Origin of the sequence: Morganella sp. B601, assembly GCF_051172335.1 — a bacterium.
GTDB lineage: Bacteria > Pseudomonadota > Gammaproteobacteria > Enterobacterales > Enterobacteriaceae > Morganella > Morganella morganii.
The window spans coordinates 230,686-346,028 of record NZ_JBPIZE010000005.1; the positions used below are offsets into that span (position 1 = coordinate 230,686).

98 protein-coding genes and 2 pseudogenes (2 of these 100 only partly in view) are annotated in these 115,343 nt (G+C 52.4%); 38 read left to right on the forward strand and 62 right to left on the reverse strand.

Going from position 1 to position 115,343, the window contains the following annotated elements; genetic code table 11:
- Positions 1-1,265: the 5' portion of an amidohydrolase family protein gene (locus ACSBQN_RS14580; protein WP_024472754.1), read on the reverse strand. Its footprint begins 352 nt before the window's first position; the window shows 1,265 of its 1,617 coding nt (coding positions 1-1,265); its start codon is at positions 1,263-1,265; the stop codon falls past the left edge of the window.
- A 305-nt stretch (positions 1,266-1,570) separates the two neighbouring features.
- Here ACSBQN_RS14580 and ACSBQN_RS14585 point away from each other — a divergent pair, with 305 nt between their 5' ends.
- The gene (locus ACSBQN_RS14585; RefSeq protein ID WP_236595576.1) at positions 1,571-1,954 is read left to right on the forward strand and encodes a hypothetical protein; all 384 of its coding nucleotides are present in this window, start codon (positions 1,571-1,573) and stop codon (positions 1,952-1,954) included.
- On the opposite strand, the gene ACSBQN_RS14590 is transcribed toward ACSBQN_RS14585, so the two are convergent.
- Together ACSBQN_RS14590 and ACSBQN_RS14595 are read right to left on the reverse strand one after the other, a co-directional pair.
- Positions 1,955-2,983, reverse strand: a complete 1,029-nt coding sequence (locus ACSBQN_RS14590) for an AbrB family transcriptional regulator (RefSeq protein WP_024472756.1) — start codon at positions 2,981-2,983, stop codon at positions 1,955-1,957.
- Between the two features lie 149 nt (positions 2,984-3,132).
- Positions 3,133-3,780 carry a TetR/AcrR family transcriptional regulator gene (locus ACSBQN_RS14595; protein ID WP_024472757.1) on the reverse strand — a complete coding sequence of 216 codons (648 nt, stop codon included), beginning with the start codon at positions 3,778-3,780 and terminating at the stop codon, positions 3,133-3,135.
- 219 nt (positions 3,781-3,999) lie between these two features.
- Here ACSBQN_RS14595 and ACSBQN_RS14600 point away from each other — a divergent pair, with 219 nt between their 5' ends.
- Both ACSBQN_RS14600 and ACSBQN_RS14605 read left to right on the forward strand, forming a co-directional pair.
- Positions 4,000-5,214, forward strand: coding sequence for a Tm-1-like ATP-binding domain-containing protein (locus tag ACSBQN_RS14600; protein ID WP_015422484.1), 1,215 nt, complete (start codon positions 4,000-4,002; stop codon positions 5,212-5,214).
- Between the two features lie 11 nt (positions 5,215-5,225).
- On the forward strand, positions 5,226-6,053 hold the full coding sequence (locus tag ACSBQN_RS14605) for a phosphoenolpyruvate hydrolase family protein (protein ID WP_024472758.1): 828 nt from the start codon (positions 5,226-5,228) through the stop codon (positions 6,051-6,053).
- Between the two features lie 136 nt (positions 6,054-6,189).
- Here the strand turns inward: ACSBQN_RS14605 and mtr are convergent, their stop codons facing one another.
- From mtr to ACSBQN_RS14625, 4 genes are all read right to left on the reverse strand, one after another.
- Entirely contained in the window at positions 6,190-7,434 is a 1,245-nt protein-coding gene (mtr, locus tag ACSBQN_RS14610) for a tryptophan permease (RefSeq protein ID WP_024472759.1), read from the reverse strand.
- Between the two features lie 81 nt (positions 7,435-7,515).
- Positions 7,516-8,913, reverse strand: a complete 1,398-nt coding sequence (tnaA, locus tag ACSBQN_RS14615; RefSeq protein WP_015422483.1) for a tryptophanase — start codon at positions 8,911-8,913, stop codon at positions 7,516-7,518.
- A 134-nt stretch (positions 8,914-9,047) separates the two neighbouring features.
- Positions 9,048-9,218, reverse strand: coding sequence for a tryptophanase leader peptide (gene tnaC / locus ACSBQN_RS14620; protein WP_071592710.1), 171 nt, complete (start codon positions 9,216-9,218; stop codon positions 9,048-9,050).
- A 308-nt stretch (positions 9,219-9,526) separates the two neighbouring features.
- Positions 9,527-10,420: a diaminopimelate dehydrogenase gene (locus ACSBQN_RS14625; RefSeq protein ID WP_024472760.1), complete on the reverse strand. Its 894-nt coding sequence runs from the start codon at positions 10,418-10,420 to the stop codon at positions 9,527-9,529.
- A 199-nt stretch (positions 10,421-10,619) separates the two neighbouring features.
- On the opposite strand from ACSBQN_RS14625, the gene ACSBQN_RS14630 reads away from it, so the two are divergent.
- A complete protein-coding gene (locus tag ACSBQN_RS14630; RefSeq protein ID WP_024472761.1) occupies positions 10,620-11,966 on the forward strand; it encodes an MATE family efflux transporter in 1,347 nt (448 codons plus the stop codon).
- A 422-nt stretch (positions 11,967-12,388) separates the two neighbouring features.
- Positions 12,389-13,696 (forward strand): serine dehydratase subunit alpha family protein, encoded by a 1,308-nt coding sequence (locus ACSBQN_RS14635; protein WP_024472763.1) that lies wholly within the window; start codon positions 12,389-12,391, stop codon positions 13,694-13,696.
- Positions 13,697-13,808: 112 nt separating this feature from the next.
- On the opposite strand, the gene yjiA is transcribed toward ACSBQN_RS14635, so the two are convergent.
- Together yjiA and ACSBQN_RS14645 are read right to left on the reverse strand one after the other, a co-directional pair.
- Complete coding sequence (yjiA, locus tag ACSBQN_RS14640; RefSeq protein ID WP_024472764.1) at positions 13,809-14,768, reverse strand: GTPase; 960 nt, start codon at positions 14,766-14,768, stop codon at positions 13,809-13,811.
- A gap of 139 nt (positions 14,769-14,907) precedes the next feature.
- Positions 14,908-17,058, reverse strand: a complete 2,151-nt coding sequence (locus ACSBQN_RS14645; RefSeq protein ID WP_004236032.1) for a carbon starvation CstA family protein — start codon at positions 17,056-17,058, stop codon at positions 14,908-14,910.
- A gap of 343 nt (positions 17,059-17,401) precedes the next feature.
- Between ACSBQN_RS14645 and ACSBQN_RS14650 the strand changes: the two genes are divergently transcribed.
- Positions 17,402-17,917: a DUF3592 domain-containing protein gene (locus ACSBQN_RS14650; protein WP_024472765.1), complete on the forward strand. Its 516-nt coding sequence runs from the start codon at positions 17,402-17,404 to the stop codon at positions 17,915-17,917.
- Here the strand turns inward: ACSBQN_RS14650 and ACSBQN_RS14655 are convergent.
- From ACSBQN_RS14655 to ACSBQN_RS14670, 4 genes are all read right to left on the reverse strand, one after another.
- Complete coding sequence (locus ACSBQN_RS14655) at positions 17,912-18,433, reverse strand: hypothetical protein (RefSeq protein ID WP_225310070.1); 522 nt, start codon at positions 18,431-18,433, stop codon at positions 17,912-17,914. The two genes, ACSBQN_RS14650 and ACSBQN_RS14655, sit on opposite strands and share 6 nt — an antisense overlap.
- Positions 18,434-18,514: 81 nt before the next feature.
- Positions 18,515-19,693: a formate-dependent phosphoribosylglycinamide formyltransferase gene (gene purT / locus ACSBQN_RS14660; protein ID WP_024472767.1), complete on the reverse strand. Its 1,179-nt coding sequence runs from the start codon at positions 19,691-19,693 to the stop codon at positions 18,515-18,517.
- Between the two features lie 100 nt (positions 19,694-19,793).
- The gene (gene rarD, locus ACSBQN_RS14665) at positions 19,794-20,702 is read right to left on the reverse strand and encodes an EamA family transporter RarD (protein WP_024472768.1); all 909 of its coding nucleotides are present in this window, start codon (positions 20,700-20,702) and stop codon (positions 19,794-19,796) included.
- Positions 20,703-21,466: 764 nt separating this feature from the next.
- The gene (locus ACSBQN_RS14670) at positions 21,467-22,465 is read right to left on the reverse strand and encodes a LacI family DNA-binding transcriptional regulator (protein WP_024472769.1); all 999 of its coding nucleotides are present in this window, start codon (positions 22,463-22,465) and stop codon (positions 21,467-21,469) included.
- Positions 22,466-22,859: 394 nt separating this feature from the next.
- On the opposite strand from ACSBQN_RS14670, the gene ACSBQN_RS14675 reads away from it, so the two are divergent.
- Positions 22,860-23,489: a response regulator transcription factor gene (locus tag ACSBQN_RS14675; protein ID WP_434991729.1), complete on the forward strand. Its 630-nt coding sequence runs from the start codon at positions 22,860-22,862 to the stop codon at positions 23,487-23,489.
- Positions 23,490-24,062: 573 nt separating this feature from the next.
- Here ACSBQN_RS14675 and ACSBQN_RS14680 read toward each other — a convergent pair.
- Positions 24,063-28,112, reverse strand: coding sequence for a hypothetical protein (locus ACSBQN_RS14680; RefSeq protein WP_024472772.1), 4,050 nt, complete (start codon positions 28,110-28,112; stop codon positions 24,063-24,065).
- A complete protein-coding gene (locus ACSBQN_RS14685; protein WP_004236040.1) occupies positions 28,109-28,570 on the reverse strand; it encodes a hypothetical protein in 462 nt (153 codons plus the stop codon). The genes ACSBQN_RS14680 and ACSBQN_RS14685 overlap by 4 nt, the downstream gene beginning before the upstream one ends.
- A 945-nt stretch (positions 28,571-29,515) precedes the next feature.
- Between ACSBQN_RS14685 and xdhA the strand changes: the two genes are divergently transcribed.
- Genes xdhA through xdhC form a run of 3 tightly spaced genes read left to right on the forward strand, consistent with a single transcriptional unit; the run spans position 29,516 to position 33,182 of the window.
- Positions 29,516-31,822 (forward strand): xanthine dehydrogenase molybdenum-binding subunit XdhA, encoded by a 2,307-nt coding sequence (gene xdhA, locus ACSBQN_RS14690; RefSeq protein ID WP_214167834.1) that lies wholly within the window; start codon positions 29,516-29,518, stop codon positions 31,820-31,822.
- 5 nt (positions 31,823-31,827) lie between these two features.
- A complete protein-coding gene (gene xdhB, locus ACSBQN_RS14695) occupies positions 31,828-32,706 on the forward strand; it encodes a xanthine dehydrogenase FAD-binding subunit XdhB (RefSeq protein ID WP_024472774.1) in 879 nt (292 codons plus the stop codon).
- Positions 32,703-33,182: a xanthine dehydrogenase iron sulfur-binding subunit XdhC gene (gene xdhC, locus ACSBQN_RS14700; RefSeq protein ID WP_354632937.1), complete on the forward strand. Its 480-nt coding sequence runs from the start codon at positions 32,703-32,705 to the stop codon at positions 33,180-33,182. The genes xdhB and xdhC overlap by 4 nt, the downstream gene beginning before the upstream one ends.
- A 41-nt stretch (positions 33,183-33,223) precedes the next feature.
- Here the strand turns inward: xdhC and ACSBQN_RS14705 are convergent, their stop codons facing one another.
- Positions 33,224-33,595, reverse strand: coding sequence for a winged helix-turn-helix transcriptional regulator (locus ACSBQN_RS14705; protein ID WP_354632938.1), 372 nt, complete (start codon positions 33,593-33,595; stop codon positions 33,224-33,226).
- Positions 33,596-33,692: 97 nt separating this feature from the next.
- Here ACSBQN_RS14705 and ACSBQN_RS14710 point away from each other — a divergent pair, with 97 nt between their 5' ends.
- On the forward strand, positions 33,693-34,346 hold the full coding sequence (locus tag ACSBQN_RS14710) for an oxygen-insensitive NAD(P)H-dependent nitroreductase NfsB (protein WP_024472775.1): 654 nt from the start codon (positions 33,693-33,695) through the stop codon (positions 34,344-34,346).
- Positions 34,347-34,412: 66 nt separating this feature from the next.
- Here the strand turns inward: ACSBQN_RS14710 and ACSBQN_RS14715 are convergent, their stop codons facing one another.
- Positions 34,413-36,263 carry a sigma 54-interacting transcriptional regulator gene (locus ACSBQN_RS14715; RefSeq protein ID WP_004236047.1) on the reverse strand — a complete coding sequence of 617 codons (1,851 nt, stop codon included), beginning with the start codon at positions 36,261-36,263 and terminating at the stop codon, positions 34,413-34,415.
- A gap of 535 nt (positions 36,264-36,798) precedes the next feature.
- On the opposite strand from ACSBQN_RS14715, the gene ygeW reads away from it, so the two are divergent.
- From ygeW to arcC, 5 genes are read left to right on the forward strand one after another with little or no spacing between them, the layout of a single operon-like run.
- The gene (gene ygeW / locus ACSBQN_RS14720) at positions 36,799-37,986 is read left to right on the forward strand and encodes a knotted carbamoyltransferase YgeW (protein WP_036408579.1); all 1,188 of its coding nucleotides are present in this window, start codon (positions 36,799-36,801) and stop codon (positions 37,984-37,986) included.
- 59 nt (positions 37,987-38,045) lie between these two features.
- Positions 38,046-39,248 (forward strand): diaminopropionate ammonia-lyase, encoded by a 1,203-nt coding sequence (dpaL, locus tag ACSBQN_RS14725; RefSeq protein WP_024472778.1) that lies wholly within the window; start codon positions 38,046-38,048, stop codon positions 39,246-39,248.
- A gap of 19 nt (positions 39,249-39,267) precedes the next feature.
- Positions 39,268-40,485: a YgeY family selenium metabolism-linked hydrolase gene (locus tag ACSBQN_RS14730; protein WP_004238967.1), complete on the forward strand. Its 1,218-nt coding sequence runs from the start codon at positions 39,268-39,270 to the stop codon at positions 40,483-40,485.
- Positions 40,486-40,539: 54 nt separating this feature from the next.
- Positions 40,540-41,931 carry a dihydropyrimidinase gene (hydA, locus tag ACSBQN_RS14735; protein WP_024472779.1) on the forward strand — a complete coding sequence of 464 codons (1,392 nt, stop codon included), beginning with the start codon at positions 40,540-40,542 and terminating at the stop codon, positions 41,929-41,931.
- Between the two features lie 46 nt (positions 41,932-41,977).
- Positions 41,978-42,910 (forward strand): carbamate kinase, encoded by a 933-nt coding sequence (arcC, locus tag ACSBQN_RS14740; RefSeq protein ID WP_004238970.1) that lies wholly within the window; start codon positions 41,978-41,980, stop codon positions 42,908-42,910.
- A 56-nt stretch (positions 42,911-42,966) separates the two neighbouring features.
- Here the strand turns inward: arcC and ACSBQN_RS14745 are convergent, their stop codons facing one another.
- On the reverse strand, positions 42,967-44,595 hold the full coding sequence (locus ACSBQN_RS14745; RefSeq protein ID WP_024472780.1) for a DUF4139 domain-containing protein: 1,629 nt from the start codon (positions 44,593-44,595) through the stop codon (positions 42,967-42,969).
- Positions 44,596-44,855: 260 nt separating this feature from the next.
- Here ACSBQN_RS14745 and ACSBQN_RS14750 point away from each other — a divergent pair, with 260 nt between their 5' ends.
- Together ACSBQN_RS14750 and ACSBQN_RS14755 are read left to right on the forward strand one after the other, a co-directional pair.
- The gene (locus ACSBQN_RS14750; RefSeq protein WP_024472781.1) at positions 44,856-46,085 is read left to right on the forward strand and encodes an MFS transporter; all 1,230 of its coding nucleotides are present in this window, start codon (positions 44,856-44,858) and stop codon (positions 46,083-46,085) included.
- Between the two features lie 146 nt (positions 46,086-46,231).
- A complete protein-coding gene (locus ACSBQN_RS14755; RefSeq protein ID WP_024472782.1) occupies positions 46,232-46,783 on the forward strand; it encodes an RNA 2'-phosphotransferase in 552 nt (183 codons plus the stop codon).
- A gap of 6 nt (positions 46,784-46,789) precedes the next feature.
- Here ACSBQN_RS14755 and fghA read toward each other — a convergent pair whose 3' ends face one another.
- Together fghA and ACSBQN_RS14765 are read right to left on the reverse strand one after the other, a co-directional pair.
- Positions 46,790-47,620, reverse strand: a complete 831-nt coding sequence (gene fghA, locus ACSBQN_RS14760) for an S-formylglutathione hydrolase (RefSeq protein WP_024472783.1) — start codon at positions 47,618-47,620, stop codon at positions 46,790-46,792.
- Between the two features lie 21 nt (positions 47,621-47,641).
- Positions 47,642-48,751 (reverse strand): S-(hydroxymethyl)glutathione dehydrogenase/class III alcohol dehydrogenase, encoded by a 1,110-nt coding sequence (locus ACSBQN_RS14765; protein ID WP_004236057.1) that lies wholly within the window; start codon positions 48,749-48,751, stop codon positions 47,642-47,644.
- 130 nt (positions 48,752-48,881) lie between these two features.
- Between ACSBQN_RS14765 and ACSBQN_RS14770 the strand changes: the two are divergent.
- Positions 48,882-49,037: pseudogene (locus ACSBQN_RS14770) on the forward strand (TetR family transcriptional regulator); the annotation flags it as partial.
- Positions 49,038-49,146: 109 nt separating this feature from the next.
- On the opposite strand, the gene ACSBQN_RS14775 reads toward ACSBQN_RS14770, so the two are convergent.
- From ACSBQN_RS14775 to ACSBQN_RS14785, 3 genes are all read right to left on the reverse strand, one after another.
- On the reverse strand, positions 49,147-50,358 hold the full coding sequence (locus tag ACSBQN_RS14775) for a mechanosensitive ion channel family protein (protein ID WP_024472785.1): 1,212 nt from the start codon (positions 50,356-50,358) through the stop codon (positions 49,147-49,149).
- A 112-nt stretch (positions 50,359-50,470) separates the two neighbouring features.
- Positions 50,471-50,815, reverse strand: coding sequence for a hypothetical protein (locus ACSBQN_RS14780; protein ID WP_024472786.1), 345 nt, complete (start codon positions 50,813-50,815; stop codon positions 50,471-50,473).
- Entirely contained in the window at positions 50,760-51,029 is a 270-nt protein-coding gene (locus ACSBQN_RS14785; protein ID WP_152696838.1) for a toxin-activating lysine-acyltransferase, read from the reverse strand. Before ACSBQN_RS14785 ends, ACSBQN_RS14780 begins: the two co-directional genes overlap by 56 nt.
- A 173-nt stretch (positions 51,030-51,202) precedes the next feature.
- On the opposite strand from ACSBQN_RS14785, the gene ACSBQN_RS14790 reads away from it, so the two are divergent.
- Positions 51,203-52,561, forward strand: coding sequence for an Nramp family divalent metal transporter (locus ACSBQN_RS14790; protein WP_318668542.1), 1,359 nt, complete (start codon positions 51,203-51,205; stop codon positions 52,559-52,561).
- A gap of 38 nt (positions 52,562-52,599) precedes the next feature.
- Here the strand turns inward: ACSBQN_RS14790 and yqeB are convergent, their stop codons facing one another.
- Positions 52,600-54,216, reverse strand: a complete 1,617-nt coding sequence (gene yqeB / locus ACSBQN_RS14795) for a selenium-dependent molybdenum cofactor biosynthesis protein YqeB (RefSeq protein WP_024472788.1) — start codon at positions 54,214-54,216, stop codon at positions 52,600-52,602.
- A 40-nt stretch (positions 54,217-54,256) separates the two neighbouring features.
- Positions 54,257-55,072 carry a selenium cofactor biosynthesis protein YqeC gene (yqeC, locus tag ACSBQN_RS14800; RefSeq protein ID WP_024472789.1) on the reverse strand — a complete coding sequence of 272 codons (816 nt, stop codon included), beginning with the start codon at positions 55,070-55,072 and terminating at the stop codon, positions 54,257-54,259.
- 146 nt (positions 55,073-55,218) lie between these two features.
- On the opposite strand from yqeC, the gene ACSBQN_RS14805 reads away from it, so the two are divergent.
- From ACSBQN_RS14805 to ACSBQN_RS14835, 7 genes are all read left to right on the forward strand, one after another.
- Positions 55,219-55,770: an NTP transferase domain-containing protein gene (locus tag ACSBQN_RS14805; protein ID WP_036408568.1), complete on the forward strand. Its 552-nt coding sequence runs from the start codon at positions 55,219-55,221 to the stop codon at positions 55,768-55,770.
- Positions 55,771-56,115: 345 nt separating this feature from the next.
- Positions 56,116-59,226 carry a putative selenate reductase subunit YgfK gene (gene ygfK, locus ACSBQN_RS14810; RefSeq protein WP_036408566.1) on the forward strand — a complete coding sequence of 1,037 codons (3,111 nt, stop codon included), beginning with the start codon at positions 56,116-56,118 and terminating at the stop codon, positions 59,224-59,226.
- 2 nt (positions 59,227-59,228) lie between these two features.
- Positions 59,229-60,554: a putative aminohydrolase SsnA gene (ssnA, locus tag ACSBQN_RS14815; protein WP_024472792.1), complete on the forward strand. Its 1,326-nt coding sequence runs from the start codon at positions 59,229-59,231 to the stop codon at positions 60,552-60,554.
- Positions 60,555-60,612: 58 nt separating this feature from the next.
- The gene (gene ygfM / locus ACSBQN_RS14820; protein WP_024472793.1) at positions 60,613-61,386 is read left to right on the forward strand and encodes a molybdopterin-dependent oxidoreductase FAD-binding subunit; all 774 of its coding nucleotides are present in this window, start codon (positions 60,613-60,615) and stop codon (positions 61,384-61,386) included.
- Positions 61,387-61,389: 3 nt separating this feature from the next.
- Positions 61,390-64,260, forward strand: a complete 2,871-nt coding sequence (locus ACSBQN_RS14825; protein WP_024472794.1) for a molybdopterin-dependent oxidoreductase Mo/Fe-S-binding subunit — start codon at positions 61,390-61,392, stop codon at positions 64,258-64,260.
- Positions 64,261-64,321: 61 nt separating this feature from the next.
- Positions 64,322-65,638: a guanine deaminase gene (gene guaD / locus ACSBQN_RS14830; RefSeq protein WP_024472795.1), complete on the forward strand. Its 1,317-nt coding sequence runs from the start codon at positions 64,322-64,324 to the stop codon at positions 65,636-65,638.
- Positions 65,639-65,695: 57 nt separating this feature from the next.
- Positions 65,696-67,063, forward strand: a complete 1,368-nt coding sequence (locus ACSBQN_RS14835) for an NCS2 family permease (RefSeq protein ID WP_024472796.1) — start codon at positions 65,696-65,698, stop codon at positions 67,061-67,063.
- 85 nt (positions 67,064-67,148) lie between these two features.
- Here ACSBQN_RS14835 and ACSBQN_RS14840 read toward each other — a convergent pair whose 3' ends face one another.
- Positions 67,149-68,075, reverse strand: coding sequence for a sugar kinase (locus ACSBQN_RS14840; RefSeq protein ID WP_152696835.1), 927 nt, complete (start codon positions 68,073-68,075; stop codon positions 67,149-67,151).
- On the reverse strand, positions 68,072-69,094 hold the full coding sequence (locus tag ACSBQN_RS14845; RefSeq protein WP_024472798.1) for an SPFH domain-containing protein: 1,023 nt from the start codon (positions 69,092-69,094) through the stop codon (positions 68,072-68,074). The genes ACSBQN_RS14840 and ACSBQN_RS14845 overlap by 4 nt, the downstream gene beginning before the upstream one ends.
- A gap of 159 nt (positions 69,095-69,253) precedes the next feature.
- On the opposite strand from ACSBQN_RS14845, the gene ACSBQN_RS14850 reads away from it, so the two are divergent.
- Positions 69,254-69,976 carry an NUDIX hydrolase gene (locus ACSBQN_RS14850; RefSeq protein ID WP_024472799.1) on the forward strand — a complete coding sequence of 241 codons (723 nt, stop codon included), beginning with the start codon at positions 69,254-69,256 and terminating at the stop codon, positions 69,974-69,976.
- 18 nt (positions 69,977-69,994) lie between these two features.
- Here the strand turns inward: ACSBQN_RS14850 and ACSBQN_RS14855 are convergent, their stop codons facing one another.
- The 24 genes from ACSBQN_RS14855 to ACSBQN_RS14970 all read right to left on the reverse strand — a co-directional run bounded on the left by ACSBQN_RS14855 (position 69,995) and on the right by ACSBQN_RS14970 (position 92,952).
- Positions 69,995-70,903 (reverse strand): ABC transporter substrate-binding protein, encoded by a 909-nt coding sequence (locus ACSBQN_RS14855; RefSeq protein ID WP_024472800.1) that lies wholly within the window; start codon positions 70,901-70,903, stop codon positions 69,995-69,997.
- A gap of 1 nt (position 70,904) precedes the next feature.
- Positions 70,905-71,624, reverse strand: coding sequence for a (2Fe-2S) ferredoxin domain-containing protein (locus ACSBQN_RS14860; protein WP_152697061.1), 720 nt, complete (start codon positions 71,622-71,624; stop codon positions 70,905-70,907).
- 12 nt (positions 71,625-71,636) lie between these two features.
- Positions 71,637-73,601, reverse strand: a complete 1,965-nt coding sequence (locus ACSBQN_RS14865) for a TonB-dependent receptor plug domain-containing protein (protein WP_434991730.1) — start codon at positions 73,599-73,601, stop codon at positions 71,637-71,639.
- A gap of 340 nt (positions 73,602-73,941) precedes the next feature.
- Positions 73,942-74,985: an L-asparaginase 2 gene (gene ansB / locus ACSBQN_RS14870; protein ID WP_354632941.1), complete on the reverse strand. Its 1,044-nt coding sequence runs from the start codon at positions 74,983-74,985 to the stop codon at positions 73,942-73,944.
- A 215-nt stretch (positions 74,986-75,200) separates the two neighbouring features.
- Entirely contained in the window at positions 75,201-76,235 is a 1,035-nt protein-coding gene (gene eutR, locus ACSBQN_RS14875) for an HTH-type transcriptional regulator EutR (RefSeq protein WP_024472804.1), read from the reverse strand.
- A gap of 35 nt (positions 76,236-76,270) precedes the next feature.
- A complete protein-coding gene (locus ACSBQN_RS14880) occupies positions 76,271-76,825 on the reverse strand; it encodes a BMC domain-containing protein (protein ID WP_004236084.1) in 555 nt (184 codons plus the stop codon).
- Positions 76,826-76,827: 2 nt separating this feature from the next.
- On the reverse strand, positions 76,828-78,180 hold the full coding sequence (locus ACSBQN_RS14885) for a 4Fe-4S dicluster domain-containing protein (RefSeq protein WP_004238993.1): 1,353 nt from the start codon (positions 78,178-78,180) through the stop codon (positions 76,828-76,830).
- Positions 78,173-78,733: a BMC domain-containing protein gene (locus tag ACSBQN_RS14890; RefSeq protein ID WP_024472805.1), complete on the reverse strand. Its 561-nt coding sequence runs from the start codon at positions 78,731-78,733 to the stop codon at positions 78,173-78,175. The genes ACSBQN_RS14885 and ACSBQN_RS14890 overlap by 8 nt, the downstream gene beginning before the upstream one ends.
- A gap of 47 nt (positions 78,734-78,780) precedes the next feature.
- Positions 78,781-79,440, reverse strand: a complete 660-nt coding sequence (gene eutL, locus ACSBQN_RS14895) for an ethanolamine utilization microcompartment protein EutL (protein ID WP_004238995.1) — start codon at positions 79,438-79,440, stop codon at positions 78,781-78,783.
- Between the two features lie 13 nt (positions 79,441-79,453).
- Positions 79,454-80,347: an ethanolamine ammonia-lyase subunit EutC gene (gene eutC, locus ACSBQN_RS14900; RefSeq protein ID WP_004236091.1), complete on the reverse strand. Its 894-nt coding sequence runs from the start codon at positions 80,345-80,347 to the stop codon at positions 79,454-79,456.
- A gap of 18 nt (positions 80,348-80,365) precedes the next feature.
- Positions 80,366-81,727 (reverse strand): ethanolamine ammonia-lyase subunit EutB, encoded by a 1,362-nt coding sequence (locus tag ACSBQN_RS14905; RefSeq protein WP_004236092.1) that lies wholly within the window; start codon positions 81,725-81,727, stop codon positions 80,366-80,368.
- A gap of 11 nt (positions 81,728-81,738) precedes the next feature.
- Complete coding sequence (gene eutA, locus ACSBQN_RS14910) at positions 81,739-83,157, reverse strand: ethanolamine ammonia-lyase reactivating factor EutA (RefSeq protein ID WP_024472806.1); 1,419 nt, start codon at positions 83,155-83,157, stop codon at positions 81,739-81,741.
- A 2-nt stretch (positions 83,158-83,159) separates the two neighbouring features.
- A complete protein-coding gene (eutH, locus tag ACSBQN_RS14915) occupies positions 83,160-84,425 on the reverse strand; it encodes an ethanolamine utilization protein EutH (protein ID WP_024472807.1) in 1,266 nt (421 codons plus the stop codon).
- A 48-nt stretch (positions 84,426-84,473) separates the two neighbouring features.
- A complete protein-coding gene (locus ACSBQN_RS14920) occupies positions 84,474-85,676 on the reverse strand; it encodes an iron-containing alcohol dehydrogenase (RefSeq protein ID WP_004236096.1) in 1,203 nt (400 codons plus the stop codon).
- Positions 85,666-86,511 (reverse strand): ethanolamine utilization protein EutJ, encoded by an 846-nt coding sequence (gene eutJ, locus ACSBQN_RS14925; RefSeq protein ID WP_036408549.1) that lies wholly within the window; start codon positions 86,509-86,511, stop codon positions 85,666-85,668. The genes ACSBQN_RS14920 and eutJ overlap by 11 nt, the downstream gene beginning before the upstream one ends.
- Positions 86,512-86,609: 98 nt before the next feature.
- The gene (locus ACSBQN_RS14930) at positions 86,610-88,046 is read right to left on the reverse strand and encodes an aldehyde dehydrogenase family protein (protein ID WP_004236100.1); all 1,437 of its coding nucleotides are present in this window, start codon (positions 88,044-88,046) and stop codon (positions 86,610-86,612) included.
- 38 nt (positions 88,047-88,084) lie between these two features.
- Positions 88,085-88,372: an ethanolamine utilization microcompartment protein EutN gene (eutN, locus tag ACSBQN_RS14935; protein WP_004236102.1), complete on the reverse strand. Its 288-nt coding sequence runs from the start codon at positions 88,370-88,372 to the stop codon at positions 88,085-88,087.
- Between the two features lie 144 nt (positions 88,373-88,516).
- Complete coding sequence (eutM, locus tag ACSBQN_RS14940; RefSeq protein ID WP_004236103.1) at positions 88,517-88,810, reverse strand: ethanolamine utilization microcompartment protein EutM; 294 nt, start codon at positions 88,808-88,810, stop codon at positions 88,517-88,519.
- A gap of 38 nt (positions 88,811-88,848) precedes the next feature.
- Positions 88,849-89,871, reverse strand: a complete 1,023-nt coding sequence (gene pta / locus ACSBQN_RS14945) for a phosphate acetyltransferase (protein WP_024472809.1) — start codon at positions 89,869-89,871, stop codon at positions 88,849-88,851.
- Positions 89,861-90,706 (reverse strand): ethanolamine utilization cob(I)yrinic acid a,c-diamide adenosyltransferase EutT, encoded by an 846-nt coding sequence (gene eutT, locus ACSBQN_RS14950; protein WP_004239002.1) that lies wholly within the window; start codon positions 90,704-90,706, stop codon positions 89,861-89,863. Before eutT ends, pta begins: the two co-directional genes overlap by 11 nt.
- A gap of 11 nt (positions 90,707-90,717) precedes the next feature.
- Positions 90,718-91,482: an ethanolamine utilization acetate kinase EutQ gene (eutQ, locus tag ACSBQN_RS14955; protein WP_004236107.1), complete on the reverse strand. Its 765-nt coding sequence runs from the start codon at positions 91,480-91,482 to the stop codon at positions 90,718-90,720.
- Between the two features lie 12 nt (positions 91,483-91,494).
- Positions 91,495-91,941: a EutP/PduV family microcompartment system protein gene (eutP, locus tag ACSBQN_RS14960; RefSeq protein WP_004236108.1), complete on the reverse strand. Its 447-nt coding sequence runs from the start codon at positions 91,939-91,941 to the stop codon at positions 91,495-91,497.
- Positions 91,942-91,968: 27 nt separating this feature from the next.
- On the reverse strand, positions 91,969-92,304 hold the full coding sequence (gene eutS, locus ACSBQN_RS14965) for an ethanolamine utilization microcompartment protein EutS (protein ID WP_004236109.1): 336 nt from the start codon (positions 92,302-92,304) through the stop codon (positions 91,969-91,971).
- Between the two features lie 312 nt (positions 92,305-92,616).
- Positions 92,617-92,952 carry a hypothetical protein gene (locus tag ACSBQN_RS14970; RefSeq protein WP_024472810.1) on the reverse strand — a complete coding sequence of 112 codons (336 nt, stop codon included), beginning with the start codon at positions 92,950-92,952 and terminating at the stop codon, positions 92,617-92,619.
- 309 nt (positions 92,953-93,261) lie between these two features.
- Between ACSBQN_RS14970 and ACSBQN_RS14975 the strand changes: the two genes are divergently transcribed.
- From ACSBQN_RS14975 to nirD, 5 genes and pseudogenes are all read left to right on the forward strand, one after another.
- Positions 93,262-93,972, forward strand: a complete 711-nt coding sequence (locus ACSBQN_RS14975; RefSeq protein ID WP_214167841.1) for a UTRA domain-containing protein — start codon at positions 93,262-93,264, stop codon at positions 93,970-93,972.
- 76 nt (positions 93,973-94,048) lie between these two features.
- Positions 94,049-94,335, forward strand: a pseudogene (locus ACSBQN_RS14980) (MFS transporter); the annotation flags it as partial.
- Positions 94,325-94,504, forward strand: coding sequence for a hypothetical protein (locus ACSBQN_RS14985; protein WP_220730558.1), 180 nt, complete (start codon positions 94,325-94,327; stop codon positions 94,502-94,504). The pseudogene ACSBQN_RS14980 and the gene ACSBQN_RS14985, both read left to right, overlap by 11 nt.
- Before the next feature lie 334 nt (positions 94,505-94,838).
- On the forward strand, positions 94,839-97,379 hold the full coding sequence (gene nirB / locus ACSBQN_RS14990) for a nitrite reductase large subunit NirB (protein ID WP_214167842.1): 2,541 nt from the start codon (positions 94,839-94,841) through the stop codon (positions 97,377-97,379).
- A gap of 2 nt (positions 97,380-97,381) precedes the next feature.
- Complete coding sequence (gene nirD / locus ACSBQN_RS14995) at positions 97,382-97,717, forward strand: nitrite reductase small subunit NirD (protein WP_214167843.1); 336 nt, start codon at positions 97,382-97,384, stop codon at positions 97,715-97,717.
- Between the two features lie 141 nt (positions 97,718-97,858).
- Here the strand turns inward: nirD and ACSBQN_RS15000 are convergent, their stop codons facing one another.
- The 11 genes from ACSBQN_RS15000 to cobA form a co-directional block, all read right to left on the reverse strand.
- Complete coding sequence (locus ACSBQN_RS15000) at positions 97,859-99,154, reverse strand: dicarboxylate/amino acid:cation symporter (RefSeq protein ID WP_004236120.1); 1,296 nt, start codon at positions 99,152-99,154, stop codon at positions 97,859-97,861.
- Between the two features lie 232 nt (positions 99,155-99,386).
- On the reverse strand, positions 99,387-99,704 hold the full coding sequence (locus ACSBQN_RS15005) for a DUF4387 domain-containing protein (RefSeq protein WP_004236121.1): 318 nt from the start codon (positions 99,702-99,704) through the stop codon (positions 99,387-99,389).
- Positions 99,701-101,074, reverse strand: a complete 1,374-nt coding sequence (locus ACSBQN_RS15010) for an acyclic terpene utilization AtuA family protein (protein ID WP_004239011.1) — start codon at positions 101,072-101,074, stop codon at positions 99,701-99,703. Before ACSBQN_RS15010 ends, ACSBQN_RS15005 begins: the two co-directional genes overlap by 4 nt.
- 9 nt (positions 101,075-101,083) lie before the next feature.
- Positions 101,084-102,325: a methylaspartate ammonia-lyase gene (locus ACSBQN_RS15015; RefSeq protein WP_004236123.1), complete on the reverse strand. Its 1,242-nt coding sequence runs from the start codon at positions 102,323-102,325 to the stop codon at positions 101,084-101,086.
- Complete coding sequence (locus ACSBQN_RS15020) at positions 102,325-103,770, reverse strand: methylaspartate mutase subunit E (RefSeq protein WP_024472813.1); 1,446 nt, start codon at positions 103,768-103,770, stop codon at positions 102,325-102,327. Before ACSBQN_RS15020 ends, ACSBQN_RS15015 begins: the two co-directional genes overlap by 1 nt.
- A 21-nt stretch (positions 103,771-103,791) precedes the next feature.
- On the reverse strand, positions 103,792-105,183 hold the full coding sequence (glmL, locus tag ACSBQN_RS15025) for a methylaspartate mutase accessory protein GlmL (RefSeq protein ID WP_004236127.1): 1,392 nt from the start codon (positions 105,181-105,183) through the stop codon (positions 103,792-103,794).
- Entirely contained in the window at positions 105,183-105,623 is a 441-nt protein-coding gene (gene glmS / locus ACSBQN_RS15030) for a methylaspartate mutase subunit S (RefSeq protein WP_024472814.1), read from the reverse strand. The genes glmL and glmS overlap by 1 nt, the downstream gene beginning before the upstream one ends.
- A gap of 631 nt (positions 105,624-106,254) precedes the next feature.
- Positions 106,255-106,983 (reverse strand): precorrin-2 dehydrogenase/sirohydrochlorin ferrochelatase family protein, encoded by a 729-nt coding sequence (locus ACSBQN_RS15035; protein ID WP_354632942.1) that lies wholly within the window; start codon positions 106,981-106,983, stop codon positions 106,255-106,257.
- Between the two features lie 403 nt (positions 106,984-107,386).
- Positions 107,387-108,247: a GHMP family kinase ATP-binding protein gene (locus tag ACSBQN_RS15040; protein ID WP_036413842.1), complete on the reverse strand. Its 861-nt coding sequence runs from the start codon at positions 108,245-108,247 to the stop codon at positions 107,387-107,389.
- Positions 108,240-109,322 (reverse strand): threonine-phosphate decarboxylase CobD, encoded by a 1,083-nt coding sequence (gene cobD, locus ACSBQN_RS15045; protein ID WP_262875770.1) that lies wholly within the window; start codon positions 109,320-109,322, stop codon positions 108,240-108,242. The genes ACSBQN_RS15040 and cobD overlap by 8 nt, the downstream gene beginning before the upstream one ends.
- Before the next feature lie 63 nt (positions 109,323-109,385).
- Complete coding sequence (cobA, locus tag ACSBQN_RS15050; RefSeq protein WP_004236137.1) at positions 109,386-110,171, reverse strand: uroporphyrinogen-III C-methyltransferase; 786 nt, start codon at positions 110,169-110,171, stop codon at positions 109,386-109,388.
- Positions 110,172-110,950: 779 nt separating this feature from the next.
- Between cobA and ACSBQN_RS15055 the strand changes: the two genes are divergently transcribed.
- The 5 genes in view from ACSBQN_RS15055 to ACSBQN_RS15075 are tightly spaced (at most 9 nt apart) and all read left to right on the forward strand, a layout consistent with a single transcriptional unit that may run on beyond the window.
- Entirely contained in the window at positions 110,951-112,336 is a 1,386-nt protein-coding gene (locus tag ACSBQN_RS15055; protein WP_337137291.1) for a cobyrinate a,c-diamide synthase, read from the forward strand.
- Entirely contained in the window at positions 112,333-113,292 is a 960-nt protein-coding gene (cbiB, locus tag ACSBQN_RS15060) for an adenosylcobinamide-phosphate synthase CbiB (RefSeq protein ID WP_337137290.1), read from the forward strand. Before ACSBQN_RS15055 ends, cbiB begins: the two co-directional genes overlap by 4 nt.
- A 9-nt stretch (positions 113,293-113,301) precedes the next feature.
- Positions 113,302-113,931, forward strand: coding sequence for a cobalt-precorrin-8 methylmutase (locus tag ACSBQN_RS15065; protein WP_337137289.1), 630 nt, complete (start codon positions 113,302-113,304; stop codon positions 113,929-113,931).
- A 2-nt stretch (positions 113,932-113,933) separates the two neighbouring features.
- Positions 113,934-115,091, forward strand: coding sequence for a cobalt-precorrin-5B (C(1))-methyltransferase CbiD (gene cbiD / locus ACSBQN_RS15070; RefSeq protein WP_214177368.1), 1,158 nt, complete (start codon positions 113,934-113,936; stop codon positions 115,089-115,091).
- Positions 115,088-115,343 carry the start of a cobalt-precorrin-7 (C(5))-methyltransferase gene (locus ACSBQN_RS15075; protein ID WP_024472822.1) on the forward strand. Its footprint extends 356 nt past the window's final position, so only the first 256 of its 612 coding nucleotides appear in the window; it begins with the start codon at positions 115,088-115,090; the stop codon falls past the right edge of the window. Before cbiD ends, ACSBQN_RS15075 begins: the two co-directional genes overlap by 4 nt.

Here is a 115,343-nt window from a genome sequence, read left to right on the forward strand (position 1 = left end):
ATCCCCATCGCTTCCGCACTGCCGTGTGTCGCCCAGGTCAGCGCGTCACGTACGCTCAGGCCAATTTTGGTAGTGGTTTTACCGGTGCGGTTTGCTTCTGCTTCGCTGTCCATGCAACGCTGGAACTGAAGACCCAGACGCATCTGCGAGAACAGGTCGCCGGAACCGACACAGACAATATCGCTGCTCAGGCCGGGTTTAAAACCGTGGTCAATACTGGCGCGGAACGGCGGACGCCCCATCCCCATCTGCATTTCAGTTTCCGGCGCGATAGAGACTTTACCACCAGTCTCTTTCAGGATTTTCCACTCGCTGTTATCCAGCGCAGTACAGTGAATGTGGAGATGGCCGGGTTTCAGCAGATTATTGTGTTTCAGCTCATGTAACCCTTTCAGCAGAATGGATTTTTCTGCCGCACCGGTATGAGATGCCACAAAGATACCCAGGTCATTGGCCAGCTCAATCTCTTTCGCGGTATGCGCAAACGGAATGGTACCGAAATCACTCAGCAGCACGCCCATCTGGTTCAGGGTTTTATTACCGGAACCATAATATTGCTGATGAATATTTTTCATCACATCCAGGCGCTGCTGATGGCTGCGGAAGCGGTTACTGCCTTTATAATCATAGGCCTGCATACCATAAGCATAGATACTGCGGATCCCGGAGGCACGCAGGGATTCAATCGCCGCCGGCGCATGATCCGGTGAGTTAACACAGTCACAGCAGTCAAGAATGGTGGTTACCCCGGCATTCAGTGCCTCAACCGATCCCACCAGTGCCGCCATGCGGATATCTTCCGGCTCCATGACTGAACCGATGCCGTAGAAAGTAGAGCCGAGGAAACCGGCCAGTGACATATCCGCGGAGATCCCGCGCAGCAGTGACATCCAGGTATGACGGTGGCTGTCGATAATCCCCGGCAGGATAATACCGCCGTCCGCATCAATCAGTTCCGCATCAACTCCGGCAAATTTAGACACCGGGCCGACATCGACGATTTTATCGCCGTCAACCAGCACCGCACCGTCTTCAATATCACCGTACTGCTCATCCATAGTGATAAGATAGCCGTTATAAATCAGTTTCTTACGCTTATCTGTTTTGATATAGCTTTTATTTTTGTCATCTGCCCCTGTCAGCACGGTATTACCGCCCGCTAATGCCGAATGGCTGCCGAGCGCACCAGCCGCCAGCCCCATTGTGCCGAGACCGGCATTTTTCAAAAAAGATCGTCTTGAAGGATCCTGTGCTTTTTCTGTCATTTGATTATTACTCCTCACACGATTAACAGACACCCATTAAATGTACCAATTAGTACAATCTTTAAAGTCTAACAAGACTCATTTGTATTAACCAGTACATATTGTGTGATTTCCTGAATTGACAGATACCGGGCACAGTTTTTGTTGTGATCTTTTTTTATACTGGCAAACTTATTTTTTGCATGAATATCAGGGAAGAAATCATAATGCGCCTGTCTCATTCATTTCTAAGAGGAACCGTTGTACTGCTGCTGTGCGGGATATTAAGCGGCTGCGGGGTGTTTTATGGTGCCATGTGCGGCGGTATGGCTATATTTACGCCGTCAGAATCGGTGACCAAAATCCCGGCACCGGATGCGGTGGCCGGTCAGCCGTATGAGCAAACAATTGAAATCACCCGGCACGCAGGGATGATCCCGTTTTATGTCAGTGAGAAACCGGACTGGATGACGGTCACACTGATGTCAAAAAATGAGGCCGGGGAATGGATACCGCTTATCACCGAAGAGGAGTGGCAGACACGGGTGATGAAAGCCGATCAGCGCCCGCTGATCGCTGCCCGTTTGCAGGGAACACCGGCGGTGCGCGGGAAAGTCAGGGTAAATATCAAAGGGATGTCTTACCGCAACATGTGCGGAAACTCAGACCCGGTCTATTCTGTGCGGCTGGCCGTGAAAAAAGCGGAGTAATTACTTACTCCGCCGTTCCTGAATATACAGCACCACTGACGGTACGCTCTGGATAATCAGCATGCGGAGAATATGGTTAAGCATGACAAAACCCGCATCTATCCCCATCGCAATTGCGGCGAATGTCATGGCTTCCATGCTGCCGGGCGCCCAGGAGAGCAGCAGCATCGGGAAGGAAAAACCGGTCAGGTGAGACGCCCCGAATGCAATCAGTGCAGTCAGCACAATATTGATCAGCACCACCTGAGCGGACGTCACCATATTGCGCAGCAGTGACCTCAGCGGAAACAGAACAAAATAGCTCCCGATATACATGCCGATCAGCGTCATACTGATATCATTCAGCGGCAGCGGGAAAACAATGTAAGTACTCACCATGCTCTGTACCGCAATCGCCGTGCCCAGTGATGTCAGCATAAACGGTGCCGGGACATTGATTTTTTCCAGCGCTTTGCCGGACAGATACCCGCACACCGCAATCACCAGCAGCCACAGCACGGACACCAGACTCTGCGGCGGAATATCCGCGGGCGGCGGGACAGGATGATCACTGCCGACCACCACGCCCGCCAGCATAATCAGAATAATCAGGCGGATAGTATGAGAAATCACCACCTTCTGCGGCGGTGTACCGGTGTGATCCATCAGGGCCAGAATCGCCGCCATTGCCCCCGGCACCGCCCCCAGCAGAGATTCCTGAACAGACCACCCCACCCGTTTGCGAAACCAGAGGAAACTGACGGTAAACTGCACCGCCAGGCACGATACCATAGTGAGCATAATCAGCAGAAGATGGTCAAACTGACTGAGATCGACACGGGTAAACATCAGCCCGACGGATGTTCCGAGCACCATCTGAACAAAGGTTAATGTTCCCTTAGGAATAGTGAGCGAAACATTGAAACGGTGCACAATAATAATCAGAATGATGGGGCCGAACATCAGTGCCATCGGCACGTTCAGGTATGCCAGCAATAATCCGGCAGCAAAACAGGCCGAAATCCCTGCTGCAATTTTGATAATATTCATATTGTTATAATGTCAGCCGGTTGCCGGAACAGAAAATCAGTCTATCACCGGAATCAATTAATTACAGGGGATATAATTATGCGGGTAACGTTCTCACCGTCAGAGGCAGAAATCAGTGTGGTGCACGGAAGATAAGAGAACAGCCGTGGTTACGGCTGTTCATCCTGTGCCCGGCTGTCCGCCATGGCCTGATTCAGAATGGCTTTTGCCATCCATTGGGTAATATCGATGACTTCGCCGTCATTCATCTTCCAGATATCTTTCATCACCAGGAACACTTCCGAGCCGTACACCAGCGAAAATGCACGGATCACTTTATCCAGTGTTTCCTGATCGACATGCGCCTTCAGCGGCTCGGTGACATTAGCCAGAATCGCCTTGCGGTGCCCTCTGACCAGTTTTTTCTCATCATTAGTCTGTGATTTGGCCGAGGCCGAGCGATCCTGCGCCCACTGCTGCAACGACACATACAGTGCCGCACGCAGTGCGCCTTCATGGCGGAACATCTGCGGATAAGCGAAAGCCAGCAATTGCTCCATCCGGTCGCGGGTTTCCGGGCTGTCGGAGCGCCAGGTCAGAATCGGGCCGAGGCTCGCATCCACGGTGGCGGCGATCAAATCACTTTGTGTCGGAAAATAGCGGTAAGCCGTTGCCCGTGATACACCAGCTTCCGCTGCCAGCTCAGAGACTGACGGTATCGCGCCCTGTTCAAACAGTGCCAGCGCGGTATTAACCAGCAGATTAAATGTCCGCTTACGCGTGCCGGAGTAAGGTGCCCCATCATCAGTACAGGCCATAACTGATTTTCCTTTAACGAATTTCTGTGAATTTTGCGCGGCTATCTTACACAACATCCCCGCAGGCAACACCCTTATGGTGTTTTTTTTATCAAAAAACTGATTTAAAGATAGACAAATTGAGATGCATGTCTCAAAATCAGCCAAACAAAATGATACTACAGTCTCATTCTGGTTATGATGCGTTATCAGACATCCGATATCCCTTTGAGGTTAACCATGAACAGCAATAAAGGCGCTGTCTATATCGCCACAACGCTCGATACCAAAAGTGATGAGATTTTTTATGTCAGTGAGCTGATCCAGCGCACCGGCCTGGCTGTAAAGACTGTGGATTTAACCACAAAACCCGGTCAGCTGACCCGGGAAGCGGATGTCTGCGCCCGCGACGTCGCCGCCTGTCACCCTGACGGCGAAAGCGCGGTTTTCTGCGGCGACCGCGGCCGTGCTATCGCGGCAATGGCTGTTGCCTTTGAACGTTTCCTTGCAAAACAAAATGATATTGCAGCACTTCTCGGTTTGGGCGGATCCGGTGGAACGGCACTGATTACACCAGCAATGCAATCCCTGCCTGTCGGCATCCCTAAACTCATGGTTTCCACCATGGCCTCCGGTGATATTTCCGGCTATATCGGCGCAAGCGATATTGCCATGCTCTACTCTGTCACTGATGTCTCCGGCCTGAACCGAATTTCACGTAAAGTTCTCCGTAATGCGGCTAATCAGATTGCCGGGGCGGTTTATTTCTGTCAGGAAGAGCAGGTTACTGATAAACCCGCCATTGCTCTGACTATGTTCGGCGTCACCACACCGTGTATCCAGCAAATCAGCAAAGAACTGGAAGCGGATTACGATTGTCTGGTCTTTCATGCGACCGGCAGCGGCGGTAAAGCGATGGAAAAACTGGCGGATGACCATCTGTTCGACAGTATCCTTGACCTGACCACCACGGAAGTGTGTGACTATCTTTTCGGCGGCGTTCTGGCCTGTGATGAAGACCGTTTCGGTGCCATTGCCCGTTCGCAGACGCCGTATATCGGCTCCTGCGGCGCACTGGATATGGTCAATTTCGGCCGCCCGTCCACCGTACCGGAAAAATACGCTGATCGTCAGTTTTATCACCACAACGCCCAGGTCACCCTGATGCGTACCACCCCGGAAGAAAATGCACAGATGGGGCGCTGGATTGCGGAAAAACTCAACCAGTGTCACGGCGATGTCATTTTTATCATTCCGGAAGGCGGTTTCTCCGCCCTCGATGCTGAAGGTATGCCGTTCTGGTCGCCGGATGCGGACCGCGCCTTTATTGAGGCGTTCGAAACTCATTATAAACAAACAGAAAAACGTATTTTACGCAAATGCCCGTATCACATTAATGACCCGGAATTTACCCGTTTTGTCATTAATCAACACCAGCAATTACGGGCGAAATAAGGAGACACAAGATGCCACTTTCCCGTGACGCATTACTGAAAAAATTCAATGACATGATTTCACGCGGCGAGCCGATTATCGGCGGCGGTGCCGGTACCGGTCTGTCAGCAAAATGTGAGGAAGCCGGCGGTATCGATCTCATCGTTATCTATAACTCCGGCCGTTACCGCATGGCAGGACGCGGCTCACTGGCCGGTCTGCTGGCTTACGGTAATGCCAACGAAATCGTCATGGATATGGCAAAAGAAGTGCTGCCGGTCGTGAAACATACGCCGGTTCTGGCGGGTGTCAACGGCACGGATCCGTTCTGTCAGTTTGATAAATTCCTGGACGATATCAAAGCCACCGGATTTTCCGGCGTGCAGAACTTCCCGACGGTCGGTCTGATCGACGGTAAATTCCGTGCCAATCTGGAAGAAACCGGCATGGGTTATGCGCTGGAAGTGGAGATGATCCGCAAGGCACATGAAAAAGATCTGCTGACCACGCCGTATGTCTTCAGCCGTGAAGATGCCATTGCCATGACCGAAGCCGGTGCGGATATCCTCGTGCCGCATATGGGTCTGACCACCGGCGGTAATATCGGGGCAGAAACCGCCACCACGCTGGATGATTGTGTTGAAATGATCAATGACTGGGCGAAAGCAGCCAAAGCTGTCCGTCCGGACATTATTGTATTGTGTCACGGCGGCCCTATCGCGACCCCGGAAGATGCACAATACATTTTAGATCGCTGCCCGGACTGCCACGGTTTTTACGGGGCCAGTTCCATGGAGCGTTTACCGACAGAAGTGGCATTAAAAGCCACCACAGAAGCGTTTAAAAATATAACAAGATAATTAAATTATTTATTTTTTAAGTCAACACCGGGTGCCTGCAATATATATTGCAGGCATTTTTTATATCAAAAATCCGCCCTCATGAGTCAGCGGACAGGATCATTAATCTCAACAATCCTGCCGCTTAAGTAATGGCTTACCGGTAAACCGGCAACAGGCTGAAACTCGACAAAATATGTACCACCGCGTTCAGTATCCCGAAGCCCAGGATCAGCCAGATCATAGGCTCACCACCCCAGACCCGGAACTGCGGGCTGCCGAAGCGTTTACGGGATGCGCGGGCCAGCAGAGCCGGGACAATCGCCGCCCAGACCGTCGCCGCCAGACCGGCAAAACCGATGGCGTAAATAAAGCCGTTCGGATAGATCAATCCGCCCAGCATCGGCGGGATAAAGGTGACACCGGCGGTTTTCAGGCGGCCAATTTTACTGTCATCAAATTTGAATAAATCCGCCAGATAATCAAACAGCCCCAGCGTCACCCCGAGGAACGAACTGGCCACCGCAAAGTTTGAGAACACAATCAGCAGCAGCTCCAGTCCCCGGCTGTGCAGCACGCCGCTCAGCGCCTGAACCAGGACATCAATATTGCCGCCCTTCTCCGCAATCGGAATAAAGTCCGGACGCGGAATATTCCCCATCGTGCCAAGCATCCAGATGATATAGAGCACCAGCGCCATCAGTGTGCCGATTGTCAGACAGCGGCGGATTTTGCCGGGTTCTTTGCCGTAATATTTCATCAGGCTCGGCACATTACCGTGGAACCCGAAAGAGGCCAGACAAAACGGCAGGGTAAACAATACATAAGGCAGATAAGAAGCGTCCGGCTGTGCCACGTTCAGTAATACCGCCGGTTTCACATTCCACAGCAGACCGCCGAATGTCATAAAGAATGTCAGGATTTTGGCACCGAGCACAATCGTCGTCATCCGGCTGACCGCTTTGGTACTCAGCCAGACAATAAAGGCGACCGCCAGGGCAAACAGAAATCCGCCCAGCCGTGCCGGAAGCGTGATCCCCGCCTGTGCAAAGGTGTGGCTCAGCACCGATCCGCTGGCGGAAATATAGGCATAAGTCAGAATATACAGGACGAACGCAATGGTCAGGCCGTTAATAATATTCCAGCCGTTTCCCAGCAGATCGCGGGTGATCGTGTCAAAACTGGAACCAATCCGGTAATTCAGGTTAGCTTCGAGGATCATTAATCCTGAGTGCAGCATACAAAACCAGGTGAATACCAGTGCTGCAATCGACCAGAAAAACCATGCACCGGACATTACCACCGGCAGGGAAAACATCCCCGCACCAATGATAGTTCCGCCGATAATCATTGCTCCGCCGAATACGGACGGCGAAACAGAGGACGCAGGAACAGTAGCCATAAGAGTACCTCTGGTGGCTTAATATTATCATTATGTTTGAAATCAGGAGGATGCAGCGCATCCTCCTGTAATACGACAGGGTTACATGACAGGTTTCAGGCGGGCGACAAAGTGACGCAGAACCGGTGGTTCATAGGTGAATGTCAGCCCTTTGATATCCGCCGCTTTCTCTTTCAGCCGGATAAAGGCATCCGCGATATAATCCATATGGTCATTGGTATAGACACGGCGCGGAATTGTCAGGCGCAGCAGCTCCATCGGTGACGGCTTCTGAATACCGGTTTCCGGGTCACGCCCCAGCAGCAGCGAGCCGATTTCCACCCCGCGGATGCCGGATTCCAGGAACAGCTCATTATTGAGGGCATGTGCCGGGAACTGATCGCCCGGGATATGCGGCAGCATTTTCTTCGCATCGACAAAGACCGCGTGGCCGCCGACCGGATACTGGATCGGGATCCCTGCTTCGCGCAGGCGCTCACCCAGATATTCCACCTGAGTGATTCGGTAGCGGAGATAATCCTCATCCATCCCCTCTTCCAGCCCGATAGCCAGCGCCTCCATATCACGTCCGGCGAGACCACCGTAGGTGACAAAGCCTTCCATCGGCACACAGCGGGTGCGCACTTCGTTAAACAGATCTTCGTCATCACGGAAACAGCACAGACCGCCGATATTCACCAGTGAGTCCTTTTTCGCCGACATTGTCAGCATATCGCCGTATTTATACATTTCTTTGACGATCTCTTTCACCGACTTATCCGCATACCCTTTTTCGCGCTGTTTGATAAACCAGGCGTTTTCACAGAAGCGTGCGGAGTCAATCACCACCGGGATATCATGCTTTTTGGCAATGTCATACACGGCTTTCATATTTGCCAGTGATATCGGCTGACCGCCGGAGCTGTTACAGGTCACGGTGGTGACAATTGCGGCCACATTTTTTGCGCCGTGCTCTGCGATTGCCGCATTGAGCAGATCTAAATCAAAATCCCCTTTCCAGTCATAATAGGTTGTTGTATCAAAGGCTTTCGGTGTGACCACGTTGATCGCTTTCGCGCCGTTTAACTCCACATGGGCGGCAGTGGTATCAAAGTGGAAGTTAGAAATAAAGACCGGTTTATCCGCCCCGGCTTTACGGCGGCGGGCGATCAGTGACGGGAACAGGATTTGCTCGGCACCGCGCCCCTGGTGTGTCGGGATAGTGAACGGGTAGCCAATCAGTTTTTTCACCTGATCACAGAGATGATAATAGTTACGGGAACCGGCATACGCCTCATCCCCCATCATCAGCCCGGCCCACTGGCGGTCACTCATGGCACCGGTACCGGAATCGGTCAGCAGGTCAATAAAGACCACATCGCCCGGTAATAAAAACGGGTTATATCCGGCTTCTTTCAGGGCAACTTCCCGCTCATTACGGGTTGTCATACGGATATTTTCAACCATTTTAATACGGAACGGTTCTGGAATACGTTTCATTATTTTATTCTCCGGTTTCGGGCTGCCGGATATACTTATCCGCTGTATTTTTCTGAAAAGAAAATACAGGAATGCAGCCACGTTATATCAGCGTGTTTTTAATTAGTTTTCGTGGTAAATACGCAGGCGGAGAATCACTCAGGGAAGAAATTGGAAATACGATGATCAATATTAAACCATGCCTGCACAAAGCAGACACCGGCAAGACGACTTGGGATGGATAAGAAATTCATACACAAAGCCCTCTGGGTGGATAAGTAATGCACAAAATTACATTGAATAATCCTTTTGTCTATGATGAACATCTCAAAATTGCCACGTTAAACTATTAAATAATTGCGATAATTTCATAAAAAAATCAAAATACATTAAGCGCAGCTAATCAATTGCTTCGGTAATTAATTACGCGTTCTTTTTTTATCTTCGCACGGCATGGAGAAAAATAAGAATAACATCAGGAAGCGTCCGGTTTGTTTACCCTTTATTGTATTCACAGAAAAAATAAACAACAATAACATTGCGTATATAACAGTTAATTTAATTATCGGTTTTGCAGACAATAAAAAAGGGATTTTCATCCCTTTTTTATTACTGTTTTGTGACTGAAATATCACTACACCAGTTTGCTGATCCAGCTGTTGATATCCCCGGCCAGGAAGTTTACCGGCGGGATTTCGATCACACTGTATGCACCCGGCTGCTGACGGCAGGCCGCCCGTGCCGAAGACACCATGAACTGGGAGGTCAGTGCCGGGTTATTGATGCGCATGCTGTATTCAAACAGCTGGTTATGGGTCTTACCGGACACGCCTTTGTGCGTCATGGAAACACCGTGTCCCACATCTTTCAGGGCGTCCACACTGTCCACCTGACGGACGTGCGTCTCATCAGAGGCAAAATAGCTGTCGGCTTTCAGCGCGGCGGTCACGGTATCAATATCATGCCCCGGCTCCAGCTCAACATAGACCATACGGCGGTGAACACCGGTGCCCAGCGGGATTGTCATGGAAAGTGCATCCTTCACACCGGGAATCGCTTTGGCGGCAACACTGTGCCCCATGCTCATCCCCGGCCCGAAGTTGGTGTACGTCAGCCCTTTCGGCGCCATTGCCTGCATCAGCGTGCGGATAATGGAATCCGACCCCGGATCCCAGCCTGCGGAGATGATCGCCGTACACTCACCGGTGCGGGCAATCGGGTCAAGGTGCTCTTTCAGCGCGACAATTTCACTGTGAACATCAAAACTGTCCACGGTATTAATCCCCAGCGCGAGGATCTCTGAAGCAACCGCACGGATGGCGCGGGTCGGCGAGCACAGCAGTGCCACATCCACCTTGCCCAGTTCACGGATATCCGCCACCACCGGATACACGGAATCTGTATCAGCTGCAGACGGGTTGCGGCGCACAATCCCTGCAATCTCAAAATCAGCGGCAGCTTCCAGCGCCTCAATCGCATACTGTCCGATATTGCCGTAACCAACGACGGCGGCTCGTATTTTTTTCACGGAATTCTCTCTGTCATCATTGATTAGTCTGATAAGGAAATCATACTTATTTATGAAAGGAAACATTGATTTCTTAATTAGTTATGAAAAAAATGTTTTATTTTTCACCTTTCGCTATTCTCAGTAATATTATCCTGGTAGAATCCGGCTCCCTGTATCCGTCCCGGAACAAAAATCACACTCTTTACAGAAGGTCGTCATGCATCAGTCTGATGTGACAGAGCGCGGGCTCTTTTCCTTAAGCTGGCCGATTTTTATCGACCTGTTATTACACTTTTCCACCTTCCTGATTAATACCTGGATGGTCAGCCATGTGTCGTCAAAATATCTGGCGGCAATGGCGGTCGGCAATCAGGCGTTTGACCTGTTTATCACTATTTTCAACTTTATCAGTGTCGGGTGCAGTGTGGTGATCGCCCAGTATATCGGAGCGGGCAGACGGGATAAGGCCAGTCAGGCTATTCATATTTCCATCGCGTTTAACCTGCTGCTGGGATTATTGTCCGCCGGGTTTACCATTATTTTCGGCTATAAAATTCTGGAACTGATGAATACGCCGGAACATCTGATGGAAGATGCCTTTAATTATCTGCATATTCTGGGGATCTGTTTAATTCCGGAAGCAGTGACCATCATCCTGGCGGCCTGTCTGCGGGTTTACGGCAGAGCCAAACCGGCGATGTATGTCACACTGGTCGCCAACGTGGTGACTGTCGTCGGTAACTGCATTGTGCTGTACGGCCTGTTCGGTCTGCCGCAGTACGGACTGGTCGGTGTCGCCTGGTCCACGGTGGCAGGGCGTCTGATTGCCGTGGCGCTGCTGTGCGGCCTGCTCTTTTACGGTCTGCGGATTAAATTTGTGCCGCGCATGCTGTTTCACTGGTCCAAAAATATGCTGAAGCAGATCCTGCATGTCGGTCTGCCGTCTGCCGGGGAAAACCTGGTCTGGATGCTGCATTATATGGTCGCTATCGCCTTTATCGGACTGATGGGCGAGACCGCACTGGCGGCGCAGACCATCTACTTCCAGTTATCACTGTTTATTATGTTGTTCGGAATAACCATCAGTATCGGGAATGAAATCCTGGTCGGGCATCTGGTCGGGGCAAAACGTTTTGAGGATGCCTATCAGCGCGGCATGAAAAGCCTGAAAACCGGCTTTTTCAGCACCATCCCGATTGTCTTTCTGTTCTGGCTGTTCCGCGACCACCTCGCTTACGGGCTGAGTGACGATCAGGCGGTGATAAAACTGCTGCTGCCGCTGTTCCTGCTGTCAGTCTTCCTCGAACCGGGCCGGACCCTGAATATTGTGATGGTGAACGCCCTGCGTGCCGCCGGCGACGCCCGTTTCCCGCTCTGTACCGCCCTGTTCTTTATGTGGTGTGTGGCGCTGCCGGTCGGCTATGTGCTGGGGATCAAACTTGAGATGGGGATACTGGGGATCTGGATTGGTTTTCTGTGTGATGAGTGGCTGCGCGGGCTCGTCAACACCTGGCGCTGGCGTTCGAAAAAATGGCAGTCAAAACGGCTGGATATTGAGGGCTGATCCTCCGGCAGAATTCCTGCTGCGGCCGCGCAGCGGGAATTACCTGATAAACCAGCTGATAACACCACAACCAGGCAAATAAGAGAAAAAATACAGAGTTATGCTCTGATAAACAGCCATTAACGCAGTTTTTCGTGACTGCTGTCACGGGGTCTCATCACACTTTTTTATTTATGCATAACATAATGCATACAAATCATATTCAATACTTTATTTAAATCAAATAGTTAGATAAGTATTTTTGTCTCTTTCCACCGCCGGACAATTTCTTGCTTTTTTCCCCCCTATCCGCCCTATTTTTTATTTCCGGGAGAAAGTTTTTCTCCGGATTCTGCAAATACCCCTGAATTGTGAAAGGATTTTTCTGCTTCCCTTTCGGTACACTGAGCCGCATAACGGATTCGCGTATTTAAGGCTGAAAAATGGCAACACATCACACCCCTGCTCAATGGAACAATTTTGTCGCGGCACTGCGTCAGTCAGTCAAACCGGCGACAGGCTGCACCGAGCCGATTTCTCTGGCACTGGCCGCCGCGAAAGCCGCTGCCTGCCTCAGCGGTGCACCGACTAAAATCCGCTGCTATGTTTCCCCGAACCTGATGAAAAACGGCCTTGGCGTGACTGTTCCGGGAACAGGTATGACCGGCCTGCCGGTCGCTGCGGCACTCGGCGCTATCGGCGGACAGCCGGATGCCGGCCTGAATGTCCTGTGCGGGGTGACTGCGGACGATATCGCCGCCGGGAAAGCATTTCTTGCCTCCGGTGCGGTGTCTGTGGAAATCAAAGAGCCGTGCAGCCAGGTACTTTACTCTGAAGCCACCGTATACAGCGGTGACGAGCAGGCCACCGTCACTATCTGCGGCGATCATACCCATGTGACGGAAATCAGCCACAACGGCACGATTATTTATCAGGATGATGCGGTAACACATCAGAGCGGCAGCGATAACCCGTTCGCGGATGCCTGCGCCCGTGATATTTATGATTTTGCCACTCAGGCACCGGTTTCGATGATCAATTTTATGCGTCAGGCCGCTGATCTGAATGATGCCCTGGCCCGCGAAGGTATGTCCAACCCGTACGGATTACAAATCGGCCGTTCGCTGGAAAAACAGCGTGAGCGCGGATTGCTGTCAAAAGACCTGCTGTCCGACATTATGATCCGCACCTCATCAGCCTCGGATGCCCGTATGGGCGGCGCACAGCTGCCTGCCATGAGCAACTCCGGCTCCGGTAACCAGGGGATCGCCGCTACCCAGCCGGTGGTGGTGGTCGCGGAATATTTACAGGCGGATGAAGAACAGCTTATCCGTGCCCTGACATTGTCCCACCTGATGGCGATTTATATTCACAGCCAGTTCCCGCCGCTTTCCGCCCTGTGTGCGGCCACGACCGCCTCAATGGGGGCGGCAGCCGGTATCGCATGGTTATTTGAAGGGAAATATGAGCCGGTGGCGATGGCTATCAGCAGCATGATCGGGGATATCACCGGTATTATCTGTGACGGTGCCTCCAACAGCTGCGCGATGAAAGTCTCCAGCGGTGTCAGTGCAGCCTATAAAGCGGTGCTGATGGCGATGAATCAGCAGTGTGTCGGCGGTAACGACGGCATCGTCTGTACCGATGTGGATAAATCCATTGCTAACCTCTGTGCGCTTGCCAGCCTGTCCATGCAGCACACCGACGTGCAGATTATTGAAATCATGGCAAACAAGGCAAAATCAGCCTGATTTTTCCGGGTTTGGCTTTTTAAGGAAGCCCCCTTTCCTTTACCGGCCGCACCGGCCGGTTTTTTCATGCTTTATTTTTACAACGACCTGAGCGGGTGAATACCCGCTGTTATCATGCCGTCAGCGTGGCAAACGCATTACGGATTTCCTGCTCCGGCAGTTGCATGCCGATAAAAATCAGCACACTCTGTTTTACATCATCCTCACGCCATTCGCGGTCAAAATCCGCACTGTAAAGACGCTGAACGCCCTGGAATAACAGGCGGCGCGGCTCATCTTTAATCCAGAGTAACCCTTTGTAACGCAGCATATTATCGGCATAGCTGAGCAGAAGGGTTTCCATCGCGCGGGAAATAGCACTGATTTCCACCGGTTTATCCATGGTGATCACCAGAGACTGAATGTCATTCTGCTGTTTCGGTGCAAAGCGGAACAGCGGCTTGCTGACCTCCACATTATCATCCAGCATAAAACCGCCGACATTAAACAGCAGATTCATATCGATATCGCCGTTAATCACCTTATACACCGGCGCTTTGGCATTAATCCGCTGTAACCGGGCGAGCAGCGCCTCATTATCCGGCTCAACGTCCGTTTTGGTCAGCAGAATGCGATCCGCGTAACCAATCTGCGCCTGGGCGATAGTGAACTGATCCAGCTGCTGCTGTGCATGTACTGCATCCACCAGCGTGATAATGCCGTCCAGCACATAGCGCTCACACAATTTTTCATTGGAGAAGAAGGTCTGTGTAATCGGGCCGGGATCAGCCATACCGGTGCATTCAATCACCAGGCGGTCAAAATCGATTTTGCCGCTGTCCAGGTTTTCACACAGGTCGAGCAGCGCATCTTCCAGCTCACTTGAGCGGCTGCAGCAGATACACCCGTTGCTCAGGGTTTTTATCTGCGTGGCGCGGTCACCGATAATTTCATCATCGATCGGCACCTCGCCGAATTCATTTTCAATCACAGCAATTTTCTGCCCGTGCTCCTCGTGGAGAATATGGCGCAGCAGTGTGGTTTTACCGGCACCCAGGAAACCGGTCAGGATAGTCACGGAGATAGGTTGCATAATCGGGTCCTTCTTACAGACAGACAGCGGAACAAAGGCTGTCAGAGTAACAAATAACACGGATAATAAAAAATATCCCCCGTACAATGTGACTGACATCATACGGGGGATGAGACTTCAGCGTTACTGCATGCTGTTATCAGTGTGAGGAGGAGACTTTAATTCCCTCTTCCGGAACCGGGATATACGGTGTTTCGTTGTCAGTACGTTCCGGGTTTTTGCTCGCTTTCATCGCAGTACGGATGCCGTAGAAGATGATGCTGTACACAACAACCAGGAAGATAATACTCAGACCGGCGTTGGTGTAGTTGTTCACCACGATGTGCTGCATATTGGCGACCTGCTCAGGCGTTAACGCGACACCTTCAGCAATACGGCGTTTGTACTCATTCGCCAGCCAGAAGAAGCCTTCCAGTTGCGGGTTGTCACTGAACAGTTTCAGACCCAGCGCCCATGTGGTACAAATCAGCAGCCATACCGCAGGAATAGTGGTTACCCAGATATATTTGCTGCGCTTCATCTTAATCAGAACGACGGTGGACAGAACCAGGGCAACAGCCGCCAGCATCTGGTTGGAGATACCGAACAGCGGCCACAGGCTCTTAACGCCGCCCAGCGGATCGACCACGCCCTGATACAGCAGATAACCCCACAGACCCACGCAACCGGCAGTACCGATCACACCGGCAATAAAGGAGTCAGTTTTCTTCAGGAACGGAACGAAGTTACCCAGCAGATCCTGGAGCATAAAGCGGCCGGAACGGGTACCCGCATCCAGTGCAGTCAGAATAAACAGTGCTTCAAACAGGATCCCGAAGTGATACCAGAAGCCCATATCCGCCGCAGGAATGATTTTGTGGAACACATGCGCGATACCTACCGCCAGTGTCGGTGCACCACCCGCACGGTTCAGAACAGACGGCTCACCGATATCTTTGGCGGTCTGTAAAATCTCTTCCGGCGAAATCACAAAGCCCCAGGAACTGACCGTCGCGGCCGCCTGAGCGGTCACATCTTTCAGCTGTGCCATGATCATCGGTGCATCTGCGGTACCGAGGTTATGCAGATCCGGCATGGTGATACCCAGCGCCGCAGGCGGGGTGTTCATCGCAAAATAGAGACCCGGTTCGATAATGGAGGCTGCAACCAGCGCCATAATCGCCACAAAGGATTCCATCAGCATAGCGCCGTAACCGATATAACGGGCATCGGTTTCACAGGCCAGCAGTTTCGGTGTGGTACCGGAAGCAATCAGGGCGTGGAAGCCGGAAACCGCACCACAGGCAATAGTAATAAACAGGAACGGGAACAGAGCACCTTTCCAGACCGGACCGGTTCCGTCAACGAACTGTGTCATGGCCGGCATTTTCAGATCCGGGTTGAGGATAACGATACCCACAGCCAGACCGACGATAACACCGATTTTCAGGAAGGTTGCCAGATAGTCACGCGGAGCCAGAATCAGCCACACCGGCAGCAGAGCGGAAACAAACGCATAGCCGATCAGTGCATAAGTGATAGTGGTATCTTTAAAGGTCAGCGCAGGGCCCCAGTACGGGTCATGTGCAATCACACCACCGAACCAGATAGCCGCTACCAGCAGCACAATACCGATGACAGACACTTCACCGACACGTCCCGGCCGGAGATAGCGCATGTAGATCCCCATAAACAGGGCAATCGGCACAGTGGATACGACGGTGAACACCCCCCACGGACTTTCTGCCAGCGCTTTCACCACAATCAGTGCCAGCACGGCGAGGATGATGATCATAATCAGGAAGCAGCCGAAGAGCGCGATAGTGCCCGGCACGGTTCCCATCTCTTCTTTAACAATCTCACCCAGAGAGGCACCGTTACGGCGCGAGGAGATAAACAGCACCATAAAGTCCTGTACCGCCCCCGCCAGCACCACACCGGCCAGCAACCAGAGTGTGCCCGGCAGATACCCCATCTGCGCGGCAAGTACCGGCCCGACTAACGGACCCGCACCGGCGATCGCGGCAAAGTGGTGACCGAACAGAACGTTACGGTTAGTCGGAACATAGTTCAGACCATCATTATTAATCACCGCCGGTGTTGACCGGGTCGGATCCAGTTTCATAACCTTTGTTGCGATATACAGGCTGTAGTAGCGGTACGCCACCAGATAGACTGATACCGATGCAACAATGATCCATAATGCACTGACATGCTCGCCGCGGCGTAATGCGACAACGCCGAGACAGAAAGCACCTATAATCCCCAGGATAAACCAGGGAATGTGCTTAAATAAGCGATTAGAGTTCATAACGCACCTTAAATGTGACTGTGATAATCAAAAGGATCCGTATCCGTACGGAAAAAGTGTTTCAGCCGAATAAAATAGAAACTTCCTGCAAGTGTGTTTTATGATAGAAAAATCAAGGCGGGAAACGGGGATTATCCCGTAAGCGGTTGTATAGCAGATTAAGCGGTCACTTTTTACAGCCGGGCGGTTTTATCCGCCTCCCGGGACGGTAAAATTTGTGATCGGGTTAACGTTATGTTTTTTAAATTTTTTCGTGCTTTTTGTTAATTTTTTATGAAAGCGTGCTTTTATCCGCTTTTCTCCGTGATTTATGACCTGAAACCGACAGAAGACAGTAACCGATATGACTAAAAAACCCGGCACACCTCCCGGCAATTTCCGTGCTTATACTGATAAGCAGACACAACGCAACATGCTGTTTCAGCGGGTTCTCCGCCTGCTGACCTTCAGTGTGGTTTTCCTCGCCGGGTTTATGATTTATCAGACCTGGCAGACACAACAGAATGATGTCTATGCTGACGGGCAGATAACCGGTTATCTGCGGACAGAAATGCGTGATACCCGCTCAGGGCAGCAACTGGTCGGCTGGCCGGTGGTGAAATTCGTGACAGCGGATAATAAAATCGTGACCTTTACCTCAACAGATCAGTTACTGTGTCAGTCACAGTGTGAAAACGGTCCGGTGGGTGTTTATTATCAGAAGGATAATCCGGGCAAAGCACAGATAGCGGACTTCGGTGCCCGCTATGGTGAAATGATTGTCTGGGGAGTGGTCGCCTTTATTCTGCTGGTGACCTATATTCTGCACAGCTGGCGCCTGCGGATTCTGGCCCGCCGCCGTTATGGCGCGGCATCATAAGCGGCTGTCCGGCGGTGGTGTCCGGCCGAATCCGGTGATAAGGCCGTAAGGTGAAATACGGAACCAGTGACCGCCGATCCACCAGGAGTGTTCGCCGTCGGTTTCCTCTTCACACCCCACGCCGACTTCGGCGGTACCGTTAGCGAAACCGTACGTGCAGTCATAAATAGCGGGGATCACCACCCGCCCGGTGACACTGTCCGCATAACCGATTTTATTGCCGGAGCGGATACGGTAACGCCCGTCTTCCGGTTCATCCGGCGCACTGTCGAAATAGTACGGCTGATACGGCTCCTGCAGATTACGGTCGACGAAATGGCTGCCGAAAGTGTCTTTATCCCGGTACAGACAGAGCTCAAAGGGATTATCCGGCCTGAAGCAGTTATCCGCCACTGACGGTTCATCCGCGCGGGCCCGTATCCATTCACGGGCTTTTTCTGCCTGCACATCCGTACCGGCAAATGCGGTCAGCGGCAGCAACATCACAAATACGATTCCCGGTATTCTGCATCTCATCGGTTATTCCTCTGCCTGACCACGGTCTGTGATACCTTCCTCTTTATATATACGGGAAGGCTATCACTGATATTACCCCGGTCAGCCGGTGACGACTACTGATGCCGCAGCCTGTTTTGCCGCGTCCACCGCTTCCTGAACAGAAGGTGCCAGCGCCAGGGCAACGCCCATGCGCCGGGAGCCGTCAATCTCCGGTTTGGCAAACAGACGCAGTTGCACAGTCCCGGTCAGAGCGTGCTCCAGCCCGCTGTAACGGACATCACCGCTGCGCAGTGACGGCAGGATCACGGCTGAGGCAGCCGGACGGTACTGCACTATCTCTCCGGCCGGTAATCCGAGAAACGCCCGCACGTGCAGGGCAAATTCAGAGATATTCTGTGAAATCAGGGTGACCAGCCCGGTATCGTGAGGACGCGGAGAAACTTCATTAAAAATAATATCCTCACCACGGACAAACAGCTCAACACCGAACAGGCCATGGCCGCCCAGCCCGTTAACGATAGTCTCCGCCACCTGTTGTGCCCGTGCCAGAACAGCATCCGGCATGGCCTGCGGCTGCCAGGATTCACGGTAATCCCCGCGCTCCTGACGGTGTCCGACCGGCGCACAGAAATGCACACCATCTGCCGCACGGACAGTCAGCAGCGTGATTTCATAATCAAAATCAATCATCCGCTCAACAATCACCCGCCCTTTTCCGGCACGTCCTGCTTCCTGAGAGGCCAGCCATGCATCGTGCAATGTGTTCTCATCGCGGATAATGCTCTGCCCTTTACCCGATGAACTCATCACCGGCTTGATAATGCAGGGAAATCCAATCTCACCGGCGGCACGGATAAAAGACGCCTCGTCATCCGCAAAGCGGTATTCTGATGTCATCAGCCCCAGCTCTTCCGCAGCCAGGCGGCGGATCCCTTCGCGGTTCATGGTCAGTTTTACCGCATTGGCACAGGGCACGACATGAAAGCCCTCCTGCTCCAGCCGGTATAATGTGTCTGTCGCAATCGCTTCAATTTCCGGCACAATATGGTCAGGCTGCTCTTTCCGGATCACGGCTTCCAGCTCCGCACCGTCCAGCATATTGATCACATAACGGCGGTGCGCAATATGCATAGCCGGTGCATTGTCATAACGATCAACGGCAATCACTTCAATGCCGAGCCGCTGGCACTCAATCGCCACTTCTTTGCCTAATTCACCTGCGCCCAGCAGCATCACCTTTGTGGCACCCGGGCGTAATGCCGTACCTAATGTTGTCATCACTGTCACCTGTTCAGAAATACCGGAAAATTGCGCGCCATTATATACGCAATCGTTTGCTTTAGTCACGAAATAAGCAAATCACCGGCTGTCACAGCGCTCAGCGGGGTTTTATGCCCAGACCGGCTTTTGCTGTATTTTTCCGGTAATGGCGGATAAGAGACAGGATACAGAACAGCAATCCCAGCCAGATCAATGAGAAACTGACGCCTTTGACAGCATCAAAATGCTCATTAAAGAGGAATACCGCCAGCAGGAACTGAATGGTCGGCTCGAGATACTGTGCCAGCCCGATAGTGGTCAGTGTGGTGGAACGCACCGCAGCCGTGAAGAACAGCAGCGGCAGCAGCGTGACAGGCGCGGTCAGTATAAAACAGATTCGGGTAAAGGTATCTGCAGTGCTGAATGTGCCCGCTCCGCTGTTTTCAAGCCAGAAATACAACACAATAGCCACCGGCAGCAGCCAGAGACTCTCAATCAGCAGTGAGGTCGTCAGGTCATAACGGATAAATTTGCGGATAAAGCCGTACAGTGCAAACGCAGAGCCCATCATCAGCGCCAGTTTCGGCAGGCTGCCGTACTGATAAAGCTGATAACCCACCCCGGCACAGACAAAAATCAGCGCGGTTTTCTCTGCCGGTTTCAGGCGTTCATGCAGGAAGATGACACCCAGTAAAATAGAAAACAAGGGGGTGATGAAATATCCCATGCTGGCTTCCAGCACCAAATCATGGGTCATTGAATAGGTAAAGGTGCACCAGGATATTGCCATCACACTGGTACTGAGCAGACAAAGCAGCAGCGAGCGTTTATCAGCCCATACCGCTTTTACCCGGGTACGGTTTTTTAAAAAGAAACGGACAAATAATAACAGCGGAATTGACCAGAGGACGCGCTGGGATAATAACTCCAGCGGCTGCACCCCCGGCAGCAGGCGGTAAAAAAGCGGTGTGATCCCCCAGAGAAAATAAGAAAAAATTGCCAGCATCGCGCCGGATCGCAAAAACATGGTTCAGCCAATCCTGTTTATCATTATGTTATGACTATCATACCCCCCTGCATTAAAAATCCCATGCGCCTGCTCAATTTATTTCCCGTCACCGGTCTCTCCCGTATACATCATGTTATGTTCACTGAAACCACGCTATTTACTATGCAGATATAACTATAAAATATCAGTTTCGCTTGATCTTTGCATTGATAACGTTAACATAACAAGTATCATTAACACATCATTTTTGGGTATAATTCCTAATATCTGATGTTAACGTTAACTTTGAGTAGTTATAGCTAGATAGATCCCCTGATTTTTTATACTCTGTAAATCACAGTCACTCTCAATACATTGATAATAAAAGATAAATAATCATTTAATGTTCATTACCGCGATAAACAGAGTAACACGTTGGACATTTCCCTCCGGAGATTGAAAAATCTTTCGTGCGGTAGCTTTGTCTCTGAAAAATATCGTCACCTTTTTTTTAATTAACTATTTTAACGTTAATATTGAAAGATAAGTAATAATAAATACCACTACGAACCCAAAATCAAAGAAATAACATTAAAATACAACATTGAAAGTTTTGTGTTTAGCTAAAGCGAAATTAACGCTTAATGTTGTACTCAAAACAACAGATAAGTCCGTAATTACAAAAATAACGCTGCGCTGATTTTTTATCCGGCTGCCTGCCTTTGGTTAATTAAAAAAATTAACCAAACGTGAACGGATAAAAATCAGAAAAAAAGAGAAAGGATTGTGTGACTGCCGGGGGATCAGAGTGACTTTCTGCTGAGCATCCGGCAAGGGATATAAGTCCGCCCTGACGAAACCCGTACTTCAATAAGATGCAGTGCCGCTGTTTCACCCAGCAGGCGATACGGAGAGCGGATAGTGGTCAGCGGGGGATAAAAAAGTTCTCCGGTACCGGTCATATTTTCACAGCCGAGAATACCGGCCTGCTCCGGAACAGAAATACCGCGGGTTAATAAAACCTGATACACAACAAAGGCTATCTGATCATTACCGCAGATAATACAGTCAAATAACGGTGAATTACCGTCAATGTATTGATCTATCAGTGTCACAACGTCCCGGTAATAAATATCAGATAATGTGATGTTGTGCTGATTCAGCTGACCGGCTGACAATCCCGCATTCAGCCACGCATTCTGAACCGCATCACGGCGCAGACCGGATGAAAGGCACTCCGCCGGCGGCCAGATACAAAGCGGACGACGATACCCCCGCTGAATAAGATATTCTGTTGCATCATACTGAGCGTGGTAATCATCCGGAATATAAGACGGTAACGCTGTATTTCCGGGATCATAGCAGTTCGTTAATACCAGGTTTCTGTCGCGGAGTAACTCAGGAATGTTTATCTCACGCAATTCTGCACCGGTAATAATAATACCGTCAGGGCGGCGGGATAAAATCTGGCGGACAGCCGGAACCGGGTCATCTCCGGATGAAATATTAACAACAAAGTGGTCCCAGCCATATTTTCCTGCACACTGCTCAATAGCCAGCAGTATTTCAACAGAAAACGGGGCTGAGGCGGTATCAATTGCTAATACCCCCATGCACGACAGATTTGTATTTTTACCTCTGATTTTCCGGGCTGATAAATCCGGTACATAATTCAGAACATCAATAGCATGCTGAACCTGTCTCAACGTCTCAGGCTTCAGCAATTCCGGATTATTTATTGCCCTTGACACAGTCATCAGTGAGACTGATGCCAGCCGGGCAACATCTTTCAGTGATGCCATATTATTATCAGTAGAAAATAAGTGTTGGTTCTGTCGCGTGAAAAAGAAAAAATGTGAGCTGACATTTATAACATACTGTGTCTGTAACCCCAAGAGCAAATGTAAATGTTTATTTCATAAAAAACCCCTTACTCCATAAATTAAACGAACTTTAAACAATAGCAACATATTGTTTTATAAAAATAAAAATAAAAAACATCCACATTATTTTGCTTTTATTAAAAAACACACACCGATTCCGAAATGAAATTTACTTATCCATTTAAACATTTCCTCGACGTTATCTTATCTACAATACATAAAATTTGCGTAGATAAACCTAAGTAATTATGCCCTTATTTTTATCCGTTAATATCGGTTTGTTTTGTGTCCTATTTTAATTGAGGAGTAACTTATGGATGCCGTTATTCATTTAATTAACTATGCTGATTTACCAGGCAACAATATCAATTTCATGCTTGATAATATGAATTGTGAAGTGAAATCTTATTCATCTGAGCAGGATTTTCTGAAATATTATGTTAATACGCCAAAAGAGCATGCCCGTGAATGTATTATTCTGAAAGTGGGAGAATCATCTGCTGAAGCATTCTATCTTATCGATGAACTCAAACGCCTGAAAAGCATTATTCCTGTGATTGTTATCACTGCTTATCCGTCTTTTGAGACCTGCCGTCGTGCATTTAAAGCAGGTACTCTGGAATTTCTCAAGAAACCGATTAATTCCGAATTGTTAGTTAATGCGATTCATGACGCATTTAGTCAATATGAAAAAATCCTCAGCAAACATCATAAATATCAAATATTTAATGATAAGCTCAGTAAATTATCTGCCCGTGAAAAAGAAGTCATGGATATGATTCTGGAAGGAAATACCAGTAAAGAAGCTGCACAAAAATTATCATTGTCGCAGCGCACTGTTGAAGTACACCGTTCTAATATGTATACCAAGCTGCGTATTAAATCATTACCACAGCTGGTGCAGGAATATGATTTTTATAAAAACTATTCAGATTCAATCTGAGTATTTCCGGCTTTATAATACACTTTATATTCCTGTCTTGTAGTTAATAAATATACCGATGATTTTACCTGCTTTTACTTTCTTATTTAACTACTTCTGATGCTTCACTGTTAATACAGATTGTCTTTCTTATCATATTCCGGATTGCGCCAGTGTTACTGCTGGTGACAAATTGTAATACAATGATAATACACCAGAGTCTTACTCAGATATTAACGACACATACCGGCAGTCATATGTTCCGGAAAATCTGACATAATGAGACCTGACACTCCGCAATACAGATATAAAACTTCATTAATAGTATTTGATACCTATTACTCATTTTAATATCTTGTTACGAATGAGAAAATACACTTTACTCCTTTGTCGGGTGAGCCGGAGTTGTTTGCGCCCTGAAAATCCCCCTCTCTTTATACCACTCTTTCCCTGCGTGTTTTCATGCTGATACTGACAATCAGCAATAATGACATGCCCCGCTGTTATCCCCTGAAGTTCGCTGTATTCCTGTAATAATACGCCATAAAAAAGCATCCGTTACAGGATGCTTTCAGTATCAACATAATCACCGGATTATTCTATTTTCAGCACGTTCAGTTTGATCATAGACATTGAGTTCGGTGGTATCTGCCCTTCGATACCGGCAACACCATAACCGCCTTCCGGTTTGATATACACATCAACCGCACCGCCTGCGCCGGCAAGTGAAACGAATTTAGCCAGGTCACCCGGTAATTCATTGAACGGAATAACCGCCGGTGCATTTACCGGATATGACACGGTTACTTTACCGTCAGTTAGTTTCTCATGCATCGCAAATGTGACTGTTTTTCCTTTCAGCGCTTTATATTTCTGTCCCTGTTTGGTGATACGGTAATAAACGTCCGGCGTCATTTTGGAATAATTCTGGCGCTCCAGGCGGGCGATCAGCTCCTGGTTTTTCCGTTTATTCAGCTCACCAACCTGCTGGAAAGTATAAGCCGTCACGGCTTTATTTTTTTCTTCTGCTTTCGCAATTTGCGTATTCAGCGTGGTATTTTCAGTCCGCTGTGCACTGACAACCGCCTTTTGCTTATCCATTTCTTTCTGCAATGCGGTATATTTTGCCGTGAGATCAGCATTTTCTTTCAGCTTAGCCGCCGCTTTGGCAAGTTCTGCATCTTTATCTGCCAGCTGCTTTTTCTGGTTATCAAGCTGAGTATTCAGCTTAATTAATTCCGCATCAGATTTTGCCAGTGCTTCAATCTGCTGTGTTTTCTCTTTTAAGGCTTTATCCAGCTGAGCAGCCCGCTGCTGTTCTGCCGCTAATTTTTTATTCAGCTCAGCATTATCCGCCTGAACAGTACTGCTCTCTTTATCTGCACCGGATACTTTTGCCGACAGCAATTGCTTATCCGCCGTCAGCTGCGCAATTTTTTGTTCCAATGTGGCTTTATCCACGGTCAGCGCAGCCACCTCTTTTTTCAGATTATCGCTCTGGCGGGTATTATCCGCCTCACGGCTCTGTAACTGAGCAGTCAGCTTAAGTTTATCAGCCTCACGCTGCTGTAATTCTTTTTCCAGTGTCTGCAACTGAGCCGCCATTTTTGCGTTATCGCTATTTTTGGCGTTCAGCTCTGTAATCTGTTTTTCCAGCGCGGTTTTATCGGCGGCCAGAGTACTGAGTTCTTTTTTAAGCTTGTCACTCTGTGCTGCCGCGTCTTTATTCTGACCGGCCAGCTGTTCGGCAAGCTTCTGTTTTTCTGTTTCGGCGTTTTTCAGCTTCTGCTCAGTATCGGTCAGGCTGCGGGTGACTTTCGCCAGATCGGCATTTTTGTCATTCAGCAGCGCCGCATTTTTCTCTGACTGTGCTTTATCTGCCGTCAGCTGTGTAATCTGTTTTTCCAGCGCAGTTTTATCCGCAGCCAGAGTGCTGAGTTCTTTTTTCAGCTTGTCACTCTGTGCTGCCGCGTCTTTATTCTGACCGGCCAGCTGTTCGGCAAGCTTCTGTTTTTCTGTTTCGGCGTTTTTCAGCTTCTGCTCAGTATCGCTCAGGTCGCGGGTGACTTTCGCCAGATCGGCGTTTTTGTCATTCAGCAGCGCCGCATTTTTCTCTGACTGCGCTTTCTCTGCCGTCAGCTGTGTAATCTGTTTTTCCAGCGCGGTTTTATCCGCTGCCAGGGCGGCGAGCTCTTTTTTCAGCTGTGCACTCTGTTTGTCACTGTCAGCATTACCGGCCGCAATCTGTGCCGCCAGTGCCTGCTTTTCTGTATCACTCTGTTTCAGTTGCTGTTCCAGCGTATTCAGTTGCTGAACCATTTTTGTCATATCTGCATTTTTACTGTTCAGTTGTGCGATACTTTTTTCAGCCTGTGCCTGCTCTTCGGTCAGCCGGGTGATTTGCCCGGTCAGCGCCGCTTTATCAGCGGCCAGTGCGGTCAGTTCTTTTTGCAGCTGCACATTCTGCTGCTGGTTATCGGTGGTTTTCTGCAGTAATTCAAGCGCGATACGCTGTTTTTCCGCTGTGCTTGCTTTCAGCTGTTTTTCCAGCTCTGCAACCTGCGCGGTGGTTTTCTGCATTTCTGCTGTTTTCGCATTCAGCAGTTCGGTATTTTTGGCTGAGGTGCTGCTTTTGTCTGCGGTCAGTGCAGTAATCTGTTTTTCCAGTGCTGCTTTTTCTGCCGTCAGCCCGTCGAGAGATTTTTTCAGCTCTGCGCTCTGTTTCGCACTTTTACTGCCCTGTTCCGCCAGTTGTGCGGCCAGTGCCAGTTTTTCGGTATCACTTTGTTTCAGCTTACTTTCTGTTGCCGTCAGCTGTTGCGTAAGTTTTGCGAGGTCGGCATTTTTACTGCCGAGCAGCGCGAGGTTCTCGTCAGCCCGGCTCTTCTCTGAATTCAGCTGTGCAACCTGTTTTTCAAGCGCCGATTTATCCGCTGTCAGCGCGGTGATCCTTTTTTCCAGATCGGCTGACTGTTTACCGTTTTCGGTTTCCTGAGATTGCAATTTTGCTGTCAGGCGCTGTTTTTCCGCATCCTGAGCCTGCAATTGCTTTTCCAGCTCCGTCAGCTTCTGCGTGACTTTTGCCATATCGGCATTTTTATCCTGCAACAGCGCGAGATTTTTCTCTGCCTGAGCATTATCGGATTTCAGCCCGGCTACCTGTTTTTCCAGTGCCGCTTTTTCTGCCGCCAGCGCTGTCAGATCTTTTTTCAGCGCGTCACTCTGTTTGCTGTATTCACCGGTCAGTGCGAGGATTTTGTCATTCAGCTGCTGTTTTTCCGCATCCCGCTGAGCCAGCTGTTTTTCCAGCTCCGTCAGCTTCTGCGTGACTTTTGCCATACCGGCATTTTTATCCTGCAACAGGGCGAGATTTTTTTCCGCCTGAGCATTATCGGACTTCAGTCCGGTAATTTGCTTTTCCAGTGCCGCTTTTTCTGCCGCCAGCACTGTCAGATCTTTTTTCAGTGCGTCACTCTGCTTGCTGTTTTCACCGGTCAGCGCGAGGATTTTGTCATTCAGCTGCTGTTTTTCCGCATCCCGCTGAGCCAGCTGTTTTTCCAGCTCCGTCAGCTTCTGCGTGATTTTTGCCATATCGGCATTTTTGCTTTCCAGCAGCGCGAGATTTTTATCTGCCAGCACTTTTTCTTTATTCAGTGCCGCAATCTGTTTTTCCAGGGAGGCTTTTTCGGCTGTCAGAGCCGTGACCTGACCTTCCGCCTGACCAAAACGCGCCAGGTTTTCACTTATCTGCTGATTGAGTGAATCAATCGTTTTGCGGTTCTGTTCCAGCTCGGCGGTCAGTTTGGCGCTGTTGCCTTTTGCCGCGGCCTGTAACTCATTATTTGCCAGAGCCAGATTGCTGAGTTCTGTCTCTTTTTTAGCAATATCCGCGAGCGCCTGTTCATAATTATGCTGAACATTCCGGTACTTTTCGTTCAGTGACGCGAGTTCACGCTTCACATCCTGTAATTTCAGGCGGGTGAGGCGCAGCTGTTTCTGCGGATCAGACGGCGTAAACCAGGTTTCCGGTTTCAGCACACGGGCAACCGTCAGCGGCAGATCAGAGAAATACGTCATTGAACGGAAAGGTTCACCCGGGATGGCAAACAAGGCTTCCGGTGTGAGAGTCAGTGAGGAGGTCATACGGGAAGGGACAGGTGAGAACACAAATCCCCGGTGATTCCCGCCCCATTTCTGGCTGTCACGGACCAGATAAGCCGGAGACCACTGCGGGTATCCGACCGGAACAGGATTGGTCACAACAACCGGTTCCCTGACCACAATATTTTCGCATTGTGCCGGTACGGAGATCCCCGGGGTTGTTGTGTCAGTTTTCTGTACGGCAGCAGTTTGTGTCCGGCTTTCCTGCGCGGACGAAACAGTGCGCTTTCCTGTGCGGGCAGCTTTACGTGTGCCCTGACGCTGTGACTGAGTGGCCTGACCCGCCGTATTTACCGGCGGTGTAACCCGTTTTGCGGGAGACCGGTCAGGTTGCTGTACTGATACCGGAAAATTGCCTGATGCTTTTTCAGTCTGAATATAACGATCAAAATCTTCAATAACCTGATTAAATTCAGATGCAGTTGCCGGTTGCACTGCCGCAAACAATGCGACAGTAATACACAACCTGATGTTCAGTCTCATAACCCGTTAACCTTCTCCAGGGTATTCTCAATAGACAGAACAGAATAATAACGAACCTGTGCACACATCACTTTGGTTTTCGCTTCAATCGACATCTTCAGTAATTTAAGCGTATCCGGGCTGGCGGTTCTTTCGAGCTGACGATACAGTCTGTTGATCTGGCTGATTTCGCTGAAACCGGCGACCATCTGACTGTAATCTTTCGGAGAGATAGTTTTGAGCGAGTCGAGTTCTTTAACACACATACTCAGCTCAGGCGAAATCTGTCCGGAGGGTTGCTGCAATTCAGGTCTTGGCAAAGGTGCAGTCGTTCTCACCGGCTCCTGCTCCGCCGGCTGAACCGGTTGTGCCGCAGGCTTCGGCGCAGAGGGTGTCGTTAATGAACAGCCGGACAGGGTTACAACGCCTCCCAACAGGAGTATCCCCGCCATTTTGTTCAGTGCTGTCTTGGATAACATAGTTTCACCTTAGAGAAATAATTTGGCCACTGCTGCGTTGTGCAAAAATAGGCACCAATTGTATAGCCAGAGCCGTGGAAAATAAACTCTGACGTGTCACAACTCAGGCTTATGTAACATACACTACGTCGCGGGCGAGTCTGAACTATTCGTTTTTTGTTATCCGAACACCTTACTGCAGCCGCACAATCTGAATTCTCACGCTTGTCAGCGTCAACGATTTGGCTTCGTTATTATTCTGCTCTGCCGGTCTGTTTCTTACAGGCCGAGAACATAAATTAGTCAGTTTACCTTACAAAACGGTACCGGGATATTTGCCGGACAGTTTGTAACAAGTCTTAAAAATAAGTATCACCCGGTATCTGTCCATCATAAAAAGAATATAAGCACAGCTGTACCTGAGGCGGCATTATATCTTATTCACGAATAAAATCGATTAACCGCCGCAGACAACCATTCTGTAAATATGAAAATAAAACGACAGATACAGAACAAATACATAACCCGCTGTTATCCCGGATGATTCACGGCAGTATAAATGAATAATTCCGTTATGGATTCTCTTTTTTTCAATTATGCGACCGGGATTCAGTTCCTTTTTCCGGGCTGATTATTATCATTATTTTCTTAGTAATCTATTATCTTCTTATAATTTAAAAGCGACAGAATTTATCAGGTTTATTACGCATTATATGATTAGTAACGCTATCAAACTATAAATTATCATTCTGCTTCTGCGGTACTCCGGGATTATCAATACAGACACATTTTTCTCTCAATATGAGAGAAAGCGGGACAGGAAAATCCGCTGTTTCCTGCCGGACACCCTTATTTTTTTTACCTCAGTCACAAATCCTCCGATAAATTGCTGTTTTTCTCCCTGCTGGCGTATTTATTGCTTGTTTTTATGCATGCTTACTTTTTCCTGAAGCCGGAGAAATAATAATGTCTGAAGCAGTCGGAAAACGCGCGCTGGGTACGCCTTACCTGCGCGTTGATGCCCTGAGCAAAACATCAGGGCGGGCTCGCTACACGGATGATCTGCCGATGCCGGGTATGCACTACGCCAAATATGTCCGCAGTACCATTGCCCACGGGATGGTAACATCCGTTGATGCGTCACAGGCGCTCGCCATGCCGGGGGTGGTCGCGGTATTCACCTGTAACGATGTGCCGCAGATCCCGTTCGCCACCGCCGGTCACGCCTGGTCTCTGGAACCGGCCAAACGCGACGTGGCAGACCGCCTGCTGCTGAACCGCCATGTGCGCCACCACGGCGACGGTGTGGCGATTGTGGTTGCCCGTGACGAACTGACCGCCGAAAAAGCGGCGGCACTCGTCAGCGTCACTTATGACGAACTGCCGGTGATCACCTCACCGGAAGCGGCACTGGCCGCAGATGCCCCGCAAATCCACAGCTGCGGTAACCTGCTGAAACGTACCGCTATCAATGCGGAAAGCGCCAGAGCGACAGTCAGTCAGTCGCCGTTCCAGTTCCGCGGCCATTTTGATACCCCGGTGGTCCAGCACTGCCATATGGAAGGTGTCACCTGCTACGCCTGGCAGGAAGCGGATAATAAGATTTCCGTGGTGTCGAGTACTCAAATCCCGCACATTGTCCGCCGTGTGATAGGCCAGGCGCTGGATATGCCGTGGTCGCATATCCGGGTGATTAAGCCGTATATCGGCGGCGGTTTCGGTAATAAACAGGACGTGCTGGAAGAGCCGATGGCCGCCTGGCTGACCCTGAAACTCGGTGGTATTCCGGTGAAAGTGGAACTGAGCCGCGAAGAGTGTTTCTTTGCCTCGCGTACCCGTCACGCCTTCCATATTGATGCGGAGATGGGGCTGACCGCCGACGGCACGCTGAACGGCTATCATCTTGATGTTCTGTCCAATACCGGCGGTTATGCCTCTCACGGACACTCCATTGCGGCTGCGGGCGGGAACAAAATCCCGTACCTGTATCCGCGCTGCGATTACGGCTATTCCGCCGCCACCGTCTATACCAACTACCCGTCAGCGGGCGCAATGCGCGGCTACGGAGCACCACAGGTCACATTCGCTCTTGAATGCCTGATGGATGATGCCGCCGCACAGCTGAATATCGACCCGGTGGATATCCGTCTGCGCAATGCGGCGCGGTCCGGTGACTGTAACCCGGTCAATAAGAAAACGATTTACAGTGCGGGGCTGATTGAATGCCTGAAGCGCGGTAAAGAGCTGTTCGGCTGGGATGAACGCAAAGCAGAGGCGCTGGCAACACGCGGGGATATCCGCCGTGGCGTCGGTGTGGCCTGTTTCAGCTATTCATCCAATACCTATCCGGTCGGCGTGGAAATCGCCAGTGCCCGTCTGCTGATGAACCAGGACGGTAATATCAATGTGCAGGTCGGCGCAACAGAAATCGGACAGGGCTCGGATACCGTGTTCTCACAGATGGTAGCCGAAACCCTCAGCGTGCCGGTCAGTACCATTCAGATGATCTCCACCCAGGATACGGATATCACCCCGTTTGACCCGGGCGCGTTCGCGTCACGGCAGAGTTATGTCACCGCACCGGCGCTGAAAGAAGCGGCGTTGTCACTGCGGCAGAAAATCCTCGAACACGCCTCGCTGATGACACATCAGGCCGCATTTAATATGACCATTCTCGACGGCAATGTGGTGCTTGAGGCGCAGCCGGACGTGGTTGTCACCACCGTCGCGGAAGTGGCAATGCACAGTTTTTATCATCAGGAAATCGGCGGCCAGCTCTCTGCTGAATCCTCTCACAAAACACAGACCAACCCGCCGGCCTTCGGCTGTACTTTTGTCGATGTCACCGTGGATATTCCGATGTGTCAGGTGACCATTAACCGGATCATCAATATGCACGATTCCGGCCGGATCCTGAACCCGCAGCTGGCGGAAGGCCAGGTCCACGGCGGGATGGGGATGGGGATCGGCTGGGCGTTGTTTGAAGAGATGCTGATCAACGAAAAATCCGGGGTTGTTCATAACCCGAACCTGCTCGACTACAAAATGCCTACTATGGTTGACCTGCCGGATCTGGAGTGCGGGTTTGTCGAAACCTACGAGCCGCAGTCCGCTTACGGCCATAAGTCCCTGGGTGAGCCGCCGATTATTGCACCGGCTGCCGCTATCCGTAATGCCGTGCGTATGGCGACGGGTATTTCTGTCAATACTATCCCGCTGACACCAAAACGGCTGTACCGGGAATTTGTTAATGCCGGGCTTATCAGGGGGTAACTGCCATGTATGATTTTGAAACTTATCACCGTGCGGAGAGTGTCGCACATGCCGTCTCACTGCTGACGGCAGATCCGCAGGCCAGATTGCTGGCGGGCGGAACGGATGTGCTGATCCAGCTTCATCACCTCAATGAACGCTTCCGCCGTATTGTGGATATCCATGATTTACCGGAACTGCGCGGGATCAGCTGTGATGATGCGGGACATATCCGTATCGGCTCCGCGACCACCTTCTCCGAACTGATTGACAGCCCGGTGATCAACAAGTGCCTGCCCGCACTGAGTGAAGCGGCTGCCACCATTGCCGGACCGCAGATCCGCAACGTTGCCACTTACGGCGGCAATATCTGTAACGGCGCCACCAGCGGTGACTCCGCCTGTCCGTCCCTGGTTTATCAGGCAGAGCTGGAGATAGCCACCCCGGACGGCATCCGCCGCAGACCACTGCGCGGCTTCCATACCGGTCCGGGTAAAGTGGCCTTTGAACCGGGCGAACTGCTGATCGCATTCCATTTCTCACCGGAGAATTACCGCGGCAAAGGCTCCGCCGCTTATAAATACGCTATGCGCGGCGCGATGGATATCGCCACCATTAACTGCGCGGCACTGTGTGATATCAGAGAAGGACGTTTTGAGGAACTGCGCCTCGCCTTCGGGGTTGCCGCACCGACACCGGTCCGCTGTGAACACGCGGAAGCGGCTGCGATCGGAAAACCGGTCACCGCAGACACCCTGAAAGCCGTCAGTCAGGCGATTGAACAGGATGTGGCACCGCGCACGTCATGGCGGGCAGAGAAAGAGTTCCGTTTACACCTGATCCGCGTCCTGAGCGAGCGGGTGATCCGCGCGGCGGCTGAACGTCCGGGAGAAAAAATCGCATGAATATCAAAGAATGGAAAACCATCAGCTGCACACTCAACGGACAGGTACGGGAGCTGACCGTGTCACCGGCGGCACGGCTGTCCGATGTCCTGCGTGAGCAGGGGCTTATCAGTGTCAAACACGGCTGTTCTGTCGGCGAGTGCGGTGCCTGCACAGTACTTATCGACGGTATCGCGGTGGATACCTGCCTCTATCTGGCAGTCTGGGCGGACGGCAAACAGATCCGTACCACCGAAGGTGAGATGAAGCACGGTAAACCGTCTGCGGTACAGCAGGCTTATGCGGACAGCGGCGCGGTACAGTGCGGGTTCTGCACCCCGGGCCTGATTATGATGACCACCGCCCTGCTGGAAAAACACAAAGGGCAGACCCTTACCATCCGTCAGATCCGCCACGGCCTGGCCGGTAACCTGTGCCGCTGCACCGGTTATCAGATGGTTGCCAATGCCGCGGATAAACTCCAGCGTAATCAGTAAACCGCAGAAAATAGACACCGTCCGTCTTCAGGACGGCGGTGTCAGGGTTGCGGTGTCTGTTGCTGCAAAAGTACCGGCAGGGCATGTTCTTCCCCCCAGCTTTTCAGCATCAGTAAGATCGGTACCAGCGACTGCCCGGCGTCCGTCAGGCTGTATTCCACTTTCGGCGGCACCTCCGCATAGACCTTGCGGTGGACAAGCCCCGCTATCTCAAGCTCCCGTAACTGTTTTGTCAGCATACGCGGGGTAATAAATATCAGCAGCCGTTTCAGCTCGTTAAAGCGTTTGATGCCGCTTATCAGATGGTAAAGGATCATTCCCTTGCCCTTCCCGCCCATCATTTCCAGTGTTGCCTCAACCGGACAGGCCTCATAAGCATACGACTCGTAACGCGTCTTTCTGAGAGTATCCATTTTGTACCTATATACCAAAAATGTACGTACTTGTTAAAAACATATCATAGTTTATCATTGCGCCGGTTAATGTAAATTACCTTATAAGGATGCCATCATGACCATCACTCAGGCTGTAATGCAGCGTTATTCAACCAAATCCTTTGATCCGGCGAAAAAAATCAGTGATGAGGTGATGAACAGCATCAAAACATTGCTGCGCTATAGCCCGTCCAGCGTCAATATCCAGCCGTGGCATTTTATTATTGCGGCCAGTGAGGAAGGGAAAAACCGGATCGCCAAATCCACCCGCCCGGGCTTTGAATTTAATACCGCAAAAATCACCGATGCCTCTCATGTTGTGCTGCTGTGCGCAAAAACAGATGTGGATGAAGCCTATATGAACAGCGTGCTGGAGCAGGAAGACAAAGACGGCCGTTACGCCACGCCGGAACACAAAGCGATGAATAACGGCGGCCGGACTTTCTTTGTTAATCTCCATAAAGAAACACTCGGTGATCTGCCGCACTGGGCGGCAAAACAGGTTTTCCTGAACATGGGGACATTACTGCTGGGTGCGTCCGCGCTGGGTGTGGATGCTGTTCCGATGGAAGGAATGGATTTTAATACCCTGGATACGGAATTTGGTTTATCCGCCAAAGGACTGGCACCGGTAGCCGTTGTGTCGCTCGGTTACCGCAAAGAAGATGATTTTAACGCCGCGCTGCCGAAATCCCGTCTGCCGGAAGCGCAGATCATAACCGTTATCTGATACGAAAAAGCCGCACGGACCGGTAACATCCGTGCGGCTTTGGCACACATTTTCTTCCGCTTTCTGCTACCCGGCGGATAACTCGTACTTCTTAATCTTCCGGTACAGAGTGGCAATGCCGATCCCCAGCTCCTCTGCCGCCTGACGTTTGTTGTCATAGCGCTGCAGTGCTTCGCGGATCATCTGTTTTTCCATCTCTTCCAGCATGGTTTCCCCGTGCAGTGCCGGATCCTCATCCGCTGCTGCCGCAGGTACACTTCTGACCGGAATGGTAATTTCGCTGCGGTGAATATCCCCGGTATTCTGAACCGGTGCGGCAGTGCCGCTTATCATCTGCGCCGCATGTCTGGCGAAGTTCGGCGGCAGCAGTGAGATATCAATCACCTCACCCGGCGGCACCACGTTGACCAGATATTCCACCAGGTTACTCAGCTCACGCAGGTTGCCCGGCCACGGCCATGCATTAATGACCGCCATCACCTCATCCGAAATGCCCGGATACACCAGACCGAGACGCCTGGTATGCACATTGAGGAAATGGTGCACCAGCAGCTCCACATCGCCGTGACGCTCACGCAGCGGCGGCAGGGCAATCGGGATAACATTGAGGCGGTAATAGAGATCTTCGCGGAATTTGCCTTCACTGACAAACTGTTCCAGATTCTGGTTGGTTGCGGACACAATCCGGATATCGACCGGGATGGTCCGGCTTGAGCCAATCGGCTGCACTTCGCGTGATTCTATCGCACGTAATAATTTAGCCTGAACAATCAGCGGCATATCGCCGATTTCATCCAGGAACAGCGTGCCTTTATCCGCCGCCTGAATCAGGCCCTGTTTTCCGTTGGCGGATGCGCCGGTGAACGCGCCTTTCACATAACCGAATAATTCACTTTCCAGTAACTGCTCCGGTATCGCCGCACAGTTGATGGCGATAAACGGCTTTTCACTGCGGTTACTCAGCTTATGGATAGCCCGCGCCACCACTTCTTTACCGGTACCGCTCTCGCCGGTGACGAGAATACTCGACGGGCTCGGTGCCACGCGGGAAATCAGGTGTTTCAGCTGACGGATAGGTTCGGATTCCCCGACCAGGTGTTCAATCAGCAATCCGTTTTCATCACGGCGCACTTCATTCATATCAATCGCCGCATGAGACTGATGGAACGCCATCAGGAACATCTGACAGCCGTTAACCACATGAAGCTGCCCGATAATAATATTGCTCTCCCCTTCCCAGGAGACAATATGCTGTAAATGCCCGCGGTTCAGACTCTTGAAATAAGTCAGCGGACGGATGGCAATAGTTTTGCCGGAAATCTTTTCATGCGGGACATTGAGGATCTTCAGAGCATGCGGATTGGCAAATTTCAGGTGGTTTGCCTCATCCAGGATCAGAACGCCCTGATCCATAAACTCTATCAGGCTCAGTAATACCTTCTGCGCGGCATTACGGCCTTCCTGTTCATCCAGCAGCTTAGCCACAAAAATATTGGAAATATGCTGCACATAATCCGAGAAGTCATGGATGTTATCCCGGATCCGCTCCTGCTGTTCAGAGGTGACGGCCACCAGGCTGATAACACCGATACAGCGATCCTGGAAGATGATCGGTGTACCGATAAACGCTTTCTCCTTACAGTTATCTTTATCCGCGCAATTGAGGCAGAGCGGATCAAAACAGGAGTGCGTGACTATCTTTTCTTTTTTGGTATCCAGCACATAGCGGAGCAGCTGGGAATTATTGGTCAGACGATGTCCGAGGTGCTGGTTAAACAGCCCTGTTCCGGCAATCCTTGTCAGTTTGTCATCAACGATTTCAACATCAAGCTGTAACACACTGGCGAGCATTTTGCTGAAGTGAACAATCGTCGGCTGTATCTGCATCAGCACAGATGGTGATTTTTCAGTGATCATGCTTACGACTTCCTATGCTCTTAAAACGACATATCGAAAAGAAAGTTCATAACGCGACAAATTAATGATTTTATTATAGTTATTTATCAACGGGCTGAATTATCACCCACCGATAGCACAAGATTGCCAGATCTTTATCACCGAAACTCTAACGTATGTACAAAAATCACACTTTTCTTCAGATTTGATAATGAAACTGGAATCTCCGTCACTCTATTTTATCAATATGATAAATCCGCCGGGGTGTTTATCATTCTGGCCCCGCTTCCGGCGGTTCCGCCCTCTCACCGGTCTGATACCGGCGACTTTTCACCCTTGCTGAAAATAACTTTTATTCGCATTTGTCACACATAAGCCGGCCTTACGCCCCTGATAATTGTGATCACACTCACGAATCAGCCCTGCATTTCACCCCCGTCAGATCATTCCGGCTGATTTGGCATGCTTATTGTTAATAGTCACAGTACACATGCAGAAATGCCTTCTTCTCACTGCATATTCAATTGTCACCGGCCATTTCACATAGGATTTAAAGATGAAAAACGTTAATGAATTATTGAAAGATATCGCCAGACTGAAATCTAATCTTCATCAAAAGGATTTTTTGCTTACCTGGGAACAGAGTCAGGATGAACTGACGATGGTGCTTGATATTGCAGCCGCACTGAAAGGGCTGCGTGCCGATAACATCGCAACCAACGTATTCACAAATGGCCTTGGCATCTCTGTTTTCCGTGACAACTCCACCCGTACCCGTTTCTCTTATGCTTCTGCACTGAATATGCTCGGCCTGGCCCAGCAGGACCTCGACGAAGGTAAGTCTCAGATTGCTCACGGCGAAACCGTACGTGAAACGGCCAACATGATTTCATTCTGTGCGGATGCCATCGGTATCCGTGACGATATGTACCTCGGTGCCGGTAACGCCTATATGCGTGAAGTGGGCGCAGCACTGGATGAAGGTTTTGAGGAAGGCGTTCTGCCGCAGCGTCCTGCGCTGGTTAACCTGCAGTGTGATATCGACCACCCGACACAGTCTATGGCTGACCTGGCCTGGTTACGTGAGCATTTCGGTTCACTGGAAAACCTGAAAGGCAAAAAAATCGCCATGACCTGGGCGTATTCACCAAGCTACGGTAAACCACTGTCTGTACCACAGGGCATCATCGGCCTGATGACCCGCTACGGCATGGACGTGACACTGGCACATCCGGAAGGTTATGACCTGATCCCTGACGTTATCGATGTGGCGAAAAATAACGCCAGACAGTCCGGCGGCAGCTTTAAGCAGGTTACATCAATGGAAGAAGCGTTCAAAGATGCGGATATCGTGTATCCGAAATCCTGGGCACCTTACAAAGTCATGGAACAGCGTACCGAACTGCTGCGTGCCAATGACCATGACGGCCTGAAAGCCCTTGAGCAGCGCTGCCTGGCACAGAACGCCAACCACAAAGACTGGCATTGTACTGAAGAGATGATGAAGCTGACCAAAGACGGCGAAGCGCTGTACATGCACTGTCTGCCTGCGGATATCACCGGTGTTTCCTGTAAGGAAGGGGAAGTGGAAGAGGCTGTATTCGAGAAATACCGTATCGCCACTTACAAAGAAGCCAGCTGGAAGCCGTATATCATCTCCGCCATGATTCTGGCCCGCAAATTCCCGCAGCCTGCCCTGGTTCTTGAGCAACTGCTGAAAAACGCACGTAAACGTATTTTATAAATCCGGATCCCGGCCGTCACCGGCCGGGTTCTTTTCCCGATGATATGAGGTGAGGCTCTATGTCTGTCTTCTCACTGAAGTTAGATATTTCAGATAACCGTTATTTCAACGGTAAACACTCCCCGCTTTTTTCCCGTGAAGAAGCACATAAAGCGCTGAAGTTTCATGAGAAAATTACGGGTTACCATCCGACACCACTGTATGACATGAAAGATCTCGCCGCTCTGTTCGGCGTGCGTAATATCCTGGTGAAAGATGAGTCACAGCGTTTTGATCTGAATGCATTCAAAATTCTGGGCGGCTCTTATGCTATCGCCCACCTGTTGTGCGAAAAGTACAACATGGATATTAACGATTTCTCTTTCGAGAAACTTAAAAGCACCCTGACTGAAAAAATGACGTTCGCCACCACCACTGACGGCAACCACGGCCGCGGTGTGGCCTGGGCGGCACGCGCACTCGGTCAGAAAGCGGTGGTGTACATGCCGAAAGGCTCCGCACAGGAACGTGTGAATCACATTACCGGCCTCGGGGCGGAGTGTATCGTCACAGATATGAACTACGACGATACCGTCCGTCTCACCATGGAAAATGCCGGAAAACACGGCTGGATCGTGGTTCAGGATACCGCCTGCGAAGGCTACACCAAAATCCCGACCTGGATTATGCAGGGCTACACCACGCTGGCTGCCGAAGCCGTTGCCCAGATGAAAGAGATGAAAATTCAGCGTCCGACCCACGTGCTGTTACAGGCCGGTGTGGGTGCGATGGCCGGCGGTGTGCTGGGCTATCTGGTTGATGAGTTCGGGGCAAAAGATCTGCATTCCATTATTGTCGAGCCGGATCTGGCTGACTGTCTCTACCGTTCCAGCCTGAAAGGCGAAATCGTCAATGTCGGCGGCGATATGGCCACCATCATGGCGGGTCTGGCCTGCGGCGAGCCGAACCCTATCGGCTGGGAGCTGATGCGTAACTGCGCGACACAGTTTATCTCCTGTGAAGATGCGGTGGCTGCCCTCGGCATGCGTGTCCTCGGTAACCCGTACGGCAAAGACAGCCGCGTGATTTCCGGTGAATCCGGCGCGGTCGGTCTCGGCGTGCTGGCGGCAGTTAACTATCATCCGGAACGTGCGGAACTGATGGAAAGACTCGGCCTGAACAGTGATTCCGTCATCCTCGTGATCAACACCGAAGGTGACACAGATACCAAACATTACCGTGAAGTTGTCTGGGAAGGTAAAAACCCGGCGCAGAAATATTAACTAATTGGAGTATTGAAATATGGCTAAGCAAATCCCGTTTGATGAAATTGTCAAAAAAGCTGAACACTATAAAAAAGATATGACCCGTTTTCTGCGCGACATGGTGGCAATTCCCAGCGAAAGCTGCGACGAAAAACGCGTGATTCACCGCATCAAAGAAGAGATGGAAAAAGTCGGCTTTGATAAAGTGGATATCGACCCGATGGGTAACATTCTGGGTTATATCGGTCACGGTCCGCACCTGATTGCCATGGATGCGCACATCGATACCGTGGGTATCGGTAACATCAAAAACTGGGAATTCGACCCGTACGAAGGTATGGAAAACGACGAAATAATCGGCGGACGCGGTACCTCTGACCAGGAAGGCGGCATGGCCTCTATGGTCTATGCAGGTAAAATCATCAAAGATTTAGGTCTGGAAGATCAGTACACTCTGCTGGTGACCGGGACTGTTCAGGAAGAAGACTGTGACGGTCTGTGCTGGCAGTACATCATCGAGCAGGACAAAATCAGACCGGAATTCGTGGTCAGTACCGAACCGACTGACTGCCAGATTTACCGCGGCCAGCGCGGCCGTATGGAAATCCGCATTGATGTTCCGGGGATCAGCTGCCACGGCTCCGCACCGGAGCGCGGTGATAACGCAATCTTCAAAATGGGTCCGATTCTGGGCGAACTGCAGGAGCTGTCAAAACGTCTGGCCACTGACGATTTCCTCGGCCAGGGTACACTGACTGTTTCTGAAATTTTCTACACCTCACCAAGCCGCTGTGCTGTTGCTGACAGCTGCGCAGTCTCTATCGACCGCCGTCTGACCTGGGGCGAAACCTGGGAAGGCGCACTGGAAGAAATCCGCGCGTTACCGGCTGTCAAAGCAGCGAAAGGCGTGGTCTCTATGTACACCTATGAGCGTGCCTCCTGGACCGGTCTGGTCTATCCGACAGAGTGCTACTTCCCGACCTGGAAAGTAGAAGAAGATCACTTCACCGTGAAGACACTGGATCGCGCTTACCGCGGCCTTTTCAACAAAGAGCCGGTTGTTGATAAGTGGACTTTCTCCACCAACGGTGTTTCTATCATGGGTCGTCACGGCATTCCGGTTATCGGTTTTGGTCCGGGCAAAGAGCCTGAAGCTCACGCACCAAACGAAAAAACCTGGAAAGATCACCTGGTGACCTGTGCGGCAATGTATGCGGCCATTCCGTTAAGCTACATGGCTGAACTGAAAAAATAATCTTGTCTTACCGGCCCCGTACTGATGTGCGGGGCTTTTTCAGGAGTCCCCCCTATGCGCACACTGATTATCAACGGCACCGTTGTCAATGCGGACGGACAATACCGGCAGGATGTTCTGATTGAAAACGGCCTGATCTCACAGGTTGCACCGGACATTGCACCGGAGACAGATGACCGCATTATTGATGCACAGGGATGTTATGTTTTTCCGGGTGGTATTGATGTTCACACCCATTTTAATATTGATGTCGGCCTTGCCCGCAGCTGTGATGATTTTTACACCGGCACGCGTGCGGCAGCCTGTGGCGGTACCACCACCATTATCGATCATATGGGATTTGGTCCGGCGGGTTGTTCATTGCACCACCAGCTTGAGAATTATCACCGCTACGCCAAAGGACGCGCCGTTATCGATTACAGTTTTCACGGCGTGATCCAGCATATCAACGACGATATTTTAAATGAAATTCCGCTGATGGTGGCAGACGGGATCAGCAGCTTCAAACTCTATCTGACCTATCAGTACAAGCTGGATGATCCGGATATTTTACGTGCCCTGCAACAGCTTAACCACGCCGGGGCGCTGACCACCGTGCATCCGGAAAATGATGCGGTGATAGCGCAGCGCAAAGCGGAGTTTGTGAAGAAAGGACAAACCTCACCGATTTTCCATGCCCTGAGCCGCCCTGCGGAATGTGAGGCGGAAGCGATAGGCCGGATGATTAATCTGGCGCATATCTGCGGCAATGCGCCGCTCTATATCGTTCACCTTTCCAACGGATTGGGTCTCGATTACCTGAAGATGGCGAAAACCCGCCGCCAGCCGGTCTGGATAGAAACCTGTCCGCAGTATCTGTTCCTTGATGAGCGCTGTTATGAGCGCGATGACGGCCTGAAATTTATTCTCAGCCCGCCGCTGCGTAACCGCCGGGAGGTTGATGCCCTGTGGCCGGGTATTGATGACGGCGCGATTGATGTGGTCGCCACCGATCACTGCACCTTCCCGTATCAGCAGCGCCTGGCGCTGTCCGGCGGGAATTTCACCCGCTGTCCGAACGGCCTGCCGGGTGTTGAGAACCGTATGTTACTGCTGTTTTCCGCAGGCGTGATGCAGGGACGGATTTCACCGGAACGCTTTGTTTCCCTCACCAGTGCGATGCCGGCAAAATTGTTTGGTATCTGGCCGGAGAAAGGCGTGGTCCGCCCGGGCGCAGACGGTGATATCACCATTATCGACCCGGCGCAGGAAACCACTATCCGCCATGCGGATCTGCATGATAACGCGGACTACAGCCCGTACGAAGGCATGACGGTACAGGGCGCAATCCGCTGCACACTGTCGCGCGGTGATATTGTTTACCGTAACGGCGAATTTACTGCTGAACCCGGCCGCGGCCGTTTCCTGAAACGCCGTCCGTTTAAGGCTCCGCACCGGTGTTATTAATTTTTTCCGATTATCGTTTCAACTAATTCATTACGGGTAAAAAAGGATGAAAAAAACAATCGTATTAGCACTGGGCGGCAACGCACTGGGAAATGATCTTCCGGGACAGATGGCTGCCGTCAAAACCACCTCTGTCGTGATTGCCGACCTGATTGCTCAGGGATACCGCGTTGTGGTCACACACGGTAACGGCCCGCAGGTAGGGATGATAACCGGCGCATTTGAGGCTGCCAGCAAAACCGAAGCCAAATCACCGGTTCTGCCGATGTCAGTCTGTGTGGCACTGAGCCAGGGATATATCGGTTACGATTTGCAGAACGCACTGCGTGAAGAGCTGCTGAACCGGGGCATCAATAAGCCGGTTGCCACCATCGTGACACAGGTGGAAGTGGATGCGGCGGATCCGTCATTTAAAAACCCGGCCAAACCTATCGGCGCGTTCTACAGCAAAGAAGAAGCGGAAGCCCTGAGCAGGAAAGGGTTTGAGATGCGCGAAGATGCGGGCCGTGGTTACCGCCGCGTGGTCTCATCACCGAAACCGGTTGATATTATTGAAAAAGAAACCGTCAAAGCCATGCTGGATGCTGATCAGCTGGTGATCACTGTCGGCGGCGGCGGTATTCCTGTGATCCGTGACGGTAACACACTGCACGGTGCCAATGCGGTTATCGACAAAGACTGGGCGAGCGCCAAACTGGCGGAGATGATCGATGCGGATATGCTGATTATCCTGACTGCCGTGGAAAAAATTGCCATCAACTTCGGCAAACCAAACGAGCAGTGGCTGGATAAACTGACGTCTGCGGATGCGCAGCGTTATATCGATGAGAAACATTTTGCACCGGGCTCCATGTTACCGAAAGTGGAAGCCGCGCTCTCCTTCAGCCGCAGCAAAAAAGGCCGCAAGGCACTGATTACTCTGCTGAATAAAGCCAAAGACGGTATTGAGGGTAAAACCGGTACTGTTATCGGCGATTAATCTTCCTTTTTTTAATGTAACGGCCGGGCTTCCCGGCCGTTTTTCTGCTGCGATAATTATAAACCGCTGATGGGTTTTTCTTTCGGATATTTCAGTGTGTAACTCAGCGGCAGTTCCATTACCTGCTGCGGCTTCAGTTCCACTTTCCATTCCACCTCACCGGTCTGTTTATTAACGGTCCCTTCTCCGGTTTTAACATCTTTCACCAGGATATTGGTATCCTGACTGACCGGGATCTGATCAAAAACCGTTACCACCAGCGGCGCTTTGGCGAAAGATGACAGGGTAATCATATAGCCTTCGCTCTGTTCAACCGCAGAGCCCAGAATACCCGGCTGTTTTGTCAGCTTACTGTCCACTTTACGGCTGACCTGAATATCTTTATTCATGCCGAACGGCAGTTCCAGCTCATTAGTTATCAGGCCGGAATCGATATAAGTCTGCCCGATATAACGGTTATCAAAATAGATATTCGCCTTACCGCTGAGCAGATTCAGCGCCGGTGCGTTTTCCACAACCGCCTGTAAATACACATGTTCGTCCATCTTAGGCCGTGTGATATAACGGTATTTTCCGTCCAGCGCCGTCTGTTTGATCGTCAGTGAGCGCGACTCCGCAACGGACGGCAGGGAGTACGGTTTATCAATGCGGTATGTCAGGCTGATACCGTTACTCTCTGCGGTAACAAACGACGAGATCCCGCCGGCAGGGGCTTGTTTCGCTGAGCGGTTGCGGCTGTACTCCTTCTTGTCCTCCGCCATCATAGCCACCGGGGCAGGCGCCATTTCCCCCATCACCGCATACTCATTGATCAGTGACAGATACTGCGGATAAAGTTGCGGCGGGGCAATACTCTGTACCGGGTCGGCGGATGACAGCACCAGATCCACCTGATCCCAGTCAATACCGGTGTTCTGGATCACATCCGCTTTGTAGGTCAGCATCACCGGCTTATCCATACCGGCGCTGCGGATATCATAGGACGGCGCCCAGGCCGCATCCGGCGTGATATAGTCGATATCCAGTTCCGCTGTCACCGCTTTTTTCGCGGACACATTCAGCACCAGCTGTGTGCGGCGCTCCTTAAACTGTGTGACTTTCTCTTCATACTGCGCTTTCAGCAGTGCCAGTGCCTCGGTTTTTTCTTTGATTTGCCGGGAATATTCCAGCTGTTCCGCATAGATTTTTGCCATCTGAGTGCGGATAAAATCCAGCTTCTGCACAGATTGCTCCTGTGTCAGCGGCGCACCGCCGGTGCCGAAGAAATCCTGATCACGCAGCAGACCCAGCTGCTCGTTATTCACTTCCGTCTGCATATTCAGCTGCTGAATCGCCAGATCCTGCTCCTCAATCTGCGCCTTCATGGCATTGATTTCGTCTGAATACGCCGGTTTTTCAATTTCGCTGCGCAGATTGACGGACTGAATGATGACATCATCATTATTCAGCATAACGGATAAGCTGCCGGGATTAATATTTCCGGCCACATTGGTCAGGATCACATCACTGTCACCGGCAGGCAGATTCAGCGTTGCGCTGTTGCTCAGCTCTGCCCCGCGCAGGAAAATCGTGGCTTTGTTAAGTTTTACATCCTGAACAATCACATTCGGTTTGCCCGCCGCCGCGGCTGTTACCGCCATACCGGCGATCAGCAGGGTACTTTTAACGCCAAAGGTTAATGCCATTACTTAACTCCCTGATTATTATCATCACGATTCCGGCACCGTATACCGGCAGACCGCTGTGTACACCATAACTCACCATAGTAGAACAGCTGCGGTAACGAAGATAACGGAATAACCTGAAAAGCGCGGCTGTCCGCCGTTTGCCGGGCTTTTTATATGTTACCGTCTCTTTAAAACGGTATTTTATGATTAACATTTGTACGTTTATTGTTTAGTATACTAAACACATTTTCTTCTGACGGATAAAAAAGGTCGCAACCATGACGACACTCCGGACACACACGGCAGCACCTGCCACTTCACGTAACAAGTTGTTATGGATAGCCGGGATGGGCTGGACATTTGACGCCATGGATGTCGGGCTGCTGGCATTTCTGCTGGCCGCCTTACAGGCAGACTGGGGGCTGAGTGCCGCACAGCTCGGCTGGATCGGCAGTCTTAATGCAGCCGGGATGGCGGTCGGTGCCTTTGTTTTTGGTCTGATGGCAGACAGAAAAGGCCGCAAACCGGTGTTTATTCTCACTCTGCTGCTGTTCAGTCTGGGATCCGGACTGACCGCTGTCGCCGGTTCGCTGGCCGTGGTGCTGGTACTACGCTTTTTCATCGGTATGGGACTGGGCGGAGAGCTGCCGGTAGCCTCCACGCTGGTCAGTGAGAGCGTGGCCCCTCACGAACGCGGCCGTGTGGTTGTGCTGCTGGAAAGCTTCTGGGCCGTGGGCTGGCTGATTGCGGCACTGATTGCCTATTATGTTATCCCTGATTACGGCTGGCGCACGGCGATGCTGCTCAGCGCCCTGCCTGCGCTGTATGCCCTGTGGCTGCGGGCAAAGCTGCCGGAGCCGGTATCCCGCTATACCGCGCAGGAGCGCCCGAAACTCACCATTGCGCAATCGATGGCACTGATCTGGTCGCCGCAATACCGCCGTGCCACCCTGATGCTGTGGATCCTGTGGTTCTGTGTCGTGTTTTCCTATTACGGCATTTTTCTCTGGCTGCCGGGCGTGGCAATCCTCAAGGGATTCAGTCTGATAAAAAGCTTTCAGTATGTGCTGATCATGACACTCGCCCAACTGCCCGGCTATTTCAGTGCCGCCTGGCTTATCGAGCGTTACGGCCGCAAATTCGTGCTGGTCACCTATCTCGCCGGAACAGCAATCAGTGCTTACGGGTTCAGTTGCGCGGAAACCGCCACGGCACTGGTCATTTCGGGCATGCTGCTCTCATTCTTTAATCTCGGCGCCTGGGGCGCGCTCTACGCCTACACGCCGGAGCAGTATCCGGACAGTGTCCGCGCCACCGGTGCCGGTACCGCCACCGCAATCGGTCGGATAGGCGGGATCCTCGGCCCTCTTCTGGCCGGTTACCTGATTCAGTATCAATTTGCTGTCAGCACGATTTTCCTGATCTTCAGTGCCGCGGTGGTTATCGCCATTCTCTCCGTCATTTTCCTTGGCGCGGAAACCCGTAACCGCGAACTCAGTACTATTTAAACCCCATCCTGACGGCGGTTATTCCGCCGTCAGAGCCTGATGCAGCGCATAGTTATCGCTGTCATTCCTCCCTTTTACCGCAACAGACGCGTATAATTCAGCCATTATGTCACTGCCGGATCGCCGGCGAAAACCGTAAAAAGACAATGAATCAATACGATAAAATCAGTAAATTTCTGAGTTATGTCCTGCGGCACCAGCCGGACTCCGTCGGGATCCGCCTCGACAATGAAGGCTGGACAGATATCACCGTGCTCCTGCGTCAGGCCGCTGCTCACGGCACACCGTTTGACCGTGAAACGCTGGGAAAGGTGGTGGAAACCAACGACAAAAAGCGGTTTACGATCTCATCCGACGGCATGTATATCCGCGCGGCACAGGGGCATTCCGCCGGGCAGGTGGCGATCGATTACCCGCCGCAGACACCGCCGGATATTCTGTATCACGGCACGGCTATCCGGTTTATCAGTGATATCTGTGAACTGGGGCTGATTGCCGGATCACGGCACTATGTACACCTCAGCGCGGATGAAGATACCGCACTGGCTGTCGGTGCCCGTCACGGCAAACCGGTGGTGCTCACCATTGCCGCCGGGGAGATGCATAAAACCGGTTATCCGTTCTATCTGGCGGATAACGGCGTCTGGCTGACGCCGCATGTACCGATTAAATACCTGTCGCAGAAAAAACCCGGCTGACCGGGTTTATGCGTTAAGACGTGCTGCATGCCACGCGATATGATCCGCGATAAAACTCGCAATGAAGTAATAGCTGTGATCATAACCGGCATGCACACGGATGGTGTGCGGGATATTGTGTGTTTCGCAGGCGGATTTCAGTAACCCGGTTTTCAGCTGCTTACTGAAGAAGGTATCGGCAAGTCCCTGATCAACCAGTACATCCGTCACCCGGTGGCCGGATTCAATCAGTTTCACCGCATCATACTGCTCCCACGCCGCTTTATCCTCTCCCAGATAGGCAGAGAAGGCTTTTTCGCCCCACGGCACCTGTGACGGTGACACAATCGGCGCGAATGCCGACACGCTGAGAAATGCATCCGGATTACGCAGCGCCAGCACCAGTGCGCCGTGCCCGCCCATCGAGTGCCCGCAGATACCGCGTTTTTCCGATGTACCGAAATGCCCGGTTATCAGCGTGTGCAGCTCATTCAGAATATAGTCATACATCTGATAATGCGCTTTCCACGGCTCCTGTGTGGCATTGACATAAAACCCGGCGCCCTGGCCGAGATCGTACTCTTTATCATCCGCCACCTGACTGCCGCGCGGACTGGTATCCGGCGCGACAATCACCAGACCGTGCTCCGCCGCATAACGCTGCGCCCCGGCTTTGGTGATAAAATTCTGCTCGTTGCAGGTCAGCCCGGAAAGCCAGTACAGCACCGGACATTTCTCTGTTTTTGCCTGCGGCGGCAGAAACACGGAAAAGGTCATCGGCGTACCGGTCACCGCAGAATGGTGACGCCAGACTTCCTGGCTGCCGCCGAAACAGGCGTGATGTTCAATCCGTTCCATATTATCTCCCTGAATACGTTATCAGTAATGAATGACGGTGCGGATGGATTTACCGTCGTGCATCAAATCAAAAGCTTCATTGATTTTATCCAGTTCCATGGTGTGGGTGACGAACGGTGCCAGCTCAATTTTACCGCTCATGGCATCTTCCACCATTCCCGGCAACTGGGTACGCCCTTTCACGCCGCCGAACGCCGTGCCTTTCCAGACCCGGCCGGTGACCAGCTGGAACGGACGGGTTGAAATCTCTTTTCCGGCACCCGCCACCCCGATAATTACCGACTGCCCCCAGCCGCGGTGCGCACTTTCCAGCGCCGAGCGCATCACATTGACATTGCCGATACATTCAAAGGTATGATCCACACCCCATTTGGTCATTTCGACCAGCACCTGCTGGATCGGTTTGTCATAATCATTGGGGTTAATGCAGTCTGTGGCGCCGAACTGTTTTGCCAGCTCAAACTTGGACGGATTGGTATCAATAGCAAAGATGCGCCCCGCTTTTGCCTGACGTGCGCCCTGCACCACGGCCAGCCCGATACCGCCGAGGCCGAATACCGCCACAGAATCCCCTTCCTGTACCTTCGCGGTATTGTGTACCGCGCCGATCCCGGTGGTCACGCCGCAGCCGAGCAGACAAACCTGCTCCGCATTGGCCTGCGGATTGATTTTCGCCAGTGAGACTTCCGCCACAACGGTATATTCGCTGAATGTCGAGCAGCCCATATAGTGATAGAGCGGCTGACCGTTATACGAAAAACGGCTGGTGCCGTCCGGCATCACGCCTTTACCCTGTGTTTCGCGGACTGCAACACAGAGGTTGGTTTTACCGGAGGTACAGAAATCACACTCACCACACTCGGCTGTGTACAGCGGGATCACATGGTCGCCCGGTTTCACACTGGTCACGCCCTCGCCAACCTCAACCACCACCCCGGCACCTTCATGGCCGAGCACCACCGGGAACAGACCTTCCGGGTCATCACCGGAAAGCGTGTAGGCATCGGTATGGCATACCCCGGTGTGACTGATTTTCACCAGCACTTCACCTTTCTTCGGCGGTGCCACATCAATTTCAACAATTTCAAGGGGTAAACCCGGCCCGAAGGCGACTGCTGCGCGTGATTTCATAACGGTTCCTCTGTGTCTGAGGCTTATCATGGCAGGCGATAAGCACGAATGCCGTCCACCATACCGCACAACAGCGCTGCCTGTATAGCGCAGGTAGCAGGTGGCCACCACCACGGAAGCCGCAACCGCGCCGGTGGCACCGGACGAAAACCTGCCGCCGTTATTGCGGGTAGCGCTGCAAATTATGGACAGTGATGATGGAGAGCAGGCCTTTCTGCACGGCCTGGAGAGTCTGATTCGGGGATTTGAGGTGCAGCTTACCAACTCAGGACAGAGCCAGCGATAACGGGTAAAGGAAACGAAAAGCATGCGCGTCATGGATGACGCGCCTGAGCGTACAGGGATGTATTTACAGCGACTTTTCGTTTTTGCCCGTTATCAGCGGGCGGGACGCATCACCGTCCTGCTCTGTAACGCAGATTCGCCAGATCATGGCCGGACGGTTGCTGGTAAATATCCAGCCGGAAATATTTTGCCGACGCATTCACATATTCAAATATCTGCGACTGAGTTTCCTCATAATCAACCCAGGTGGTGGAGCGGGTAAAACAGTATATTTCAACCGGCAATCCCTCCGGTGTCGGCGACATGGTTCTGATCACCAGATACATATCCGCCCGCACATCACCGCGCAATTTTATCCAGTTAAGAAGATATTTGCGGAACAGCTGTAAATTAGTGACCCCTTTTGCGGCCATCCACTCTTTTACGTCATCATAACCGGTATTTTCCGCCAGTATTTCATCCAGTGACTGACGAAATGACTCCTGATTCCGTAGCTCCGTTAATAACGTTTCATCAGCAAACGATACTGAGGACTGATCAATATAAAAACTGCGTTTAATACGGCGGCCGCCGGAAGAGAACATCGGCTGCCAGTTGGTGTATTTTTCGGTCAGGAAATCTTTTGTCGGGATCCGTGAGATCGTATTATCCCAGTTGCGGACAGTAATGGTATGCAGTGCAATATCAATCACTTCACCGCTGATATTACTGCCGGGCAATTCTATCCAGTCATACAGTTTCAGCACCTTACCGTTGGAGACCAGAATATTGGCCACAAAGGATAATAAGGTGTGCTGAAAGACAAACATCAGAACAGCTGCAACAGCACCGAAACCGGAAATAATAATCAGCGGCGACTGCGAGGTCATTAACGCAATAATCAGGATAAAGGAAACAATCCACACCCCGATTTTGGCAATTTCAATATACCCCTTTATCGAGCTGTTACGGTACGATGAACGCCCGGTATGGCGCAGGATAAAGATATCCAGCCCGTCATTAACCAGTGAAGCCAGATTAATAATCAGGAATGCGCTGCATACGGTATTAAACAGAATATTCATTTCTGCCGAAAAGGTCGGCAGCATCTTATTAATGTACAGTACCAGCGTGACAGCCACGACAGAGGCACTTTTCTTGGCAATACTGTGGATCATGCTGTCGTCAGTCAGGTTAGTAAATAACGACAACAAACGTTTTGCCACGCGCAGAAATATAAGCCGCCCGAGAAACCAGGTGACCAGCAGAATAACCACCAGAATCACCGCTGATAAAACGGCGCTCGCGGTAATAAAATCATATAATTCAGATAATTTTTCCATCATATCTCACAGCATACATCAAAATATCAGCAATAGAGTCTGACACAGGTAAAATATGTGTGTTTGATTACAGGTGATATCAGGCTGTTACCGGTTATTCCCGGCGGGAAATTCAGGATTTTTTCTGCGGCTCACAGACCATATGCCCCGGTGATTCCGGATTCAGATCACGGGTGCCGAAGCGGCGGACAGAATAATCAGAGCGGATACAGTGATAAACCCGGCCTGATGCGGCAGAGGATACCGTAAAATCAATATTCCGCTTACCGGTAACGGACGGCGGATTTTCTTTAATATTGCTGATGGTGAGATCTGATATATCCCCCACCTGAAAATCGCGGTTAATCGCAGCCTGTGCATGCATTTTCAGGGAATCCGGCGTATAGACAGGATAAATATTCTCATCGGCACATCCTGCCGCTGATAAAATAATGAGCGCCACGGCGATTCTTTTCATTTCTGCTCCTGTGAATTCTGTTGTGCTTTTTGCGGAAACACCGATCCGGAAAAATCGTGCCCATCATAAGCTCTGCCATCTCATTATTCTCGTCAGAAGGGGCTATCCGGTCAAATAACCAGATACGGTCAACACTGCGCAACTGCTGATACAGATCTGATTCATCACATCCCGCCAGAAACGGGGCATAAACCGTGTATTTGCCGATTTTCATGTCTCTTCCTTTTGCACAGAGTCTGCTCAGAGAGGGTAGCGTATTACGGGAAGTCCAGTACCCGGTATCATCCGAAATCCGCCGGTACCGCGATCGCACAATTGTGATAATCCCGCATCGCGATAAGGGATATAGTGATAATAATTCTCATTACGATCACTGACGGATTTATCATGCTGAATACACCGCAACTCAGTCTGGCTGAAATCAATAATACCGTGCCGGTTGCCGGGGCAAAATCCGGTTTTCTGCGCAAGCTGTTTGCCTTTTCCGGCCCGGGTGCACTGGTGGCGGTGGGATATATGGATCCCGGAAACTGGATCACCTCGATTCAGGGCGGTGCGCTGTACAGTTATCTGCTGCTGTCGGTGATTTTGCTGTCCAGCCTGATTGCGATGCTGTTACAGGCAATGTGCGCAAAACTCGGGATCGTCACCGGCCAGGATCTGGCGCAGGCTACCCGGGCACGGGTCGGGCCGAAGCTGGCGGCGCTGTTGTGGATCACCACGGAACTGGCGATTATGGCGACCGAGATTGCGGAGGTGATCGGCAGTGCGGTGGCACTGAACCTGCTGTTCGGCATTCCGCTGATGGCCGGTGTGCTGCTGACAGTACTGGATGTATTTCTGCTGCTGGTGCTGATGAAACTCGGTTTCCGCAAAATCGAAGCTTTTGTGTTTGTCCTGATCTTAACGATTTTCCTGATTTTTGCCTACGAGGTGATGCTGTCGGACCCGGACATGGGTGCAGTATTGCGCGGCTTTATTCCGTCGGAGAAAATCTTCACCGCCACACTGGCCGGGCAGGATTCCGCCCTGCTGATCGGGCTGGGGATTGTCGGTGCCACCGTGATGCCGCACAACCTCTATCTTCACTCTTCTATTGTGCAGAGCCGCCAGTATGACCGCCGCAGTGAAGCCGGGCTGCGCGAGGCGATCCGCTTTGCGACTATTGATTCCAATATCCAGCTCGGGTTTTCATTTATTATCAACTGTCTGCTGCTGGTGCTGGGTGCGGCGCTGTTTTTCGGTAACGACCCGTCTGACCTCGGGCGTTTCACCCAGCTGTATGACGCGCTGCAGAATCCGGGTATCGTCGGCGGTATCGCCAGTGCCACACTCTCCGCACTGTTCGCGGTGGCGCTGCTCGCCTCCGGGCAGAACGCCACAATCACCGGTACACTGACCGGGCAGATTGTGATGGAAGGCTTTATTCATCTGCAACTGCCGGTGTGGCTGCGCCGGGTGATCACCCGTGGCCTGGCGGTGATCCCGGTGATTATCTGTATTTACCTGTGGGGGGATCGCGAGGATGTGGTGGAAAGTCTGCTGATTTACACCCAGGTGTTTCTGAGTATCGCCCTGCCGTTCTCAATGATCCCGCTGCTGCTGATGACCTCGAGCAAAAAAATCATGGGGGTGTTTGTGAACTCGCGGCTGACGATCATACTCGGAACGGTGTCCGCTGTGGTGCTGGTGATCCTTAATTTACAATTGATCCGGGAAGTGGCCGGGATGCTGTTCCGTGCCTGAATAATCCGGGTACGGTGCCGTCCCCGGAAAATCTGTGATCAGCACTTCGGTGCGCTGTCCATCTTATTCAGCCGTGTCATGATGGCCTCCAGTACCCCGCCGCCGATAGCGCGGGCTTTGTCAGAAACCGAACGGAAGTCCGCCAGTGCGCCGCGCGGGTCAACGTCAGCGATTTTAAACCCTTCCGGAACACACAGCCCTTCATTAAGCAGGCCGCGTACCATGCCGTCCATCGGCGAGAGAATTTCTGTGTCACCGATACGGGCAATAACATCCCCTTCGTGTACCAGATCGCCGATATTCACATGGCGCGTCATCATGCCGCTGTGCGGTGCGCGTAACACGCGTTCGGTGGTTTTGCCGTTGATATTGCCCGGAATACCGGTATTCGGTGCCGCGCTGCCATGGGTGATCACCCGTCCGAGGTGATGACCGCGCTGGGTTTCAATCACCGCATCACAGTCCACGCCGGCCTCAAAACCCGGTCCGAGGGCAATGGTGCAGGGTGCCATCTTGCGGTGGGTACCGGCAACATTGCGTTTGGCGATAATGGCATCCACCACCACATCCGGGTGCAGCGCCGGTAACAGTTCGCCGTGTTCGTCCGCCAGCACCGGAATAGCACCTTCTTTCAGGTAGCGGTTTACTTCATCAATATCATGAGCATAGCGGGCACAGACTCCTTCCACGCAGCTTTCGCCGTCATAGAGCGCCTGGGCGAAAGAGACTGTACAGCGGATCACAGTCGGTTTGCAGACATCCAGCATCACCACTTCAAAACCGCTGTGATACAGGCGTAATGCCACGCCGGTTGCCAGGTCGCCCGCGCCGCGGATCACCACGCGTTTTGCTCTGCGGGCTTCTGCCGGGTTCTGTTTCATTGCCCCGCCCGGGGCATCATTCATAACCTGCAGCAGCTCGGCCAGAATACTGACCGCGATTTCATGGGGCGTTTCCGCGCCGATATCATAGCCAACCGGCGCATGAAGCCGGGAGAGCTGTGCATCAGATACACCGGATTCGCTTAATTGTTTAGTGAATGTCTGTACTTTGCGGCGGCTGCCGAGTAATCCGAGGTATTTTAACGGCTTGTCGATAAGGCAGTTGAGAGATTCGAGATCCTGGCTGTTAGTGGCGATAATCACATAATCTTCCGGCTGCGGATCCAGCTGATTCACCGCATCGGTAAATGAAGGTGCGTGCCACAGGCGGGTTGACGGCGGGAACAGATCCGGCTCCAGATTGCCGGCATATACATCCGCCACATGAATATCGATATTCAGAAAAGCCGCCAGCTGTGCAATGGCACGGTTGACGTGACCACCGCCGAGCAGGATCAGACGCGGGCGCACACCATGAACCGCGATATACACCGACATCGCGCCGCCGCAGTCAGAGCCGACAGCATGCTGCCCGTTGCGGGCCATCCGGCCGTGGAACATACGGGAGCGCCCTTCATGAAGTGCGTCGATCGCCTCTTCAATCACTTTACGCTCCACCATGCCGCCGCCGATGGTACCGATGGTTCTTCCGTCTCCCAGCACCAGCATTTGCGCACTGTGGCGGGGAGTACTGCCTGAGCATTCAATAATTTCTGCCATGGCAAACGGGCAATTCTTCTCAACCAACTTCGCTGCTTCGGTAAAAATTTTCATAAACAGACCTCAATGGATATCCCTGCATTTATCATTGATATTATTGTCGCTGCAATATATGTGTAATTGCGGGATCTTCCCTGACGGCACCGAACCATACTGCGTTCAGGGGAGTGCCGCGGATCCAGTCTGCCAGTATATCCGGCGAAAAATTCTCATTTTGAGAAAAGCGGTTTATCAGCCAGATCCGTAATGCGTCCGGTGGTGCTGATTTCCACATCCCCTGCGGATGCCGGATCAGGCGGCTTATCGCCCCCAAATCCAGCGTATCACCGCTGTTTAAGCCGGTAACGGCAGAGAAATGTGACCACCGGTGAACATTGTCAGGCCCGACGGGGGCCCCCAGAAGCCGGCCATCCGTCACAGCAATAACACAATCACTGTAATCAGGTATGCAAGGTTCATGCTCAGCCGGCGCTTTTATGCCAAAACCGCGAGCTCCGTCAGCTTCGGCTAAAATAACATCAACGGCATTTTGTTCCGCCAGGGCGTTAATATCAGCTGAGGAAAAGCCGCGAACCTTATTACTCTGCGGGTTCCAGCCGGTATAACAGGCAAATGAGCCTCTGTTTGTGACCGCATCAGGCAGGCGGACCGGATGACAGGCGAGAATGACCGGAAACCCTTCGCGGGGCAGAAACATATGGGTGGTGGTGGTGATCATCACCTTTTTCCCTAATTGAGAAAAAGCCTGTGCCAGCCAGAACAGACAGCTGGTTTTGCCGCCTGCCCCGACAATACTGATCACCATTGCATGGCCGCCCGGATGTGTATCACATAACCGGCGCAGCGGTTCAGGTATAGTGGCGCAACTTCGGACAGGGATCTGTGTATTGAGGGCCGTTGTCATCGTCATTACCGAATCCTTTGAATATCAGTCACTTTCAATATTTATCAGCGGAGTTTATACCCATTATGCCGTCTCACCCGACCTCAGCCGATACCGCTTTATCTTATTTATCAGTCCGGGAGCCGCTTTGCCCGCAGGAAACGGACTGCATAATGACGGCGGCCGGGCTCTCCTCACGGATGGGTGAGTGGAAAATGATGCTGCCGTGGGGCAGCGGCGGTGCCACTCTGCTGGATGCCAGTCTGTCGAATGCACTGCGCTTTTGTCACCGGGTCCTGCTGGTGACCGGCTTTCGCGGCGCGGAACTGGCTGCGCGTTATCAGTCCGTAAAACGCATTCAGATTCTGCATAATCCGGACTATGAAACCGGGCTGCTCTCCTCGCAGCGCCTGGCCGCACAGGCGGTGACCAGCGAATACTGTTTTCTCACCCACGGTGATGTGCCGTTTCTCACGCCTGAGATCTGGCAGACCCTGTGGACGGAACGCGGTGATACCGCACTCCTTCCCTGTTACAAGCAAGTTCCGGGCCACCCCGTGCTGCTTTCCCGTACATGTCTGCTCGCCGCACTGTCACAACCGGCGGGCAACACCATGAAAAAACGGCTGCTGGCCGGCCCCCACGCTTTCCTCAATATGCAGAGTGATGCGGTTATTACCGACATCGATACCCCGGAGGCTTATCAGCAACATTATCGCGGGTAATCCGGTTGTACACTATTACATTCATCCCATTAATAACATTAACTGTTAACATCACTTTCCCATTATCAATGTGATACATTTTTTCTTTTTTTTGAGAATCTTATTCACATGTTAATCCCATGGTAATAAAGATCTTTTTTATTGATTCATATTCTCATTTAGCGCTGTGCGAACTGTTTCACACTTTGACATTAAGATTAGATTTGTCTCACATTTTTTTATTTCTCTGAACGCCAAATCCGCAGCCTTAAACAATCCTGGCGTAATTGTTGCAACTGTGAGTGCATACAGTTGCATGTCCGGCACCACCGGCATGCCCCCTCATATTGCAGCAAGGAGAGTTTTATGGGAGATATAATGCGTCCCGTCCCGTTCGGCGAACTTCTGAACCGGATCTTTGAAGAATATAAGGCGAGCCGTTCCATTTTTGGTATCAATGAACGGCAGTTTTACCGCAGAGAACATCAGCATCCTCTGATGTCTGTCTTCGGTGAAACCTGCGAGACGCCGATCGGCCCTGCGGCCGGTCCCCATACTCAGCTTGCTCAGAATATTGTGGTTTCCTGGCTGACCGGCGGCCGTTTTATCGAGGTGAAAACCGTTCAGATCCTCGATGAACTTGAGCTCGAAAAGCCGTGTATCGATGCTCAGGACGAATGTTTCAACACCGAATGGTCCACCGAATTTACCCTGCCGAAAGCCCACGACGAATATCTCAAAGCCTGGTTTGCCCTTCATTTATTAGAAGCGATTTTTGACCCGCGCACCAAAGGCGAGGCGAAATCCTTCATCTTTAATATGAGTGTCGGTTATAACCTGGAAGGGATTAAACAGCCGCGCATGCAGCAGTACATCCACGCCATGATGGATTCCTCACAGCTGCCGGTCTTCGCGAAATACCGTGAGGAAATGAAAGCCTTTATTTCCCGTCCGGGCTTCCTGAAAGAGCTGGGTCTGGAGGATCGCAAAGCGGATCTGCTGGCCATGGCTGACCGCGTGCCGGGGGATTTATCCAAAGGCGTGACCCTCTCCACCATGCACGGCTGCCCGCCGGATGAGATTGAGGCTATCTGCCGCTACATGCTGGAAGAGAAACACATCAATACCTATGTGAAGCTGAACCCGACACTGCTCGGCTTCCCGCGTGTCCGTGAAATTCTCGACACCTGCGGCTTTGATTACATCGGGCTGAGTGAGGAATCGTTCTCTCATGACCTGAAACTGGATCGTGCCCTGGAAATGTTACAGCGCCTGATGGACCTGGCGAAGGAAGTGGATCGCGGTTTCGGGGTCAAGCTGACCAACACCCTCGGTACCATCAATAATAAAGGGCGTCTGCCGGGCGGTGAGATGTATATGTCAGGCCGCGCCCTGTTCCCGCTCTCCATCAACGTAGCCGCGCTGCTCTCCCGTCATTTTGACGGCAAACTGCCGATTTCTTACTCCGGCGGAGCCAGCAAGTTCAATATCCGCGATATTTTTGAATCCGGTATCCGCCCTATCACTATGGCAACTGACCTGCTGAAACCGGGCGGTTATATGCGCCAGACCGAGTGTCTGCGTGAGCTGGATGAGTCAGATGCGTGGGGCATGACGCAGATTGATACGGGTAAACTGAATGCACTGGCAGAACGCGCCGTCAGCATGGAATATACCCAGAAACACTGGAAATCAGACCAGGAAATCGACGCGGGCGGCCCGCTGCCGCTGACCGACTGTTATGTCGCACCGTGTGTGACCGCCTGTGCCATCAAACAGGATATTCCTGAGTATATCCGCCTGCTGGGCGAAGGCCGCTATGCGGATGCACTGGAACTGATTTACCAGCGCAACGCCCTGCCTGCCATCACCGGTCATATCTGTGATCACCAGTGCCAGTACAACTGTACCCGCCTGGATTACGAAAGTGCGCTGAATATCCGCGAACTGAAAAAAGTGGCGGTGGAAAAAGGCTGGAAAGAGTACAAAGCCCGCTGGCACAAACCGGCCGGTTCCGGTGATAAAAACCCGGTCGCGGTGATTGGTGCCGGTCCTGCCGGTCTGGCTGCCGGGTATTTCCTCGCCCGTGCCGGTCATCCGGTGACGGTATTTGAGAAAGAAGCCAATGCCGGTGGTGTGGTGGCGAATATCATCCCGCACTTCCGTATCCCGCGTGAAACTATTGAGCACGATATTCAGTTCGTCGCCGACCACGGCGTGAAATTTGAATACGGTTGTGACCCGCGTCTGACCGTCGATAAACTGCTGGAGCAGGGTTTCACCTATGTGCTGGTCGCGATAGGGACAGATAAAAACAGCGGCGTGAAACTCGCCGGTGATAACCGCAACGTCTATAAATCCCTGCCGTTCCTGCATGATTACAACAACAATGCGCCGCTGAAAATGGGCAAACATGTTGCCGTTATCGGTGCCGGTAACACCGCCATGGACTGCGCCCGTGCCGCCAAACGGATTGCCGGTGTGGAAGATGTGACGGTTATCTACCGCCGCTCTCAGGCGGAAATGCCTGCCTGGCCGGAAGAGTATGAAGAAGCGGTTGAAGATGATGTGAAATTCATGTTCCTGCACAATCCGGAGCAGTTCAATGCTGACGGCACCCTGCTGGTCCGCACCATGAAACTGGGTGAACCGGATGAGTCAGGCCGCCGCCGTCCGGTGGCGACAGAAGAGACTGTCTCCCTGAAAATCGACAGCGTGATCACCGCTATCGGCGAGCAGCAGGACTGCGAAGTACTGTCACAAATCGGCGTGCCGATGGGTGAGGACGGCTGGCCGGCAGTGTACCGCAACAGCGGTGAAACCACCCGCGCCAATGTGTTCCTGATTGGTGATGTCCAGAGCGGCCCGTCCTCTATCGTGGCGGCTATCGGTGATGCGGGTCGTGCGACGGATGCCATTCTGGAGCGCGAAAATATCCTCTCTCACTACAGCGACAAATACTGGCTCAATGTCGATCCGCAGGATATCACTGACCGCAAAGGCGCTATCGCTGTGCAGATGGTGGACAGCGACGATCGCGAGGCGTTCGTGAAACAGGAAGCAGAGCGCTGCCTGGAATGTAACTACATCTGTGCGAAATGTGTGGATGTGTGCCCGAACCGCGCCAACATTTCTGTGGCGATTCCGGGCTTCCGTAACCGTTATCAGACCCTGCACCTGGATGCGATGTGTAACGAGTGCGGCAACTGTGCCCAGTTCTGTCCGTGGCAGGGCAAGCCGTACAAAGACAAAGTCACTATCTTCAGTCTGCCGGAAGACTTCGAAAACAGCACCAACCCGGGCTTCCTGGCTGACGGCAGCACCTTTACTGTCCGCCTCGATGGCAAAGTCAGCAAATTACAATTGGGTGCTGACGGGGAATTCAGTCAGATTCCTCAGGAACTGGAAGAGATGTGCCGCATCATGAGCCATGTCCATAAACACTATCGTTATCTGTTAGGCCGGGTGGAGAAATAATTATGCTGATTCTGAAAAACGCCACCATCACTGAGTTCGAACCGGCGGGGATCCGCGAAGGGATCGATATCGCCATTGAGGGTGACAAAATTGCGGCTGTGGGTAACGGGCTTCATTCCCGTTACCCGGGCGCGGAAGTCAGAGAGATGAAAGGCAAACTGGTGATGCCGGGGATCGTCTGCTCCCATAACCATTTCTATTCCGGCCTGTCACGCGGCATCATGGCGAATATCGCGCCGAGCCCGGATTTTATCTCCACCCTGAAAAACCTGTGGTGGCGGCTCGACCGCGCGCTGGATGAGGAATCGCTTTATTACAGCGGCCTTATCTGCTCTCTCGAAGCGATTAAGAGCGGCTGTACCTCGGTGATTGACCATCACGCCTCACCAAACTATATCGCCGGCTCCCTGAAAACCCTGCGCGACGGTTTCCTGAAAGCCGGTCTGCGCGGCATGACCTGCTACGAAACCACTGACCGTAACGGCGGCCTGAAAGAGCTGGAAGCCGGAGTGGAAGAGAATATCGCCTTTGCGGAACTTATCGACAGCGAACGCAAAAGCGGTAAATCCCGCTATCTGGTGGAAGCACACATCGGGGCACACGCACCGTTTACCGTGGCGGATGAAGGTCTGAAAATGCTGCGCGAGGCGATTAAGAAAACCGGACGCGGCCTGCATATCCATGCAGCGGAAGACAGTTATGACGTCTCTTTCAGCCATGACAAATACGGCAAGGACCTGCTGATCCGCCTGGGTGAGTTTGATCTGATTGATGAAAAAACCCTGATCGCTCACGGCCTGTATCTTTCTTCCGCAGATATTGAGCTGCTGAATAAAAAAGATGGCTTCCTCGTCCACAACGCCCGTTCCAATATGAACAACCATGTCGGCTACAACCACCGCCTGGGTGACTACAACAACGTGGTACTCGGCACAGACGGTATCGGCTCCGATATGTTAGAAGAAATGAAGTTTGCCTTCTTTAAACACCGCGATGCAGGCGGTTCTATGTGGCCGGACAGCTTCACCCGCTTCCTGTGGAACGGTAACCGCTTACTGGCACGCAACTTCGGCAAACAATTCGGCCGCGTGGAAACCGGGTATCAGGCTGACCTGACTATCTGTGATTACACACCACCGACTCCGTTCACGGGGGATAACCTGCCGGGCCATCTGGCCTTCGGCTTAGGCTCCAACAGTGTGAACAGCGTGATGGTGGATGGTGTGATGGTGTATGAAAACCGTCAGTTCCCGTTCGATATCGAACCGCTCTTTGCAGAAGCACGCAAAGCCGCGAAAAAGATGTGGGCCCGGATGGACGCACTGTAATAAAAAACCATGGCCTGCGGCACTGCCGCAGGCCGGAAGAGCAATGTAGGGGTAACCCATGATCGAACAATTTTTCCGCCCTGCCACCTTAACGCAGGCAACTGAGCTGAAACAACGCTTTCAGGAAAATGCTGTCTGGTTTGCAGGCGGCAGTAAACTGAATGCGGTACCGACCAAAACTGACCGCACTGTCGCTATCTCACTGTCACTGCTGCCGCTGAAATCCATCGAGTGGCAGGACGGTATTCTGCGTATCGGCGCGGTTGTCACGCTGGAAGCGCTGCGGGAAAGCCCGCTGATCCCGCGTGCGCTGTATGACGCACTCGGTTTTGTCTATTCACGCCATATCCGTAACCAGGCCACCATCGGCGGGGAGATCGCCGCCTGTCAGCGCGAGCATGCGCTGCTGCCGGTGCTGCTGGTGCTGGATGCTCAGGTGCAGCTTGCCAGCAATGATGTGATCCCGCTGGAAAGCTATCTCGCCGCACCGGATGACCGCCTGATCACGCATCTGATTTTACAGGATCCGTTCCGCCGCTGCGCCACCCGTACTGTCCGCGAAACCGCTGACGGCTGGGCTGTGGTCACTGCCGCTGTCGCACTGACCGGTAATAATGAGCAGCGGATCGCCGTTGACGGTGTCGGTTGCGGTATCAGCCGTCTGCCGCAGGTTGAGGCGAAAAATCTCAGCGGGGAAGCGCTGGAGAAAGCCGTCAGTCAGGCCGTGAATCCGAAAGCGGATTTACTGGGCAGTGAAGAATATAAACGCTATATCACCGGAATTTTAGTTTCAGACCTGCTGACAGACTGCCGGCAAATGGGGGAGGAATAAGAAATGAACGTCCATTTTATACTTAACGGCACCCCGCATTCACCCGATTGCATTCCGGGCGAAAACGTCCGCAACATTCTGTTCAGCCTGGGTATGCACTCTGTGCGTAACAGTGATGACGGCTATGGCTTCGCAGGCTCTGACGCCATTTTATTCAACGGCCGTATTGTCAACGCATCACTGCTGATCGCTGCCCAGCTGGAAGGCGCAGTGATTGAAACCGCCGAATCCCTCGGCAAATGGAATGAACTGAGTGATGTTCAGCAGGCGATGGTCGATGTGGGTGTGATCCAGTCCGGTTATAACGACCCGGCGGCGGCCCTGATCCTGACTGATCTTATTAAACGTATACCGGAGCCGGATCGCGACCAGATTGATGATGCCCTTTCCGGTCTGTTCAGCCGTGACGCCGGTTATCAGCAATTCTATGAAGTCATTGATCTGCTGGTAAAACGCCGCAAAGATCCGCACTACAAAGCGGATAACGCCCCGGCCTTCCGCGATGACCTGACCGTTGTCGGGAAAGTTACACCGAAAACCGATGCGGCCGTGATGGTGCAGGCAAAACCGTGCTATGTGGAAGACCGCATTCCGGCCAATACCTGTGTTATCAAGATGCTGCGCAGCCCGCACGCTCACGCCCTGATCACCCGCCTGGATGTCAGTAAAGCGGAAGCGCTGCCGGGCGTGGTACATGTTATCACCCACAAAAACTGTCCGGATGTGTATTACACCCCGGGCGGACAGAGTGCGCCGGAGCCATCTCCGCTTGACCGCCGCATGTTCGGTAAAAAACTCCGTCACGTCGGTGACCGAGTGGCCGCTGTGGTGGCAGAAAACGAAGCTATCGCACTGAAAGCATTATCGTTAATCGAAGTCGAATATGAAGTGCTGAAACCGGTTATGTCTATCGATGAAGCCAAAGCTGACGGCGCACCGCTGGTGCATGATGAGCCGGTGATTTATGTTAACGGCGCGCCGGCTGACCTGGCAGAGCAGAATAAGAACGCGGCAGATCGCGGCGAGCATTTACAGATTAACTTCCCGATCGGCGCGAAACCGTGCAAAAACATTGCTGCGGGTGTTCACGGCCATATCGGGGATCTGGATAAAGGCTTTGCGGAAGCGGATACCGTTATCGAGCGCACCTATGAATCCCGCCAGGTTCAGCAGTGCCCGACCGAACCGCATATCTGCTATACCTACATGAACGGCGACCGTCTGGTGATCCACGCCTCCACTCAGGTACCGTGGCACTTACGCCGCCAGGTGGCGCGTATTCTCGGCCTGAAACAGAACAAAGTGCATGTAATCAAAGAGCGTGTCGGCGGCGGCTTCGGCTCCAAACAGGATATCCTGCTGGAAGAAGTCTGCGCGTGGGCAACTTATGTCACCGGCCGTCCGGTCTCATTCCGCTACACCCGTGAAGAAGAATTTATCGCGAACACCAGCCGCCATGTGGCGAAAGTGAAAATCAAACTGGGCGCGAAAAAAGACGGGAAAATCACCGCCATCAATATGGAATTCCTGGCGAACACCGGCCCTTACGGTAACCACTCACTGACGGTACCGAGTAACGGTCCGGCGCTGTCACTGCCGCTCTATCCGTGTGATAACGTCGATTTCCGGGTGACCACTTACTACTCCAACATCTGTCCGACCGGCGCTTATCAGGGTTACGGGGCACCGAAAGGTAACTTCGCCCTGACCATGATCCTGGCTGAACTGGCAAAAGAACTGAATATCGACCTGCTGGATCTGATTGAAACCAATCGCGTGCATGAAGGTCAGGAACTGAAGATCCTCGGCGCTATCGGGGAAGGGAAAATGCCGACCTCGGTACCGACTGCCGCCAGCTGCGCCCTCGGCCCGATCCTGAAAAAAGGCCGCGAACTTATCAACTGGGATTCCCCGCGTAAGCAGGACGGCGACTGGAAAACCGGACGCGGCGTGGCCATCATCATGCAGAAATCAGGGATTCCGGATATCGACCAGGCAAACTGTATGGTCAAACTGGAATCTGACGGCACCTTTATCGTCCACTCCGGTGGTGCGGATATCGGTACCGGCCTCGATACCGTGGTCAAAAAACTGACCGCCGAAGTGCTGTGCTGCTGCCCGGATGATGTCCATGTTATCTCAGGGGATACTGACCACGCGCTGTTCGATAAAGGAGCTTATGCCTCCTCCGGCACCTGCTTCTCCGGTAATGCGGCGAAAATGGCGGCAGAGAATCTGCGTAAAAAAATCCTGTTCCACGGTGCCGCGCAAATCGGTGAACCGGTGGAAGATGTCACCCTGGCGGCACCGGGTGTGGTACGCGGTAAGAAAGGCGAAATCACGTTCGGGGATCTGGCACATGCAGCCGAAGGCGGTACAGGGTTTGGTGTGCTGGTGGCAAACGCCAGTTATATCACACCGGACTTTGCCTTCCCGTACGGAGCAAACTTTGCTGAAGTGGCCGTGAACACCCGTACCGGTGAAATTCGCCTGGATAAATTCTACGCACTGCTCGACTGCGGTACGCCGGTGAACCCGGATCTGGCCTTAGGTCAGATTTACGGTGCCTCCATGCGTGCCATCGGCCACAGTATGTCAGAAGAGATCCGCTACGATGCCAAAGGTGTGCCGCTGACCCGCGACCTGAAAACTTACGGCGCACCGAAGATCGGCGATATCCCGCGTGATTTCCGTGCCTTCCTGGTGCCGAGTGATGACCAGGTCGGCCCGTATGGTGCGAAATCCATCTCGGAAATCGCGGTTAACGGTGCAGCACCGGCTATCGCCACCGCAATTCATGATGCCTGCGGTGTCTGGCTGCGTGAATGGCACTTCACGCCGGAAAAAATCCTGCGCGGTCTGAGCAAAATATAATTAAATCAACCCTGCCCTCGCCGGTTCCGGTGAGGGCTTTTTGTAAGCAGAGGAGTCAGCTATGTCGTCTGAACATACCGTCAAAGCGGTACGCGGGAAGTTCCTGGATATCACCCGCGTAGTGACCTCGATGGACGATCTGCCCGATGCAGTCCGCCTGATTGATGACGGCCTGATGCTAATCCGGCACGGAAAAATAGAGTGGTTCGGACAGTGGGAAGACGGGAAGCATCTGATCCCGGAAACCGTCCGTGTCCGCGATTACACCGGGAAACTGGTGGTGCCGGGCTTTATTGATACCCACGTTCACTATCCGCAGAGCGAGATGATCGGTGCTCACGGCGAGCAGTTACTCGAATGGCTCAACCGCCATGTGTTCCCGACTGAAAAGCTGTATCAGGATATTGATTACGCCCGTGAAATGTCAGCGTTTTTTATCAAACAACTGCTGCGTAACGGCACCACGACCGCACTGGTCTTCAGTACTGTTCACCCGGAATCGGTCAATGCCCTGTTTGATGCGGCGAGCCAGCTCAATATGCGCCTCATCACCGGTAAAGTGATGATGGACAGAAACGCGCCGGACTACCTCACCGACACACCGGAAAGCAGCTACGAAGAGTGTAAGGCGCTGATCGAACGCTGGCATAAAAAAGGGCGTCTGCTCTATGCCATCACCCCGCGTTTTGCGCCGACCTCCAGCCCGGAACAGCTGGCGGTGTGTCAGCGGCTGCGCGAGGAGTATCCGGACACCTGGGTTCACACTCACCTTGATGAAAACAAAGCAGAAATTGAGTGGGTAAAAGAACTCTATCCGGACAGCAAAAACTACCTGGATGTCTATCACCACTACGGACTGACCGGCGAACGCAGCGTATTTGCGCACTGTATCCACCTTGAGGAAGAGGAGTGGGACTGCCTGCACGATACCGGCTCAGCGGTGGCATTTTGTCCGACATCAAACCTTTATCTCGGCAGCGGCCTGTTTAATCTGAAAAAGGCGCTGGCGAAAAAAGTGAAAGTCGGGATTGGTACTGACGTCGGTGCCGGAACGACCTTCAATATGCTGCAGACACTGAGTGAAGCTTACAAAGTGATGCAGTTGCAGAAAACCTGTTTAACCGCCTTTGAAGCGTTTTATCTCGCCACCCTCGGCGGCGCGCATTCATTAGGACTGGATAGCTGTATCGGTAACTTTGCCACCGGCAAAGAAGCGGATTTTGTGGTACTTGAACCGACCGCGACCCCGCTCCAGCAGTTGCGTTATGACAACTCACGCACGCTGGCGGAGAAACTGTTTGTGATGATTGCGCTTGGTGATGACCGCACGATTTACCGGACTTACATCGATGGACGCCTGGTCTATGAACGGACCTGACGCACACCAATGCTGTGATTAAAACACATTTTCATTTCATTCTCGGGGTCTGCAATTATGTCTGATAATACAACACCGGATAACTCCGGGGCGGCAGCAAAAGGCGCACTGGACGCGTACTTTAAAATCTCCGCCCGCGGCAGCAGCGTCAAACGGGAGATTCTGGCCGGGGTCACCACCTTCCTCGCCATGGTCTATTCTGTCATCGTCGTCCCTTCCATGCTCGGCAAAGCCGGGTTCCCGCCGGGTGCCATCTTTGTTGCCACCTGTCTGGTCGCCAGTATCGGCTCCATCATGATGGGGCTGTGGGCAAACCTGCCGATGGCTATCGGCTGTGCTATCTCACTCACCGCCTTTACCGCATTCAGCCTGGTGCTCGGGCAGCAAATCAGCATTCCGGTTGCGCTCGGTGCGGTCTTCCTGATGGGTGTGATTTTTACCCTGATTTCCGTTACCGGGGTGCGAAACTGGATCCTGCGCAACCTGCCGATGGGGATAGCTCACGGCACCGGGATTGGTATCGGCCTGTTCCTGCTGCTGATTGCCGCCAACGGCGTCGGCCTGGTTATCAAGAACCCGCTGGAAGGTCTGCCGGTGGCAATGGGGGCATTTACCTCCTTCCCGGTCGCCATGTCACTGATCGGGCTGGCGGTGATTGTCAGTCTGGAAAAAATGCACGTGCCGGGCGGGATCCTGCTGGTGATTATCGGGATTTCGGTTATCGGCCTGATTGTTGACCCGAACGTCACCTATCAGGGGCTGATCGCCATGCCGTCACTGAGTGGCGCGGACGGTAAATCTCTGATATTCAGTATGGATATTATGGGTGCCCTGCAAACCGCCGTTCTGCCGAGTGTGCTGGCACTGGTAATGACAGCTGTGTTTGATGCCACCGGCACCATCCGTGCCGTCGCCGGACAGGCCAACCTGCTGGATAAAGACAATCAGATTATCAACGGCGGCAAAGCCCTGACCGTGGACTCCGTCAGCTCCATTATCTCCGGTGCAGTAGGTGCTTCTCCGGCTGCGGTATATATTGAATCCGCTGCGGGGACTGCCGCAGGCGGTAAAACCGGGCTGACTGCCGTGACCGTCGGCGTGCTGTTCCTGCTGATCCTGTTCTTCTCACCGCTCTCTTACCTGATCCCGGGGTATGCAACCGCACCGGCACTGATGTATGTCGGCCTGCTGATGCTGAGTAATGTGGCAAAACTGGATTTCGACGACTCTGTCGATGCCATGTCCGGGCTGGTGTGTGCGGTCTTTATCGTACTGACCTGTAATATCGTCACCGGTATTATGCTGGGCTATGTCACCCTGGTGATTGGCCGTCTGGTGGCAAAAGAGTGGCGCAAACTCAACACCGGCACGGTGATTATTGCCATCGTGTTAGTCGCGTTCTATGCGGGTGGCTGGGCTATCTGATCAATAAACAAATGTGGTTTTATTCCTTACGGGGCACGCTGTGTGCCCCGTTCTGTTATCCGCTCCCTGACGGTACACTGGTTTGTTATTCATACATCAGCCTTCCCTGTATATCCGCAATACCGATTGTGACAATACATCCTGCATTGAAATGCAGAAAATCGGACTCTATCCCGTCAGAAAAAATAACCCCGTTTTCCGGCATCTGTGATTCAAGCTGTAGTGTCATCGTATTATCGACCGCCCCGAAAACCAGTGAGGTTCCGGATGTCCGCCCCGGGAAAGGCTCCCGCACACTGAACTGCAGGCGCTTTTCATCCCAGCCGATCCCGGCACGCAGCGGATGTGAACTGCCGCCGGTCACGCCCAGCGCACCGGCCAGAACCGACTGTAACCACCCCGTCGAACCGAGCCCTGTTGAGATAATCACCCCGGAGGAGGACTGCGCTTCCGCCTGCCCGCCGTGACTGAGAATATAGCGGGCCGATGTGTGACTTTTCGGCCCGATAAACAGATCATTGACCGCCAGCATTTTTTGTCCGTCATTGGTGACCGCCTGTGCAAAACTCAGGACTTTCGACGGCATATCCAGGTTCAGTGTCCGCGTCACCACAGAGGCCAGCTGCGGCAGTTCAAAAGGCAGCAGTATACCGTCCCAGCGTTCCGGGTCCGGGTTAACCGCAATCACCGGCTGGCCGTTCAGGTATTTCAGGGTATTCGCCACCAGCCCGTCGCGGCCGATAATCACCACAATATCGCGGTCAGAAAACTGATACCCCGGCAGCAGCGTGCGATCCGGAATCTGTACCTGTCCTGCCTGCAGCAAAATACGTTTCGCCTCTGTCAGCTGCGCCTGGTAGCGATCATGCTCCGCGAGATAATCACTCACGGAGATGCCGTTATGCTCCAGGTAAAACTTCGCCTGCGGCCAGGTATTGAAACGGGCAATCAGCTCCTGCAGCCGGGTTTTCTGTGTGACCAGGACAAACCGTACCTCATCCCGGCGGCTCATGCTTTGCTCCCTTTTTTCATCATCTGACTGAACATATCCGGCGCGATATTCAGCTCACCAATTTTTCCGGCATTCTGTGCCAGAGATTCAAAGGCCATCGCCATCAGTTGCTCCGGTGCCATCCGGCTCAGTGCCAGGGCTTTGAGATTCTCCACCGGCAACTCACGGTACGCTTTCATTTTGGTTTCAATCGCATACGCATCCGCATCGGACTGAACGCGCTGATTATCCGCACTGAGAGAAACCAGTGTCTGACGCTGCTGCTCCTCACCAATCTCCGCCGCCAGCCGCTCCTGTGCCATTGCCGCCTGCTCACGCAGCAGTGTGCGTTCGTTTTCCAGCCGGGATTCCTCTATCTGCTGCTCTTTTTTCTGCACAGAGAGATCGGTCTCCAGCTCAGCTTCTTTGATCGTGCGCTCCTGTTCAACGGAGGATTTGCGCCGCGCATAAATCGCATCATCCGCCTCTTTCAGCAGGGATTCCCGGGCTTCCGCCTCAAGTGCACGGGCCGTTTCCGGTGTCGGGGTAATCGCGGTGACAGAGAAATCCAGAATGGTGATCCCCAGCGCCTCAAGCGCCGCCTGCTGTGCCAGACGTGACTGCACCAGTGCCACCAGCGACTGGCTGAGCAATAATGCACGGCGCAGCGGTGTGGACTGGATCTCCGCCTGGATAATGGTTTGTGCCGCACGGACAATCCGGTCATTCAGTTTCATCGGGTCGTCGGTCGCGTAGGTTTTTCCGTCCCGGTTGAGCACAAAGTTAAGCACCCCGGCCGTTTTTTCCGGCGCGCTGACCTGAAAGGAAAGTTGTCCCTGAACACGGAGGCTCTGGAAATCCGCTGTCTGGAAGTTGAAAATAAACGGGGTTTCCTGCGCACTTAACGGCAGGGCGGCGATCGATGTGGTCGCACTGTTGTACCAGAAGCTCAGCCCTTGTCCCTGACTTTTGACATGACCGTTCACGGAACGGATAACAAATGTGGACGGGTCTGCTTTGAAGAATTTTAAATTAAACATAGTATCACCTCATTAGTGTCGTTATGACAATAACAATATAGTGGCTTATTGACACTATTAATGTCAAGCGGAATTAGTGTCTGAATGACATTTAATTTGCAATCCGGATTTCTCTCCTTACAATAGAATGACTTATCCCGATTTCAGGATGTGACGCAAATGGATGAACAAACTTACCTCGCCGGTTATCAGCGCCGTGACTTTTTGTCGCCCCTGGTGACCGTTGATGCTGTGCTTTTCACTTATCACAATGAAACCCTGCATGTGCTGCTGGCCGAACGCGCGGAACATCCGGAGAAAGGCAAATGGGGATTGCCCGGTGGTTTTGTGGATGAGGCACAGGATAAGACTCTGGAAGATACCGTACTGCGGAAACTGCGGGAAAAAACCGGTGTGGCACCACCATACATTGAGCAGTTATGTACGGTCGGCAATGACCAGCGGGACAAACGCGGCTGGTCAGTCACCGTCTGCTATACCGCACTGATTGCCATGCAGGCGTGTGAAAAACAGATTAATACAGTGAATTCAGTCAGATGGATACCGCTGGATGAAGCAGAGAATATGACACTGGCGTTTGATCACCAGTTACTTATCCGTCAGGCCAGAGCACGGCTGCGCCAGAAATCGCTCTATTCCGTCGTGCCGGGATTCGCCCTGCCGGAAACCTTTACCCTGCCGGAATTACAGCACGTTCATGAAATTCTGATTGGTCAGCCGATTCAGAAAAAATCGTTCCGCCGCCGTCTCGAACAGGCTGATTTGCTGATTGATACCGGTGAAAAGCGAGCTGAACGTGGTCGCCCGGCGGCACTGTACCGCCTGAAACCGGCGTCGGCTGATTACCGTTTTATCCGTAATCTGGAGACAGACGAAGAATAAAACCGTGTTCCGCCTGTATTACTTCCTGACGGCTTCCGCTATCGTCAGCAACACATCCGGGCTTTTTACATTGGGGTAAACGCCGCTGAACGGAATAACAATGTAACGTCTGTTTTTGACCGCATCGAGATGGGATAGCGCCGGATGATTTGCCAGCCAGGCTTTTTTCTTTTCTGCCGGTGACCAGACCGCATCGGCGAGAATAATATAGTCCGGCTGTTTATCCAGCAGTGTTTCCGGAGAGACGTGAATACCTGCCATTGGCATGTCGATAAACACATTTTCGCCCCCGGCCAGGGTGATAACTTCGGTCATAAACCCCTTCTTTCCCTGTGACATCAGGGTGTCACTCTGGCTGTCGAGGTAAAAAATAACCGGTTTCCGGGGCAGCGGCGGCAGGGATTTTACCTGTGCCAGCGTGGCATCGATACGGGTAACGGCGGCATCCGCCTCTTTTTCCCGCCCGAGGACCCGCCCCAGGCGCTGCAAATCAATTTTAATACTGTCAAATCCGCTGTATGCCTGACGTTCACAGGCAAATGCCATCAGATAGCTGCCGATACCGGCACGTTGCAGATCATCCTGCCCGCCCATCGAGGCCATAAAGGCAGAGGAAAACCCGGCCACGACAAAATCTGCCCCGGAGGCGATCAGTTTCTCTGTCGCGGGGTATTTGGCCGAAAAAACCGGAATACCGTGATAGCGCCCTGATTTCAGTGCCTCCGCTGAATCATCAATATAACTCACGCCCAGCATCTGCGGCCCGGCATCCAGCGCCAGTACCATATCAGCGGCATGCTGATTCATGGCAATGATATGCTGCGGCGGCGCGGTTTTATCCCACAGCGGATCGCATTTATTTCCTGCCGCAGCCCCTGCAGACAGCAGCAACAGGACCACACTGACAGCATACCGGACAATCTTCATTTTATTTATGCTCCGCCAGCAACGACGGCACTACTCTTCCCTGTTCTATCTGTTCAGAAACAAACAGATGGATCTCTTCCGGCGTGGTCAGCCGGTACCATAAATTATCCGGATAGACCGTCACCAGCGGCCCCTGATTGCAGGGATACTGACAGTGAGAACGGGTCAGCAGCACGCCGTTTTCGTTTTCAAACAGGTTACGTGCCGCAAGCTGATGGCGCAGCTGCATCAGTAGTGATTTGGCACCGCGACAAACACAGCGCGGCCCCATGCAGAAGAAAAGGTGATAGCGGTACGGCGGTGTTTTTTCCCAGTTCGGGTTGGATTCGGCTTTCGGCTCACGGCTGTTCGACTGCTTTTCCAGTTCCGTCATCACCTCACCGGCCTGTTTGGCATCTGCCGCCGCGTCCGCCCCGGTAAGTACACACAAACTGCGGAATACCCGTAACTGCTGGTAATGCGCTGCTATTTCCTGCTCCAGCGCTGAGGTCAGAGACATCAGTTTTTCAGCGGATTGCGCCGGGTCTGTCAGCACCATCAGCAGGATACAGCGGGTCTCCGGTGTGACCGTTTCTTTCAGCTGATGCAATACCACCCCGCTGTCCGCACAGCAGGCGGTATCACCGGGAAAGCCCTTCTCACTGAGTGACAGCCAGAAATCCGCAGATAAGCACGCCTCATTCTGCAACGTGTTCAGATACAGTGTGACATTCTTTCCCATAGCTCAGTGTCCTCAGAAACGGTAGGTGTAACGCAGTTCAGCGGTTAACGGACGACCGAGGTTGTCCACTTTTTCCGGGCCGTTGCTGGTCAGACCCGCCGGGTAATCGCGATCAAACAGGTTTTCCACCAGCAGCGTGAGCTTATGCTGCTGCGCATGATCCACATACAGATACGCGCTGGCATCAAACACGGTGTAATGGCCGTAGGTATCATTGCCTGATTTCAGTTCACCCACATAGCGGGCAGCCAGTTCCGCACCCCACTGTTTTGCCGGGGCGTCATAACCGATGCGGCCTCGGGTAAAAAGCTCCGGAATATCGTTGAGTGTCGCGCCGTTTTTGGTATCCAGCCAGTTACGGGTGATATCCCCGGAGACATACCAGGACTCATCAAAGTTCAGTTTGGTCGCCAGTACCACGCCTTTGGTACGGATTTCACCGTCACCGTTAACCCATTTATCGTATTTACCGACTTTCACTGTCGTGATCAGATCATTGATTTCACGGGCGTAGGCCGTTGCACCGAACTGCCATGCACCACCGTTTTCCCACTTCGTCAGGTAGTCAAAACCGGCTTCGATGTTTTTACTGGTTTCCGCTTTCAGGTTGGCATCACCGATGGTTTGCTTACTTTCATCTTTGACATATAACTGCTCAGCGTTCGGCAGTTTAAATGCTGTTCCCACCTGGCCGCGTAAATTGAGCTTTTCATTCACTTCATATTTGGTGCTTGCCATCCAGACAGTCGCATCCTGGCCGCCTTCAAAGCGTTCATAACGTACGCCGAGACTTGGTTTCAGCTCCGGTAAGACAGGGATATCCGGCCGCACCTGTAAATACAGGGCATTAGCTTTCGCGGTATCCGTTTCGATCTTCATGACCTCATCTTTACCTTTGTACCACTGGTTATCTGTCCCGACGACAAACTCATTATCCCCGAACAGGTAAGATTTGATCTGTGCCTGAACGCCGTAGTCCCGGAATCCCCAGTAAGAATCGTCATTCTGGATATCCACGGAGCCGTCCGCCAGATAGCGGCTGCGGTCATAACGGGTATTCCAGTCATTAAGATGTGCACGGATTGAGTAGCTGGTGTCCTGCGTCAGGAAATGCTCAAAGGAAACTGTAGCCAGATGATGGTCACGTTTGTTCATTGCCTGGCGGTGGTGGTTCGGGGAGACCATATCCAGATCGGCCTGTGTGTACTGGTAGAATCCCTGCAATTGTGCGGTATCCGCAATAGTCTGGGTAACCTGGACACCAACAGATGTCACGTCATAACCACGCTTTTTCTGTCCGATCGTGCCGTTGTAATCACTGTCGCGATATGGCTGGTAACCATCTGATTTACTGCGGGTTACCCACGCCATCAGACCGGTTTTGCCGATATTGTTATCAAACGCTTTCTCGACGTAGCCCTCTCCGTAGCGGCCTTTGTCCGTATCCGCGCCGACACTGAATTCACCGGACAGTACCTCTGAGGTCGGTTTTTTGGTGACAATGTTAATCACACCGCTGATCGCCTGGGTACCGAAAGAGAGACTCTGCGCCCCCTGCAGCACTTCGATGCGGTCGATGGCAATCAGCGGCAGAGTATCGAGATAGATCCCGCCGAACAGGCGGTTGTTCAGACGAACACCATCAATCAGAATTAAGGTGTCATCCGGGCGGCCGCCCATAAAGGAATATTTACCGTAGTCGTAAGCCCCTTGTCCCAGAGAGACATATAATCCCGGCACATATTGCTGTAATACCTGGTTTAAATCGGATGACGGCCCTGAACGCTGAATTTCCTCACGGGTAATAACCTGTAGTTTATTCCCGTAGTCGGCCAGTTCATTAACGGTGGTGGATTCAATGGTGGAAGATCGGACAATAATCGTGTCGTCATTATTTCCCTGTGTTCCGGCGTGTGCACAGAACGATAACAGCACCATGGCGGATAATGGCGCCAATGCAAACTTAACTGATTTCATACCTTTCTCTTTTATTATTTTGTTGTGATACATGCCGTGAAGACAGAGTCAGCCTGACTCAGAAGCAGACAATATACTGAACGAATTCAATGGGTAAATATGAGAACAGTTCTTTTTCCCGCTTTGTGAATACGGACAGATTCAGCCCCTTTTTTCTTTAAATTCCTGTAGGCTGCTGTGTCTTTTTTGTTTCATTTGTTAATTATCATTAATGACGAATATCACCTTAAAGTCGTTAATTGATATGTTATAACATAATATTTGAGGATAAAAACAGATCAGAAAATAAAAAACCGCAATCCCCTGTACACAGAGGGTTGCGGCCTGAAAAAATGCTTAATTAATACTTTTCGAAGAATGACTGAATTTTCTGCGGATCAGTGGTCTGCGTAAGAGCCAGTTGCAGCAATACTCTGGCTTTTTGCGGGTTCAGTCTGCCGGAAGCCACAAAGCCGTATGCGTCATCATCCACTTCTGCGTTACGTGTTGTATAACCGGTCGGCACCCGGCTGGCACGGACAACCACCACGCCCTCTTTGCCTGCGGCGGCTAATGCATCAAAAACGCCTTTATACATATTGCCGTTACCCACGCCGGCACTGACAATCCCGGCGCTTCCCTCTTCCCGCAGAGCTTTTACCGGCGCATCTGAAGCATTGGCATAATTATATACAATACCGACTTTCGGCAGTTCGCTGAGTTTACTGATATCAAACACCGCTCCGGCCTGCCGTGGCGGCGCTGGCTGATAGTAGGTCACTTTGCTGTTATGGATAAATCCGGTATCCCCGGCATTCACCGCTTCAAACGCCTGAACTTCCGTGGTATTCATTTTGACCGCATCCCGCCCGCTGATCACCTTGTCATTCATCACCATCAGAACGCCGCGATCGGCCGCCGACTTATCCGTTGCCAAAACTACTGCATTATAGAGATTCAGCGGGCCGTCCGCGCCCAGTGCCGTGGACGGACGCATTGCCCCCACCAGCACAACCGGTTTATGGCACGATACTGTCAGGTCAAGAAAGTACGCGGTCTCCTCCAGCGTATCGGTGCCGTGAGTGATGATAAATCCGTCCGTTTTATCACAGGTCCGGTTGATTTCTTTTGCCAGCGTCAGCCACACCTTGTCATTCATATCCTGTGAGCCGATATTCACAATCTGCTCACCACTGAGATCTGCCAGTGCTTTGACTTCCGGCACAGCATCAATCAGGGCATCGACGCCCACTTTTCCGGCCTGATAACCGGACGAAACCGACGATTCCCCACCCCCGGCAATAGTGCCGCCGGTTGCCAGAACCGTCACAGAGGGAAGTGCAAACGCCGGGGTCATAAAGAGAGATATCAACGCGGACAGCAGAATCTTGTTGCGGTTTCTCATACCTGAATACTCCGTTGCTCAGTAGAATTATAAATAGCCAATTAATAAATATAGAACTAATTTGATATTTAAATTCTCCTTACAGAGAATATTCACAGCAAGATGCTGAAAATGAGATCAGAAGCGGGATTTTAAAACGGTGACTCAGAAGAAGCCGTTCTGACCTGCCGGAAAGAAAACACGATGCAGGTCAGAAAGCGGAAGCAGAAAAACAATCACATCAGACGGCGGCTCAGTGTCTCCGACGGTTTCTCATTAAACAGGCGCTGGTAGTCAGTGGCGAACTGCCCCAGGTGCCAGAATCCCCACTGCATTGCCGCGTCTTTGACGGTAGTCTGTTTTGAATACGGGCTGACCAGTTCACGGCGCACCGCATTCAGCCGGATGGTTTTCAGATAGGCATTCGGGCCGATGCCCAGTACCTGCTGGAAGGCATTTTGCAGCGTGCGGCGGCTGACATACAGCTCATTACACAATTCCAGCACGGTCACCGGTTCGGTGGCGTTCTCAAACAGATATTCACGGGCTTTGGAGACCAGTTTCAGGTAGTTCACACGGTTGGTGTAGTGTTCATCGGCCACGGTGCTGGCATCTTCCAGCAATCCGAGGAATGCTGTCAGCAGGTTGTGGCTCAGGACACGGCTGACGGTGTGGTTGCGTTCCTGCTCAATTTTGGAGTGCCAGAGGGCATGGCGGATATACTGCCAGATCGCCTCTTTTTTGAAGGGGTTCACACCCACAGCCGGGTTTTCGCTGAGCAGATTCATCAGCCGCTCCGGGTTTTGCAGCACCACAGAGTGCTTTTTCAGGATATCGTGAGAAATCACCAGCCCCTGAATGTGATAATCATCCGGCGTGCTCAGTTCAAATTCTTTTCCGCCCGGACGCACGGCGATTTTCTGCCGGCAAAGCATCTGATTGCCGATATAACCGGTATTCTGCTGCTCCCCGGGAATGCCAAACCAGAAGGCATTCGGCCAGACCATACAGGACTGGCGCAGAGACAGATTAGTGTATTCGTGGAACACCTGAAGCCCGTCAAACAGGGTTTCGGTCAGTTCCCCTTCAAACCGGCCGGGCGTCAGCTGATCATACAGCTGCTGCCAGGCGGTAATAGCACATGCCTGATCATAGGCATCATGCGTATAACGCTGTGTAAAATTCTGCTCGATCACGATAGGGCTGAGATCGCGGTCATGCGGCACTTCATCATTAAGGTGATGTAAATCTGGTGTGATTTTTTTCATCATTATTTTTTCCCCAAAATGAACGGCCGCCATAAATGTTAACCAGCGACCAATTGCTGCCAGAAATCGGGATGAGGATTCGGTACGACCATGCTGTAAACCAGCGCACCTTTATCTGCGGCGACCTGTGATGCGGCTTTTTTGGCGGTTTCGACGTCTGCAACATCGCCGCTCATCACAAAGTAACATTTACCCCCGATACCATACGCCATATGAAGACGGATTAACGTGACGCCGGCTGCTTTAACAGCAAAATCCGCCGCCTCAATGCAGGTTGCGACACTAAAGGTTTCCACCACCCCGACGGCTTCGCGGGCATTCACATCCGTCACACCACCGATAGCCGGGAGCACATCCGGGTGGATATTACTGAGCAGAAACTCATCCACCACCTGAGCGCCGCCTTTTTCCACACCGCAGCGCATTGCCTGCTGTGCGGCGGCAACATCACCGCCGACCATCACCACATATTTGCCGGGACACACGGTTTTGCCCATCAGCAGGGTGACTTCCGCACTTTTGAGCATAAAATCGGTGACTTCCATCCCTTTGGCGATACTGGACAGTTCCACCATCGCAATTGCACTGTGCATAGTTATTCCTTCTCTATCGTGACAGCCGTGCTGTCAATATGGCGAACCACACCGCTGATACTGGCGTGAACCGGCGCACCCAGTGCTTTTTCCGGGACAGCGGCGATCAGCATGCCCGCCGTGACGTTATCCCCTTCGCTGACAACCGGTACCGCCGGGGCACCGATATGCTGGCGTAACGGGATAATCACCTGCTGCGGCGCGTAGATCTCATCAGTCATCGGCGCTTTGTGCATGTATTCCGTCAGTTCCAGACGGCGGACGAGGCGCTTGACCGGCAGCATGCGGTGCTGAGCCATCGGATCTTCCGGGCGCAGTTCACCTTCATAGCGGATCCCTTCTTCGCGCAGCTTCACTTTCAGCATCTGATTCAGGCGCATCGGTGAAATTTCCACCGGGCAGGACCAGGCTTCACAAATCGCACACTCCGAGCAGGTCAGTGCCGCAACAACAGCTGACGGCGCGGAGATCTGCTCATAACCCACCGCGCGGACAATCAGGTGCGGCGGCAGTTCGTGGCCGATCATGTGACGCGGGCAGAGCTCGGTACACATGCCGCACTGTTCACATACGGTACGCGCCTGGTTGATCACCGTGCGCTCTGAACGAGTCCGGCGCTGAATTAAAATATGGTCATCCGGCAGGACTAATAAGCCGCCGGTGGTTTTGGTCACAGCATCATCAAGGGATGTCTGTAATTTGCCCATCATCGGCCCGCCGTTGATATACGCCGGGTTGCTGATGGTGGATCCGCCTGCCAGCGCCAGCACTTCACGCAGTGTGGTGCCGACCGGAACGGAAACGGTAACAGGATGATGAACCGCGCCGTTCACCGTCAGGACACGGTGTATCACGGCCTGTTCCTGTTCAACAGCATACGCGACATTGATCAGCGTCTGCACATTGCTGACCACCACGCCGACAGACAGCGGCAGTGCCGCAGGCGGGACCCGGCGGCCGGTCGCCAGCCAGATGGTGATCACTTCATCACCGGCCGGATAAACATCCGGCAGGATATGCAGACGGACAGAATCCGGCACGCGGGCATTCAGGATATCAATGGCCGCCTGATGCTTGCCTTTGATAGCGATAATGCCCTCTTTCGCGCCGGTGGCCCGCATCGCATACAGCAAACCGCGGATCATCGCATCCGCCTCACGGACAGCCAGCTGCTGATCCACCTGCAAAAGCGGCTCACATTCAGCCGCATTCACCAGATAGATTTCCGCCTGTGCCGCCAGTTTGACGTGGGTCGGGAACCCCGCCCCGCCCGCGCCGACAACCCCTGCATCCTGCACACGCTGACGAATGATTTCGGGCCCGCACTCATGCAGACCCGGCATCAGATTACTCATCGCGGTTTCCCTCCTGTTTTACCCGGTAGCGGCTGCCGCGTTTGCGCAGTTTGCCCTGTTTAAACAGGTCTTCCAGCACATCGCGGCTGTCCTCTATCAGACAGCTGAAATGCATGGCCGCTTCTCCGGCAGTCACGCCGTGGCGGTGTCTGGCTTCAGCGGCAAAGATCATCATAGCATCCGCATCCGGGGCGGCGGCAGACACTGCCGTCGCTGCCGGAGCCGGTTCAGACACCGGTACCGGTGCCGGAGACTGCGGTTTTACCTTCACCGGTATACCGCTGAAACCGGTGACCAGCCACTCGGTATCACCATCCGGACGACCGATGACCTTGTGGCCGATCACTTTACCGGTACGGTTTGCGGCTGCAATGCCCGCATCCACCGCCGCACGGCACGCCGCCAGATCGCCCTCAACAACAAGCGTCACCATCCCCGGGATCACCATTTCATAGTTAAGGATGCGGACATTTGCCGACTTCAGCATCGCATCCGCCGCATCAATGCCGGACACCAGGCCGTATACCTCAAGTAATCCCAGTGAATCGATCATGACCTTTCTCCTGTGTTAATGACTGAACTGACGACTGACTGCACTGCTCAGGCGCGCTGAATAGGGTTGCGCGCGATATCCAGAACGGCTTCGGTAAAGGCATCACATGCTGCTTTACATGCTGCCTGGCTGCCGGTCAGGAAGGCTGCTGAGTAGTTGGTTTCTGACGGAGGCGGCACATAAGTGGCCAGCTGCACATCAGCGGCTTTCAGTGCGGCATCAATCCCGAAGGTCGCTTCCAGCGGCGGTGCCACCAGATAGGCAATCGGGTCACCGTGTTTAACTTTGTCACCATCAGACAGGTAAGAGCCGGTACGGGAGACCAGATGCGCCAGGAATGCGGTATCTTCTTTGTCATTCGCCCACTGGAATGCCGCGCCGGATTCGATATTGGCGACCATGGCATCCAGACCCGCGCGGACTTCCGCCGGGTTCGGGCCACCGAGGATAATCATCACTTCACCGGAGGTCGGTGATGGTGAGTTTGACGCCCCTGCATACAGGGAACGTCCGTAAACCACTTCCACCAGAGCTTGTTTGGTGGCTTCGTCAGCGGCAATGTAAGCAACATCGTCGGAGTCTGCGGTGATAAGGCCGAGGCTGCGGATGTGTTTCGGTAATTTCAGTTCACGGCAGAAATCTTCGTGTGCATTAGCGATAAGACGCATCGCTGTCACGCTCGGCCGGATAAGATCTAATGCAGGCATATTCAGTTCCCCGTTAACGGTTCATGTTGATACCGGACGCTTTCTGCTCCAGCATGCGTTTGGCTAAATCGACGATAACAGCGGCGGCTTCCACCGGCGGTGTCCCTGCGCGGTGAATGTTCGAGATACAGGTACGGTCTGCTTCCACTGTACCCGCCACTGTCGGTGAGTACACCGCGTAGCAGGAGAGGCTTTCAGACTGACCCAGCCCCGGACGTTCGCCCACCAGCAGGATAACCACTTTCGCGCCGAGCACTTCACCGGCCTGGTCTTCAATTTTCACGCGGCCGTAACGGACAAAGAACGGCGTGCCCACTTTCAGACCGGACTGCTCCAGACCTTTCATCAGCGGCGGCAGAATTTCGTCGTAGTTTGCGGTGATAGCATCGGTGGACAGACCATCAGAGATAATGACCTGCACATCCGGCGCCTGCACACACTTGGTTTTCAGCAGTTCGATGGATTCTTTATTCAGAATACGGCCCATATCCGGACGGGTCAGATACTGGTTTTTGTCTGTGATTTCAGACTGTAACTCCAGCAGGTTCTGTTTTTTCACCCATTCCGCCGGGACTTCTTTCAGTACGGTATCTTTGGAGCGCGAGTGGTCAGCCAGGAAGCGCAGCAGGCTCTGGGTGCGCGGACGCACACCGGCACGGCCGGAGCAGACACGGGAACCGGTGCTGTTACGCAGTTCCTGTAACACTTCTGCACGGTGCGGGTTCTGCACGCCGATCCACTGTTTTGCTTCCGGTGAACCGAGATCCCACTCAACGGACTCAACAGACGTATTACCCTGATTCAGTACAGCCTGTGTTGCCGCGGCAACCGCCTGTACGTTTTCGCCCGTGTGTCCCATCTGAGCCATCACGCTGCGTACGATGTCATTAATTTGTTTTTGATCCATGGTGATTTACCCCGAAAATCAGAAGAACAGTGACGGATCGCCGGCACGATTGGTAAGACGCCCGTTTTCCATCAGACCCATTTTTTCCAGCCAGGCTTCGAATTCCGGCGCAGGGCGCAGGCCGAGTAACTGACGGATAGTTGCGATGTCATGGAACGCAGTGGTCTGGTAGTTGAGCATGATGTCATCACCCAGCGGCATACCGATGATGAAGTTACAGCCCGCAGAGGCCAGCAGGATCATCAGGTTTTCGTTGAGGTTCTGATCCGCATCCGCATGGTTGGTGTAACAGCAGTCACAGCCCATGGAGATACCGCTCAGTTTGCCCATGAAGTGATCTTCAAGACCGGCGCGGATAATCTGGCGGTCGTTATAGAGATATTCCGGTCCGATAAAGCCGACAACGGTGTTCACCATGAACGGATCATAGTGACGCGCCAGGCCGTAGTTACGGGCTTCCATGGTCACCTGGTCAGCACCGTAGTGAGCGCCCGCTGACAGTGCGGAGCCCTGTCCTGTTTCAAAGTACAGGCAGTTAGGACCGGCGATACGGTTGTACTGCGCACCGACGTGGCGGGCTTCGTCCAGCATTTCCAGCTCAACACCGAACTCACGCAGACCTTTTTCACTGCCGCAGATGCTCTGGAAAATCAGGCCGCCCGGCGCACCGCGTTTGATGGCTTCCATCTGTGTGGTGACGTGTGCCAGCACACAACCCTGAGTCGGGATATCATATTTATCGATAATGCCGTAGACAGCATCCAGCACGCGGCTGAGGTTATCCACATCGTCCGTTACCGGGTTGACACCGATAACCGCATCACCGCAGCCGTAAGAGAGACCTTCATAAATCTGTGCCACGATACTCTGCACTTCGTCACGGGTATCGTTCGGCTGTAAGCGGCCGCTGAAATGGCCCGGCAGACCCATGGTGTTATTCGCGCGTTTCACGACAGGAATTTTCTTCGCGCCGTAAATCAGGTCTGCGTTGGAGCAGATTTTTGCCACCCCGGCGATGACTTCTGAGGTCAGGCCTTTGCGCAGCAGATTGATGTTATCGAGAGAGGTGGTGTCGCTCAGGACATGCTCACGCAGCTCACCGATAGTCCAGTTTTTGACCCGGTTGTATTCGGTTTCGTTGATATCGTCCTGGATCAGACGGGTTACGCAGTCTTCTTCATACGGAACGACAGGGTTGTTGCGGACATCCGCGATAGTCAGTTCAGACAGCACTTGTTTTGCTGCCACACGTTCCTGGGCGTTACTTGCCGCGACACCCGCCAGGATGTCCCCGGAGCGGAGTTCGTTAGCTTTCGCGAGAACGTCTTTCACGTCCCGGAACTGGTAGGTCTGACCAAACAGCGTGGTTTTCAATTTCATATTACGTTCCCTCAGGAAGGAAATGCGAGTGATTTAACAGTAACAGGGACGACAGAGCCGCTGAATAACGGCGTGCCGATGTCGATATAGTCGCCTGTGTGCGTGATAACTTCGTCGATAACAGCCAGTTCGCGGCCGTTCATCAGCGGACGCAGCAGCATGCCCAGTGCCTTACCGAAATCCTGTCCCGCAATCACCAGCAGCGGCATGGTGTTCGGGTATGTTTTGGTAAAGCGTTCCAGGGCATCAATACAGCTTTGTACCGAGGCGTAGTTAGTCGGCAGTGATTCCGGTAAGGCCAGCGCGTACAGATCCTGCTGCGGATTAAGATCCATCTGCGTCAGGGCACGGCTCCAGGTATTCACCAGATCTTCATCATCCGCGCGGCCCAGCGCCGGATGTACCACCGGAATATTGCGGACCGGCAGCGTGATGCTGTCCAGCCAGATGGTGCTGCCGGACAGAGACAGCGTATGCGCACCGGCGCCGATCACCGTGGCACGGACAGTCTGTGCCGGTGTCTGCATCGGTAACGCGCTGAAATCCGCATTGCGGTGAATCGCCTGCGCCAGCAGCGGCCCGATATCGCCGAAACGGAAATCATTGCCGCTTTCCGGATTGCTGTAACACTCCCCGACACCGCCGGACAGCGTGACCGCATAGAAACTGCTTTCCGCAGGCAGGCCGTCCGTCATCAGCAGCTCATGCCCGAGCGGGGTGAGGTTGCCGCTGATAACTTCATACAGCAACTCACTCATGCGATCGGCAATGGTATTCAGCTGTGCCGTTGTCAGGGACATCGGATCAGTCTGCTCACCAAAACAATCACGGGCGATAAGACGGCCCGGCGCATGTACATAAGTGACGCGTCCGCTGCTGTCTGTTTCGAACAGACGGCCGCCGACGTTCAGACAGGCTGAGCTGATCACATGACCGGCTTCGAACAGCACGTAGTTTGCTGTGCCGCCGCCGATATCAATGTTCAGTACCCGCGCCATTTTCTGCTCAGAGAGTGTCTGGGCACCGGATCCGAAACCGGCAATCACCGATTCCAGATGCGGCCCGGCAGTGGCGACCACGAAATCCCCGAGTTTCTGGGATAACGCCACCACTGCCGGACGCGCATTGCGGGTTTTGGCGGTTTCACCGGTAATGATGATGGCACCGGAGTCGATCGTCGCCGGGTCCATCCCGGCGGCGGCGTACTGATCCAGCACCAGCGCCAGCAGCTCTTCCTCACGCAGGTGGCCGTCTTTATCCACCGGCGTGAACAGAACCGGGCTCTGCCAGATAATTTTGCGATCCACAAACTCATAACGCGGCACCTGTGACACCGCCGCGCGGTTTACCAGAGCGAGACGGGAGAAAATCACCTGTGTTGTGGTGGTGCCCACGTCAATACCGACACTTAAGAGTTCGAGGGTTTTCATGCTTATTTCTCCTCCGCGACGCTTTCAGCAGCAGCTTCAGCGGCCGCAGCGGCATCTTCCTGCTCAATATTTTTCGGCATCATCATGATGGCAACGAAAATCGCAGTGATACCGCCGATAATTTTCCCTGCAATCATCGGGAAGATCATCGGTGCCATGTTGGCGGCCACAAAGCCCAGGTGGTCACCCAGTGCGAAGGCTGCGGACACGGAGAACGCACAGTTGATGATTTTGCCGCGGGTATCCATTTTCTTCATCATGCCGAACATCGGGATGTTGTTCGCGAGAGTCGCGATCATACCGCCTGCGGCCATGTTGTTGATTTTCAGCAGGCTGCCGATCTTCATAAAGGATTTTTCAAACCAGCGGGTCAGCAGCAGCACCATCGGGTACGCCCCTAACAGCACCGCAGAGATAGAACCGATAACTTCAATGGCACGCATCACTTTGCCCGGCACATCACCTTCCGCCATGAAAATCGGATCCAGGCCAGGAATCAGGTTCCAGCCCACAGTGAACTGCGCCACAGCGGCAGCCAGGCCGATAGTGATGATGGCAACAAGGATTTTGGCGAAGATCTGGAAGCCGTTGATCATTTTCTCAGGAATGAATTTCAGGCCGAGACACACCAGCGCCGCCACGATAATCACCGGGATCATATTGACCAGCAGCATGGTCATGCTGAAGTCCACGACCTGACCGTCAATTTCCACACCGGAGAATTTCGCCACCAGACCACCGGCAATACAGCCGACCGGAATGGTCACGATACCCGCCAGCACACCGAGTGCCAGGAAACGGCGATCTTTCTTCTCGATAATGCCCAAAGCAACAGGGATGGAGAACACCATGGTCGCACCCATCATGGATGCCAGCAGTACGCCGGAATATAACCACGCTGCCACATCACCGCCTGCCAGCTCTTTCGCGAGGAAGAAGCCGCCCATATCGATAGCCAGAATACTGCCCGCAAACACTGACGGGTTTGCACCCAGCATTTCATACACAGGAATAATCACCGGCCCGAGCAGCATGGCGATCACCGGTGCCAGCGCGGTCATACCGACCATTGCCAGACCCAGTGCACCCATTGCCATAAAGCCTTCTTCGAACTGTTCACCGGAACCGGCAATGCCTTTCCCGACTTTACCCAGGCCGATTTTACCGAGGATTGCCTCTGAGCCACCGAACTGGCTGAAGATACGATCCACGGCTGCTATCAGCATAAAACTCATCATGATGTACATGATGATTTCATTAATGCCCATACCCTTCTCCTTCCGTGCCTGTCGCGCAGGCTGTTCTTATTGATTGACTCAGGCTGACTCGTAAATCGCCGTTATCTGAGCCGCTGTGACCGCGCGCGGATTGGTTTTGATGCAGATATCCTGCAATGCCGCTTTGGCAAAACCATCGAAATCCTCACGTTTTCCGCCCAGGGATGGCAGCGTCTGTGCGAGTTCCACGTCACTGATCAGTTGTTCCACGGCCTCAATGGCCTCCATGTCGGTCATCGGCCGCTGAGTCAGCGCATGACCAATTTCGCTGTACGCCTGTTTGCAGACCAGGCGGTTAAAACGCATTACCTGCGGCAGCATGACGGCGTTCGCCTTGCCGTGCGGAATGTTGTATGCCGCGCCAATCTGATGCGCCATCGCATGGCACAGCCCCAGACCGGCATTGGAGAACGCCATCCCGGCCATATAGGAAGCCAGCATCATGTCCTCACGGGCTTTGATGTCATGCCCCTGACCGACAGCGATCGGCAGCGCGTGGCTGATCATGGAGATCGCCCGCAGTGCCAGCGCCTGTGTCAGCGGCGTGACGTTGCTCGCCACATACGCTTCAATCGCATGTGTTAAGGCATCGATACCGGTCATTGCTGTCACATGCGGCGGAACACCGAGTGTCAGACAGGCATCAATAATGGCGAGATCAGGCAGTAACTGGCTGTGTGCCAGCACCAGTTTGATATGGTTTTCCGCAGTAATAATCACGGAAACATTGGTTGCTTCAGAGCCGGTACCGGCAGTGGTCGGGATGGCGATAAACGGCAGACGCGGATTGAGCGCCGCACCCGGCATCATATCCGCCAGCGGCAGATCCGGATTGGCAGCCAGCACTGCCACTGCTTTCGCCGCATCCAGCACCGACCCGCCGCCGAGGGCGATAATGCCGTCGCACTGCACGCTCAGCAGATGCTCAACGGTACGGAACACATCTTTATCCATCGGCTCGCCCGGCGGGCACGGCCAGATTTCATACGCAATGCCGCTGCGGCTCAGATTGCGCTCCAGCACATCGGTCAGGCCGGCCTGTAACAGCATGCCGTCGACCATAATAAAAACGTGCTTAATTCCGCGCTCCGCAAGAACATCCCCGCTGCGGCCGACGGCGCCCGGGCCGATTAATGTGGTCGGCGGGACAGAAAACTCACGCACCTGACGGGCATTCACCAAATCAAGCGCCTGATAGATAGCGGACTGAACCTCAGCCGCAGGTAAACGATTATCCGGCATGACGGTTTTCTCCCTGAGACACACCGCAGACGGCAATCGCCAGCGGCGTCATAAAAATAGAATGCTGTGGCAGTACCACGGTAAGATGCGGGAAACGCGCCTGAAACAGCGGCTGCACGCCGGGCTGCATACAGGAGCCGCCCGCCAGCCACAGTTCGGTCACATCCTCACCGCGAATATGATCGTCGACGATATCCGTCATTTTTTCGTATACCGGACGAATAACCGGCCAGATGCTTTCACCGTGCTCACGCTTCATCTGCTCGGCATCTTCCAGTTCAATGCGCTGGTTGCCCGCCAGAGTCAGGGAAATATGATGGCCACCGGTGGCTTCGTCGCCGGAGCGGGTCACTTCGCCCTTCTGCACAATCGCAATCCCGGTGGTACCGCCGCCGATATCCACAACAGCGGCTTTATCCAGCCCCATCATGTCAGCGACCGCAGACGGTTCATCCAGCACTCTGGCGACCACCAGACCGGCAGACTCCAGCACATTCACGGAGATACGCGGATCTGTTCCCGGCGGGAATGACGTTGTTGCCACCTCAAACCGGAAACCGAACTGTTTTTCCAGCACATCCAGATGTTTATTAACGATTTTTACCGCACCGAAGAAATCCCAGACCACACCGTCGCGCACCACATCTGCCCAGTCCAGGCACACCGCGACCGGCTGACCTTCCGCATTCACCACCATGGACACCACATCACAGGTACCGAGATCGATCCCCAGCCACAACGGCGCATCTTTGTGATCACCCGCCTGCGGCTGATTACAGATTTCCGCCGCCCGCTGTAAGCGCGATGCCAGCCATTCCTGATTGCGTTGAACCATCGGTTCCTCCGGTTTAAAACATAACGTCAGGGTTAACGTGAGTAACTCACACTAACCGGGAAAAAAGCGGTGAAGCCCGCAGGCCCCACCGCAGCGGCTTACACGATGCGGAATGAATCCACCATGGTGCAGCGGCGCAGACGGACGAACGTCCGTGCACAAGTCACACCTTCACCGGTCGGTGTGGTGATCGTCATGGTTGTCCAGCCTTCGCCGCCCAGTCCCAGACCGGCAATACACGGTCCGTTTTTCACGAAAATACTGGTGTCGATGGCATTCGCCATGCGGTTCAGGTTGCTGATGTTATTGGAGTGCATCGCTGCGGTATGGTGACAGCCGCCTTCCAGTTTCACCGCCAGGTCAATCGCCTGATCCACATCTTTCACGCGGATGATCGGCAGAACCGGCATCATCAGTTCGGTGACGGCAAACGGATGTTTGCAGTCGGTTTCCGCGATCAGCAGACGGGTATCCGCCGGGACAGTCATACCGATAGCCGCAGCAATTTTCGCTGCATCACGGCCGACCCAGTCGCGGCTGACAGTGCCGTGGCCGGTTTCATCAACATTCTTCAGCAGAACCGGGATCAGCTTCTCGCTCTGTTCGCGGGTCAGTAATACCGCGTGATTACGCTGCATTTCGGTGATCAGTTTGTCTGCAATGCAGTCAACCGCGATCAGCACTTTTTCATCCGCACAAATGATGTTGTTATCGAATGATGCACCGTGAACAATGGCTTTCGCCGCGCGTTCGATATCGGCAGTTTCATCCACCACCACCGGCGGGTTACCGGCACCGGCCGCGATCAGACGTTTGTTGGTGTGTTTGCGGGCGGATTCGACCACCGCATCCCCCCCGGTCACAACCAGAAGGCCGATCCCCGGATATTTGAATAAACGCTGTGCGGTTTCGATATCCGGTTTGGCGACAGTCACCAGCAGGTTGTTCGGGCCGCCTGCGGCAACAATGGCTTCGTTCAGAATCGTAATAGTGCGCTGTGAGACTTTTTTCGCGGCCGGATGCGGCGCGAAAATCACACTGTTACCCCCGGCGATCATGCTGATGGCATTGTTGATTGCCGTCGCCGCCGGGTTAGTGGATGGTGTGACAGAGGCGATAACACCCCATGCCGCATTTTCGATTAAGGTTAAACCGTGGTCGCCGGTTAACACTTCAGGACGCAGACACTCAACACCCGGGGTGCCGTTTGCCTGTGCTAAGTTCTTCGCGAGTTTATCTTCCACGCGGCCCATGCCGGTCTCTTCAACAGCCAGAACCGCCAGTTCGCGGGCATGTTCTGTTGCCGCACGGCGGATTGCGCCGATGCAGAGATTACGCATTTCAACAGTTTTTAATGATTTCTGTGCTTCTTTGGCGGCAAGAACGGCATCATCCAGGGATTCAAACACCCCGAAACCGTTATTCTGTGAGGCTGCCGCCTGCTGTGGTGCCGCTGATGCAGCCGCCGGTTGAGTGCCCGCACTCATGCTGGCCAGAACCGCTTTTACCACATTCTCAATTTCTTTCTGATCCATATTCACCCACGCCTCTTTCTGTGACTCGTTGCGGCGATTTATTTATGAAAAATCACCTGACTTTCCATAACGGCCTCATCCACAATGCCGATGATGCTGAGATCGACCGGTGACGCTTCTTTGCTCTGAGCACGCCGCGCCGAACTTCCGCTGACGATCAGCACCCATTCACCATTACCCGCACCGATACTGTCGGTTGCGACGGCCACCTCACCGTTAGGACGCCCCTGGCGGTCAATCATTTCCACCAGCAGTAATTTGTCGGATTCCAGTCCGGGATGACGCACGGTGCACACGATTTGTCCGATAACGACAGCCAGTTTCATGTTCACCTCTCTTTATATTTCAGCAGCCTGAATACAGCCGGCTACGGATTTCAGGTAAAAAAATCCCCTGCCGTCTGAGTGACAGCAAAAAAACCGGGGAGATTAAAATCGCGTGGCGTCAGAAGCACGCCACGCTAACAACGATTAATCGATTGATTTATCGCCGGACATTTTGATAGGAAACACTTCTTCCAGATCGCCATGCGGACGAGGAATAACGTGTACAGAGACCAGTTCACCGATACGCTGAGCTGCTGCCGCACCTGCGTCAGTCGCTGCTTTACATGCTGCAACATCACCGCGCACCATGGCTGTTACCAGACCACCGCCGATTTGTTTAACACCGACTAATTTAACGCGTGCTGCTTTGACCATCGCATCGGATGCTTCGATTAATGCAACCAGACCCTTAGTTTCGATCAGTCCTAATGCTTCCATGATATTTTCCTCTCATTGAGATCCCATCAGGGACCGGTTTAAATAACGCTTTCTGCTTCAGTGCGGCGGACAGGTTGTCCGGCCTGAGCTAACTGTGTTTGTGCTACCAGCACCAGTTCAATAATGTCGCGGGCATTACAGCCGCGTGACAAATCATGTACCGGTGCATTTAATCCCTGAATCAGCGGGCCGAGTGCCCGGTAACCGCCGAGACGCTGGGCAATCTTGTAACCGATATTGCCTGCTTCCAGTGACGGAAAGACCATGACATTTGCCCGCCCCTTTAACTCACTGTTGGGGGCTTTTTGCGCAGCGACGCCCGGCACAAATGCCGCGTCGAACTGCAGTTCACCATCCGCCTGTAACTGCGGGGCACGTGCATGAATGATTTCCACTGCCTGCTGCACCATCGCCACATTAGGATGTTTCGCGCTGCCTGCTGTCGAAAAAGACAACATCGCCACACGCGCGGTTTCACCGGTGATTGCCGTGAAAGTTTCCGCACTGCTCAGCGCAATATCCGCCAGCTGTGCAGAAGTGGGTTGAGGTACGACACTGCAATCAGCGAAACCCAGCACATTGCCTTCCGTTCCCGGCGGCAACATGATGAAAATAGATGATAATGTTTTCACGCCCGGCTTCAGGCCGATCACTTTCAGCCCGGCCCGCAGAACAGCGGCAGTTGACGAGATATTCCCCGCCACACATAAATCCGCTTTTCCGGCGGCAACCATGGCGGCACCGAACCACAGCGGCTGGCGCATGGCCTCATCCGCATCTTCCGGGGCTTTTTCGCCGAGGCGCGCGGTGATGGCATCCGCAAACTCTGCGCGCCACTCATCCGCACTGTCCGGATCAATGGTGCTCAGGCCGTCCATAATGACTCCGGTACGCAGCGAGAAATCACGCAGCGCAAACGGGTTTGCCAGCAGAACGGGCTCCGCCAGACCATTTTGCTTCAGATAACGGGCGGCGTGGATCACGCGCTCATCCAGCGCATCCGGCAGAACCACCCGCGGCGGGTTCAGTTTTGCCTGCTGACGGCATCGTTCAATGAGCATGTGTTCCCCCTTGCATCAGAGCCTGTTTCAGAGCCTGTGTGGTCATTACGCCGCCTTCGCGTACCACCATCACCATCAGGACATACACCGCACTGGAGAGGCGGTTAAGCGCCTGCATAATGTCAGGGCGGATGACCTGAAAATAACAATCGATATAAATACGTGCCGCACTGACTTCCGTTTCACGGACTTTGGTCCGCAGCAGATTCAGCGCCGCCGCATCACGGCCGTGACTCACATCCGGAACGATATGGTCATGACCCAGGTATTTCAGCGGATTATGAGACAGCTTGTGCAGCTCATCCGCGTTCAGATCCGCAATACTCTGCTCACCGAGCGGTTCATTGAGTGCATCGGCGCGCATAATATTGCCGAGCACAGAGCGGATATCCGCCAGCCAGCCTTTCAGCGGCGTCTGTGCAAATTCAGTCTGTAACCAGACGGCTTCGGCGATGGTGGCATCCAGCGCGGCGCGGAACGCCAGGCGCGGATCATTTTTCGCCACCATGGTGTGGCCGTTAAGGTGTGTCAGCGTGTCCGGCTTTTTCGCCACCGGCTGATGGCATAATTCGCAGGCCGCGACATCCGCTTTATCCTTACTGGTTAACCCGTGTACCGCTTTCAGGTCAGGGACAGCCGTTTCGGTTTTACCGGATTCATCCGGCGTTTCCACAAACAGACGACCTTGTTTATCCTGAAATTTCACCTGTAAACGGCGGCTTTCGATCAGCTCACGGGCGGATGGTGTCATCCGGCTGTCAGCAGGCAGATGAATTTCACTGCCTTCGCTCAGCGTAAAGTTATCCCGCAGCCAGTCTTCAGTGATAAAGGTCATGGCGATACCCCTCAGCAATCCTGCCAGTTAGCCGGCCAGGCCACATACAGGAAGCGGACAGTGGATGGTGTGCCGAACTCAATCGCGGAGCCTTTCGGGATAAACATCACATCCCCGGCTTTCGCGATCATGGTTTCGCCCTGATGGCGCACATGCAGCTCGCCTTCCAGAACCAGATCCACTTCGTCGTAATTCAGCGTCCACGGGAAGAATGCGTTTTCCCACTGCATAAACCCGGCAGCCATGCTGCTGTTGTCCTGGGCGGTAATCAGATCCGCAATCCCGACACGGTGCGGACCCGCACCATCGAAATTACCGAACTTAACCGAGCTGCTGTCGACCACTTTAATGCCGCCTTTGCCGGTGACACTGCGGTAGCTCTGGGTATTCGGGGTATCAGTGTTCTCTTCCGCCGGTTTGAATGCCGCCACTTTCGCTTTAATCTGCGCGATACGCTCCTGCACCACTTTATCGACCAGCTGTGCAATCAGGGTTTCGGTGACATTGCCGTCAGGCAGCTGCGCGATAATGCACTCGCGGATTTTCTGACGCTCTGCGGATGAAATATTGGGTTCTGTTCCGGCGGTTGCGGCCAGCGGTGCGGCGGCCGGTGCGCTGTTCTGTGCGGCATCCACCTCACAAATCACAAAGCCCAATTGTTCAGCCACAACATGGGCTTCCGGCGTGACAATACTCTCTTTCAGCACCACATCCAGACGGGTTTTGCCCGCTGCGTGTGCTTCCCGGATGTCATTGGCCGTTATTAGTTTCTTCATCGGATATTCCTCTTATTGGCTGTCGGCTGTGGCCAAAAACTGTTTCACTTTCAGGACGTCATCAGGATCAAGGCTGTTGATGGCAAGTACCGGTTCCTCAAACCCCCGCGTGGAGAGCAGCTCGCGCACGGCGGGCACATCCGCATCCGGTGCATCGGCTTTGCTGATAACCGCAAAGCGGCGCATACGGGGATAGATATCAAGTAATCCGGCAGGGATCCGGCACTCCGGGTTATTTGCCGCGTGGACATAAACCAGCACATCACAATCTGCCAGCGTATTAATCAGCGCGTGGTAGAGACGGGGATGGCTGAAATATTCACCCGGTGTATCAACACTGCCCTCATCATTGAACTCAATCGCCTGTGTTTTACGCGCAAGATCAAAATCCCCCTGCAACGCATTGAATAATGTCGTTTTTCCTGCACCCACATCACCCACAAACACAATTCGTTTCATTCAGACGGCATCCTTAACTGCACCCGCTCAACTGCGGGTGATATCACAAACGGCATAATTGAGGAGCTGGCTTAACCCGCGAACAGTCTGGATCAATGCTTCTTCCACTGCGCCGACAGAGCCGTAAATCACGAGAGCACCGGTGAAACGGTCAAGAAAGCCGATATCCACACCAGCGGCCTTTGTGGCAAGATCACCCGCAATCATTGCGGTTTCGCCGGGTGTCAGCGTCATAATGCCGATGGCTTCTGCACCGGGAACCCCGATTTTTTTCGCCAGATCACTGCCCGGATGCGCAATCAGATGCGCCAGCGTGACCTGTTTGCCGGGAACAAATTCCTGGATGATACGTTCCTTTTCCATCGTGCTTACCTCGTCACTCTCCTCATAAGAATTGATTCAATCCTAGTCACACTCTTAAAAAGGGGATAACAAAAATCGGCAATCACGATTAAATGTTGAAACAGATCACTAATTGGCAGAATTGTTAATTTGGTAACAAACAGCGATCACCCGAGGAAAAGGCACGGAAATTGAATCTGTTATTTGTCACAGGATTGTTTCAGATGCGGTAATAAGCAAAATACGTAGTACTGAAATGCGTAAAATACAGCAATTGCCTTACCCGCGATATTCCGGTAAGGCAATAAGAGAGAAAGCGGGTTCGCGGTGTGATTATTTCTGTGTGTCACGAATAAAGTTTTTATCCGGCGACTGCTTGAGCAGACTGATAAACAGGACCTCTTCTTCCGGGATGATATCCTTGATAAGACATCCTATCCCTATTGTATAACTGTTTGTATTTGATAATATATTATTCATCGATCCCCGGTCATGGGTATAGATAACCCGGTCCGGGTCCTCAATCACAATCGCCTCTTCCATAAAAAACATTTCACTGAGAAAATCACTGTTATTCTGTACGTACATCACGGCCGGGTAATTTGCCAGCTCGCGGATATTAATCTTTTTTATACTGTACCAGCGGGTGTGTCCGGCAAATAAAATCAAATAGCCTTTTTTATCAGGATATAGATTTTTCTTATGATACGAACGGGGAAATAAAATAGTTATAAGAACCAGTGAGATAAATATTCATTTTCTGTTATTTTCCCATCCGATAAAAAATAAAGCAGACAGCCTTCTATTTTTATCAATCCGGAATGAGAAACCGGTCACAACGGGGATTTCCGCCGGATCACCGGCAGAGTGTGAAGTATCTCCCAAATTGACATTTATTTATCACTTCCTCACTTGTACGTACAATAGCACTCACGTAACGTATAAACCAATTTGGTTTATACCAAAAAGGATCATCCGATGAAAACAACACAAACTGCAGCTGATCTTGCCAGAGAGAAACTCGATGCCATGCTGACCGCCGGCATTATCACGCCCGGTGACAAGCTGCCCGCAGAACGTCCGCTGACAGAACAACTCGGTATCAACCGGATGTCACTGCGCCAGGCACTGCTCAGCCTGGAAAATGACGGAAAAATCTTCCGCAAAAACCGCAGCGGATGGTTCGCTGCCCTGCCGGTCTTCAATTACAACCCGAAATCCCCGGCAAGTTTTAATCAGGCGGCAAAAGCACAGGGACGGGTACCGTCATGGGAATACACCGACAAGCTGACAGTTACTGATGCCCCTGCGGAGATTACCGGTAAATTCGGCCTTGCGGCCGGTGATGCGGTGTATCTCATTACAGGATGGGGGGCACTGGACAGGCATAAAGTGTTCTGGCACCAGACCTATATTAACCCGGCTGCCGGTCCGGATTTTACCGCAAAACTGGATAACCACTCTTTCGCGGCAATCTGGGAAGAAAAATATAATATCACCACCACGACTGCCGGACTGGCATTCAAACCAGCCCGGATGCCGGAAACAGCCAGTAAGGCCATCGGCTGTACCGCGAATTCCCCCGGTATCCGGGTGGAAAAATACCGCTGTGATGCGGAACATAATATCGTTCAAATCGACATTGAGTACTGGCGGTTTGAATCTGTTTATTTTTTTGTTGAGCTTTAGACACAGGAATCTGAATCATAAATACTGATGATGCCCACCGGATTATTGAAGATGGGCTATATTCAGCCTGTTAGTTCTGTGCGGCGGTACCATCTATAAATTACCGTCACTGAAAGACGCATTTTATGTTCCGATGCAGGAATATTTCCATCTGACAAATTACCGCACCGTCTGACAATTTCATTCTCATTAATTGCAACCGGTTTGCCGAGTGTGTATTTATCCACAATGCCGGGCTACTGGGGCATTTTATTTGTCCGGGCATTATTTGGTGTCACCTGCGATATGCTCAACTGGCCGGTATTATTAAAATCCGTCAGTCTGCCGGGCAACAACTCACAGCAGGGCCGGATTGTTCTGTTTCAGCCTCTACGGCCATATTCTCGACAGCTATCCTGGCATGACCGGTTACAAAATCGTATTCGGCCTGATGGCATTGTTTGCCTGCTGCGGTGCTTTCGCTTCCGGTATTCTGATTATCAGTATTAAAAACCGCAAAGCACGCGCTGATATGATGGCAACCTCTCACTAATCATTCCGTACGGATAACATCCCCTGATATACGGTGATGTTATCCGTTTCTGTTTTCCGGAGGGTTATTTCAGATATCTCCCTTTAGTTAAATATATTTCTTTTAATCAGGAAACTGTGTCATATGTCGTGAAATATATATTTGCCATTAAATGAGTAAAAATAACCGGTGAAAAAACCAATACATCACTACCCCTTAAGGAGTATTGACAAAAATTATTTAAAGCAATGAATTACATAAGCTGAATTGATTAAGCTGCATTTGATATACATCAATGAGAAAAACCGGGATCGCCGTATTTTTAGCCTTAATCCACACAAAATCTGAGGCTGAAATGAGCAACGTCAAGTTAGCAATCATCGGTAACGGTATGGTCGGCCACCGCTTTACCGAAGAGCTTACCGATAAAGCGGACACCGGACAGTTCGATATCACCGTATTCTGTGAAGAGCCGCGTGTCGCTTATGACCGCGTGCATCTCTCCTCCTATTTTTCTCATCATACGGCGGAAGAATTATCCCTGGTTAAACCCGGTTTCTATGAAAAACACAATATTTCGGTATTAATCAATGAGCGGGTGATTACCGTTAACCGTCAGGAAAAGGTGCTGCATACCAATACCGGCCGCACTGTGCATTATGACAAACTGGTGATTGCGACCGGCTCTTATCCGTGGATCCCGCCGATCAAAGGCAGTGATGCCCGCGACTGTTTTGTTTACCGGACGATTGAAGATCTCAATGCCATTGAAGCCTGCGCCCGCCGCAGCCGTAAAGGTGTGGTGATCGGCGGCGGTCTGCTGGGACTGGAAGCCGCCGGAGCGCTGAAAAATCTGGGTATTGAAACCCATGTCATTGAGTTTTCGCCGGTCCTGATGGCGGAACAGCTTGATACGCTGGGCGGTGAACAGCTGAAGCAGAAAATTGAACGGATGGGTGTCACGGTACATACCGGCAAAAACACTACAGAAATTACTGCATCCGGCAGCGGAGAGAGCCGCAAAGTGCTGCACTTTGCCGACGGTTCGTCACTGGAGACCGATTTTGTTGTCTTCTCCACCGGGATCCGCCCGCGTGACCGGCTTGCCCGCCAGTGCGGACTGGCCGTAGCGGAGCGCGGCGGTCTGGTGATTAACGACCAGTGTCAGACATCTGACCCGGATGTGTATGCTATCGGGGAATGCGCGTCATGGCACGGCAGAACTTACGGACTGGTGGCACCGGGCTACAAAATGGCACAGGTGGCGGCGGATCATCTGCTGGGGCAGGAGAATCAGTTTACCGGCGCGGATATGAGCGCAAAACTGAAATTGCTGGGTGTGGATGTCGGTGGTATCGGCAATACACATGCAACAGACGACGGCTGCCACAGTTATATTTATCTCGATGAAGCCAACGAGGTCTATAAGCGGCTGATTGTCAGCGACGATAATAAATATCTGCTGGGTGCCGTGCTGGTCGGGGATACCGAAGATTACGGCAATCTGCTGCAACTGGCACTGAACCGTATCGAACTGCCGGAAAATCCGGATGTTCTGATCCTCCCGGCACACGCCGGCAGCAAACCGGCAATCGGCGTCGAATCCCTGCCGGACAGTGCACAAATCTGTTCCTGTTTTGATGTCACCAAAGGAGACATTATTCAGGCCATTCATAACGGTTGCCAGACGGTTGCGGACATCAAAGCGGAAACCAAAGCCGGTACCGGCTGCGGCGGGTGTGTTCCGCTGATCACTCAGGTGCTGAATGCCGAACTGACCAACCTGGGTATTGAGGTGAATCATCACCTCTGTGAGCATTTTGCCTATTCACGCCAGGAGCTGTATCACCTGATCCGCGTGGAAAAAATCACTACCTTTGATGAGCTGCTGGGTCGCTACGGCCAGGGTTACGGCTGTGAAGTGTGCAAACCCACTATCGGTTCCCTGCTCGCCTCTTGCCGGAATGACTATATTCTGCGCGACGATCTGGTGCCGTTACAGGATACCAACGATAATTTCCTCGCTAATATGCAGAAGGACGGCACCTACTCGGTGATCCCTCGCTCACCGGGCGGCGAAATCACCCCGGAAGGTCTGCTGGCTATTGGTGCGGTTGCGCAGGAATATCATCTGTATACCAAAATTACCGGCTCACAGCGTATTGCGATGTTCGGGGCGCAAAAGCAGGATTTACCGGCTATCTGGGAAAAACTGATCGCCGCCGGATTTGAAACCGGGCACGCCTACGCCAAAGCACTGCGGATGGCGAAAACCTGTGTCGGCACGGCATGGTGCCGGTTCGGGGTCGGTGACAGCACTGCGCTGGGTGTTGAGCTCGAGCACCGTTATAAAGGTATCCGCACTCCGCATAAAATGAAATTCGGTATCTCGGGCTGCACCCGCGAGTGCTCCGAGGCGCAGGGGAAAGATATCGGGATTATCGCCACCGACAAAGGCTGGAACCTGTATGTCTGCGGAAACGGCGGCATGAAACCTCGCCACGGCGATCTGCTGATGGCAGACCTCGATAAAGAGACCCTGATACGCTACATCGACCGCTTTATGATGTTTTACATCCGCACCGCCGACAAACTCAGCCGGACATCGACCTGGCTGGAAAGCCTCGAGGGCGGGATTGATTACCTGCGGGATGTGATTGTCAGCGACAAACTGGGGCTCAATGCACAACTGGAACAGGAACTGGCGCAGTTACGCGAAAAAGTAACCTGCGAGTGGCAGGAAACGGTGAACAACCCGCATGCCCGCAAACGCTTCAGTCACTTCGTTAACAGCCCGCTGCCGGATCCGAATGTGCAAGTGGTAAGTGAGCGCTTACAACATCGTCCGGCCCGCCCGGAAGAGCGGATTGCTGTCACTCTGATCGGGGAGGAATAATCATGAGTCAATGGATTACGGTTTGTCGGGTCAGTGATATCACCCCGGGAACCGGCGTGTGTGCGCTGGTAAAGGGTGAACAGGTGGCGCTGTTCCGTCCTTATCCGGACGAGCGCATTTTTGCCCTGAGTAATATCGATCCCTTTGCGAAGGCCAGCGTGTTGTCGCGCGGCTTAATTGCAGAGCATGACGGCGCACTGTGGATTGTCAGCCCGCTGAAAAAACAGCGCTTCCGGCTGACGGACGGGTTATGTGCGGAAGACGCCGCATATTCCGTCGCTTCCTTTGCCGTTAAAGTGACCGATGGCACAGTGAGTGTTTCAGCCGTGCCGCAGTAACCCCATACAAAAAAAGCGCAAAATGACTGAGGGCATTTTGCGCTTAATACTTAGTACATAACACATAAAACTGATTTTTTATTGTTGCGCGGTATCTGTATCCCTTGTACCGCGCCTGTCTTGTTTATTCTGAACGACCGGTCAGGCTGACGTTGTGGCCTGTGCTACCGGAGGTTCAATAACTGCCTTTGGTTTTCCGCGGCAGCCTTCACCGTAGTGCTCACCTTCCCAGCGGCCGACGATAGCGGCACCGATGGCGTTACTCATTACGTTAGTGGCAGAGCGGCCCATGTCGAGGAACGGATCCACACCCATCAGCAGAATCAGACCCGCTTCCGGAATGTTGAACTGGTTCAGTGTCGCCGCGATAACCACCAGAGACGCACGCGGTACACCGGCCATCCCTTTCGATGTCAGCATCAGAATCAGCAGCATAGTAACCTGCTCACCCATAGACAGGGTGATATTACATGCCTGAGCGATAAAGATAACCGCGAATGAACAGTAAGCCATTGAACCGACGAGGTTAAAGGAGTAACCGATTGGCAGTACGAAACTGGCGATCTTGTTGGAAACACCGAACTCTTCCAGTTTTTCCAGCGTACCCGGGAATGCCGCTTCAGAACTTGATGTGGTGAATGCCAGCAGTGCAGGTTCAGTGATACCTTTGGTCAGACGGAAGATACAGCGGCCGACAACCACCGCAGCCAGACCAATCAGAATCACCCACAGCATCGCCAGTGTAAAGTAGAATTCACCCATGAAGATACCGGCGCTGACCAGAACACCCAGACCACGCTCTGCAATCATACCGGAGATAGCGGCAAACACTGTCAGTGGTGCGAACAGCATGACGTAACCGGTTAATTTCAGCATCAGGCTGACGAGGGATTCCAGCACATTCACAATCGGCAGGCCTTTCTCACCGATAGCGGAGAGACTGATACCCATAAAGATTGAGAATACAACGATCTGCAGAATTTCGTTACGCGCCATTGCATCAACGATACTGGTCGGAATCGCATGAGCAATAAAGGTTTTGAAGGAGAAAGGAACAGGTTCCACAATACCCTGAACCGCACCGGCAGTATCCGCAACGAAGTTAATACCTGCGCCCGGCTGGAACAGGTTAACAATAACCAGACCTAACAGGATTGAGATAAAGGATGCGCAGATAAATAAGAATAGTGTTTTGGAGAAAACACGACCTAACGTTTTCGCATCACCCATTTTCGCGATACCAACAACCAGTGTTGATATAATCAATGGAGCGATAATCATTTTAATCAGACGTAAGAAGATATCGGTAATAATGGAGATATCTTTTGCATAGACCTTATTAAATTCAGCAGATGCCATTTCATTAAAGCTGAAGCCGACAATCACACCGACAATAAGACCAATGACTATCCAAGTGGTTAAACTCTTCGATTTCATAATAATTCCATTCTGTGTTGGGTCGCATTTATTCTCAACTTACTTAATATCCTCTGAAATTTTATTTCAGTTATTTTTACCCAGCCTTCCGTGGCTTTAAATATTAAATAATTTTATACATCACACTGAGAAAAATGACGATTTCTGTTTCTGAAATCGATGTGGAGTGCGGGGAAACCCCGTACGCCACACCGAGTTGTCGTACTAATGAGATATTGAATGAGTGATATTGTTAAATATCAAATTCCATTTTTAATAAAGGCGCATGTTGCTGGGCACCATAAACATCGGTATCTCCGACAGCACCAGAAACAATATGTCTCGGCATTACAATTTTCACAGCATTCGCCGGGTCAAACCAGACAATATTATCGATAAAGTCAGGTTTCACACAATACAGACCAGCGACTAAGTCTTTATTAAATTGTTTTGAATTTTTTACCGCGGTATAAGTTTCTTTATCCTTGAATAAAATATCCATCACAATTTCATACGGACCGGAGTTTTTAGAACGCACAACTTTGGCTAATTCTAAAATTGACTTTTTCATTTCGCCACTCCTTCAGGTGTTACATTCTCCATACGGAATGTGAATTTAATATCCGGGGTGTATTCCATCAGATGATAGATGGAGAACTCATACACTTTACCGGCACGGATATCCGACGGAGAGAACGGGAAGGCTAAGTTGCCCGCGGTGGCGATACGGCCATCATACCCGTAGTGCAGCATAGTGGAACGTGCCAGGGAACAGATACTGTCTGCCTGCTCCTGGGTAGGAGCAACAACATCCAGTAAAATACCCAGCTCATAACTCTTGGTCACAGTTTCAGGTTCTGCGTCACCCATCACACCGTTTTTACCGTACAGATGGAAATTCATCTTCACGGTATCAGGGTCGATGCTGAGGTTTTTCTCAACACTTTTACGCACTTCCACCAGAATCTTATCCATACCGGCGATCATGATAGGGTCATGCGTACCGGCGATAGTGATGGTGCGGTAACCGACCGGACGTGCAGCTTCCAGTTTAACGGTATACGGTGTTGATACATGGCGTGAACCGGTTACACGAACCTGCCCGTTACCCAGATCTTCAAACTTACACTCTTTCAGATCCAGCACACCGCCCGGTCCCGGTAATACGTACGGGTTGGATTTCTCATACAGGGTGTGAGCCGCTGCTGAGGTGTCCGTAAACTTACGGATCGGGTTGAATGCTTTCAGGGTGAAACCGGTTTCGTCGATAATACCCATTGCACAGTCGGATCCGGAACCCGGGGTGGCTGCGATTGCCGCACACTCCAGAATCTTACCGCAGTGCAGTGCCAGACCTTCGTCGAACCCTTTCATAATCGGCAGAGCCGCGAAGCAGCAAGGGTCATATGAACGGCCGGCCAGAACAACCTGAGCACCGGCTGCCAGTGCTTCCTGGAATGGCTCGACACCCATCTGAGCAACGATATAGGTACTTTCGTCGATCACTTCATGCGTCAGTTCAGGCACGAACGCCAGCGGCGTGATTTTGCCTGCATCCAGCGCTTCGTGAACCGTTTTCTTCTCAACATCCGCAGGGATCAGGGCCATCTTGAATGACAGACCTTCTTCCTTTGCCAGTTCCAGAATGATTTCACGGCACCATTCCAGATGAGGCTGTGCACCTGAACCACCGGCAGTACCGATGACAACCGGAATATTGTTTTTTACACCGGCTTTCAGCATATAACGCAGGTCGCGTTTTACCCCGGCACGGTCGGTAAAGGCTTTACCGGAACCGAGGTAGTGAGGACCCGGGTCAGAAGACCCGGCGTCGACGGCGATAAGATCCGGCGATTCTTCCATCGCCTTCATAAAACTCTCTTCCGGAAATCCGTACCCCAGGATGGCAGTAGGGGACAGGATTTTAAATGTCCTGGACATAATGCTTCCTTATGCTTTTGCTTTCAGTACAGCCAGTGTGCGGTTCATTTCGTTATGAACAATGTTCATACCTTCATCGAAGCCCATACCCGGCTTGATCAGCATACGCATCGGACGTGTCGCAATCGCGATATGCACACAGGTACGCGCACTGACGTCGGTTTCGTTACAGGTACCGCCCTGGTATGCTTCCATACCGTGTTTCTGGCAGTACAGCACCGCGTCAGCGATGTTGTGAACAGAACCCAGGTCAGGGGTTTTGATCTGAACCATGTCACAGCAGCCGGCATCCGTGAAGTCGATGATGTCCTGACAGGTGTTACACCATTCGTCAGCAACGATTTTGACTTTGGAACCCAGTTTTTTCAGGTGATCCATAATGCCTTTCATCAGGCGGATCTGGTCTGGTTTGTTACCTGCGTCAACCGGACCTTCGATGTACAGTTCCAGATCACCGGCCTGCTCCTGCAGACTTGCGATGTACTCTGCGCAACGAATCGGATCTTTATCGAAAATTAAACCGATGGTGCCGTAAACGTCGATGTGCAGAGACGGTTTGTAAGTGTCTTCTGTACGTAATTCAACGATACGCTTGGCCAGCCACTCAACATAAGCGCGCAGTTTTTCACCCTGACGGCCCAGTTTTTCATCCACGTTGTTGATAAGGCCGTGCGGCAGAACGTCAACGTGTTTAAGGATCATTTTGTCCACTGCGTTGTAGCGGTCATCACCACTCTGACCGAACAGAGGGATTGGCTCAGCCACAACCGGCAGATGCCACTCGTCGCACACAACTTCAGCTTTCAGACGGTTGCTTGCCAGCGCGGTGGCGTCCAGCAGAGCCTGGGACAGACCATAACGGATAGCGGTATGCAGTTGTTTGCCTTCCACTTTCAGTTCATCGAAGAACTTCGCGTTGTTGCGGAATTCACTGACATCACGGCCTTCCAGCAGCGGTTTGATGTGTTTTTCCAGGAACGGAATGAAGTTTTCCGCCAGGAATAACGGGTCACGACCACCCGCACCGGAGTACTGAACCGCAGCACAGTCACCCATTGCCACTGAACCGTTTTCCAGGATTAACTGGACTGACACACACTCACCTGCCTGACGCACTGCGGTAAAGCCCGGAGTGACCGGCTTACCGGTGTAAACGAAACCGTCGTGACCTGCGCCGTCTTTGATAGCCTGCTGGTCGTCAAAATAGAAGGATGAGTTACCCGCCGTGAACAATGCCTGTTTAATTTTCATTATGGTCTTCCTACTAATTTACTGTGAGATACTGCGTTAATATCATCAATAATCATCTGGAATGAAGCTTCACGACCCTCTTCGCGGGCACGCTCAGCAACGAAATCATGGTGCATGGACAGAACGTCATCCGGCAGCGGAACCGCGCCTGCGTCGAACACACGGATTGCACCGTTGTTGTCGCGGATAGGCATCATCTTGCCGGAGTTACACATCGCAGGAGCGAACGGAATATCCAGAACACCGGCTTCGAATGCGCGGACAGTACCGACTGCAATGTCGCCGTTACCCAGTTCAAGGACTTTCTTCATCACTGCGCGGACTTCGCGTTTAATCAGTTCCACTTCCAGATCCACGTCTTTGCACGGCGGGAATTTCTGGTCGCGGACCATGTTCAGCATCTGGTTGGAGGCACGCAGACCCTGGCAGTTCGCTTCCGCAGTCGGGATACCGAATGCTTCATGCGGAGACTTGGTGATTACTTTGGTTGCACCGGACATACCGGCAACCGCCGCACCCCAGGAGATAACTGCTGCCGCACGGGATTCATCTTCAGGGAAACCGCCCATCCACTGGTGGAATACGGTACTCAGCTCATAATCTTCGTAGCCGTAAGCGCGGAAGTATTCATGAGACAGTTCACGCAGGGAGCGGATTGCCGCGATATCCTGCACTAAGTTACCGACCTGGCCGTAACCGACGGTGATGGATTTAACGCCCTGCTCCAGCGCCACCAGACCTTCGATGATTGCCACAGTGTGGGAAATGAATGGCGGGATCAGCGTACCGGTTAACGGACCGAATGGCTCGCGGTTGATACGGATACCGTTTTCTTCATATAAACCGATTACGCGGTCGCAGTACTGCCAGTCACGGATAGATTTTTCCAGGGTGACGCGTTTTGCGTAAGGGATGTTATAGGAGATACCGCCGCCTTCGTAACTGGTGAAACCACTCGCCATGGAGATTTCACACAGCAGACGTGCATCCGGAGTCCCGTGACGGATCTGCAGTGGTTTATCCAGGGATTCAGTGATGTGACGGCAGGCTGCAACACCGTGGTTAACCACCGGCAGGCCGTTCAGTTTAGAGGTACCGGCTTCAACAGATTTCTGAATACCGACTGCCGCTTCTTCATAACGGTTCAGACGGGTATACGCATCGATAGTGGTCGGCAGCAGGTCACACTCTTTCTGCAGTTTTTTCAGCAGCTCGATGTGCTCTTCGATTAAAGCAACACCTGCACGCGGCTGGCTTAATGTGATGCCGTCGCGGTCAGCTTCGAATAATTTTTTGGCAAAATTTTTATCTTCAGAGATAGTCGACTGATATTTGACGCCATCTTCAAAGTTTTCCACGTCTTTCCCTGTCACCCAGGTCTTTAATACGTCTTTGCGCTCGGCCATGAAGTCGTCGATTGCAATTTTTTTATTCTTCAGTTCCATTTAATGGCTCCAATAATCTTGCTATCTGGTCAAAATCTGCACGCCGGTCTGAGCTGCTGCTTTCGGATACCGGCAGGCGACGTTGGCTAACAGAGGAAATAACCCTTGTGAATCCCGGTAGTACTCAAATTCGTCCGGCAGCAGAATCTGACGGCCTTTGTTATCGAATTTGCGGTACCGCATATACTGTTTAATGTCAAAATCAGCTGTCCGCGACAACCAGCCGCCGGTACCGATGATTTTGCTGACCCGTGATAAATCACGGCCAATCTGTAAATCCACCGTACCTGCACAGGTAGTCACCTGCTGTTTTGTGCCCGCATGGCGTTCAGTTCCCAGTGCGACACAAATACCGGCTAACAGATGGTCATAAACACGTTCTTCGTCCGTCTGAGGCAGATAATCAGGGTGCTCATTGACATAACGGGTGTAGCGGTAAAAGGCATCCAGCTGCTCCGGATGATTCACAAACTGCGCTTCGGCTAACTCGCGGCCTGCCTCACCGGCGATCACCGCCGATACACGCATGCCAAGGTCACCTTCCACAGTCCGTTTCACTTTCGGCTCCGGAATCCCGTGTAAAATGGTATCCGGCAGTAAGCTGTTGTTGCAGGACGAATAAATATCCGTCGTTGCGCCACCCATATCCATCAGCACAAACTCTTCCCAGCCGGGAACGTTGTCACGGATTTGCTGTACTAACTCAAAGACAGAGAATGGTGTCGGACGCGGCTCTTCACCGGTCTGTTCAACAATGACGTCCAGTCCCTTGCCCTTCACAATCTTTTTCAGAAAAATGTCACAGATAGCTTTACGCGCATCAAACGGGTTCGGACTATCCAGACTCGGTAAAATGTTGTTAACGACAGTCAGTTCTTTATGGCCGAGGATCTCAGCAATATCGTCCTGAATATCACGGTTACCCGCATAAATGATGGAGCAGTTCAGATCGGATTCCGCCAGCATTTTCGCGTTTTGTAATCCGTATCCGACGTCACCGCCATCCGTCCCGCCGGTGAACAGGAAAATATCCGGGGGTGTCTGTTCGAGTTTGCGGATATCAGTCCGGTTGAGCTTGTACGCAAAGTGCTGAGACACTTTTGCGCCCGCTGAGTGAGCAGTGACTTTTGCTGACTCAAGGGTAATTGTCGGAACCAGACCCAGTGCCGCTACCGCTAACCCGCCTTTGGCGGAAGAGGAATAGTTAATGTTAACTTTCCCGGCTTCCAGTAAAGGACGCGCATCGGACACATTGAGGATTTTATTCAGTACAGTGAAAAATCCGTCTGCCAGATGATCAATCGTCGTGGGGGTCAGGGCATAATTCTTTAATTCAATATGATCATCACTTCCCACGTCGAACACGGCACCTTTTGTCCAGGTTGAACCGATATCTATCGAGACGTTGATCATTACGCGGTCATTCCTTCTTTGCGGGCCGGGCTTTTTTCGATATCTTTTTGCATGATATCGCAGACGTATTCCAGGTCTGTGCTCGGGAAGAACACGCGGTTAAAGCCCATGTCGCTGAATTTTTTCTCGATTTCAGCCGGTTCCTGTTTACCGATAACCAGGTTACCGCCGACATACAGCAGAATTTCGCCCAGACCACGTTCGATGCAGCGCTCACGCATACCTAAACAGTCCACTTCGCCGTGACCGTAAATAGAGGAAACAACGATTGCCTGTGCGCCGGTTTCAATAGCGGCGTCGATATATTCGTCCTGGCTGACCATGACACCCAGGTTAATCACATTAAAATTATGCTGGGAAAACACGCGATCTAAAACTTTGTTACCGACGGCATGGCAATCGGCACCAATTACACCAATAACAATGGTAGGCTTCTGCATGATATACCTCTAAATAAACTGAATGTTCGGAATTAAAGTTAAAACAAAACCGGTTAAATCCGTTTGGCATTAATTAAGAAAGTATCTAAGTACAAATTAGGTATTCATCCCTATTTAATTCCTTAACTTTCCACTGATGATAATGTGCAATTCAGGGGATTTAAAAACAATTGATATAAAGTAAGGATATCTTGCAAAAACGGAATGGTTTTCGGTGGGGGATAAAACACGATGCAGATCACACTTAAATTCCATTTAAAATCATGAAGATACCATCAAAAACAACAAACAAAAACTTTAATTAACAATTATTTAAACCTAATGATAAATAAATCAATCCTGATTTTGTGATCGTTGTTATATTATTAAATTCACCGTAAATAGCAATTAATTTTTAATGTTTAAACTATATTTTATAGTATATTCTACATGAATATATTTTGATAAAAAATGACGAAATAGTGTGACGAACATCTTATTAAATTATGCAACGGAATGCCAAATAGAAATAAAAAAACAAATGATACATAAAAGTAAATGATTTATTATTAATATGATAATAACACTGTCTTATTTTTGTTATTCTATAGCTGAAATAAGCTATTCAGCTCACATAATTACCCCGGAACCACTATTTTGGTGCCGGGGTTTTATTTTTTGAGCGGGTTCCGTGCTCTTCGGTAAACTGAGCCAGCAGGTAATTGAGGTAGTCAGTCAGCAGTTCCTCGTCTTCCAGCGGCAGGAGTTGTTCCAGAGCGGTGTCGGTAAAAAATTTCTGCCAGAACAGCCGTTTGGCATCGCGGGAAGCATTGGTGGCTTTTACCTGCTCACGCAGCCGTGCGGCGGCACGCAGTTTCACAGGAGCATCCGCCGGAATCGCCTGCATAACACGGTGTTTCAGAAACTGTGTATAGACCGGGTTTCCGCCGCAGGTCAGCGCGACCTGAACCGGCGGGACATCAATGGTGGCCGGGGAGATAAATGAGGCACTTTCCGGCGCATCAGTGACGTTACAGAAGCAGTGGCGGGCATTGGCCTGTTCCAGTACCTGCTGATTCACCTCCGGTGAATCCGTCGCGGCAAAAGCCAGCCAGCAGCCCTGCGGCCACAGTACAGCATCAAAGTCCGCTTCTGTCAGCGTCAGATGCGGGTTTCCCGCCAGAGCGGTGAGGTCGCCGTGGAACCAGCGTGCAATGACGGTGACATGCGCCCCGGCCTGTAACAGTGTCCGGCATTTATGGGCGGCAACTTCCCCGCCCCCCACGACCAGACAGGTCTTTCCCTGTAAATCACAAAACAGCGGATAACGCAGCATAGTGTCTCCTTTGCGGACAGCGTCAGAATCAGTTGTCTGAATCATATCCTGCCCGTTACCGGGACGCAGCAAAGTGGCGCGTACTTTGTGGGGCAGCGCGTTAAATTAAGGGGGAATGTTCAGCACCGGAGCCGGGCTGATAACCGGCAAAACGAAAAGTCGCTGTGAACACCTCTCTGTGCGCTCAGGCGCGTCATCCATGACGCGCATGCTTTTCGTCTCTCTGCCGGTTATCTGCCTTTTACTTTGGCATGATGAAAACCGTGGATATTCAATATCATTCCACAGGAGTCAGGACGTTAAATAAAAAGAGACTCAGGAGTCATCCGCTAAATTATTCAATTTGCAGCAAGGCGGCAAACGAAAGAAACCGGGGAGCATACACCAGTATGTGACCCGGTCAGCTGAATGAAGCCAACACAGCCACAGGCTGAAGGATGATGAGTATTTAGCGGACCCCGCCACGGGCCATGCTCACCTCATGCACCTGAGGGTAGAATCTGTCCAGCTGATGCCGCTGGATCCAGTCATAAATAAAATCTTTATCGTGCAGGGTATCATCATAGATAAGCCCGGCGACGCTGCCGCTGTGGGCGACATTCAGACCGTAAATCTTTCCTTTATCTGCAAGGGCATGCAGCTCGCTGAAGCCGGGTTTGGGCAGCAGATCCTGGCTGGCGATCGCACTCAGAGTGGCCGCTTCGCCCAGGCGCTGCGGATCCTGCTGTTCACAGGCGGTGGTCAACAATTTCCAGGCCTGAGCCAGCAGAGGTTCCCGCGCCAGCAGTGTGGCCCGGCGGTCGCGTTTGTGGAAATCTTCTGTCAGTACCACTTCAGGACTTTCCAGCAGCAGCAATTTCAGATCCGGCGACCAACCGAGTGATATTTGCGTCTGTGCCGTCTGGTGGTCAAACAGTGTCAGGGAGGAAAAGAGAGTGCTGTCTGTCGGTTCAACCGCCACACACAGTTCTGCGAGGGTTTCCGGTGACAATTCGTGGCCGTAAAAACGCGCGGTCGCCTGGGCGGTAGCGGCAATATCCGCCGTGCTGCTCGCCAGCCCTTTACCGACGGGGATGGTGGATTCATATTCAATCCTCAGCATACCGGTGGCTTCCGGCACAATATCCAGGTGTTTCAGTACCCGCTCGAGCATCTGCCGCATGCGGGGCCGTTCCAGCCCCAGCGGAACGCCCTCTTCCACCGAGACATAGCTGTACCAGTTGATGGGGCAGGAAACCAGTTTTTCGCCCCCGAGGATCCATCCCTGCAACAATTCTCCGCAGGATGCCGGACAATGTGCCTCAGCCATGTTGAAATACCTGTTTTAATGCGCCGATAAGATGGCGATTTTCCGCCTGACTGCGGACCGCGATCCGGTAATAAGAGCCATCCAGCCCCGGGTAGTTCTGACAGCGGCGGATCAGCAGCTTATATTTCAGCAGAGCGGACTGGAGCTCCACGCCGTTCAGGCAGCGGATAAAGATATAGTTTGCTGCCGGCTGCCGGATTTTCAGCAGCGGAAACTGCCGTAGTTCATTGCACAGGTATTCCCGCTGGGCAGCAATAAACTCCTGTGTTTTGCGGATGTATGCTTCATCATCCAGCAGCACCTCCCCCACCAGCGCGGCCAGGCCATTAATAGTCCACGGCTCACGCCAGGCTTTCAGATTACTGATGATGTGGCTGTCACCGCACAACAGATAGCCGAGGCGCAGACCGGGAATGGCAAAGAATTTTGTCAGCGACCGCAGCAGATAAAGGTAGCGGGTTTCCGGCAGACGCGCTGTCAGCGGTGATCCTTCCGGCATAAAATCAATAAACGCTTCATCGACAATCAGATGAATATGGCGGGATTCGCACAGAGACACCAGTTTATATAACAGCGCGGTATCCGGCATCAGGCCGGTCGGGTTATTCGGTGTGGCGATAAACACACAGTCCGGACGGCGGGCTTCAATATCCGCCAGCAGGGATTCATCCGGCTGGAAATCATTCTCTTCCGTCAGCGGGTGTTCAATGATATCGCAGCCCTGCTGTTCCAGTGCTCTGCGGTATTCGGCAAATCCGGGGGTTAACAGTAATGCACTGTGGGGATTGAGATGGCGCACCAGCGCGTAAATCAGTTCCGTCTCCCCGTTACCGGCAATGACCTGACCCAGCTCACAGCCGGCGCCTTTGGCCAGTGCGGCATGCAGATAGCGGTATTCAATATCCGGGTAGCGTTCAATAACTGACAGGTTATCGCGGATGATGGCTTTAACCCTCTCGGGCGGCCCCAGCGGGTTAATATTGGCACTGAAATCGAAGATAGATGCGGGTGAGATGCCGAGGAGCTCAGCCACCTCTACCACATTACCACCGTGTTCGCTCATAGCCTCCTCCAAATGTAAGGGCTGCACACAGTATCACCTGCATACAGCCGGATGCTTATTATTTTAAGGATAATACTATGACGCAGCTTCTAATGGGGCTTCCTGCGTAATATCAATTTGTGTGGCGGCAAATGCCAGAATCTGGTGCAGATTCACCACATTACCGACGACGATCAGTGCCGGCGGATGCAATTTATGACGTGCAGCCTCTTCCGGTAAGGTGGCGAGGGTGGCAGTAACCACCTGCTGGCGCTGCTGGCTGGCATACATGACCACGGCAGCCGGGGTATCCGGTGATTTTCCGCCGTCGATCAGGAGCTGACTGATTTCGGCCAGACGTGTCATCCCCATCAGAATCACCAGTGTGCCGTTAAGGGCAGCGAGTGCATTCCAGTTCTGCGGCTCATTCCCCTGACACATATGGCCGGTGACCACATGGAAGCTTGATGCGTGATCGCGGTGAGTCACCGGGATCCCCGCATACGCCAGCCCGCCGATGGAGGAACTGATGCCCGGGATAACCTCGAAATCGAGGCCGTTTTCGGCCAGAGATTCCGCTTCTTCGCCGCCGCGGCCGAACACATACGGATCCCCGCCTTTCAGGCGCACCACATTTTTGCCTTCTGCAGCATATTTCACCAGGATGGCATTGATTTCTTCCTGCGGCACCGGATGGTGATTCGGTGTTTTACCGACATTGATGATTTTGCAGTCCGCCGGTGCACAGGCGATCAGCTCAGGATTGACAAGACGGTCATGCACCAGCACTTCGGCATGACGTATACAGTGAAGTCCCTTTACGGTAATTAATGATGCATCTCCGGGTCCGGCTCCGACCAGCCATACTTTACCTTTGCTCATTTTATTGCCTTATCAATCAGATTAATCAACATGAAAAAATCACATCATTTTATTCGTTATGCACGACACCTGGTGGTGATAAAAAATACTATTTATTAATGATGTTTTGTAGTTGGACAGCAGTATTAATTACCCGTGAACTTTATTCTTTGATCTATTCACGATAAATGCGTAATAAAGACAATTCTGTTTAATATTTTGTATTATTAAATAATCACAGGAAAAAATATATGACTAATATCCCAATAATACGTTCACGTAACGGAAGAGTTCATGAAAAAAAATCAAGTAGATCATGAACTTTCAAGCAACTGAAATAAATGGATTTTTACATTCACCTCATAAAAACAGGTTATTATAATCAACAAATGAGCCCCTATTTTTGAAATTACCATTAACAAATAATAAAAACAAGATCATTTAATTAACATATTTGCATATGTTTATAAAAATAAAATAGTTGCATTTTATTCATCTTGATCACAAATCAAGTATTTATGTGAAGAAACTCACAAACTGTAATAAGCAGATATATAAAAGCAGCATTTTATGTTTTATTAAACCCGAATATAAATAGCCGTAAAAAAATCACTATATCAAAAATCGGCAATGTTAATTAAATGATCATTACATTTTCGTGTCGCTGTTCAGCAATATTCCGTGTTGCTTATGATCATGAAAATAAAAAGACAGTTCACTGGGTTAATTTATTTAACCTTTTTTTGCTTTCCTGGTATCAGGACGTTTTTTTGGCAACAACACCGTGTCAAAGGTAGCGTATGAATAAGGCACAAAAACAGGTCTTCGTAATCGCGGGCACCAGCAGCGGCTGCGGAAAAACCACCATCACCCTCGGGATCATGCGGGCACTCAGTGCACGCGGATTACGTGTCCAGCCCTGCAAAGTCGGCCCTGATTACCTCGACAGCAGCTGGCATACCGCCGTCACCGGCGTGCCTTCCCGTAACCTGGATGCCTTTATGCTGCCGGAGTCCGTTCTGACCCCGCAGTTCCGTCATTATATGCAGGACAAAGACGCCGGTGTGATTGAGGGCGTGATGGGCCTGTATGATGGCTTCGGTACTGATCCCCACTATTGCAGCACTGCCGCGATGGCAAAACAGCTGAACTGCCCGGTGATTATGCTGGTCGACGGCAAAGCGGTTTCCACCTCAATTGCCGCCACGGTGATGGGATTTCAGCATTTTGATCCGTCACTGAATATCGCCGGGGTGCTGATTAACCGGGTTAACAGTGACAGCCATTTTCAGCTTCTGAAACACGCGATTGAACATTACTGCCATGTGCCGGTGATCGGCTACGTTCCGGTGATGAGTGATATTGAACTCCCTTCCCGTCACCTGGGACTGATCCCGCCGCAGGAGCAGGCACAGCAGACTGAACGCTGGCAGCGCCTGGCCGATCAGATAGAAAAAACTGTTGATGTGGATAAGCTGCTTTCCCTGACACACTGGCAGGCACCGGCAGACAGCACACCAATACAGCTCGCCACACCGGGTGCCGGGCGCGGGCTGACTGTCGCCGTGGCGGATGATGCCGCCTTTAACTTCTACTATCCTGATAATCTCGATTTACTGCGTCAGAGCGGCGCTGAGATTGTCACATTCAGCCCGCTCAATGACAGCACCCTGCCGGATCCGTGCCATATGATTTACATCGGCGGCGGTTATCCGGAAATCTATGCTGAGAAACTTTCATCTAACACGGCTATGAGGGACGCACTGCTGACGGCGCATCAGCGCGGTATTCCTGTTTATGCGGAGTGCGGCGGATTGATGTATCTCGGTGAAACCCTGACAGACAGCAACGGCAACACCTTCCCGATGACCGGCATCATTGCCGGACACAGCACCATGGGTAACCGTCTGAAACGCTTTGGTTACTGTGAAGGTACCGCACTGACAGACACTACGCTGGTTTGTGCCGGTGAACGCCTGCGCGGCCACGAGTTTCATTATTCTGATTTTGAGACTGATCTGCCGCCTGCTTTTGAGTTTATCAAAGAGCGCGACGGCGAAATCCTCAAACGCTGGCGCGGCGGTTATCAGGTCGGAAATACCTTTGCCGGATATCTGCATGTGCATTTTGCCCGGCGTCCGGGGTTATTGGATCACTGGTTTGCCCTGGCACGGAGTGTGTTATGACGTTGCTCAGCTGGCTGGCCGCTTTCCTGCTCGACTGGCGCCTCGGTGACCCGGAGCACTGGCCACACCCGATCCGCTGGATTGGCAACGCCATCCGCAAGACCGAAGGCATGATCCGCCGCCGCTGTCAGAGCGGTGCGGCACTGCGCCGTGGCGGAGCCGTGCTGTGGATTGTGATCGTCGGCGGCACCTGGGCGGTTAGTTACGGCGTGCTGGCACTGGCGTTTTATCTGGAAACCAGTCTCGGCTGGCTCGTCACTGTCTGGATGACCTACACCGTCCTTGCCACCCGCTGTTTGCAGGATGCGGCAATGCGGGTGTATGACGCACTGAAAGCAGATGATCTGGCTGAGAGCCGTGAAAAATTATCATGGATCGTCGGGCGTGATACCCGGGAGCTGACACCGCCGCAAATCACCCGCGCGGTAACCGAAACGGTTGCGGAAAACACCACAGACGGCGTGATAGCCCCGCTGTTCTTCTTATTACTGGGTGGTGCGCCGCTGGCGATGGCCTATAAAGCGGTGAATACCCTTGACTCGATGGTCGGCTATAAAAATGAAAAGTACGGCGATATCGGGATGTTTTCCGCCCGTGCGGATGATGTCGCCAACTATATCCCGGCGCGTCTGAGCTGGCTGCTGTTCACCTTCGCCGCCTTTGTTCTGAAATACCGTTACCGTGAGGCTTTCCGCACCGGGTTACGTGATCACGCCAATCACCGCAGCCCGAACAGCGGCTGGTCCGAAGCGACCGTCGCCGGCGCACTCGGTGTGCAGCTGGGCGGGCCGAATACCTATTTCGGTCAGCTGGTGGATAAACCGTGGATCGGTGACAACACCCGCGACATCAATGCAGACGATATTCTCAGCACCATCCGGCTGATGTGGGTTGCCTCCGCCGCCGCACTGGCGCTGTTCGCCGTCATTCATCTTCTGGCACAGTGGATTTTGTAAGGGAAAAATATGAGTTACATACAGCAGCCGCAGGAAATCGAAAAAAACAGTTTTCTGATCATTGATGACATTATCCGCGAAACACGGCCGGAATACCGTTTCGTCAGTGATGATCACGCGGCAATTATCAAACGCGCTATCCATACCACTGCCGATTTTGACTGGCTGGATATCCTGCATTTTTCTGACGGTGTGATTGAAATCCTCCGTGACGGCATTATGCGCGGCTGCACTATTTATACCGATACCACCATGGCGCTGTCCGGGATCAACAAAACCCGCCTGACGAAATACGGCTCAGAGTGCCGCTGCTATGTCAGCGACCCGCGTGTGGTCGCTGCCGCCAAAGAGCAGCAGATGACCCGCTCTATGGCCGCCGTGGATATCGCCATGCAGGAGCCGGGTGAGAAAATTTTTGTCTTCGGCAATGCCCCGACCGCTCTGTTCCGCGTGCTGGAACACGCAGAAAAACCGGTTGCCGTTGTCGGCGTGCCGGTCGGTTTTGTCGGCGCGGCAGAATCCAAAGATGCGCTGGCGGAAAGTTCACTGCCGTGTATCGCCGCGCTCGGCCGCAAAGGCGGCAGTAACGTGGCCGCCGCGATTATCAACGCCATCCTTTACCGGATGCCGGAGGCGTAATCATGACGCAGGAAAACACCACAGTACCTGACGATAACGGCACCGGCGTCGTCTGGCACAAAGGCAAGGCACTGCGCAAGGGGTATACCACCGGCTCCTGTGCCACCGCTGCCGCCAAAGTGGCGGCGCTGATGGTGTTGCGTCAGGAAGTGATTCAGCAGGTTTCGATTGTCACACCGTCCGGCGTGACGCTGAACCTGAATGTGGAAGATCCGCTGATTTGCGGACAATCCGCCACTGCCGCTATCCGCAAAGATGGCGGCGACGATATTGATGCCACCCACGGCATGCTGATTTTCGCCCGTGTCGCGGTTAATGACAGCGGCATTATCACCCTGGACGGCGGCGAAGGTGTCGGCCGGGTGACGAAGGTCGGCGTTGGTCTGCCTATCGGTGACGCGGCGATCAACAAAACCCCGCGTCAGACTATTGAAGCGGCGGTCCGCGAAGTCATCGGCCCGAACCGGGGGGCGGATATCACCATTTTTGCCCCGGAAGGGGAAGAGCGGGCGAAGAAAACCTATAACGGCCGTCTCGGTATTCTCGGCGGAATTTCCGTTATCGGCACCAGCGGCATTGTCACGCCGATGTCGGAAGAGAGCTGGAAACGCTCCCTCTCCATCGAGCTGGAAATGAAACGCGCCCAGGGCATGACCCGCGTTTTCCTGGTGCCGGGTAACCACGGCGAACGGTTTGTCAGCGAACAGCTCGGGCTGGACGGCACGTATGTCGTCACTATGAGTAACTTTGTCGGCTATATGCTGCAGGAAGCCACACGACTGAAGTTTGAGCAGGTGGTGATCCTCGGGCACTTCGGCAAACTGGTCAAAATCGCGGCAGGCATTTTCCACACCCACAGCCATATTGCGGATGCGCGGATGGAAACCCTGATCGCCAATCTCGCCCTAATCGGCGCCCCGCTCTCTTTATTACAGGAAGTGGACGGCTGCACCACCACCGAAGCGGCGATTGAACTGATTAACGCACAAGGCTGGCAGGCGGTCTATCCGCGGATCGCGGAAAAAATCTGTGACCGGATTAATCAGATGCTGCGTTTCTCCGATGAGCCGCCGCACTGTGATGCCATTCTGTTCTCGTTTGATAATCAGGTGCTGGGGACCAACCGGCCGCTCAGCGCCATAACGGAGGGATTCCGATGATTTATGTGACAGGCGTGGGCCCCGGCTCAGAAGCGTATCTGACCCGGCGGGCAGCGGATGTGATTTCCGGGGCGGATATTTTAATCGGCGGTCAGCGCCATCTGGATGAATTTGCCGGGCTGACCACCGAAACCCGTGTCATTGATGCGGATATCAGCGGCCTGATGCACTGGATAGCAGAGCGTCTTGATCGCCGCATTGTTATTCTGGCTTCCGGTGATCCGATGTTTTTCGGCATCGGCAAACGCATCA

Bases quoted from the DNA above. Each gene is read 5' to 3' on its own strand.
- pta (WP_024472809.1), bottom strand. From the start codon at position 89,871: ATGCTCATTGAACGATGCCGTCAGCAGGCAAAACTGAACCCGCCGCGG.
- ACSBQN_RS14630 (WP_024472761.1), top strand. From the start codon at position 10,620: ATGCATCAGTCTGATGTGACAGAGCGCGGGCTCTTTTCCTTAAGCTGG.
- ACSBQN_RS14840 (WP_152696835.1), bottom strand. From the start codon at position 68,075: ATGAGCCGCCGGGATGAGGTACGGTTTGTCCTGGTCACACAGAAAACC.
- ACSBQN_RS14585 (WP_236595576.1), top strand. From the start codon at position 1,571: ATGGCTATATTTACGCCGTCAGAATCGGTGACCAAAATCCCGGCACCG.
- xdhA (WP_214167834.1), top strand. From the start codon at position 29,516: ATGTCTGAAGCAGTCGGAAAACGCGCGCTGGGTACGCCTTACCTGCGC.
- ACSBQN_RS14850 (WP_024472799.1), top strand. From the start codon at position 69,254: ATGGATGAACAAACTTACCTCGCCGGTTATCAGCGCCGTGACTTTTTG.
- mtr (WP_024472759.1), bottom strand. From the start codon at position 7,434: ATGGCTACTGTTCCTGCGTCCTCTGTTTCGCCGTCCGTATTCGGCGGA.
- hydA (WP_024472779.1), top strand. From the start codon at position 40,540: ATGCGCACACTGATTATCAACGGCACCGTTGTCAATGCGGACGGACAA.
- cbiB (WP_337137290.1), top strand. From the start codon at position 112,333: ATGACGTTGCTCAGCTGGCTGGCCGCTTTCCTGCTCGACTGGCGCCTC.
- purT (WP_024472767.1), bottom strand. From the start codon at position 19,693: ATGACAACATTAGGTACGGCATTACGCCCGGGTGCCACAAAGGTGATG.
- ACSBQN_RS14600 (WP_015422484.1), top strand. From the start codon at position 4,000: ATGAACAGCAATAAAGGCGCTGTCTATATCGCCACAACGCTCGATACC.
- ACSBQN_RS14920 (WP_004236096.1), bottom strand. From the start codon at position 85,676: ATGCCGGATAATCGTTTACCTGCGGCTGAGGTTCAGTCCGCTATCTAT.
- ACSBQN_RS14855 (WP_024472800.1), bottom strand. From the start codon at position 70,903: ATGAAGATTGTCCGGTATGCTGTCAGTGTGGTCCTGTTGCTGCTGTCT.
- eutQ (WP_004236107.1), bottom strand. From the start codon at position 91,482: ATGAAGAAACTAATAACGGCCAATGACATCCGGGAAGCACACGCAGCG.
- ACSBQN_RS15005 (WP_004236121.1), bottom strand. From the start codon at position 99,704: ATGAAAAAGTCAATTTTAGAATTAGCCAAAGTTGTGCGTTCTAAAAAC.
- eutC (WP_004236091.1), bottom strand. From the start codon at position 80,347: ATGGATCAAAAACAAATTAATGACATCGTACGCAGCGTGATGGCTCAG.
- glmL (WP_004236127.1), bottom strand. From the start codon at position 105,183: ATGATCAACGTCTCGATAGATATCGGTTCAACCTGGACAAAAGGTGCC.
- ACSBQN_RS15010 (WP_004239011.1), bottom strand. From the start codon at position 101,074: ATGTCCAGGACATTTAAAATCCTGTCCCCTACTGCCATCCTGGGGTAC.
- nirB (WP_214167842.1), top strand. From the start codon at position 94,839: ATGAGCAACGTCAAGTTAGCAATCATCGGTAACGGTATGGTCGGCCAC.
- ACSBQN_RS15035 (WP_354632942.1), bottom strand. From the start codon at position 106,983: ATGATTCAGACAACTGATTCTGACGCTGTCCGCAAAGGAGACACTATG.
- nirD (WP_214167843.1), top strand. From the start codon at position 97,382: ATGAGTCAATGGATTACGGTTTGTCGGGTCAGTGATATCACCCCGGGA.
- ACSBQN_RS14845 (WP_024472798.1), bottom strand. From the start codon at position 69,094: ATGTTTAATTTAAAATTCTTCAAAGCAGACCCGTCCACATTTGTTATC.
- ACSBQN_RS14705 (WP_354632938.1), bottom strand. From the start codon at position 33,595: ATGGATACTCTCAGAAAGACGCGTTACGAGTCGTATGCTTATGAGGCC.
- glmS (WP_024472814.1), bottom strand. From the start codon at position 105,623: ATGCAGAAGCCTACCATTGTTATTGGTGTAATTGGTGCCGATTGCCAT.
- ACSBQN_RS14775 (WP_024472785.1), bottom strand. From the start codon at position 50,358: ATGGAAAAATTATCTGAATTATATGATTTTATTACCGCGAGCGCCGTT.
- ACSBQN_RS15020 (WP_024472813.1), bottom strand. From the start codon at position 103,770: ATGGAACTGAAGAATAAAAAAATTGCAATCGACGACTTCATGGCCGAG.
- ACSBQN_RS14685 (WP_004236040.1), bottom strand. From the start codon at position 28,570: ATGTTATCCAAGACAGCACTGAACAAAATGGCGGGGATACTCCTGTTG.
- eutH (WP_024472807.1), bottom strand. From the start codon at position 84,425: ATGGGCATTAATGAAATCATCATGTACATCATGATGAGTTTTATGCTG.
- ssnA (WP_024472792.1), top strand. From the start codon at position 59,229: ATGCTGATTCTGAAAAACGCCACCATCACTGAGTTCGAACCGGCGGGG.
- ygfM (WP_024472793.1), top strand. From the start codon at position 60,613: ATGATCGAACAATTTTTCCGCCCTGCCACCTTAACGCAGGCAACTGAG.
- eutP (WP_004236108.1), bottom strand. From the start codon at position 91,941: ATGAAACGAATTGTGTTTGTGGGTGATGTGGGTGCAGGAAAAACGACA.
- yqeC (WP_024472789.1), bottom strand. From the start codon at position 55,072: ATGACGATGACAACGGCCCTCAATACACAGATCCCTGTCCGAAGTTGC.
- yqeB (WP_024472788.1), bottom strand. From the start codon at position 54,216: ATGAAAATTTTTACCGAAGCAGCGAAGTTGGTTGAGAAGAATTGCCCG.
- ACSBQN_RS14755 (WP_024472782.1), top strand. From the start codon at position 46,232: ATGAATCAATACGATAAAATCAGTAAATTTCTGAGTTATGTCCTGCGG.
- ACSBQN_RS14885 (WP_004238993.1), bottom strand. From the start codon at position 78,180: ATGAGTAATCTGATGCCGGGTCTGCATGAGTGCGGGCCCGAAATCATT.
- eutL (WP_004238995.1), bottom strand. From the start codon at position 79,440: ATGCCTGCATTAGATCTTATCCGGCCGAGCGTGACAGCGATGCGTCTT.
- ACSBQN_RS15065 (WP_337137289.1), top strand. From the start codon at position 113,302: ATGAGTTACATACAGCAGCCGCAGGAAATCGAAAAAAACAGTTTTCTG.
- ygfK (WP_036408566.1), top strand. From the start codon at position 56,116: ATGGGAGATATAATGCGTCCCGTCCCGTTCGGCGAACTTCTGAACCGG.
- cobA (WP_004236137.1), bottom strand. From the start codon at position 110,171: ATGAGCAAAGGTAAAGTATGGCTGGTCGGAGCCGGACCCGGAGATGCA.
- ACSBQN_RS14890 (WP_024472805.1), bottom strand. From the start codon at position 78,733: ATGATCGATTCACTGGGATTACTTGAGGTATACGGCCTGGTGTCCGGC.
- arcC (WP_004238970.1), top strand. From the start codon at position 41,978: ATGAAAAAAACAATCGTATTAGCACTGGGCGGCAACGCACTGGGAAAT.
- eutR (WP_024472804.1), bottom strand. From the start codon at position 76,235: ATGATGAAAAAAATCACACCAGATTTACATCACCTTAATGATGAAGTG.
- ygeW (WP_036408579.1), top strand. From the start codon at position 36,799: ATGAAAAACGTTAATGAATTATTGAAAGATATCGCCAGACTGAAATCT.
- ACSBQN_RS15040 (WP_036413842.1), bottom strand. From the start codon at position 108,247: ATGGCTGAGGCACATTGTCCGGCATCCTGCGGAGAATTGTTGCAGGGA.
- guaD (WP_024472795.1), top strand. From the start codon at position 64,322: ATGTCGTCTGAACATACCGTCAAAGCGGTACGCGGGAAGTTCCTGGAT.
- eutM (WP_004236103.1), bottom strand. From the start codon at position 88,810: ATGGAAGCATTAGGACTGATCGAAACTAAGGGTCTGGTTGCATTAATC.
- ACSBQN_RS14805 (WP_036408568.1), top strand. From the start codon at position 55,219: ATGACGGCGGCCGGGCTCTCCTCACGGATGGGTGAGTGGAAAATGATG.
- ACSBQN_RS14880 (WP_004236084.1), bottom strand. From the start codon at position 76,825: ATGCACAGTGCAATTGCGATGGTGGAACTGTCCAGTATCGCCAAAGGG.
- ACSBQN_RS14975 (WP_214167841.1), top strand. From the start codon at position 93,262: ATGAAAACAACACAAACTGCAGCTGATCTTGCCAGAGAGAAACTCGAT.
- ACSBQN_RS14590 (WP_024472756.1), bottom strand. From the start codon at position 2,983: ATGAATATTATCAAAATTGCAGCAGGGATTTCGGCCTGTTTTGCTGCC.
- ACSBQN_RS14655 (WP_225310070.1), bottom strand. From the start codon at position 18,433: ATGAGATGCAGAATACCGGGAATCGTATTTGTGATGTTGCTGCCGCTG.
- ACSBQN_RS14765 (WP_004236057.1), bottom strand. From the start codon at position 48,751: ATGAAATCACGCGCAGCAGTCGCCTTCGGGCCGGGTTTACCCCTTGAA.
- ACSBQN_RS15055 (WP_337137291.1), top strand. From the start codon at position 110,951: ATGAATAAGGCACAAAAACAGGTCTTCGTAATCGCGGGCACCAGCAGC.
- ACSBQN_RS14835 (WP_024472796.1), top strand. From the start codon at position 65,696: ATGTCTGATAATACAACACCGGATAACTCCGGGGCGGCAGCAAAAGGC.
- ACSBQN_RS14650 (WP_024472765.1), top strand. From the start codon at position 17,402: ATGACTAAAAAACCCGGCACACCTCCCGGCAATTTCCGTGCTTATACT.
- ACSBQN_RS14645 (WP_004236032.1), bottom strand. From the start codon at position 17,058: ATGAACTCTAATCGCTTATTTAAGCACATTCCCTGGTTTATCCTGGGG.
- ACSBQN_RS14930 (WP_004236100.1), bottom strand. From the start codon at position 88,046: ATGGATCAGAAAGAAATTGAGAATGTGGTAAAAGCGGTTCTGGCCAGC.
- ACSBQN_RS14790 (WP_318668542.1), top strand. From the start codon at position 51,203: ATGCTGAATACACCGCAACTCAGTCTGGCTGAAATCAATAATACCGTG.
- ACSBQN_RS14715 (WP_004236047.1), bottom strand. From the start codon at position 36,263: ATGATCACTGAAAAATCACCATCTGTGCTGATGCAGATACAGCCGACG.
- xdhC (WP_354632937.1), top strand. From the start codon at position 32,703: ATGAATATCAAAGAATGGAAAACCATCAGCTGCACACTCAACGGACAG.
- fghA (WP_024472783.1), bottom strand. From the start codon at position 47,620: ATGGAACGGATTGAACATCACGCCTGTTTCGGCGGCAGCCAGGAAGTC.
- tnaC (WP_071592710.1), bottom strand. From the start codon at position 9,218: ATGTTCATCATAGACAAAAGGATTATTCAATGTAATTTTGTGCATTAC.
- ACSBQN_RS14675 (WP_434991729.1), top strand. From the start codon at position 22,860: ATGGATGCCGTTATTCATTTAATTAACTATGCTGATTTACCAGGCAAC.
- ACSBQN_RS14670 (WP_024472769.1), bottom strand. From the start codon at position 22,465: ATGGCATCACTGAAAGATGTTGCCCGGCTGGCATCAGTCTCACTGATG.
- ACSBQN_RS14595 (WP_024472757.1), bottom strand. From the start codon at position 3,780: ATGGCCTGTACTGATGATGGGGCACCTTACTCCGGCACGCGTAAGCGG.
- ACSBQN_RS14860 (WP_152697061.1), bottom strand. From the start codon at position 71,624: ATGGGAAAGAATGTCACACTGTATCTGAACACGTTGCAGAATGAGGCG.
- ACSBQN_RS14605 (WP_024472758.1), top strand. From the start codon at position 5,226: ATGCCACTTTCCCGTGACGCATTACTGAAAAAATTCAATGACATGATT.
- dpaL (WP_024472778.1), top strand. From the start codon at position 38,046: ATGTCTGTCTTCTCACTGAAGTTAGATATTTCAGATAACCGTTATTTC.
- ACSBQN_RS14780 (WP_024472786.1), bottom strand. From the start codon at position 50,815: ATGAAAAGAATCGCCGTGGCGCTCATTATTTTATCAGCGGCAGGATGT.
- eutS (WP_004236109.1), bottom strand. From the start codon at position 92,304: ATGGAAAAGGAACGTATCATCCAGGAATTTGTTCCCGGCAAACAGGTC.
- eutJ (WP_036408549.1), bottom strand. From the start codon at position 86,511: ATGGTTCAACGCAATCAGGAATGGCTGGCATCGCGCTTACAGCGGGCG.
- ACSBQN_RS14635 (WP_024472763.1), top strand. From the start codon at position 12,389: ATGGCAACACATCACACCCCTGCTCAATGGAACAATTTTGTCGCGGCA.
- eutA (WP_024472806.1), bottom strand. From the start codon at position 83,157: ATGAAAACCCTCGAACTCTTAAGTGTCGGTATTGACGTGGGCACCACC.
- ACSBQN_RS14710 (WP_024472775.1), top strand. From the start codon at position 33,693: ATGACCATCACTCAGGCTGTAATGCAGCGTTATTCAACCAAATCCTTT.
- ACSBQN_RS14680 (WP_024472772.1), bottom strand. From the start codon at position 28,112: ATGAGACTGAACATCAGGTTGTGTATTACTGTCGCATTGTTTGCGGCA.
- ACSBQN_RS15015 (WP_004236123.1), bottom strand. From the start codon at position 102,325: ATGAAAATTAAACAGGCATTGTTCACGGCGGGTAACTCATCCTTCTAT.
- ACSBQN_RS14745 (WP_024472780.1), bottom strand. From the start codon at position 44,595: ATGGCATTAACCTTTGGCGTTAAAAGTACCCTGCTGATCGCCGGTATG.
- eutT (WP_004239002.1), bottom strand. From the start codon at position 90,706: ATGACCTTTATCACTGAAGACTGGCTGCGGGATAACTTTACGCTGAGC.
- yjiA (WP_024472764.1), bottom strand. From the start codon at position 14,768: ATGCAACCTATCTCCGTGACTATCCTGACCGGTTTCCTGGGTGCCGGT.
- xdhB (WP_024472774.1), top strand. From the start codon at position 31,828: ATGTATGATTTTGAAACTTATCACCGTGCGGAGAGTGTCGCACATGCC.
- ansB (WP_354632941.1), bottom strand. From the start codon at position 74,985: ATGAGAAACCGCAACAAGATTCTGCTGTCCGCGTTGATATCTCTCTTT.
- rarD (WP_024472768.1), bottom strand. From the start codon at position 20,702: ATGTTTTTGCGATCCGGCGCGATGCTGGCAATTTTTTCTTATTTTCTC.
- cbiD (WP_214177368.1), top strand. From the start codon at position 113,934: ATGACGCAGGAAAACACCACAGTACCTGACGATAACGGCACCGGCGTC.
- eutN (WP_004236102.1), bottom strand. From the start codon at position 88,372: ATGAAACTGGCTGTCGTTATCGGACAAATCGTGTGCACCGTGCGTCAT.
- ACSBQN_RS14750 (WP_024472781.1), top strand. From the start codon at position 44,856: ATGACGACACTCCGGACACACACGGCAGCACCTGCCACTTCACGTAAC.
- ACSBQN_RS14785 (WP_152696838.1), bottom strand. From the start codon at position 51,029: ATGAAAATCGGCAAATACACGGTTTATGCCCCGTTTCTGGCGGGATGT.
- ACSBQN_RS15000 (WP_004236120.1), bottom strand. From the start codon at position 99,154: ATGAAATCGAAGAGTTTAACCACTTGGATAGTCATTGGTCTTATTGTC.
- ACSBQN_RS14905 (WP_004236092.1), bottom strand. From the start codon at position 81,727: ATGAAATTGAAAACCACGCTGTTTGGTCAGACCTACCAGTTCCGGGAC.
- ACSBQN_RS14865 (WP_434991730.1), bottom strand. From the start codon at position 73,601: ATGAAATCAGTTAAGTTTGCATTGGCGCCATTATCCGCCATGGTGCTG.
- ACSBQN_RS14825 (WP_024472794.1), top strand. From the start codon at position 61,390: ATGAACGTCCATTTTATACTTAACGGCACCCCGCATTCACCCGATTGC.
- tnaA (WP_015422483.1), bottom strand. From the start codon at position 8,913: ATGAAACGTATTCCAGAACCGTTCCGTATTAAAATGGTTGAAAATATC.
- ACSBQN_RS14730 (WP_004238967.1), top strand. From the start codon at position 39,268: ATGGCTAAGCAAATCCCGTTTGATGAAATTGTCAAAAAAGCTGAACAC.